Annotated in this window: 101 protein-coding genes (1 of these 101 only partly in view); 42 read left to right on the top strand and 59 right to left on the bottom strand. The window is 71.1% G+C overall.

Translation table 11 applies throughout. The annotated features are described in order from the left end of the window. On the bottom strand, positions 1-777 hold the 5' portion of the coding sequence (locus tag Aco03nite_RS03845; protein ID WP_307837626.1) for a winged helix DNA-binding domain-containing protein. The gene continues 276 nt to the left of window position 1, outside the view; the window shows 777 of its 1,053 coding nt (coding positions 1-777); its start codon is at positions 775-777; its stop codon lies beyond the left edge, outside the window. Between the two features lie 60 nt (positions 778-837). Next, positions 838-2,469, bottom strand: coding sequence for a glucose-6-phosphate isomerase (gene pgi / locus Aco03nite_RS03840; protein ID WP_203793169.1), 1,632 nt, complete (start codon positions 2,467-2,469; stop codon positions 838-840). 204 nt (positions 2,470-2,673) lie between these two features. Here pgi and Aco03nite_RS03835 point away from each other — a divergent pair, with 204 nt between their 5' ends. From Aco03nite_RS03835 to Aco03nite_RS03825, 3 genes are all read left to right on the top strand, one after another. Then, positions 2,674-4,002: an SWIM zinc finger family protein gene (locus Aco03nite_RS03835; RefSeq protein WP_203793168.1), complete on the top strand. Its 1,329-nt coding sequence runs from the start codon at positions 2,674-2,676 to the stop codon at positions 4,000-4,002. Continuing rightward, positions 3,999-6,692: a DUF7824 domain-containing protein gene (locus tag Aco03nite_RS03830; protein WP_203793167.1), complete on the top strand. Its 2,694-nt coding sequence runs from the start codon at positions 3,999-4,001 to the stop codon at positions 6,690-6,692. Before Aco03nite_RS03835 ends, Aco03nite_RS03830 begins: the two co-directional genes overlap by 4 nt. 268 nt (positions 6,693-6,960) lie before the next feature. Further along, positions 6,961-7,536, top strand: coding sequence for a P-loop NTPase family protein (locus Aco03nite_RS03825; RefSeq protein ID WP_203793212.1), 576 nt, complete (start codon positions 6,961-6,963; stop codon positions 7,534-7,536). A gap of 321 nt (positions 7,537-7,857) precedes the next feature. On the opposite strand, the gene Aco03nite_RS03820 is transcribed toward Aco03nite_RS03825, so the two are convergent. Then, positions 7,858-8,943, bottom strand: a complete 1,086-nt coding sequence (locus Aco03nite_RS03820) for a glycoside hydrolase family 26 protein (protein ID WP_203793166.1) — start codon at positions 8,941-8,943, stop codon at positions 7,858-7,860. Positions 8,944-9,113: 170 nt separating this feature from the next. On the opposite strand from Aco03nite_RS03820, the gene Aco03nite_RS03815 reads away from it, so the two are divergent. Further along, positions 9,114-10,280 (top strand): dipeptidase, encoded by a 1,167-nt coding sequence (locus Aco03nite_RS03815; RefSeq protein WP_203793165.1) that lies wholly within the window; start codon positions 9,114-9,116, stop codon positions 10,278-10,280. On the opposite strand, the gene Aco03nite_RS03810 is transcribed toward Aco03nite_RS03815, so the two are convergent. Beyond that, a complete protein-coding gene (locus Aco03nite_RS03810; RefSeq protein ID WP_203793164.1) occupies positions 10,222-11,139 on the bottom strand; it encodes a helix-turn-helix domain-containing protein in 918 nt (305 codons plus the stop codon). The two genes, Aco03nite_RS03815 and Aco03nite_RS03810, sit on opposite strands and share 59 nt — an antisense overlap. 88 nt (positions 11,140-11,227) lie before the next feature. On the opposite strand from Aco03nite_RS03810, the gene Aco03nite_RS03805 reads away from it, so the two are divergent. Next, complete coding sequence (locus Aco03nite_RS03805) at positions 11,228-12,112, top strand: alpha/beta hydrolase (RefSeq protein ID WP_203793163.1); 885 nt, start codon at positions 11,228-11,230, stop codon at positions 12,110-12,112. Between the two features lie 372 nt (positions 12,113-12,484). On the opposite strand, the gene Aco03nite_RS03800 is transcribed toward Aco03nite_RS03805, so the two are convergent. The 9 genes from Aco03nite_RS03800 to Aco03nite_RS03760 form a co-directional block, all read right to left on the bottom strand. Further along, positions 12,485-12,703: a hypothetical protein gene (locus Aco03nite_RS03800; RefSeq protein WP_203793162.1), complete on the bottom strand. Its 219-nt coding sequence runs from the start codon at positions 12,701-12,703 to the stop codon at positions 12,485-12,487. A 169-nt stretch (positions 12,704-12,872) separates the two neighbouring features. Further along, complete coding sequence (locus Aco03nite_RS53975) at positions 12,873-15,596, bottom strand: AAA family ATPase (protein WP_203793161.1); 2,724 nt, start codon at positions 15,594-15,596, stop codon at positions 12,873-12,875. Between the two features lie 88 nt (positions 15,597-15,684). Continuing rightward, positions 15,685-16,224, bottom strand: coding sequence for a hypothetical protein (locus Aco03nite_RS03790; RefSeq protein ID WP_203793160.1), 540 nt, complete (start codon positions 16,222-16,224; stop codon positions 15,685-15,687). Positions 16,225-16,234: 10 nt separating this feature from the next. Next, positions 16,235-17,437, bottom strand: a complete 1,203-nt coding sequence (locus Aco03nite_RS03785) for an ABC transporter permease (RefSeq protein WP_203793159.1) — start codon at positions 17,435-17,437, stop codon at positions 16,235-16,237. Next, a complete protein-coding gene (locus Aco03nite_RS03780) occupies positions 17,434-18,177 on the bottom strand; it encodes an ABC transporter ATP-binding protein (protein WP_203793158.1) in 744 nt (247 codons plus the stop codon). Before Aco03nite_RS03780 ends, Aco03nite_RS03785 begins: the two co-directional genes overlap by 4 nt. Beyond that, on the bottom strand, positions 18,174-19,382 hold the full coding sequence (locus tag Aco03nite_RS03775; RefSeq protein WP_203793157.1) for an efflux RND transporter periplasmic adaptor subunit: 1,209 nt from the start codon (positions 19,380-19,382) through the stop codon (positions 18,174-18,176). Before Aco03nite_RS03775 ends, Aco03nite_RS03780 begins: the two co-directional genes overlap by 4 nt. Before the next feature lie 66 nt (positions 19,383-19,448). Continuing rightward, positions 19,449-20,804, bottom strand: coding sequence for a sensor histidine kinase (locus tag Aco03nite_RS03770; protein ID WP_239144888.1), 1,356 nt, complete (start codon positions 20,802-20,804; stop codon positions 19,449-19,451). Between the two features lie 53 nt (positions 20,805-20,857). Continuing rightward, positions 20,858-21,577, bottom strand: coding sequence for a response regulator transcription factor (locus Aco03nite_RS03765; protein WP_203793155.1), 720 nt, complete (start codon positions 21,575-21,577; stop codon positions 20,858-20,860). Between the two features lie 74 nt (positions 21,578-21,651). Next, on the bottom strand, positions 21,652-22,908 hold the full coding sequence (locus tag Aco03nite_RS03760) for an efflux RND transporter periplasmic adaptor subunit (protein ID WP_203793154.1): 1,257 nt from the start codon (positions 22,906-22,908) through the stop codon (positions 21,652-21,654). Positions 22,909-23,082: 174 nt separating this feature from the next. On the opposite strand from Aco03nite_RS03760, the gene Aco03nite_RS03755 reads away from it, so the two are divergent. Beyond that, positions 23,083-23,730 (top strand): hypothetical protein, encoded by a 648-nt coding sequence (locus Aco03nite_RS03755; protein WP_203793153.1) that lies wholly within the window; start codon positions 23,083-23,085, stop codon positions 23,728-23,730. A 205-nt stretch (positions 23,731-23,935) separates the two neighbouring features. Here Aco03nite_RS03755 and Aco03nite_RS03750 read toward each other — a convergent pair whose 3' ends face one another. Beyond that, positions 23,936-24,937 carry a LacI family DNA-binding transcriptional regulator gene (locus tag Aco03nite_RS03750; RefSeq protein ID WP_203793152.1) on the bottom strand — a complete coding sequence of 334 codons (1,002 nt, stop codon included), beginning with the start codon at positions 24,935-24,937 and terminating at the stop codon, positions 23,936-23,938. 75 nt (positions 24,938-25,012) lie between these two features. Between Aco03nite_RS03750 and Aco03nite_RS03745 the strand changes: the two genes are divergently transcribed. From Aco03nite_RS03745 to Aco03nite_RS03730, 4 genes are all read left to right on the top strand, one after another. Next, on the top strand, positions 25,013-26,326 hold the full coding sequence (locus Aco03nite_RS03745) for an MFS transporter (protein ID WP_203793151.1): 1,314 nt from the start codon (positions 25,013-25,015) through the stop codon (positions 26,324-26,326). Positions 26,327-26,395: 69 nt separating this feature from the next. Further along, the gene (locus Aco03nite_RS03740) at positions 26,396-27,628 is read left to right on the top strand and encodes an MFS transporter (protein WP_203793150.1); all 1,233 of its coding nucleotides are present in this window, start codon (positions 26,396-26,398) and stop codon (positions 27,626-27,628) included. A 140-nt stretch (positions 27,629-27,768) separates the two neighbouring features. Further along, positions 27,769-28,254 carry a SigE family RNA polymerase sigma factor gene (locus Aco03nite_RS03735; RefSeq protein WP_203793149.1) on the top strand — a complete coding sequence of 162 codons (486 nt, stop codon included), beginning with the start codon at positions 27,769-27,771 and terminating at the stop codon, positions 28,252-28,254. A gap of 4 nt (positions 28,255-28,258) precedes the next feature. Then, the gene (locus tag Aco03nite_RS03730; protein WP_203793148.1) at positions 28,259-29,179 is read left to right on the top strand and encodes a hypothetical protein; all 921 of its coding nucleotides are present in this window, start codon (positions 28,259-28,261) and stop codon (positions 29,177-29,179) included. 104 nt (positions 29,180-29,283) lie between these two features. Here Aco03nite_RS03730 and Aco03nite_RS03725 read toward each other — a convergent pair whose 3' ends face one another. From Aco03nite_RS03725 to Aco03nite_RS03710, 4 genes are all read right to left on the bottom strand, one after another. Next, complete coding sequence (locus Aco03nite_RS03725; protein ID WP_203793147.1) at positions 29,284-29,919, bottom strand: lysophospholipid acyltransferase family protein; 636 nt, start codon at positions 29,917-29,919, stop codon at positions 29,284-29,286. Further along, positions 29,916-30,482, bottom strand: coding sequence for a TetR/AcrR family transcriptional regulator (locus tag Aco03nite_RS03720; protein ID WP_203793208.1), 567 nt, complete (start codon positions 30,480-30,482; stop codon positions 29,916-29,918). The genes Aco03nite_RS03725 and Aco03nite_RS03720 overlap by 4 nt, the downstream gene beginning before the upstream one ends. A 32-nt stretch (positions 30,483-30,514) precedes the next feature. Then, positions 30,515-31,699 carry a hypothetical protein gene (locus tag Aco03nite_RS03715; protein WP_203793146.1) on the bottom strand — a complete coding sequence of 395 codons (1,185 nt, stop codon included), beginning with the start codon at positions 31,697-31,699 and terminating at the stop codon, positions 30,515-30,517. 173 nt (positions 31,700-31,872) lie between these two features. Then, positions 31,873-32,739 carry an alpha/beta hydrolase family protein gene (locus tag Aco03nite_RS03710; protein WP_373872566.1) on the bottom strand — a complete coding sequence of 289 codons (867 nt, stop codon included), beginning with the start codon at positions 32,737-32,739 and terminating at the stop codon, positions 31,873-31,875. Positions 32,740-32,930: 191 nt separating this feature from the next. Here Aco03nite_RS03710 and Aco03nite_RS03705 point away from each other — a divergent pair, with 191 nt between their 5' ends. Then, positions 32,931-35,621 (top strand): helix-turn-helix transcriptional regulator, encoded by a 2,691-nt coding sequence (locus tag Aco03nite_RS03705; protein ID WP_203793145.1) that lies wholly within the window; start codon positions 32,931-32,933, stop codon positions 35,619-35,621. On the opposite strand, the gene Aco03nite_RS03700 is transcribed toward Aco03nite_RS03705, so the two are convergent. The 3 genes from Aco03nite_RS03700 to Aco03nite_RS03690 form a co-directional block, all read right to left on the bottom strand. Further along, positions 35,597-35,986, bottom strand: coding sequence for a hypothetical protein (locus tag Aco03nite_RS03700; protein ID WP_203793144.1), 390 nt, complete (start codon positions 35,984-35,986; stop codon positions 35,597-35,599). The two genes, Aco03nite_RS03705 and Aco03nite_RS03700, sit on opposite strands and share 25 nt — an antisense overlap. A gap of 108 nt (positions 35,987-36,094) precedes the next feature. Continuing rightward, entirely contained in the window at positions 36,095-36,664 is a 570-nt protein-coding gene (locus tag Aco03nite_RS03695) for a histidine phosphatase family protein (protein ID WP_203793143.1), read from the bottom strand. Positions 36,665-36,708: 44 nt separating this feature from the next. After that, on the bottom strand, positions 36,709-37,023 hold the full coding sequence (locus tag Aco03nite_RS03690; protein ID WP_203793142.1) for a hypothetical protein: 315 nt from the start codon (positions 37,021-37,023) through the stop codon (positions 36,709-36,711). Between the two features lie 248 nt (positions 37,024-37,271). On the opposite strand from Aco03nite_RS03690, the gene Aco03nite_RS03685 reads away from it, so the two are divergent. Beyond that, entirely contained in the window at positions 37,272-38,138 is an 867-nt protein-coding gene (locus tag Aco03nite_RS03685) for a universal stress protein (RefSeq protein ID WP_203793141.1), read from the top strand. 98 nt (positions 38,139-38,236) lie between these two features. Then, a complete protein-coding gene (locus Aco03nite_RS03680; protein ID WP_203793140.1) occupies positions 38,237-38,707 on the top strand; it encodes a universal stress protein in 471 nt (156 codons plus the stop codon). Between the two features lie 79 nt (positions 38,708-38,786). Here the strand turns inward: Aco03nite_RS03680 and Aco03nite_RS03675 are convergent, their stop codons facing one another. After that, positions 38,787-38,972: a hypothetical protein gene (locus tag Aco03nite_RS03675; protein ID WP_203793139.1), complete on the bottom strand. Its 186-nt coding sequence runs from the start codon at positions 38,970-38,972 to the stop codon at positions 38,787-38,789. Between the two features lie 206 nt (positions 38,973-39,178). On the opposite strand from Aco03nite_RS03675, the gene Aco03nite_RS03670 reads away from it, so the two are divergent. Next, positions 39,179-39,763 (top strand): DoxX family membrane protein, encoded by a 585-nt coding sequence (locus tag Aco03nite_RS03670; protein ID WP_203793206.1) that lies wholly within the window; start codon positions 39,179-39,181, stop codon positions 39,761-39,763. Between the two features lie 51 nt (positions 39,764-39,814). Here Aco03nite_RS03670 and Aco03nite_RS03665 read toward each other — a convergent pair whose 3' ends face one another. After that, the gene (locus tag Aco03nite_RS03665; protein ID WP_203793138.1) at positions 39,815-40,747 is read right to left on the bottom strand and encodes an Acg family FMN-binding oxidoreductase; all 933 of its coding nucleotides are present in this window, start codon (positions 40,745-40,747) and stop codon (positions 39,815-39,817) included. A gap of 143 nt (positions 40,748-40,890) precedes the next feature. Between Aco03nite_RS03665 and Aco03nite_RS03660 the strand changes: the two genes are divergently transcribed. The 3 genes from Aco03nite_RS03660 to Aco03nite_RS03650 all read left to right on the top strand — a co-directional run bounded on the left by Aco03nite_RS03660 (position 40,891) and on the right by Aco03nite_RS03650 (position 43,426). Next, a complete protein-coding gene (locus Aco03nite_RS03660) occupies positions 40,891-41,823 on the top strand; it encodes a hypothetical protein (RefSeq protein ID WP_203793137.1) in 933 nt (310 codons plus the stop codon). 341 nt (positions 41,824-42,164) lie between these two features. Further along, entirely contained in the window at positions 42,165-42,884 is a 720-nt protein-coding gene (locus Aco03nite_RS53970; protein ID WP_203793136.1) for a hypothetical protein, read from the top strand. After that, a complete protein-coding gene (locus Aco03nite_RS03650) occupies positions 42,881-43,426 on the top strand; it encodes a hypothetical protein (protein WP_203793135.1) in 546 nt (181 codons plus the stop codon). The genes Aco03nite_RS53970 and Aco03nite_RS03650 overlap by 4 nt, the downstream gene beginning before the upstream one ends. A gap of 35 nt (positions 43,427-43,461) precedes the next feature. On the opposite strand, the gene Aco03nite_RS03645 is transcribed toward Aco03nite_RS03650, so the two are convergent. Then, positions 43,462-44,055, bottom strand: coding sequence for a DUF1707 SHOCT-like domain-containing protein (locus Aco03nite_RS03645; RefSeq protein WP_203793134.1), 594 nt, complete (start codon positions 44,053-44,055; stop codon positions 43,462-43,464). 193 nt (positions 44,056-44,248) lie between these two features. On the opposite strand from Aco03nite_RS03645, the gene Aco03nite_RS03640 reads away from it, so the two are divergent. Beyond that, positions 44,249-46,738 (top strand): DEAD/DEAH box helicase, encoded by a 2,490-nt coding sequence (locus Aco03nite_RS03640; protein ID WP_203793133.1) that lies wholly within the window; start codon positions 44,249-44,251, stop codon positions 46,736-46,738. A gap of 1 nt (position 46,739) precedes the next feature. After that, positions 46,740-49,442 carry a DEAD/DEAH box helicase gene (locus Aco03nite_RS03635; protein WP_203793132.1) on the top strand — a complete coding sequence of 901 codons (2,703 nt, stop codon included), beginning with the start codon at positions 46,740-46,742 and terminating at the stop codon, positions 49,440-49,442. Here Aco03nite_RS03635 and Aco03nite_RS03630 read toward each other — a convergent pair. Both Aco03nite_RS03630 and Aco03nite_RS03625 read right to left on the bottom strand, forming a co-directional pair. Beyond that, entirely contained in the window at positions 49,436-51,244 is a 1,809-nt protein-coding gene (locus Aco03nite_RS03630; protein ID WP_203793131.1) for a sensor histidine kinase, read from the bottom strand. The two genes, Aco03nite_RS03635 and Aco03nite_RS03630, sit on opposite strands and share 7 nt — an antisense overlap. Continuing rightward, positions 51,241-51,945, bottom strand: a complete 705-nt coding sequence (locus tag Aco03nite_RS03625; RefSeq protein WP_203793130.1) for a response regulator transcription factor — start codon at positions 51,943-51,945, stop codon at positions 51,241-51,243. Before Aco03nite_RS03625 ends, Aco03nite_RS03630 begins: the two co-directional genes overlap by 4 nt. A gap of 155 nt (positions 51,946-52,100) precedes the next feature. Here Aco03nite_RS03625 and asnB point away from each other — a divergent pair, with 155 nt between their 5' ends. Genes asnB through Aco03nite_RS03610 form a run of 3 tightly spaced genes read left to right on the top strand, consistent with a single transcriptional unit; the run spans position 52,101 to position 55,033 of the window. Further along, on the top strand, positions 52,101-54,035 hold the full coding sequence (gene asnB / locus Aco03nite_RS03620; RefSeq protein WP_203793129.1) for an asparagine synthase (glutamine-hydrolyzing): 1,935 nt from the start codon (positions 52,101-52,103) through the stop codon (positions 54,033-54,035). 7 nt (positions 54,036-54,042) lie between these two features. Beyond that, entirely contained in the window at positions 54,043-54,642 is a 600-nt protein-coding gene (locus tag Aco03nite_RS03615; RefSeq protein WP_203793128.1) for a hypothetical protein, read from the top strand. 37 nt (positions 54,643-54,679) lie between these two features. Next, positions 54,680-55,033 carry an STAS domain-containing protein gene (locus Aco03nite_RS03610; protein WP_203793127.1) on the top strand — a complete coding sequence of 118 codons (354 nt, stop codon included), beginning with the start codon at positions 54,680-54,682 and terminating at the stop codon, positions 55,031-55,033. Here Aco03nite_RS03610 and Aco03nite_RS03605 read toward each other — a convergent pair. Next, positions 54,965-55,930, bottom strand: coding sequence for a sigma-70 family RNA polymerase sigma factor (locus tag Aco03nite_RS03605; protein ID WP_203793126.1), 966 nt, complete (start codon positions 55,928-55,930; stop codon positions 54,965-54,967). The two genes, Aco03nite_RS03610 and Aco03nite_RS03605, sit on opposite strands and share 69 nt — an antisense overlap. 95 nt (positions 55,931-56,025) lie before the next feature. Between Aco03nite_RS03605 and Aco03nite_RS03600 the strand changes: the two genes are divergently transcribed. After that, complete coding sequence (locus Aco03nite_RS03600; RefSeq protein WP_203793125.1) at positions 56,026-56,814, top strand: alpha/beta fold hydrolase; 789 nt, start codon at positions 56,026-56,028, stop codon at positions 56,812-56,814. A 53-nt stretch (positions 56,815-56,867) separates the two neighbouring features. Here Aco03nite_RS03600 and Aco03nite_RS03595 read toward each other — a convergent pair whose 3' ends face one another. The 13 genes from Aco03nite_RS03595 to Aco03nite_RS03535 form a co-directional block, all read right to left on the bottom strand. After that, positions 56,868-58,025: a pyridoxal phosphate-dependent aminotransferase gene (locus tag Aco03nite_RS03595; RefSeq protein WP_275415811.1), complete on the bottom strand. Its 1,158-nt coding sequence runs from the start codon at positions 58,023-58,025 to the stop codon at positions 56,868-56,870. Between the two features lie 8 nt (positions 58,026-58,033). After that, complete coding sequence (locus Aco03nite_RS03590; RefSeq protein ID WP_203793124.1) at positions 58,034-60,289, bottom strand: ATP-binding cassette domain-containing protein; 2,256 nt, start codon at positions 60,287-60,289, stop codon at positions 58,034-58,036. A gap of 39 nt (positions 60,290-60,328) precedes the next feature. Then, the gene (locus Aco03nite_RS03585) at positions 60,329-60,883 is read right to left on the bottom strand and encodes a MerR family transcriptional regulator (RefSeq protein ID WP_203793123.1); all 555 of its coding nucleotides are present in this window, start codon (positions 60,881-60,883) and stop codon (positions 60,329-60,331) included. Positions 60,884-61,080: 197 nt separating this feature from the next. Beyond that, positions 61,081-61,545, bottom strand: a complete 465-nt coding sequence (locus tag Aco03nite_RS03580; protein ID WP_092540989.1) for a bifunctional nuclease family protein — start codon at positions 61,543-61,545, stop codon at positions 61,081-61,083. A 157-nt stretch (positions 61,546-61,702) separates the two neighbouring features. Beyond that, positions 61,703-62,371 (bottom strand): transcriptional regulator FtsR, encoded by a 669-nt coding sequence (gene ftsR, locus Aco03nite_RS03575; protein ID WP_239144887.1) that lies wholly within the window; start codon positions 62,369-62,371, stop codon positions 61,703-61,705. 68 nt (positions 62,372-62,439) lie between these two features. Then, positions 62,440-62,889 carry an oxoglutarate dehydrogenase inhibitor Odhl gene (gene odhI / locus Aco03nite_RS03570; protein WP_203793121.1) on the bottom strand — a complete coding sequence of 150 codons (450 nt, stop codon included), beginning with the start codon at positions 62,887-62,889 and terminating at the stop codon, positions 62,440-62,442. A gap of 226 nt (positions 62,890-63,115) precedes the next feature. Continuing rightward, entirely contained in the window at positions 63,116-63,496 is a 381-nt protein-coding gene (gene gcvH / locus Aco03nite_RS03565) for a glycine cleavage system protein GcvH (protein ID WP_203793120.1), read from the bottom strand. 15 nt (positions 63,497-63,511) lie between these two features. After that, a complete protein-coding gene (locus tag Aco03nite_RS52590; RefSeq protein ID WP_239144886.1) occupies positions 63,512-64,699 on the bottom strand; it encodes a DUF881 domain-containing protein in 1,188 nt (395 codons plus the stop codon). 7 nt (positions 64,700-64,706) lie between these two features. Further along, on the bottom strand, positions 64,707-65,039 hold the full coding sequence (locus Aco03nite_RS03555) for a small basic family protein (RefSeq protein ID WP_092540980.1): 333 nt from the start codon (positions 65,037-65,039) through the stop codon (positions 64,707-64,709). Next, a complete protein-coding gene (locus Aco03nite_RS03550) occupies positions 65,036-65,998 on the bottom strand; it encodes a DUF881 domain-containing protein (RefSeq protein ID WP_203793119.1) in 963 nt (320 codons plus the stop codon). The genes Aco03nite_RS03555 and Aco03nite_RS03550 overlap by 4 nt, the downstream gene beginning before the upstream one ends. Continuing rightward, positions 65,995-66,597 carry a cardiolipin synthase ClsA gene (gene clsA, locus Aco03nite_RS03545; RefSeq protein WP_203793118.1) on the bottom strand — a complete coding sequence of 201 codons (603 nt, stop codon included), beginning with the start codon at positions 66,595-66,597 and terminating at the stop codon, positions 65,995-65,997. Before clsA ends, Aco03nite_RS03550 begins: the two co-directional genes overlap by 4 nt. A gap of 195 nt (positions 66,598-66,792) precedes the next feature. Further along, entirely contained in the window at positions 66,793-68,751 is a 1,959-nt protein-coding gene (locus Aco03nite_RS03540; protein WP_203793117.1) for a vWA domain-containing protein, read from the bottom strand. A 53-nt stretch (positions 68,752-68,804) separates the two neighbouring features. Continuing rightward, positions 68,805-70,211, bottom strand: a complete 1,407-nt coding sequence (locus tag Aco03nite_RS03535; protein ID WP_203793116.1) for a sigma 54-interacting transcriptional regulator — start codon at positions 70,209-70,211, stop codon at positions 68,805-68,807. Positions 70,212-70,312: 101 nt separating this feature from the next. Here Aco03nite_RS03535 and Aco03nite_RS03530 point away from each other — a divergent pair, with 101 nt between their 5' ends. Further along, positions 70,313-71,128 carry a PhzF family phenazine biosynthesis protein gene (locus Aco03nite_RS03530; RefSeq protein ID WP_203793115.1) on the top strand — a complete coding sequence of 272 codons (816 nt, stop codon included), beginning with the start codon at positions 70,313-70,315 and terminating at the stop codon, positions 71,126-71,128. Positions 71,129-71,153: 25 nt separating this feature from the next. Here Aco03nite_RS03530 and Aco03nite_RS03525 read toward each other — a convergent pair whose 3' ends face one another. Next, entirely contained in the window at positions 71,154-72,917 is a 1,764-nt protein-coding gene (locus tag Aco03nite_RS03525) for a Xaa-Pro dipeptidyl-peptidase (protein WP_239144885.1), read from the bottom strand. A gap of 35 nt (positions 72,918-72,952) precedes the next feature. On the opposite strand from Aco03nite_RS03525, the gene Aco03nite_RS03520 reads away from it, so the two are divergent. Continuing rightward, complete coding sequence (locus tag Aco03nite_RS03520; RefSeq protein ID WP_203793114.1) at positions 72,953-74,575, top strand: ABC-F family ATP-binding cassette domain-containing protein; 1,623 nt, start codon at positions 72,953-72,955, stop codon at positions 74,573-74,575. Here the strand turns inward: Aco03nite_RS03520 and Aco03nite_RS03515 are convergent. From Aco03nite_RS03515 to glgA, 3 genes are read right to left on the bottom strand one after another with little or no spacing between them, the layout of a single operon-like run. After that, the gene (locus tag Aco03nite_RS03515; protein WP_203793113.1) at positions 74,565-75,185 is read right to left on the bottom strand and encodes a hypothetical protein; all 621 of its coding nucleotides are present in this window, start codon (positions 75,183-75,185) and stop codon (positions 74,565-74,567) included. The genes Aco03nite_RS03520 and Aco03nite_RS03515 overlap by 11 nt on opposite strands. A gap of 50 nt (positions 75,186-75,235) precedes the next feature. Next, positions 75,236-76,852, bottom strand: coding sequence for a glycoside hydrolase family 10-like protein (locus tag Aco03nite_RS03510; RefSeq protein WP_203793112.1), 1,617 nt, complete (start codon positions 76,850-76,852; stop codon positions 75,236-75,238). Further along, on the bottom strand, positions 76,849-78,033 hold the full coding sequence (gene glgA / locus Aco03nite_RS03505; RefSeq protein ID WP_239144884.1) for a glycogen synthase: 1,185 nt from the start codon (positions 78,031-78,033) through the stop codon (positions 76,849-76,851). Before glgA ends, Aco03nite_RS03510 begins: the two co-directional genes overlap by 4 nt. Before the next feature lie 78 nt (positions 78,034-78,111). Between glgA and Aco03nite_RS03500 the strand changes: the two genes are divergently transcribed. Both Aco03nite_RS03500 and glgC read left to right on the top strand, forming a co-directional pair. Beyond that, positions 78,112-80,310 (top strand): putative bifunctional diguanylate cyclase/phosphodiesterase, encoded by a 2,199-nt coding sequence (locus tag Aco03nite_RS03500; protein WP_203793111.1) that lies wholly within the window; start codon positions 78,112-78,114, stop codon positions 80,308-80,310. A gap of 89 nt (positions 80,311-80,399) precedes the next feature. Further along, positions 80,400-81,632 (top strand): glucose-1-phosphate adenylyltransferase, encoded by a 1,233-nt coding sequence (glgC, locus tag Aco03nite_RS03495; RefSeq protein ID WP_203793110.1) that lies wholly within the window; start codon positions 80,400-80,402, stop codon positions 81,630-81,632. Positions 81,633-81,913: 281 nt separating this feature from the next. On the opposite strand, the gene Aco03nite_RS03490 is transcribed toward glgC, so the two are convergent. The 5 genes from Aco03nite_RS03490 to Aco03nite_RS03470 form a co-directional block, all read right to left on the bottom strand. Next, complete coding sequence (locus Aco03nite_RS03490; protein WP_239144883.1) at positions 81,914-82,927, bottom strand: AraC family transcriptional regulator; 1,014 nt, start codon at positions 82,925-82,927, stop codon at positions 81,914-81,916. A gap of 175 nt (positions 82,928-83,102) precedes the next feature. Further along, positions 83,103-83,477 carry a phospholipase gene (locus Aco03nite_RS03485; protein ID WP_203793109.1) on the bottom strand — a complete coding sequence of 125 codons (375 nt, stop codon included), beginning with the start codon at positions 83,475-83,477 and terminating at the stop codon, positions 83,103-83,105. Positions 83,478-83,503: 26 nt separating this feature from the next. Then, positions 83,504-84,895: a DUF4331 domain-containing protein gene (locus Aco03nite_RS03480; RefSeq protein ID WP_203793108.1), complete on the bottom strand. Its 1,392-nt coding sequence runs from the start codon at positions 84,893-84,895 to the stop codon at positions 83,504-83,506. Positions 84,896-84,923: 28 nt separating this feature from the next. Continuing rightward, positions 84,924-85,208, bottom strand: a complete 285-nt coding sequence (locus Aco03nite_RS03475; protein WP_203793107.1) for a hypothetical protein — start codon at positions 85,206-85,208, stop codon at positions 84,924-84,926. 108 nt (positions 85,209-85,316) lie between these two features. After that, positions 85,317-86,213 (bottom strand): lytic polysaccharide monooxygenase, encoded by an 897-nt coding sequence (locus Aco03nite_RS03470; protein ID WP_239144882.1) that lies wholly within the window; start codon positions 86,211-86,213, stop codon positions 85,317-85,319. Between the two features lie 89 nt (positions 86,214-86,302). Here Aco03nite_RS03470 and Aco03nite_RS03465 point away from each other — a divergent pair, with 89 nt between their 5' ends. Both Aco03nite_RS03465 and Aco03nite_RS03460 read left to right on the top strand, forming a co-directional pair. Beyond that, positions 86,303-86,671 carry an FKBP-type peptidyl-prolyl cis-trans isomerase gene (locus Aco03nite_RS03465; RefSeq protein ID WP_203793106.1) on the top strand — a complete coding sequence of 123 codons (369 nt, stop codon included), beginning with the start codon at positions 86,303-86,305 and terminating at the stop codon, positions 86,669-86,671. Position 86,672: 1 nt separating this feature from the next. Beyond that, on the top strand, positions 86,673-87,209 hold the full coding sequence (locus tag Aco03nite_RS03460) for a GNAT family N-acetyltransferase (protein ID WP_203793105.1): 537 nt from the start codon (positions 86,673-86,675) through the stop codon (positions 87,207-87,209). A gap of 23 nt (positions 87,210-87,232) precedes the next feature. Here Aco03nite_RS03460 and Aco03nite_RS03455 read toward each other — a convergent pair whose 3' ends face one another. Further along, positions 87,233-88,111 carry a hypothetical protein gene (locus tag Aco03nite_RS03455; protein ID WP_203793104.1) on the bottom strand — a complete coding sequence of 293 codons (879 nt, stop codon included), beginning with the start codon at positions 88,109-88,111 and terminating at the stop codon, positions 87,233-87,235. 43 nt (positions 88,112-88,154) lie between these two features. Next, complete coding sequence (locus Aco03nite_RS03450; protein WP_203793103.1) at positions 88,155-88,364, bottom strand: RNA-binding S4 domain-containing protein; 210 nt, start codon at positions 88,362-88,364, stop codon at positions 88,155-88,157. A 99-nt stretch (positions 88,365-88,463) separates the two neighbouring features. Between Aco03nite_RS03450 and Aco03nite_RS03445 the strand changes: the two genes are divergently transcribed. Continuing rightward, positions 88,464-89,267 carry a DUF1775 domain-containing protein gene (locus Aco03nite_RS03445; protein ID WP_203793102.1) on the top strand — a complete coding sequence of 268 codons (804 nt, stop codon included), beginning with the start codon at positions 88,464-88,466 and terminating at the stop codon, positions 89,265-89,267. Positions 89,268-89,477: 210 nt separating this feature from the next. On the opposite strand, the gene Aco03nite_RS03440 is transcribed toward Aco03nite_RS03445, so the two are convergent. Next, on the bottom strand, positions 89,478-90,416 hold the full coding sequence (locus Aco03nite_RS03440) for a DHH family phosphoesterase (RefSeq protein ID WP_203793101.1): 939 nt from the start codon (positions 90,414-90,416) through the stop codon (positions 89,478-89,480). A 188-nt stretch (positions 90,417-90,604) separates the two neighbouring features. Between Aco03nite_RS03440 and zwf the strand changes: the two genes are divergently transcribed. After that, positions 90,605-92,098, top strand: coding sequence for a glucose-6-phosphate dehydrogenase (zwf, locus tag Aco03nite_RS03435; protein WP_203793100.1), 1,494 nt, complete (start codon positions 90,605-90,607; stop codon positions 92,096-92,098). Positions 92,099-92,232: 134 nt separating this feature from the next. Then, positions 92,233-92,568: an STAS domain-containing protein gene (locus Aco03nite_RS03430; protein ID WP_203793099.1), complete on the top strand. Its 336-nt coding sequence runs from the start codon at positions 92,233-92,235 to the stop codon at positions 92,566-92,568. Between the two features lie 35 nt (positions 92,569-92,603). On the opposite strand, the gene Aco03nite_RS03425 is transcribed toward Aco03nite_RS03430, so the two are convergent. Beyond that, positions 92,604-93,662, bottom strand: a complete 1,059-nt coding sequence (locus Aco03nite_RS03425) for an ROK family protein (protein WP_203793098.1) — start codon at positions 93,660-93,662, stop codon at positions 92,604-92,606. Between the two features lie 116 nt (positions 93,663-93,778). On the opposite strand from Aco03nite_RS03425, the gene Aco03nite_RS03420 reads away from it, so the two are divergent. From Aco03nite_RS03420 to Aco03nite_RS03400, 5 genes are all read left to right on the top strand, one after another. Next, positions 93,779-95,167, top strand: coding sequence for a DUF1800 domain-containing protein (locus Aco03nite_RS03420; RefSeq protein WP_203793097.1), 1,389 nt, complete (start codon positions 93,779-93,781; stop codon positions 95,165-95,167). Positions 95,168-95,171: 4 nt separating this feature from the next. Beyond that, the gene (locus tag Aco03nite_RS03415; RefSeq protein ID WP_203793096.1) at positions 95,172-96,392 is read left to right on the top strand and encodes a DUF1501 domain-containing protein; all 1,221 of its coding nucleotides are present in this window, start codon (positions 95,172-95,174) and stop codon (positions 96,390-96,392) included. A 133-nt stretch (positions 96,393-96,525) separates the two neighbouring features. Continuing rightward, positions 96,526-97,569 (top strand): endonuclease domain-containing protein, encoded by a 1,044-nt coding sequence (locus Aco03nite_RS03410; RefSeq protein WP_203793095.1) that lies wholly within the window; start codon positions 96,526-96,528, stop codon positions 97,567-97,569. After that, positions 97,562-98,245, top strand: a complete 684-nt coding sequence (locus tag Aco03nite_RS03405) for a hypothetical protein (protein WP_203793094.1) — start codon at positions 97,562-97,564, stop codon at positions 98,243-98,245. The genes Aco03nite_RS03410 and Aco03nite_RS03405 overlap by 8 nt, the downstream gene beginning before the upstream one ends. Then, a complete protein-coding gene (locus tag Aco03nite_RS03400; RefSeq protein ID WP_203793093.1) occupies positions 98,242-101,454 on the top strand; it encodes an ATP-binding protein in 3,213 nt (1,070 codons plus the stop codon). The genes Aco03nite_RS03405 and Aco03nite_RS03400 overlap by 4 nt, the downstream gene beginning before the upstream one ends. A 54-nt stretch (positions 101,455-101,508) precedes the next feature. On the opposite strand, the gene Aco03nite_RS03395 is transcribed toward Aco03nite_RS03400, so the two are convergent. The 6 genes from Aco03nite_RS03395 to Aco03nite_RS03370 all read right to left on the bottom strand — a co-directional run bounded on the left by Aco03nite_RS03395 (position 101,509) and on the right by Aco03nite_RS03370 (position 108,973). Beyond that, positions 101,509-101,946, bottom strand: coding sequence for a hypothetical protein (locus tag Aco03nite_RS03395; RefSeq protein WP_203793092.1), 438 nt, complete (start codon positions 101,944-101,946; stop codon positions 101,509-101,511). A 231-nt stretch (positions 101,947-102,177) separates the two neighbouring features. Further along, on the bottom strand, positions 102,178-103,428 hold the full coding sequence (gene mmsB / locus Aco03nite_RS03390) for a multiple monosaccharide ABC transporter permease (protein WP_203793091.1): 1,251 nt from the start codon (positions 103,426-103,428) through the stop codon (positions 102,178-102,180). Next, complete coding sequence (gene mmsA, locus Aco03nite_RS03385; protein ID WP_203793090.1) at positions 103,425-104,960, bottom strand: multiple monosaccharide ABC transporter ATP-binding protein; 1,536 nt, start codon at positions 104,958-104,960, stop codon at positions 103,425-103,427. The genes mmsB and mmsA overlap by 4 nt, the downstream gene beginning before the upstream one ends. Positions 104,961-105,030: 70 nt before the next feature. Continuing rightward, positions 105,031-106,158, bottom strand: coding sequence for a multiple monosaccharide ABC transporter substrate-binding protein (gene chvE / locus Aco03nite_RS03380; RefSeq protein WP_275415808.1), 1,128 nt, complete (start codon positions 106,156-106,158; stop codon positions 105,031-105,033). A gap of 26 nt (positions 106,159-106,184) precedes the next feature. Next, positions 106,185-107,669, bottom strand: coding sequence for an L-arabinose isomerase (araA, locus tag Aco03nite_RS03375; protein ID WP_203793089.1), 1,485 nt, complete (start codon positions 107,667-107,669; stop codon positions 106,185-106,187). Between the two features lie 317 nt (positions 107,670-107,986). After that, positions 107,987-108,973, bottom strand: coding sequence for a LacI family DNA-binding transcriptional regulator (locus Aco03nite_RS03370; protein ID WP_203793198.1), 987 nt, complete (start codon positions 108,971-108,973; stop codon positions 107,987-107,989). A 139-nt stretch (positions 108,974-109,112) separates the two neighbouring features. On the opposite strand from Aco03nite_RS03370, the gene Aco03nite_RS03365 reads away from it, so the two are divergent. From Aco03nite_RS03365 to Aco03nite_RS03345, 5 genes are all read left to right on the top strand, one after another. Further along, the gene (locus Aco03nite_RS03365) at positions 109,113-110,543 is read left to right on the top strand and encodes a DUF2252 domain-containing protein (protein ID WP_203793088.1); all 1,431 of its coding nucleotides are present in this window, start codon (positions 109,113-109,115) and stop codon (positions 110,541-110,543) included. Then, positions 110,540-110,944 (top strand): PPOX class F420-dependent oxidoreductase, encoded by a 405-nt coding sequence (locus tag Aco03nite_RS03360; protein ID WP_203793087.1) that lies wholly within the window; start codon positions 110,540-110,542, stop codon positions 110,942-110,944. The genes Aco03nite_RS03365 and Aco03nite_RS03360 overlap by 4 nt, the downstream gene beginning before the upstream one ends. After that, complete coding sequence (locus tag Aco03nite_RS03355; RefSeq protein WP_203793086.1) at positions 110,941-111,855, top strand: pirin family protein; 915 nt, start codon at positions 110,941-110,943, stop codon at positions 111,853-111,855. The genes Aco03nite_RS03360 and Aco03nite_RS03355 overlap by 4 nt, the downstream gene beginning before the upstream one ends. A 302-nt stretch (positions 111,856-112,157) precedes the next feature. Beyond that, positions 112,158-112,670, top strand: a complete 513-nt coding sequence (locus Aco03nite_RS03350) for a hypothetical protein (protein ID WP_203793085.1) — start codon at positions 112,158-112,160, stop codon at positions 112,668-112,670. A gap of 412 nt (positions 112,671-113,082) precedes the next feature. Next, positions 113,083-113,520, top strand: a complete 438-nt coding sequence (locus Aco03nite_RS03345; protein WP_239144881.1) for a hypothetical protein — start codon at positions 113,083-113,085, stop codon at positions 113,518-113,520. Positions 113,521-114,273: the final 753 nt, after the last annotated feature.

The raw sequence follows: 114,273 nt of genomic DNA, 5'->3' as shown, positions 1-114,273 counted from the left end.
CAGCGCACGCCAGCCCGTCACCGGCGGCGCGTCCAGCACCTCCGGATCGGCCCACATGTCGCCCACCTGCTGCAATCCGGCAGCGGCCACACCCTTGCGCGCGTCGGCCATCGTCAGGAAGGTCCAGCCGGCGAAGTCCTTGATCGTGGCCGGGCCGTGCGAGCGGAAATAGCGGTGCGCCAGGATCGCCAGGCCCTCGTCGCGGGACGGCGTGTTGCGATCCGTCGCCCACTCGTCGAGCAGGACGAACGTCTGCTCGCTGCCGCGGTTGGGGGCGATCGCCGTGATGCCCTTCTGGCTGGCGTACCAGAGCAGGTGGTAACCGAGTTGGCCGGTGACCGGGACGCCGCCCGCATCGATCGCGGCCACGCACTCCGATCGTGTCAGGCGACCACCGCCGGTGAGGGCCTCGCCGAGGATGTCGGCCGCCCGGTCCGCGTCCCTCTCGGACAGGCCGAGGGTCTCGCGGCGTTTCGCCGCGCCGGCCAGCGCCCGCACGCCGGCCAGCTCCAGCATCCAGTGCGCGTCGGCGGACGGGATCAGGTGGACGGTGCCGCGCATCGGCCAGGTGCGGACCACGTCGCGGCGCTCGGTCGCGGCCACCACCTCGGGCAGGGTCACCCCGGGCAGCCGCGCGCCGAGCGACCACAGCACGCTGTTGAGATCCTGCGCCTGCATCGCGCCGAACCACTCGACGATGCTCGCCACGTCCGGTTTCGAACGAGATCCGAGCAGCAGACTGGTCATCCGGTGGCTCAGGGCCGTGTCGACATCCACGGCCCTAAGCCTAGGTCCTGGGTGGCAGACCCCGCGGGGTCTGCCACCCAGGGCCTGATGTCAGCGGCCGCGCTGGGTCCGGTACCGCTTGATCAGCGCGTTCGTCGACGAGTCGGCGTCGTCGGCCGGGGTCTCCCGGGACGTCAGCTTCGGCGCCAGCTGGTTGGCCATCACCTTGCCGAGCTCCACACCCCACTGGTCGAACGAGTTGATCTCCCAGATCACGCCCTGGGTGAACGTGATGTGCTCGTAGAGCGCCACCAGCTGCCCGAACGTCGCCGGGGTGAGGCTCTCGGCGAGGATCGTGGTGGTCGGGTGGTTGCCCTGCATGACCCGGTGCGGCGCGATCTTCGGGTCGGTGCCCTCGGCCTCGACCTGCTCCAGCGAGCGGCCGAAGGCGAGCGCCCCGGTCTGCGCCAGGAAGTTCGACATCAGCAGGTCGTGCATCTCGCCGATGTCGTGGTTGGGCTTGCTGAAGCCGATGAAGTCCGCCGGGATCAGCTTGGTGCCCTGGTGGATCAGCTGGTAGAAGGCGTGCTGGCCGTTGGTGCCGGGCTCGCCCCAGAAGATCTCACCGGTCTGGAAGGTGGCCGGCTCGCCGCTGATCCGCACCGACTTGCCGTTGCTCTCCATGGTGAGCTGCTGCAGGTAGGCGGCGAAGCGGTGCAGGTACTGCGCGTACGGCAGGACGGCGTGCGACTGGGCGCCGAGGAACGTGTCGTACCAGACGTTGATCAGGCCGAGCAGGGCCGGGATGTTGCGCTCGATCGGCGTGCTGCGGAAGTGCTCGTCGACGGCGTGGTAGCCGGTGAGCATCTCGGCGAAGCGCTCCTTGCCGATCGCGATCAGCACCGACAGGCCGACCGCGGACGGCAGCGAGTAACGCCCGCCGACCCAGTCCCAGAACCCGAACATGTTGTCGGTGTCGATGCCGAAGTCGGCGACCTTCGCCGCGTTGGTGCTGACCGCGACGAAGTGCCTGGCGACCGCCGCCGCGTCCCCGCCGAGACCCTCCAGCAGCCAGGAGCGTGCCTCCTTGGCGTTGGTCAGCGTCTCCTGGGTGGTGAAGGTCTTGGACACCACGATGAACAGGGTGGTGGCCGGGTCCAGGTCGTGGGTCTTCTCGAACAGGTCGGTGGGGTCGATGTTCGAGACGAAACGGCACTCGATGTCGCGCTGGGTGAAATCTTTCAGCGCCTCGTACGCCATCACCGGGCCCAGGTCGGAGCCGCCGATGCCGATGTTGACGATCGTCTTGATGTGCTCGCCGGTGTGGCCCTTCCACTCCCCGGAGCGGACCTTGTCGGCGAACGCGCCCATCTTGTCCAGGACCTGGTGCACGTCGGCGACCACGTCCTGCCCGTCGACGACCAGAGACGCGTCCCGCGGCAGGCGCAGGGCGGTGTGAAGGACGGCGCGGTCCTCGGTGATGTTGATGTGCTCGCCGGAGAACATCGCGCCGATCTTCTCGGTCAGCTTCGCCCGCTGCGCCAGCGCGGTCAGCGCGCTCAGCACCTCGTCGGTGACCAGGTTCTTGCTGTAGTCGACGTAGAGGCCGGCGACCTCGGCGGCGTAGCGCTCACCACGCTGCGGGTCGCTGCCGAACAGGTCGCGCAGGTGCACCGCGGAGAACTTCTCGGCGAGGCCCTGAAGAGTCTGCCACTCGGCACTGTCGGAAACGTGTTCGCTCATCTTTCCCACTCTCGAACCTGGACGACGCACAAATCGTGGCACGATCCGGTGCCCGGCACCTGCGAACCGGCCGCTCGGACGTGTCCTGTCCGCGAGGTTAGTCCCCCGAACGTACCGCCGCCGTCTCGGTGTCCGTCTTCTCACTCCGATGAACCATCCGTACGTCCGACGAAAATGTCGTACCCGTTCTCTACGGTTCCCGGCATGGTTTCCGCGGCGTACTCGTACCTCGGCTCGTCGGCCCTCGACGACAGGCTCACCCTGCAGACCTCCGGTGGGCCGGCGGCTCATCCGCGTTTCTTCGCCGGGTTCCTGACCGACCCCGGGGCGGCTGCCACCGGGCTGCTCGCGGTGGCCGAAGTGGCCCGCACGCGCTATTTCCGGCCGCTGCCGCCGGCCAGCCTGGACCCGGTGGTGACCGCCGGGTCGGACCGGCTGCGGTTCGAGTCGTTCTCCGGGTGCTGCGGGGTCTACGCGCGGATGGACGTGCTGCCCGGCGGGCTGGACGGCGAGATCCTCGCGCACGGCACCACCAACGTGGACGTCAACCTGCCGCTGCAGCGGGCGCTGACCCGGGTCGGGCGCACCGATCCGATGCACGTCGCGGTCGGGCCGGACGACCTGACGGTGACCACGTTCGACGGTGAGCTGGTCGAGCGCAAGGTGCCGTTGCCGTCGCGCTGGCTGCGCGGGTTCGCCGAGGCACAGGTCCTCACCTCCCGGTTCGACGCGCGCGCCGAGATCGGCGTGGCCGAGGCGCGGATGCTGCTCAACCGGCTGCCCGCCAACGACAAATCTGTGCTGTGGGCGGTCCCGGCCGGCCGTTCGCTGCGCTTCACCTCGAGGCCGGTGCCGGGCGCGGTCTGCCTGCCGGGCGCCGGGCGGCTGGCAGCCCTCAAACCCTTCCTGCGGTACGGGGTCCGGCTCACGGTCCACGGCCCGGCAGTCGCGGCCGGGAGTGGCCCGGTGGCCAGCACGTGGGAGCTGAGTTCGCCGACCCTGCGGCTGTCGCTGACGCTGTCCCCGGAGCCGTACCGGGGGTTCTCCGGGGAGGGCGCCGTCCTCGACGCGCTGGTCAGTGACGAGGCGGCCGACGACGCCGATCTGGTCAGCGCCCTGCTCTCGTGGGATCCGACGATCGACGTGGACGCGCTGGCCGTCAGCTCCGGCCTGGGCGCGGCCCGGGTCCGGGACGCGCTCACCCAGCTCGGCACGGCCGGGCGGGTCGGCTACGACGTGGCCGAGGCGGGCTACTTCCACCGCACCCTGCCGTACTCGGCGGAGGTGGTGGAGAAGATGAACCCGCGGCTGGCCGGCGCCCGGGCGCTGGCCGCGGCCGGCGCGGTGACCGACGGCCCCGAGGTGTCGGTGGTGCGCAGCGGCGACGAGATCTACCACGTGCGCGACGCCACCTCCTGCACCTGCCCGTGGTGGGCGAAGTACCGCGGTGAGCGCGGCCCGTGCAAGCACGCCCTGGCGGTGCGGCTGGTCCGGTCCGGCGCGGTTTTCGAGGCCGCGGAGGTGACCGCATGAGCCTGAGCTGGGAGACCCTGGAGGAGCTGGCCGGCCGGGACAACGGCGCCGGGGTCACCGCGCTGCTGCTCGGTGCCACCGAGGCCGAGCGCCTGGCGTTCTTCAAGACGGTCGAGGCCGGGATCAAGGGCGCGGACCCGTCGGACTGGTGGCGGGCCCAGATCCACCCGGCCGGGAGTTACGCCATCGCCGTGGTGGGCACCGCGCCGACCGCGCAGAAAGCGGCGGCGTTGCTCACCCGCCGTGCCCTGCGCGACCACTGGCGCTTCATGCCGCTCGGTTTCCTCACCGACGTCGCCACCGCCCGCGAGGTGGACTGGATGGGCGATCTGGGGCACCGGCTGGCCCAGCGGCTCTCCACCCGGAACGTGTGGGACAGCACCGAGTGGGAATTCGCCGCCGCGATCATCCGGGCCGGCGGGGCGGAGCCGCCGGTCATCGAGGGTGTCGTCAAGGGCTGGCTGGGCCGGCTGATCCGCCCGCGCGGCAAGCGGGTGCCGCCGTTGACGATGCGGATGCGCGACGACCCGTACCTGGACCTGCTCCTGCCCTCGGTGTTCGAGTTCGACGGCCTCGGCGCCGACATCTTCAACACGGCCTGGGGTGACGGCTCCGACAACCCGGGCACCGTCACCCGGTTCCCCGGCGCGGTCGGCGCCCTAGTCGCCGAGGGCCGGCTGGAGCGCAAGACGGTGCTGGCGGCGACGATCGACCGGCTGGCCCGCGGCGACAAACCGAACGCGCTGCGCCCGTTCGTGGTGCTGCACGAGAAGCTGGCGCCCACGGTCGACGAGATCGCCGAGTACGCGCCGGATCATCTCCGTCTGCTGGCCGAGGCGCCCGGCCCGATCGCCGCCCTGGCCCAGAGCATGCTGCGGGCCCTCGACGACGCCGGCCGTCTCGACGTGGACACGCTGCTCGACGTCAGCGCCCCGGTGCTGGTGCGTAAAGAGAAGACCCTGGTCAAGGCGCAGATCACCTGGCTGGAGAAGGTGGCGAAGCGTGACCCGTCGCGGGTGGACGACGTCTACCGGACCCTGGCCGGCGCGTTCGGGCATCCCGCGCTGGACGTCCAGGAGCGCGCCCTGATCATGATCGCCAAGCAGCTGGCCGGGCTCCGGGCGGACACCGTCGCCCTGATCGCCGGCAACTCGGTGCTGCTGGCCGGCGACCTGACCGCCCGGGCCGCCGAGCTGTTCGGCACCACCATGGCCGCCGCCCCGGAGCCGGTGCCCCTGACCGCACTCGAGGTGGCGCCGATGCCACCGCCGATCGCCTCCGCCGCCGAGCTGGCCGAGGAGGTGGTGGTTCTGCTGCACGACCAGACCGGGGTCCGCTGGGAGCGGGTCCTGGCCGCGGTCGTCACCCTGCACGCCCAGGGGCCGCGGGACGAGTTCGCCGCCGCCCTGGCCCCGATCCTTCAGCGGCATTCCGGCTGGTTCGACACCAACCAGTGGAACACCGGTTCGCCGTTCCACGGCCTGGGCACCGCGATCCGGATGGCCACCGATCCGCCCCGGCACGACACCGGCCACCAGCAGCTGCACACCTCGGTGCGGATCGCCTGGCAGGAGGGCCGGCGCGGCGGTGGCAACTCGAAACTGGCCGCCGACCCGACCGGTGTCCTGGCGTTGCGGGCCGCCGAGATCGCGGTGCGGATCAACGGTTCGATGATGCCGATGCTGGTCGCCACCCCCACCCGGGTGAACGGGAGCATCGACCCGGCGGCCCTGCTGGAGCGGCTGTCCCGGGCCGAGGCGGAAGGCTGGCAGCCGTGGTCGTTCGACCTGGAGCAGGCGCTGCTGCGGCTGCCGCGAACCGGCGTCGCCGCCGAGGTCACGGCCGCGGCGGCGGAGCTCACGTCACCGGCCGGGCGGCAGTTCGCGCAGTGGCTGGCCGCCGGTGGGCTGCCCGATCCGGTCAGCGAGCCGTGCGCACAGGTGGGTGAGCGCAACGATGCCGGGGCGTACACGTGGGACGTCCCGGTGCCCCGGCGGATGGGCGCCCGGCTCACCCCGGCCCGAGACGGCGGCCTGCGCCTGGAGCGGCAGCTGCTCACCCATCAGCCGGGCCGGCATCCACGGTGGTCTCCGAACGAGTTCGACGGTGTCGAAGCGGTGCTCGCCATGGTGGTGCCGCACCATCGGGAGGTCGCGGCGGCGTGGGCGCTCGGTGATCTGGGTTCCTTCGCCGACCAGGGGCAGCGTGGTGACGGCAGGTTGCTGCCGCTGCTCGCCGAGTGCACCGGGCCGGTGGGCCCGGGGATGGCGTACGGGCTGGTCTACGGCTTCGGTGCGAAACACGAGCCGGACCGGATCTCGGCCGTGGACGCGTTCCTGACGATGGCCGCCGGTGCGGAGCCGTTCGCGGCGGCGGTGGGTTCGGCGCTGGCCGATCTGTGCGCGGACGGCACGGTCAAACTGTCCCGGGTGACGCTCGGGCTGACCGACGCGTTCCGGGGCGGCGCGGCCACGGCGGTCTGGGAGCTGCTGACCACGGCGCTGCCACCACTGCTGGCGACGAAACTCCGGGCCGTCCCCGACCTGCTGGAGCTCGCCAGCCAGGTGGCGGTCGCCCTGGACATCCGCGCCGAGATCCCCGGCCTGGCCGAGGCGGCGGCGCTGCCCGGCACGTCCCGCCTGGCCCAGGAGTCCCGCCGCCTGCTGGCAATCCTGACCGGCCGGCCCTGACCGCCCCGGGCCGGCCCGGGGCGGACCAAGGCTGGTCGGAGCGGGCCGGGTCGAGCTGTTTTGGGCTGGTTTGGTCAGGTCAGGTCGGGTCGGGTTGGGTTGGGTTGGGTTGGGTCGGGCTGGGTTGGTCGGGTTGGGCTGGCTTGGTCGGGTCGGGGTGAGTTGGTCGAGTCGGGCTGGGTTGGGCTGGGTTGGTCGGGTGGGGTGGCCTGCGCGGCCTCTCCGGTCCTTTCCGGACCGGGCCGGCGGGACTCTCTAGGCTGGCGCCGTGCCTCTGTTGGAGTGGGATGACGAACTGGTGGTGCGGCCCCGGCGGGTGCTCGTGGCGGGAGTCTCCGGGGCCGGGAAGACCACGCTGGCGACGGCTGTCGGGCGGAGCTGGGGGCTGCCCCGGATCGAGTTGGACGCTCTGCACCACGGGGCCGGGTGGCAGCCGCGGGCGGAGTTCGCCGGGGAGGTCGCGACGTTCGCGGGGCGGGCGGAGTGGGTGACCGAGTGGCAGTACACCAGCAAGCTCGGTGACATGCTGCACAGCCGGGCGGACTGTGTGCTGTGGCTGGATCATCCCCGGAGCCTGGTGATGCGGCAGGTCCTCCGGCGCACCGTCCGGCGGCGGGTGCTGCGGGAACAGCTGTGGAACGGGAACGTCGAACCGCCGCTGTGGACGATCCTCACCGATCCGGAGCACGTGGTCCGGTGGTCCTGGCGGACGCACGGTGGGCCGGGTGAACGGGTTCGGGCGCTGCTCGACGAGCGGGGTGCGGACGTGACCGTGGTCCGGCTCCGGGGGCGGCGCCAGGTCGTCGGCTGGGCCGGGCGGAATCTGCCGAACGGGCCGGGCTGAAGCCGGAGCGCCCGGGACAGCTGGTGACGGGCCGGGCCGGATCCAGAACGCCCGGGACAGCCGGTGACGGGCCGGGCCGGATCCAGAACGCCGGGGATGGCCGATGACGGGCCGCTCCTGGCCCGGCGGTCGCGGGGATGCCGGGAGGGGACGCCTGGCTCGCGGGGACGAGGCGGCCGGTGGCCGCTGCGGTTGTGGATCGTTGCGGCGTACCGGAAGAGGGTGTGGATCTTCGGGGTTTGCCTGGCAACGAGGAAGCGCCGCCCGGCAGTGACCGGACGGCGCTTCCTTTACCAGGGGGTGAACAAAGCTTTCGGTGGGTCAGCGGAGCTTCACGTCGAAGATCGGGTTGGCGGCCAGCTTCTGGAAAGCGGCCAGCGACGCGTCGGTGCTGTCGATGCTGATGTCGCGGTCGCCCTGGTCGTCCTTCTTGGTGTCGAAGTGCACGATCGCCTTGATGGCGGGGCGCTTCTTCAGCTCGGCGACCACGTCGGCGTAGACGAAGTCCTTGTCGGTGAGCTTGCCGACGCGGTGGTAGGCGCCCCACTCGGCGACCATGAACGGCTTGCCGGGGTGCTCGGTGGTGGCCCACTCGTAGAAGCCCTTGCCGCCGCCCTTGGGGGCACGGTCCAGCAGGTCGGCGAAGCTGCCGTAGTGGTAGCAGTTCTTCGGCTTCTTCTTGATCGCGGCGCCGGGCTTGGGGCAGTACTTCTCGACCGAGACGTACGAGTCCAGGCCGATCCAGTCGACGACGTCGTCACCGGGGTACAGGTCGCCCCACCAGCTCTTCGCCATCCAGTCCTCGTTGCCCATGTACGCGACGACGTTGATCGCGTTGTCCACGCCCTGGGCGCGCAGGCGCTGGATGGTGTGCCGGTACATCGCGGCGAAGTCCTTCGCCCGCATGCCGTTCGCCGGGTCGGTGTCGACGTCGTTCTCCGGCTCGTGGTTGAGCACGAGGAAGAACTTCTTGCCGAACTTCTTGGCACGGGCGGCGAACGCGTCGATGCGACGGTCCTGCTCGCCGGCGGCGACCGCGGCCCACGTCGAGCGGTAGGCGATCTTCCAGTTCAGGACGAGGGTGCGCGGGTTCTTGTCATCGTTGGTCATCGCGATCTCGGCCTTGGTCGGGAAGACCTCGTCGCCCTTGTGGTACTGGTGGAACAGGGTGGCGGTCCGGCCGGAGGCCTGCTCCCACGACTTCAGGGCCAGGTCGCGCGGGGTGCTGGTGAAGCCACCGGCGGCGCCGCCCCAGAGGACGTTGCAGGACGGGACGAGCTTGGCGTCGGTGACGCACCCGGTCTTCCGCGGAGCGGCCTGGGCGGCCGACGGAACCAGTGCGGCGCTCGCGCCGGCGATCACGGCGGTCAGAGCTGTCAGGTACTTCGGCAGCTTGGCCAGTCGCATTCAGTAACTCCCCCGTGTGTCCGGCGCGTTGTCGGCCGGGCATGTGAAAGAGATTCCAGGGCGCGCGGTGCGAGGCCAGTGCCCGTGCCGGTGCCGCCCGGTTGCGGATTCGAGTGGCCGAAGGGCGGGATCGGGTTGCGCCGGAAGACAACGGTGGGTAATTACAGGTCATGAATTTGATCATCGACGGCCACAACGACCTGCCCATGAGGCTGCGCGAGTGGCACGGGTCGGGCGTGGCCGGGCTCGACCGGGAGCGGCCACCGCTGCACACCGACCTGCCGAGGCTGCGCGCGGGCGGGGTGGGCGGGCAGTTCTGGTCCGTCTTCGTGCCGTCGGACCTGCCCGAGGAGGTGGCGGTCACGCACACCCTGCAGCAGATCGACCTGGTGCACCGGATGGTGGCCGCCTACCCGGACGAGCTGGCGATGGCGTACACGTCGGCGGACGTCGAGTGGGCGCTGGAACGCGGCCGGATCGCGTCGCTGCTCGGGGTCGAGGGCGGGCACTGCCTGGCCGGGTCGACCGGGGTGCTGCGCTCGCTGGCCCGGCTGGGGGTGCGGTACGTGACGCTGACCCACAACCACCACACCTCGTGGGCGGACTCGGCGACCCAGGAGCCGGTGCACGGCGGCCTGACCGCCGAGGGCCGGGCGATCGTCCGGGAGATGCAGCGGGTGGGGGTCCTGGTGGACCTGTCGCACGTCTCCCCGGACACCATGCGGGACGCCCTGGAGGAGGCCGTCGCACCGGTGATCTTCAGTCATTCCGGGGTCCGCGCGGTCACCGACCATCCGCGCAACGTCCCCGACGACGTGCTGGAACTGCTGCCCGACAACGGCGGCGTCCTGATGCTGACGTTCGTGTCGTTCTTCGTGTCCGCGGCGGCCCGCGACTGGCAGCAGGCCGCCGACGCCGAATGGGCCCGGCTCGGCCTGCCCCCGCAGGAGTCCGGCTGGCCGCGCGGCCCGCGCCCGGGCGAACCGGAGTCGCGGGTGCCGGTGTCGGCGGTGGTGGATCCGGCCGCCGAGCCCGCGTTCGCGGCGTGGCTGGCCGCCAACCCGAAGCCGGAGGTGACCGTCGCGCAGGTCGCCGACCACTTCGACCACGCCCGCGAGGTGGCCGGAATCGATCACATAGGTATAGGTGGCGACTTCGACGGCACCCTGGAGATACCCGCCGGCCTGCGCGACGTGTCCGGTTACCCGCGGCTCTTCGCCGAGTTGCAGACCCGCGGCTGGACCGAACGCGACCTGCAGCGCCTGGCCAACCGCAACATCATGCGCGCCCTGCGCGACGCGGAGGAGCAGGCGGAGGAGCACCTCTGGCCGCGCTGACCCGCCCGAAGGGGGCGCCGGCCCCGGCGCCTCCCTCCGTGCCGGCCGACCAGGACGCCAGCAGACGCAGGCCCTCGTGCGAACGTGTGCCGGGCTCGGCGGTCAGGGTGATCAGCTGCTGATCGGGATCGGACGCGTCGGTGAGTGTCGACCAGTCCAGGGTGAGATCGCCGACGGCCGGGTGGCGCAGCGACTTGGCGCCGGCCGTCCGCACCGCCACCCGGTGATCACCCCACCAGCGCCGGAAGTCGGGGTCCAGCACGGACAGCTCCCCGACCAGGGCGGTCAGCCGCGGATCGCCCGGATCCCGGGCGGCCTCCATCCGCAGCTGCGCCACACACGACCGCGCCGTGTAGTCCCAGTCGGTGTACATGGCCCGCACCGCCGGGTCGCGGAAGACGAGCCGGATGAAGTTGCGCTGCTTCTCCGGAACCGCCGCGAAGTCGGTGAACAACGCGGCGGCAAGAGCATTCCAGGCCAACACGTCGGTACGCCGCCCGAGCACCATCGCGGGTGTGCCGGCAAGATCGTCGAGCAGCCGGCGCAGCGGAGCCCGGACCCGCTGCGCGACGTGCCGGCGCGGCTTGCCGCCGTCCTTGCCGGACAGCTCGAACAGGTACGCCCGCTCGTCGTCGTCCAGTCGCAGGGCCCGCGCGATCGCCTCCAGCACCGGCACCGCCGCCACTCGCCGGCCCTGCTCCAGCCGGGTGTAGTAGCCCGGGCTGATCGAGGCCAGCAGCGCCACCTCCTCCCGGCGCAGCCCGGCGACCCGCCGCCGCCCGTCATCGGCGAGCCCGGCCGCCGCCGGGTCCAGCCGCCGGCGCCGGGCCTTGAGGAAATCGCCCAGTTCACTGCTCATGTGATCGAGTCTGGCATCGGTCCCGGCTCGCTGGGTGGGCCAGATCTGTCCCCTTCTCACCTCGGCCGGGGCCGGTGACAGTGAGGTCATGAAGACCGACGTGACGTTCCTCAGCAGCGGCCTGCGCATCGCCGGCATCCTGTTCCGTCCGGATGCCCCGGCTGCCGGCCGTCTTCCCGCCGTGGTGATCGGCCATCCCGGCAGTGGGGTGAAGGAGCAGTCGCCGAGCTTGTACGCCGAGCGCCTGGCCCGGGAGGGGTTCGCCGCGCTGGTGTTCGACGCCGCCCATCAGGGCGAGAGCGAGGGCGAACCGCGCGGCCTGGAGAACCCGTTCCAGCGGGCCGAGGACGTCAAGAGCGCGGTGAGTTTCCTGGCCGCCCACGACGACATCGACCCGGACCGGATCGGCGCTCTGGGCATCTGCGCGTCCGGTGGTTACGTCCCGTACGCCGCACAGACCGATGTCCGGATCCGGGCCGTCGCCACCGTGAGCGCCGCCGATCTGGGCACCGTGATGCGGGAGGGGCTCGGTGGTGGCCAGAGCCCGGAGGTGAGGCGCGCGATGCTGGCGGCGAGCGCCGCCGCCCGTACCGCGGAAGCCCGGGGTGAAGGTGTCCAGCGACAGGAGTGGATCACCGATGCGGTGGACGACGAGACCCGCGAGTACTACCGCACCCCGCTGGGCGAACACCCACGAGCCGGCGGCACGTGGCCGGTGCGCAGCCTCGACCAGGTGATCGGCGCCGACTCGTACGCCATGATCCATCTGATCGCGCCGCGCCCGCTGCTGATGATCGTCGGGTCGGAGGCGAACACCGCGTACCTGAGCCGGGCGGCCCTGGAGCGGGCGGCCGAGCCGAAGGAGCTGTTCGTGGTGGCGGGTGGCACACACATCTCGATGTACCACCGCGACGAGCACGTGACCGCCGCCGTGGCCAGACTGGCCGCTTTCTTCCGCGAGCACCTGATCTGACCAGGGTGGGAGCGGATCCGCCGGCGGCCCGGGTCGTGGGTCGGTGAACCGGGTAACCGGCGGATCTGCCGGCCGAGCGCCCGCCTGCCTTCTGGGCCGCTTGGCTGTCGAACCGGCTGTCCAGCGGTGATCGCCGCCGGAACGTGAGGAGCCTACGTCTTCGGCGGAGCCCCGACAGACAGGGGTGTTAAAAATGCGATCATCGACACGGAACCCGTGGCCCATCGGGGTCAGACATGCGGAAACCCCCGGTACGCGAACCGCATACCAGGGGTTTCCGTCCGGATCAGGGCCGGGCGGCGCCAGGGACGAACCGGGCCCTCCCGACCGGATCCACCGGGCCGGCCCTCCGGCCCGGGAGAATCAGCGCGATTACCGCGCGTCGGCGTGCCGGCGGTCGGCGTCCAGCCGGGTGAGGATCGCGTGGATCTCGCGGGTCTCCTCGGCGGAGTGCCGGCCCAGCATCAGGTCGAGCTCGGTGCGCTCGGCAGCCGTGCGGAACGCGGCGAGCTCGTCGCTGAGGCGACGGTGAGCGCGGCGCTCGGCGAGTCGGTGAGAGATGGCGGTCCGGGCGGAACGGATGAACTGCATGTCGAACTCCTCGACGGATAGTGACGGAGAATGTCTCGCCACGTTCGAGTACAACAATCCCGCACCCGCGCTTCATCCCCAAATCCACCAGGTAAAACTCTCGCTATGAAAGTGACGGCGAACACTGGATTCCGGTAACCCGGGTCACTCTCTGTTGCCAAAGCGCAGGTCACGACGGGTTGGTGATCTCCCCCACCGGCAGGGCCGAGAGCAGCTGGGTGCGCGACCGGACACCGAGCTTGCGGTAGACCCGGGTGAGGGTGGCCTCCACCGTCTTCACACTCAGGTACAGCCGGCTGGCGATCTCCCGGTTGCTGGCCCCGTCCCGGACCATGCCGGCGATCCGCAGCTCGGTCGAGGTCAGCCCCTGATCGGCGGGGCCCTCGGTCCGGGCCAGGGCCCGTTCGGCCTCCAGGGTCCAGGGCTGGGCCCCGGCCGTACGGAAAAGGGCCAGTGCCTCGCCGATCGCCTGCCGGGCGGCCGCATACCGACGTCGGCGCCGCTCGGCGCCGGCCACCACCAGCAGGGCGTGCGCCTGCTCGACCGGCTGGCGCATCTGCTCGAAGTGCCGGGCGGCGGCGGTGGCCAGCTCGGCGGCGGCGTCGGCCTGCCCGGACTCGGAGGTGACGATCGCGGCGGCCCGGTCGAGGTAGCCGGTGAGCGGGCCGGCGCCACCCATCCGTTCGGCGGCGCTGCGGGCCAGGTCGAGGGTGGCGGCGGCCTCGGTGTGCTCGCCGAGGGCGGCCAGGGCGGTGGCCAGGTCGGCCCGCCAGCGCACGATCATCGGGTCGGAGCTGCCGGACTCGGCTTCCAGGTCGCGCAGCCGGCGCAGGGTGGAGACCCCGGCCCGGGTGTCGCCGGAGCGGACCTCGGCCTGGCCCAGGGCGTGCAGGTGCCGCCGCAGGTAGAGGCCGTCGCCCTCCTGCAGCGACGAGCGGATGCCGCGCCGGGCGAATCCGGCGGCCGCCTCCAGGCTGCCACCGGCCAGTTCGGCGACGGCGGCGGTGTACCAGGTCGGCCCGGGGCTGAGCCCGGCGCGCTGGGCCGAGGCGGCGGCGCGATGGGCGTACCGCAAGGCCTCCTGGCACCGGCCCGCCCGGGTGGACACCTCGGAGAGGCTGCGCAGCACCTCGACCCGGGCCTCGCCGATCCGGTCGTGCTCGGCGACCGCGAGCAGCGTCAGCAGTTCGGCGCGGGCCTCGTCCAGCCGGTCGTCGAAGAGGGCGAACCGGGCGGCCATGTACTGCGGTCCGTAGTGCAGCCAGTCCGGCGCGGGCGCGGCCGGCAGCGACCGGGCCCGGTCCAGGGTGTCGCGCCAGCGGGCCTCGCCCTGCACCCGCTGGATCTGGGCGCTCATGGTGACCGCCATCGCCTCGGTGGTCAGGTCGCCGGCCAGCCGAGCCGCCTCCTCGGCGCGCCGGGCGTCGGCGGCCCCGCTCTCCAGGTCACCGGTGAGGAACGCCGCCCAGGTCAGCCTCAGCCGGACCGGGGCGAGCAGCGCCGGATCGGCACCGGCCTCGGCGAGCGCGGCCGCGAACGTCTCGCCCATCTCGGCCAGCCCCTGCCCGGCCAGGTCGATCAGCACGACCCGGGCCCGGACCCGGTGCCCGGCCGGGGCGCCGGCCGCGAGCACCGCCTCGGCGGCCCGGCCGGCCAGCGCCGGGGCGCCGCCGGTGAGCGCCGTCCGGGCGGCGGTGACCAGCCAGTCCAGCCGGTCCGGCCAGCGCTCCGGTGGGCAGCGGTCGGCGGCCAGCAGGTACAGCTCGGCGGCGGTGTGCTCGGCGCCGCGCCGCACGCAGCGACCGGCCGCGGCGGCGAGGTCGGCGGCCACCCGGGCGTCCGGGCGGGCGGAGCGCAGGGCCTGCTGACGCAGGGCCTCGACCGGGTCGTACGCGGCGGCGGCCAGCGCGGCGTGCACCCGGCCCCGCTCGGCGGCCGGTGTCTCGTCGGCGAGCACCTGCCCGAGCAGCGGGGGTGTGAACCGGATCGATTCGCCGGCCAGGTCGACGGCCCCGGCCGCGGCGGCGGCGCGGATCTCCCGGACCGCGTCGTCGTGCCCGGCGCGCTGCAGCAGGGTGACCGTCGGTTCGGTGGCCAGCGCGGCGGTCAGCAGCGCCGCGCGGACCTCGGTGGACAGTTCGGCGAGGCGTTCCCGGGCCAGGTCGCGGACGGTCTCCGGCAGGGGTGCGGGCCGCCAGGCCGGGCCGGGCGGGACGGCACCGGCCAGGGCGAGCGCCAGGAACGGGTTGCCGCCGCTGGCCTCGTGCAGCTGGCTGGCGGTGCGGCAGGGCAGGCCGCGGGCTTCGAGCAGGATGGTCAGGTCGTCCGGGGACAGCGGTGGCACGGCCAGTTCGAGAACCGGGGCGGGGCAGAGCCGGACGGCCCGGGAGCGGCCGGGACGGCGTTCGGCGGCGAGCATCCGGACCCGGTTGCCGGGCCGGCGGCGCATGGCGAACCCGATCAGCTCGGCCGACTCCGGGTCGAGCCACTGCACGTCGTCGAGGACCAGCAGCACCGGGGCGGTGCGGGCGCAGTGGGCGAGCAGTTCGGGCAGGACCAGGCGGCGGGCCAGGGCGGGCACACCGGTGCGGGACGGGCGGCCCCGGCGCAGGGCCGCGAGCAGGTGCCGGGGTGCGGGCGCCAGGGCGGCGACGGCGGCGGCCGGGATCTGACGAGCCAGATCAGCGACTCCGGCGTACGCCAGGACACGCTCGCCGCGGGCCGGGCGCAGCCGGAGGACCAACTCGCCGCGGGCCGTGGCGTGGTCGGCGACGGTGTCCAGCAGCGCGGACCGGCCGATGCCGGGTGGCCCGTGCAGAGCCACCCCGCCACCGGTCGCGATCCTGGTCTCGATGGCCGCGAGTAGAGCCTCCCGGCCGTGCAGAGCGGGCACTCGGCCTCACCCCCCAACTTCTGAGGGGGTCAGCCTAGGTAGCTGAACGCGCGTTCATCAATAAGTACCCGCCTATGTCACATAGTGGTCATTTGGTAGCGGTTACGGTCTTGGCCGTCACCGTGCCGTCGGTGCCGGTCTCGCCCTCGACGGTGATCGACTGTCCGGTTCTGACATCGCTCAGCTTGCCCTTGGAAGCGGTGCTGACGGTGGTGTCGCCGTCGGTCTTGACGGTCACCACGCTGCCGTCCTCGGTCTCGACATAGATGGTCTTGCCGTTGACGAGCTTGACCTTGCCGGTGGTGCCCGCACTCGCCGCGGCGGTCTCGGTGGACCGCTGGCCGAATCCCCCACCCGGCGCTCCGCTGGCACTCATCCCACTGGGAAAGCCGCCGCGCCCGCCGCCGCCGGGGAAACCGCTGGCCGAGGCGCTGGCGGACGTCCCCCACTGCTTCTGGGCCTGGATGCCGCCGACAAACCCACCCATCAGCAGGGCGGCCACGCCGAGAACGACGGTGCCCTTGTTCCACCACTTCTTCGGAGCGGCGGCGGCCAGTTCGGCGGAGAGGCCGTCCCCCGCAGAGGAAACGGCGGGAATGATCGCGGTCTCGTCGTTCAGAGTTGTCACAACTGGGTCCTCACTCGTAGCGCAGCGCGTCGATCGGACGCAGCCGGGCGGCACGGGCGGCGGGCAGGCCGCCGAAGAACAGGCCGATCGCGACGGAGACCCCGACCGCGAGCCCGATGGAACTGGGCACGATCACCGGTTTGACGCCGACGATCTCGAACTGGCTGCCGATCAGGGCGGCGGCCACGCCCAGGCCACCGCCCAGCACACTCAGCAGCGTCGCCTCGATCAGGAACTGGGTCAGGATCACCCGGCGCGGCGCCCCCAGCGCCTTGCGGATGCCGATCTCCCGGGTCCGCTCGGTGACCGTGACCAGCATGATGTTGGTGATGCCGATGCCACCGACCAGCAGACTGATCGCGGCCACCGCCCCGAGCAGGGTGGTGAACGTGTCGGCGGTCTCGGTCTGCGTCTCCAGCAGCGACGACGCGTTCTGGATCCGGTACGGCGTGCTGTTCGACGACGCGTCCACGTCCAGCTTCTGGTTCAGGATCGTGGACACCTGCGACTGGGCGGCGTCGACCTGGTCCGGGTCGGCGGCCTCGACGATGATCGAGGTGAGCGCGCCGTACCCGGTGAGGACCTGCTGGACCGCGGTGAGCGGGGCGACCGCGGTGTCGTTGGCGTCGTTGAAGCCGGTGGAGCTCTTCTCCTGCAGCACCCCGACGATGGTGAACAGCGCCCCGCCGACGGTGACCTGCTTGTCGATCGGGTCGACACCGGGGAACAGCTCCTCGGCCACGGTCCGGCCGATCACCACCACCCGGCGGCCCTGGTCCACGTCGTCGTCGGTGAACGCGGCGCCCGCACCGACCGGGGTGGTGGAGGCGCCGAACCAGCTGGGTGTGGTGCCGACGAAGGTGGCCACCGCGTGGTCGGCGCCCTCGTACGTCATGGTCGCCGACGACGAGCTGACCACCGGCGACACGCTCTTGACATCAGGCGCCAGCTCCGGGTCGACCAGCGCGTCGGCCATGCCCTTGGTCAGCGACGTGCTGCTGGAGCCGCCCCGGCCGGTGCTCATCACGGTGATCGTGTTGGTGCCGAGCGCCTCGATCCGGTCGCTGATCGCCTTGGCCGAGCCGTTGCCGACCGCGACCAGCAGGATCACCGCGGCGACACCGATCAGGATGCCGAGCATGGTCAGCGCGGAGCGCAGCTTGTTGGCGCTGAGACCGCGCAGCGAGAAGCGGATGACCTCGAAGAAGCTCATCGGGTGTGCCGTCCGCTCAGAGCGAAGCCGGCGCCGACCGGGGGCAGGTGGATCGGCGACTGCCTGATGTCGCTCACGATCGCGCCGTCGACCAGCCGGATCAGCCGTTTGGCGCGGGCGCCGACCTCGTCCTCGTGCGTGATGATCACGATGGTCCGGCCGGCCGTGTTCAGGTCGTCGAAGACCTGCAGCACGTCGTCGGTGGACTTGGAGTCCAGGTTGCCGGTCGGTTCGTCGGCGAGCAGCAGCGCCGGCTCGGTGACCAGCGCACGGGCCACCGCGACCCGCTGCTGCTGGCCGCCGGAGAGCTGATTCGGCTCATGATCGGCCCGGGCCGCGAGGCCGACGGTGTCCAGGGCGGCCATCGCGCGGCGACGTCGCTCCTTCGGTTTCACTCCGGCGTACGCCAGGGGCAGCTCGACGTTGGCCACCGCACTGGTCCGGGGGATGAGGTTGAACGACTGGAAGATGAAGCCGATGAGCCGGTTCCGGGCCAGGGCCAGCTGACCGTCGGAGAGGCGGCTGACGTCCACCCCGTCGAGCAGGTACTGCCCGGAGGTGGGGATGTCGAGCGCGCCCAGGATGTTCATCAGCGTCGACTTGCCGGAGCCGGACGAGCCCATGATCGCCACGTAGTCGCCGCGGTGCACGGTCATCGTCGTCCCGCGCAGGGCGTGGACGGTGGCCTCACCCGTACCGTAGATCTTCTTGAGGTCGGTGACCTGGAGGACCGGTTTCATCGGCCGCCCCCGCCACCCGGACCGCCGCCCCCGCCGGGGCCACCGCCACCACCGGTGAGGCCACCGCCGCCGAAACCACTGCCGCCGCCCGGAAAGCCCTGCTGGTTGCCGCTGCCGGTGCTGGTCGAGGTGGTCTTCACGACGACCTGCTCACCGGCGGTCAGCCCCGAGGTGATCTCGGTGGCCGAGTCGCCCTCCAGGCCGATCTCCACCGACCGGGTCTCCTGCACGTTGTTCGCCACCACGGTGACCGTGTGCCGGCTGCCGACCGTGGTGATCGCGGCCGCGTTGACCAGCACCACGTTCTCCTTGGCGCCGGTGGTGACCGACACCGAGACGGTCTGGCCGACCTTCGCGCCGGTAGGCACCTTGTCCAGGGTCAGCGTGACGCCGTAGGTGACCACACTGTTCGAGGTGGTGGCCGACGGGTCGATCGCGGCGACCTTCGCGCTCTGCTCGACGCCGCTGAGCGCGTTCCAGGTGACCGTGGCGACCTGCTTCTCCTTGAGGCTCGTCGCGTCCGCCTCGGCGAAACTGGCCGACACCTGCATCTTGGTGAGGTCGGCGATCTCCACGAAGCCGCTGCTGCTACTGGAAGAAGAGGACGAGCTGCCGCCGGTGGAAGCACCGCCGCCGGTGGACGACCCCGAGCTGCTGCTCCCAGAAGCCGAACCGCCCAGGGTGCCGTTGAGGGCGGTGACCGTGCCGGCCATCGGGGCGGTCAGCACGGTGCCGTCGACACCGGCCTCGGCCTCGGTGACGGCCAGCTTCGCCGTGGCGACCTGGTTCTCCGCCTCGGTGGTGTCGGACTTCGCGGTCTCGGCCCGGTCCAGGGCGTCCTGGGCGGCGTCGAGGTCGGCCTCGGCGGCGTCCAGGCTGCGCTGGGCGGCGGCCGGGTCGACCTTCGCGAGCGTCTGACCCTTCTTGACCTTGTCGCCGACCTTCACGCTGATCGCGGTCACGGTGCCGCTGGTCTCGAACGTGGCACTCGCGGTGCTCGCGCTCTCCAGGGTTCCGTCCGCGGTCGCGGTCTTGGTGACCGTGCCCTGCTGAACGTTGACCGTACGTTCGGAGGCCGCTGCGGCCGTCCCCCCGTCATCGGATCCGGAAAATGTCTCGTACACCGTGTAGGCCCCGGCGACGAGCACTACGCCGATGACGGCGTTGACCACCCATGACGGGTGACGGCTCAGGCGTACCTTCATGACCGCACACTCTGGGGCGCGGTGCTATGAGGAGCTTCGGCGCAACCTGGGAGCCAGCTCAAAAACTCACGGCGAGTCACCGACTGCGGGAAGTGCCACCCGGAAGGTGGCCCCACCGCCGGGCGTCTCCCGCAGCTCCACCGTGCCGGCGTGCACCTGCACGATCGCGCTGACGATCGCCAGGCCCAGCCCGGAACCCCCACCGTGCGAGCGGGAGCGACTCGAATCGGCGCGGTAGAGGCGCTCGAAGACCCGGTGCGCGTGCTCGGGTGGGATCCCCGGACCGTTGTCGGAGACCTCGAGAACCGCGCTGCCGGCAGCCAGACCGACACGTACCGTGACGGTCGCCTCCGGTGGGGTGTGGTTGAGCGCGTTGGCCACCAGATTGGTCGCGACCTGGCGCAGGCCGTGGTCGTCGCCGAGCACGGTGGCCGGCTCGAAGGTGTCCTCGTCGTCGCTGAGACCGGCCAGCAGCACCTGACGGCCCGGCATGCGGGCGTGCGCGTCCCGGATGGTGTCCGCGGCGATCTCCAGCAGGTCGACGCGGCGCAGGTCCAGGGTGCGCTGCTGATCCATCCGGGCCAGCCGCAGCAGGTCCTCGACCAGCACCGCCATCCGCGCCGACTCGGACTCGATACGGCCCATCGTCTCGTCCAGCTGCGGGCCGGGCGGGGCGCCGCCGCGACGATAGAGTTCCGCCCAGCCGCGGATCGACGTCAGCGGGGTGCGCAGTTCGTGGGAGGCGTCCGCGACGAACTGGCGCAGGCGGTGCTCGGAAGCCGTTCGGGCGTCGACCTCGTCCTCGATGCGGGTGAGCATCGCGTTCAGGGCCAGGCCGAGACGGCCGGGTTCGGTGTGCGGGTCGGTGTCGGGAATGCGGCCGGACAGGCTGCCGGCGGAGATGTCGGACGCCACCGATTCCATCGCGGTCAGCGGGCGCAGGCCGATCCGGACCACAAAAGCCGCGCCGAACCCCAGGGCGGTCAGTAGCAGCAGCATCACGCCGGCGTCGATGAGGATCAACTGGTCGGTGGTCTGATCGACTTCCAGCAGGGAGTAGCCGACGAGGGCGCGCTCTCCGGTGTCGCCGATCTTCACGGTCAGCACGCGCCAATCGGCGCCGGCGGCGGAGGAGACGGTATACGGATCCGACTTGTCCGAAATATCGAAAATATCCGGTCGGCTCTCGTCGGCCGGCGAACTGCGGGTGGCGTCGAGCGTGCCGTCGGCAGCGTAGAAGTACATGATCTGATCCGGGCCGAGGCCGCGGAAGCGACCCGGTCGAGGCCCGAAGCCGTTGGGCGGCATATCGGAGAAGGGCCGACTTATCCCGATCAGCTGGTCGTCGATGCGGTTTTCCAGATATTTCCGGATCAGCAGCACGCCGACGATGTTGGCGACCAGCAACGCAATGCCCGACAAAACGGCAACTACGAGGACGAGTCGAGACTTGAGCGTCCAGAACCGCCAGGGAATCACTCCTCGCCGCTTCGGGGCAGCCGCAGCGCGTACCCCACCCCCCGCACCGTGTGGATCAGCGGCGGATCGGTCCGGTCGATCTTCCGGCGCAGGTAGTAGACGTAGGACTCCACGATCCGGCCGTCGCCCCCGAAGTCGTACTTCCAGACCCGGTCCAGGATCTGCGCCTTGCTGACCACCCGGCCCGCGTTGATCATCAGATAGCGGAGCAGGTTGAACTCGGTCGGCGACAGCTCGATCAACCGGCCCGAGCGCCGCACCTCGTGGGCGTCCTCGTCCAGTTCCAGGTCCGCGTACCGCAGAACCCCGGTGTCCTCCTGCGGCTCCTCCGGCTGGCTGCGGCGCAGGATCGCGCGTATCCGTAGCACGACCTCCTCGAGACTGAACGGCTTGGTGACGTAGTCATCCGCGCCGGCCGACAGTCCCAGGATGCGATCCTCCACCGCGTCCCTGGCCGTGAGGAACAGGACCGGGACCCGATGGCCGGCGGCACGCAACCGCCGGGCCACCTCGATCCCGTCGACATCCGGAAGCATCACGTCCAGGACGATCAGATCCGGCTCGAACTCCTGCACCGCCAGTAGCGCTCCGTGCCCCGACTCGGCCACCCGCACGTCGAAGGCGACCAGCCGTAACGTCGCACTGAGCAGCGCGGAGATGTTCGGCTCGTCGTCGACGACCAGGACACGGGACGGCCGTGCCGCGGAGTCGGCCACAGTGACGGGGCTTCGGGTATCGGAGAGCACCGTACAGAACTATCAGCGTTTTCTTTGAATCAGCTATGAACGGGCTACCAGGATTTCGACACCACGTCGGCCTCGGTGAGCCCGGACGTGATCTCGGTGTACTGGTCGCCGCGAAGCCCGAGCTTCACCGCGACCTCGGCGCCGTCCTTGAGCACGGTGCCGTCCTCCCCCCGCACATCGTGCACCGCCGTACTGGGCACACGCAGCACGTTCTCCTTGCTGCCGGTGGTCACCCGGACGTTGGCGCTCTGCCCGACGAGCAACTCCTCGGGCGCCTCGACGAAGGAGAGCACCACCCCGAACCGGGTGAGCGTGCCGTCGCTGGTGCCGACCGGGTCGACCTGCACCACCGTCGCGTCGAACGTCTGACCGGCCCGGTCGGCGAGCGTGACGACAGCCTTCTGGGTGACCTCCAGCCGGTCCGCGTCGGCCTCCGGGAAGTCGGCGCTGATCTGCATGTCGTAGATGTCGGCCAGGGTGATGAAGGTGGAGCCGGACTTGGCGTTGGTGCCGACCTTGCCGGCCACCGTCAGGATCTTCCCGGCGATCGGGGCGGTGATCGTCGCGCCTTCCAGGGCCTCCTCGGCCTCCTCCAGGGTGACCTTGGCGGCGTTGACCCGCTGCTGGGCGCTGAGGATGGCGTCGGTGGACGAGGATCCGCCGCGGTCGGAGCCGGTCCCCCCACCGCTCGTCCCGCACGTCGAGGAGGAGGTCCCCCTCGGCTGGGCCGGCTTGGTCGCGGTGGTCGTCCTTGTCGCGGTCGGCTTGGCGGAGGCGGTGGGTGTCGCGGTGGTCGTCCTCGTCGCGGCCGGGGAGGGACTGGCCGTCACGGTCACGGACGCACTCGGCTCCGGCGAGGCGCTGGTGGTGTAGCCGGCCGCCACGTCGCATCCGGTCGACGTCGTGGTGGTGGAAGCCGACTGCGCGGACTCCAGCCGGTCCTGGGCGTCGTCCAGCGCCTCCGCCGCGTCGTCCACCCTCTCCGCCGCGTCGGTGTCGTCGACGGTCGCGAGCACCTGACCGGCGGTCACCGTGTTCCCGGCCCGCACCTTCACCGACTCCACCTCGGCGGACACCGCGAACGACAGGCTGCGGGTCTGTGCCGCCTGCAGCGTGCCGGTGGTGGCGACCTCGGTGGTGACCTCCCCCTTGTCGGCCTTGACGGTCTCGGCCGCCTTCGTCTCCTCCTGTGCGGCGCCGGCCGTCAGCGCGCGCACCACGCCGAAGACGAGCAACGCCGTCACGACGACCGCGACGGCGAGCCAGATCAAACGCCGGCGACCGGCCACTGCAACACCCATGGTCACCGAGTGTGCTGATCGGTCCTCGCCGTCGGCTCGGTCCCACCTGGGAGTTGGCTCGGAGCATCGGGCGGCGTTCTTAGGTAACTCCTAGCAATGTCCGAACTTCCGCACAGGTGCGACCTATTTCCTTCACACGTCCCCGCGACATCCACCATTGACAGGAGCCCCACAGTGCCGGTGATCAGTTCGAAGGCGCATCGTGGCGCCGTAGCCGTCTTCGCGGTCTCCGTCGCCCTGCTCTTCACGGCGGCCTGCGGCGGCACGGACGAGACGAGCACGGACAGCGACAGCGCCACCGGTCAGAACGGTGGCGGCAACAACGCGTTCGCGGCGTACATCAGCTGCCTCAACGAGAACGGCGTCACCATCACCATGCCGTCCGGCGGACCCGGCGGCGGCATGGGCAACGGCGGTGCCCGGCCCTCCGGCGGTCCCGACGGCGCCCGCCCGTCCGGCGCGCCCGACGGCAACGGCGCGCGCCCGTCCGGTCAGCCGCGGCCCTCCGGCAGCGCAGGTCAGCGTGGTGGCGGCGGTTTCCCCGGCGGTGGCGGCTTCAGCAAGCCGGACGGTGTCGACGAGGCGACCTGGGCGAAGGCCCAGGAGGCATGCGCCTCGGTCCGCCCGAGCATGGGCGCCGGCGGCGGTCAGCGCGGCGGTGGCGGCAACTCCGGTGGTGGCGGGGCGAACGCCGCGTACCAGAACTGCCTGAAGGAGAACGGCGTCACCGACACCGCGAACCTGGACACCTCGGACGCGACCGTGAAGAAGGCCACCGAGACCTGCGCGGTCCTCAAGCCCACGGCGTCGGCCGCCTCCTGATCCACCGTGCCGGCGTCGCGGTCCCCCGTCGATGCGGCGCCGGCACGGTTGACCTGCCGTTTTCAGACCCTTTTTCGGTACGGTCGGAGTAAAGCTCTGCCGCGTCGACGCGAGGCGGGGCGGAACACCGGACCGACCTGCGACCGCCGGGCCGGACGCGGTGGTCACCGAACCCCGCAAACCATCCGTCAGCTGACCTTCCTACTCAGCCGGCCGGTGGGCCGGACGTTCCCCGCACCACCAGCCTCGGCGGGATGATCACCGAGCGCGGCCCGGTCGGGGTGCCCTCGATCCGCTCGACCGCGCGCTGCACGGCCCGGGTCGCCATCGCCTCGACGTCCTGGGCGACGGTCGTCAGGTCGATGTGCGCGAGCCGGCTCAGGCTGGTGTCGTCGTAGCCGACCACGCTCACGTCCCCCGGCACCCGCAGCCCGTTGCGGTGCAGCACGTCCAGTAGCCCGGTGGCGCTCAGGTCGTTGAAGACGGTCACCGCGGTCGGCGGATCGGCCAGCAGCCTCTCCGCGGCCCGCGCGCCGTCCTCCTCGCCCGCGCCGCCGGAGATCACCCGGATGTGCTGGTCCAGGCCGTGCCGCCGCATCGCCTCCTGATAACCGGCGCGGCGCTCGGCGGTCCCGTGCACGCTGCCGCCGTCGATGTGCGTGATCCGCCGGTGCCCCAGCGCCACCAGGTGGTCGACGGCCTGGTGCGAGCCGAGCGCGTCGTCGTTGTGTACCACGTCCACGTCCTTGCGGCGGACCCCGCGCATCATCGCGATCACCGGCAGCCGGGCCGCGATCGACGCCAGCTCCGAACCGCGCAGCTCCCCGCCGAACAGCACGATCGCCTCGCACCGGTCCTGGAGCAGGTCGCCGACCGCCGTACGCTCGCCGCGCCGGGCCGTGACCGCACTCAACGTGAGCTGGTAACCGGCCTCCCCGGCCGCGTCGTAGAGCCCGGTCATCAGGTCCAGGTGGAACGGGTGCTGCACGTCGAAGACCACCCCGAGCAGGCGGCTGCGGCCACTGCGCAGCAGGCGGGCCCGGCTGTCCGGCCGGTAGCCGAGCCGGCGCGCCACCTCCTGCACCCGCTCGCGGGTGGCGGCACCGGCGCCCGGCGCGTCGCGCATCACGATCGAGACCAGGGCGACCGAAACGCCCGCCTCGGCCGCTACATCGGCGAGCGTCGGCCGCTTTTCTGCTGGATGCACCCGCCGATCGTACGAGGGACAGGGGTTAGAACGTTCTATCGCCTCTTGATCTTGATTCTTCTAAGGTCCCAGCACGTGGACAAACTCACCTCCGGCCGCCGCTGGGCTGCACTTTTCGCCCTGTCTCTCGGTGGATTCGGACTAGGACTCGCCGAGTTCGCCACCATGGGCCTGCTTCCGGAGATGGCCCGGACCCTGCTGCCCGACGCCTACGCCGCCGATTCCGCCGCCACCATCGCCAAGACCGGCTGGGTGATCACCGTCTACGCCCTGGGTGTGGTGGTCGGCGCGCCCACCATCGCCGTCCTGACCGCCCGGGTGCCGCGCCGCCGCCTGGTCCTGATCCTGCTCGGCACGTTCGTGGCCGGCACCATGGCCGCCGTCTTCGCGCCCACCTTCGAGCTGGTGCTGGTCAGCCGGTTCGTCAGCGCGCTCGCCCACGGCGCCTACTTCGGCGCCGCCGCGTTCCTGGCCGGCCGCACCCTCGGCCCCGGCAACCAGGGCAAGGGTTTCGCGATCGTGCTCGGCGGCCTGACCGCCTCCAACCTGCTCGGGGTGCCGCTGGTCATCGCGCTGGGGCAGGCACAGACGTGGCGGATCGCGTACATGACGATCGCCGCCGTCTTCGCCCTCAGCATGATCGCCGTGTCGGTCACCATCCCGTCGTCCGCCACCGTCCCCACCGGCTCCCCGCGCACCGAACTGCGGGCCTTCCGCTCCCCACGGGTGTGGCTGGCCGCGTTGGTGGTGTCGGTGGGCAGCGCCGGTTTCTTCGCGGTCAACAGCTACATCGCCCCGCTGATCACCCAGGTCACCGACCTGCCGGCGGGCGCCGTCCCACTGGTGATCGCGGTGCTGGGCCTGGGCATGACGGTCGGCGTCTTCGCCGGTGGAGCCGCCGCCGACCGGGACCTGCGCAAGGCGATCCTGTGGGGTTTCGTGGCCGTGATCGTCTCGATCGTCCTGTTCGGCCTGGCCGCCGGCTACCCGTACGCCCTCTCCCCGGCGACCCTCCTGGTCGGCGCCACGTGCGCCTTCATCAACCCGGCCCTGCAGTCCCACCTGATCGAGACGGCCCCGGACGCCCAGCTGATGGGCGGTGCGGTGAACCAGTCCGCCACCAACGTGGCCAACAGCCTCGGCGCGGCCCTGGGCGGAGCCGCCATCGCCGCCGGCCTGGGCTACCTGGCCCCCATCTGGATAGGCGCGGCCCTCGCGGCGACGGGCCTGCTCCTGGCCCTGCTGAGCCTGTGGGTGACCCCGCCCCGCCGCCCAGTCCCCGACGAGGGCCCCGGCCAAGGTCCCGGCCCCGATTCCGGCCCGCACCTCCCACCTGCGCCCACCCCGGCCCTGCCACCCCCGCCCCACCACCGGTCCCTGACCGCCTGACCGGACGGCTCTGTGATTACTAGAACGTTCTATTCCGGGTGGGACTAGAACGTTCTAGAGTCTTGGGATGTGGAGACACTGACCGCCGGCCGCCGTTGGGCGGCACTGCTTGCCCTCTCTCTGGGCGGGTTCGCGCTGGGGCTGACCGAGTTCGTGGCCATGGGGCTGCTGCCGGAGATGGCCCGTGACCTGATGCCCGAGTCGTACGCCGCCTCGATCCCGGAAGCGCTCGCCCGCACCGGCTGGATGATCACCATCTATGCGCTGGGTGTGGTCGCCGGCGCACCGACGATCGCGGTGCTCAGTGCCCGGGTGCCCCGCCGTCGGCTGGTTCTCGGGCTGCTCGCGCTCTTCGTCGTCGGCACCACCGCGTCCGCGCTGGCGCCCACCTTCGAACTGGTGCTGACCGCCCGGTTCGTGGCCGCGCTGGCGCACGGCGCCTACTTCGGGGCGGCCGGCATCCTGGCCGCGAACATCCTCGGGCCGGGCAACCACGGCAAGGGCGTGTCGATCGTCATCGGTGGCCTGACCGCCGCGAACCTGGCCGGCGTTCCGCTGATCACGGTGCTCGGGCAGGTCCAGGGGTGGCGGGCGGCGTACCTCGCGGTGGCCGCCGTCTTCGCGCTGAGCCTGATCGCGGTGCTGGTGACCGTACCGCCGAGTGAGGCCGCGCCCGGCGGCTCACCCCGCGCCGAGCTGCAGGCCTTCCGTTCGCCGCAGGTGTGGCTGGTGGCGCTGGCCGTCGCCGTCGGGACCGCCGGTTTCTTCGCGATGAACACCTACGTCGCGCCGATCACCACGCACATCGCCGGGCTGTCCGAGAGCACCGTCCCGTGGGTGCTGGCCGTGATGGGCCTGGGCATGACCGTGGGCATCGCCCTCGGCGGGGTAGCCGCCGACCGCAACCTGAAACGCGCCATCCTGATCGGTTTCGGCGCCTCGATGACGGCCGCGGTCTTCTTCGGCCTGGCCGCCGCCCACCCGATCGGCCTGTTCGCCGGAGCGTTCCTGGTCGGCGCGGCAGCCCTGTTCATCGTCCCGGCCCTGCAGGCCCGCCTGATCTCGGTGGCCCCCGGAGCCCAGCTGATGGGCGCCGCGGTGAACCAGTCGTCCCTGAACATCGCCAACGCCATCGGAGCCGCCCTGGGCGGAGCAGTGATCGCCGCCGGCTGGGGCTACCTGTCCTCGGTGTGGCTGGGCGTGGCCCTGACCATGACCGGCCTGCTCCTGTCCCTGCTCAGCTTCCACCTGGACCGCCGCCGAACCACCACAGCCCTCACCCCAGAGCCCGCCACCGTCTGATCATCCGCTCCGGGCCGCCCACCCCTTCCGGGCACACGCGCTGAGTAGCGCAGCGTGTCGACAAACAGATCGCTCTTTGGTTGAACCTTTCGGTCGTCGGCGTGAGTTAACACATCGCCGAAGAGAAAGAGGTATCAACCGTGACCGAGCCGGATGCTGACTTTGCGGCGTACTTCGCCGGACAGGTGGGCTCGGTGCGTCGTATCGCCTACGCATTGTGCGGGGACTGGCATACTGCCGACGACCTGGTGCAGATCACCTTCGTCAAGCTGTACCCGCGGTGGCGGCGGGTGCGGGACGGGTCCGTCGACGCCTATGTGCGCCGGATCCTGGTCAACACCTACCTGAGCCATGTGCGCAAGCACCGCCGGGAGAAGGTGGTCGCCGAGGTTCCGGATGCCCCTGCTCCGCAGCTCGACACCCATGAGGACCTGGGGCAGGCGCTGCGCCGGTTACCCGCGCAGCAGCGCGCTGTCGTGGTGCTGCGGCATCTGGAGGATCTGTCGATTGCCGACGTCGCCGAGGTGCTGCAACTGGCCGAAGGCACCGTGAAGAGCCAGTCCGCCCGGGGAATCGCCGCGTTACGCGCGGTGATGAGCCGCTCCGTCCAGCCCAAGGAGCTGTGAGACCGTGCCCGATTCTTCCGACACGCAGATCCACGACGCGCTCGTGGCCTACACCGGTGCAGAGCCGCCGCTGTCATTCACCTACGACGAGGTCCTCGCCGGCGGGCGCCGTGCCCGGCGGCGGCGTCGGCTGGCCGTGGCCGGTGCCGCGGCGGTCGTGGCCGCCGTAGCTGCCGGCGGTGCCTCGTTCGCGTTGCCGCTCCGCAGTGCCGACCCTGCACCGGCGCCGTACACGGTGGCCGGGCCGGCTTGGTCGACGCTTGACGCGGCACGGTCCTGCGAGGCCGCCGGCGCTGAGCCGACCAGCCCGCTGGTCGAGCCCACCACTGTCGTCAACGAGAAGAACGGCTACCCGATCCGGATCCCGGCCGAGCCGGCGGACCATGCCGCCGCCCGGATCAGCTGCTATCTGGCCGAGGTGGTACCGCCGTTGCTGCCCGAGGTGACCTACCACCGATCCTCGTCGACGCCGAGCGACATCATGCCGCTGCAGGCGTATCCGGGCCGGGTTTTCGACCCGGCACGTCCCGCGGACACGACGCCGCCATTCATTACCGCCGACGCCGTCATCGTCGATGATCAGGGCGCCGGCGAAGTCGGATTCGGTGCGTCGCCGGCGTACGAGAGCGCCGCCGATGCCGCCGCGAACTGCACCGCACCCTGCACCGTGCGACAGGGACCGGACGGCGAAACCGTCACCGTCCTCGACACGAGCGCCGCATCGGGTTACCACCATGTCGAGGTTCACGTCTACCGCGGCGACACGATCACCACGGCGAGCGCCTCGAACGGGGTGACACCGGCCATGCCTCCCGGGGAGGCGATCGGGAGTGACCAGCTCGAACCCACGCGCCATGGCCTTCCCCTCTCGGTGGAGCAGCTCATGGAACTGGCCGGCGCCCCCGAACTGGATCTGTTCCCGTGAGTTTGTTCTGACGCCTTGGCAACCCTCGCCATGCCCGGGTTCCGGCCCGCTCCCGGGCGGCCACCAGGGCCAGGACGTCAGTCGATGCGATCACGCCGCGGATGCTATTTCACCGCGTAGTGCGGCACGTACTCCTGCGTGCTCAGACTCTGGATCCGCGCCATCAGGTCGTCCGTCTGGGCGCGGACGTCGGCGGGCGACCCGACCGCCACGGTGATCGCCGGGCCGAACGTGATGCTGACCGGATGTTTGCGGGGGAACCGGGCGCCGGGCTCGCGCAGCCGGTCGGTGCCGCGGATCCCGACCGGCACGATCGGCACCCCGGCCTGCTGGGCCAGCCGGATCACCCCGGTGCGCCCGCGATAGAGCCGTCCGTCCGGTGACCGGGTGCCTTCCGGGAAGACCGCGACCAGACCACCGCTGCGGAGTACGGGGACGGCCGCGTCGAACGCCGCGAGCGCCGCCTTCCCGCCGCCGCGTTCGACCGGGATCGCGCCGAGTCCGGTGACGACCCGCTGGGTGATGCCGCCGCCGTGGAAATATTCGGACTTGGCCCAGAACGCGATGTGCCGTGGTGTGACGGTGCCGAGGAAGAGCTGGTCGCCGATGGACAGGTGGTTGGCGGCGAGCAGTGCGCCGCCGGCCGGCAGGTGTTCGAGGCCGCTGACCTCGGGCCGCCAGGATCGGCGCAGGTAGGCGCCCAGGGTGGCGTGGGCGAACGCGTACAGCCGCGGTTTCATGTGGGCCTTCCGAGGTGGGCGGTGAGGACGGCGTCGAGGACGGGTTGCGGATCGGTCAGGCCGGTGGCGAGCGGGAGGCTCCGCAGCTGCCACAGGTGGGCGATGCCGTGCAGGTTGGCCCAGAGCGCTCCGGCGACGACGTCGGACGGGACGTCGGCACCCGGGCGGGCCTGGTCGATCAGCTTGCTGAGCTGCCGGAACAACGGCAGGCTGGTGTCGCGCAGCCCGAGGTGGCCGCTCTCCAGCAGATCATGACGGAACATCAGGTCGTAGCGGCCGGGACGGTCGGCGGCGAAGTCCAGATAGGCGCGGCCCAGAAGAGCCGTCTGCTGGTACGGGTCGTCGGGCGCCCCGTCGAGGGCGGCCTCGGCACGGCGCGTGAGCTCCTCGAAACCGTCGCGGGCGATGGCCGACAGCAGCTCCAGGTGGGTGGGGAAGTAGCGCCGTGGGGCGCCGTGCGACACCCCGGCCCGCCGGGCGATCTCCCGGAGTGTGACGGCGGACGGCCCGTCCCGGTCGAGCAGTTCCCCGCCGACCTGCACCAGTCGTTCCCGCAGTCCCATAGACACTGTCTACTCGATACGGTCGCGATCCATCAAGTCCGATGGCCGGTGGCGAGAATCCGGTCCATCACCGGCCGGGGCAGCAGCGGGTTCGCCGAGGCCGCCCCGGTGGTCGGCGGATCGTCGAAGAGCTGGAGCAGCCGGGGCACCGGCAGCCGTCCGTCACCGGCCACCGCGGTGCGGACCGACACGTCGGCGTCGTGGCTGAGCCGCTCGATCAACGACGCCGGGGCGGCCGGGTCGCGGCGGGCCAGGGCGCGCGCCCGGGGATCCTCGGACGAGGCGAGCGCGGCGAGACCCGTACCGGAGAATGCGGGGTGCCGGAGCAGATCGTCGCCGCCACCCGCCAGAAGGACCCGGACCAGCAGCTCACCGGGGAGATCGGCCTGATGCTCGCAGAGCAGCAGCCGCACCGCGGGATCGTCGTCGGCGGCGAGCGCGGCGATCAGGCCGGCCGGCAGCTCCGGATGGCAGGCGGCGCTGCGGCGCAACCCGGCGTGCCCGGAGAGCGCACAGTCCCGCAGCTCGGCGGGCCCGGCGGCGAGCACCCAGTCCAGGATCGGCGTCGACTCCGGCATCGGGTGGTCGATCGCGGCCCGCTCCGCCTCGGACAGCCCGCGCCGCATCGACAGCGCCAGCCGGACCTGCGGCGACTCGTCGGCGGCCAGGGCCGGGACGCACGCGGCGGGCAGGTCGGGGTCGGCGGCGGCACGCGCCCGGTTCCACGGCGCCGGATCGGCGGCGAACGCGGCGGCCTGCTCCCGGCCCAGCGTCTCCGGCCCGGCCGGCACCGGGGACAGCAGGGCGCGGGCGGCGGCCGCGATGCCCGGCTGCGGGTCGCGCGTCAGCAGAGCCACGATCTCCCGCGGTACGCCCGGAAGAAGGGTCAGCATGTCGCGGACCACCGGTTCGGGATGGGCCGCGAGCCGCCGGTACGCCCAGTCCGGGAGCCGGCCGGACCACCGCGACGGCGGGCCCTCCAGCACCGCGTGCAGCACCCGGATGCTCAGGTCGCCGACCAGCCGGGCCCGCTGCTCGCCGGTCGCGCCCGGGCACTGCGCCAGCGCCTCCCGGATCTCCGGGTCCGGATGCCCGGCGAGCACGTCGAACGACGCGTCGTCCCACACCTCGCGGGCGGTCAGCTCCCACCGGTCCAGCACACCGGCTCCGGCCAGCCGCAGCAGCTCCGGAGGCGGCAGAGCGGGGTTGCGGGCCAACCCCCGCAGCCGTGCACGGGTGATGTCGCCGGACAGCTCTCCTCCTCGATGTCGGTGCGCGAGAAAGAACCTTACGGAGCCGTACGGCAGCGGTCCAAATGAAAAGAATCGGGCCGGTGGGTGAACCACCGGCCCGGTCCTCGCAAGCCCCTGACCTCGGTCCTCTCGAGCCGTTATCCGATGGGGCAGGAGCTGCGGTAGTCGGAGATCGCCAGGCCGCCCGGGCCCGGGCAGATGAACTGGTCGTAGCGGGTGTCGTCGTCGACGAACCGCTTCAGCCAGGACACCGCCTGCACCGCGGTCGCGGTGTCGACCGTCTGCGGGAAGAAGTGGCTGGCGTTGTTGAGTTCCAGGTACGCCTTCTCCGCCGACGCCGGGATGCTCGTGTAGAACGGGATCGAGTGGGTCGCCACCGGCGCGATGGCGTCCGCCTCGCCGCCGACGATCAGGGTCGGCACCCGCAGCTCCGACCAGGACTTGTCGGTGTTCCAGGGCGCCAGCGGCACCGCGGCCTGCAACGACGGCCGGTCACTGGCCGCCTCCAGGCTGCCGCCGCCACCCATCGAGTGCCCGCCGACCGCGAGCCGGGTCGCGTCCACCCGGGTCCGCACCGCACTGCGCTGGGTCAGGTAGTCCAGGGCGGCCAGCAGCTGGTCGCCCCGGGAGCCCGGCTGGTCGGCGGTGGTCAGCGTCTCGATGCCGATCACCACGAAGCCGTGCGAGGCCAGGCGCGGGCCCAGCCACGAGATGCTGGACCAGTAGGCGGTGAAGCCCGGCGAGATGGCGATCGCGCCGAAGGTTCCGTCGGCGGTTGTCGTCGGGTAGTAGATCTCGCCACCACCGAAACCGCTGGCCGCGAGCCGGGAGACCGAGGTCTGACCGACGGCGTACGGGCCGCGCGAGGCCTGCAGCGCGGAGAGCGTGGGTGCGGGGCCGCGCTCGTAGGGGTTGGCGGCGGCCCGGGCGGGGACGGCGCCGGGTCCGGCGATCAGGGCCAGGGCCGTGGCCGCGGCGCACAACAGGCGTGCTGATGTCCTCACGTCGAATCTCCTTCACGGGGGAATCAGATCGATGGCCGTCAGTTTTCGCAGCCCGGCGCCGGTCCCGCATCGGCGAAATCGCCTGCGTTGCGTCATCGGCCGGAAACATCCCGGAAATTTCATCCACCGAAACGGGGTTCCCCGACCCCGGGTGAGCAGGGAAGACTCGCCGCATGTTTGATGCACCAGCAGTGCAGAAAGTCGCCCTGGCCGCGATAGCCCAGCTGGTCACCGCGACGTCCGAGGGCCACGGCGGAGCCTTGGCCCTGACCGGAACCCCCGGCGACGGCCGAACCACTCTCCTGCGCGCCGTCCCGGACCTGCTCCCCCACCGCACCGGGACGTGGATCGCCGGTTTCGTCACGGGACACGCGGAGGAGCGGGAGTTGCCTCATCACGGCCTGCGGACCCTGCTGGCCGGGCTCTGCGACCGAGTCGGGGCGGCCTGCCCGCCGGTCCTCACGGGTGATCCGCTCACGGTTCGCCTCGCCGTGCTCGCCCTGCTGCGCACGATCGCCGAGGCCGGTCCGGTCCTGTGCCTCGTCGACGACGCCCACCTGCTGGATCCGGAGTCGTGGCAGGTCCTCGCCTTCGCCGCCCGCCGGATCAGCGGTGACCGGGTCGCGCTCGTCGCGTCGTTCCCGGTCGGCGCGGAACCCGCCGGCATGCCGGTGCACCGCCTGCAACCGCTGTCCCCGGAAGCCGCCCGGGACCTCCTCCGCCGACACGCCCCGGATCTGGCCGACGACGTGGCCGGCGCCCTGACCGAACTGGCCGAAGGGCATCCGGCCGCCCTGATCGACCTGGTCGGCACCCTGACCCCGGAACAGCGCCGAGGTTACGCACCACCACCCGACGCCCTGCCCCCGGACAGCCCGGCGCACCGGGCGTTCACGGCCGAACTGGACGCCCTCCCGCTCCGGACCCGCCTGCTGCTCCAGTTCGCCGCCGCGGCCCCGGACACCGCGCCGGACATCCTCCTGGCCGCCGCCGCCCGCGCCTGCCCCACCTCCGCGGGGTGGGGGCTCGAGGACTTCGGGGCTGCCGAGCGGGCCGGGATCGTCGAGGTGACCGCGGGCGGGGTCCGGTTCTCCGGGGGACTTCGCCGCGGGGTGGCGTACCGGCAGATGGAGATCGCCCGGCGGCGGATCGCCCACCTCGCCCTCGCTGACGTGCTCGAAGCTCGCGGGGAAGGGACCTCGGCGCTGCTGCATCGGGGCGCGGCCGCCACCGGGCCCGACGTCGCGCTCGGCCGGCGGTTGGCACGGATCGCGGCTGCGGCGGATCCGCCTGTCGCGGCGGCGGCACGGCGGTGTGCGGCCGGGCTGGTGACCGGCAACGGGGAGCGGGCGGCGCTCCTGCTGGCCGCCGCCCGGGACTCCTGGCTGGCGGGACGGCCGCACGAGGCGGGGCTGCTGGTACGGCGGATCCCGGCGGCGGCGGGTGGGGCCCGGGTCCGGGCCCGGGCGCTCACTGCGGAGATGGGCCTGCCGGGTGGGGCGCCGGGTGCCCGGGACGTGCTGCTGGACGTGGCCGCCGAACTCGCCGAAACCGATCCGGGTACCGCCCTGGACGCTCTCGCCCTTGCCGGGGAGGCCGCCTGCCGGCCCGCGGAACAGCGCCGGTTCGCGGAACTGGCCGCGCGGGTCTCGGCCGCGTGTCCTGGTGCCGAGACTCCGGCCACGATGCTCGTCCGGCACCACGTCGCCGGGCTGGCCCGGATCGCCGCCGGGGACGAGAGCGGGTCGTTCGGGCCGTTGCGGCGGGCGGTGGCGCTCGCCGACCGGGTCGCCGAGCCGGAGCCGCTGCTCCGGGCCGCCGTCGCCGGGATCCTCGTCGGTGACTCCCGGCGGGCCGCGGCACTCGCCGGGCGGGCCGCCGTGCTGGCCCGGGAGCGGGGTGCGCCGGTGCTGGTTCCGCAAGCGCTCGAACTGGCCGCGCTCGCCGGAATGGCGTCCGGTGACTACGCGGCGGCCGGGGAGGCGGCCCTCGACGGAGCGGCGGTCGCCCGCGGCACCGGGCAGCCGATCCTGGCCGGCTCCCATCTGGGCGTGCTGGCCGTGCTCGCCGCCCTGTTCGGCGATCGGGACACCGCGCTCAGCCGGATCACCGCGGTCGGTGACGGACCGGCCCGGCCGCTGTGCGAGTGGGCGCTCGCCGTCCTGGACCTGGTCGACGGCCGGGGCCGTCCCGCCGCCGACCGTCTGCTGGCGGTGCTCACCGGGCCGCCCGGGCCGGGTTCGGCGCTGCTGCGGGTCGCGGTGGTCCCCCATCTGCTGGAGGCCCGGGCCCGATCGCATCCTGCGGAAGGGCAGGCCCGGCAAGCGGTGGAGGACGTGGTCGCGGAGGCTTTCGACAGGTGGGCGGGACGCACCGGTCAGCCCGGCTGGCTGGCGCTGCGGGACCGGTGCCGGGCGTTACGGGCCGACGACGGCGAGGAGGCGTCCGGCCATTTCGAGGCGGCTCTCGGACATGACGGGGAGGCCGGTTTCCCGAGGGCGCACACCCAGCTGCTCTTCGGCCGGATGCTGCGCCGCCGGCGACGGCACGTGGAGGCCCGGACCCACCTGCGCCGCGCCGCCGACACGTTCCAGGCGCTGGACGCGGGCCCATGGGCGGCACAGAGCATCCGCGAACTGCGGGCCGCCGGCGACCGGGTCGAACCACACGCCCCGGCGGGCCGGGCCTTGACCGCCCAGCAGGAACGGATCGCCGCCCTGGTGGCGGGCGGCGCCACCAACCGGGAGGTGGCCCACGAACTGCACCTGAGCCCCCGAACCGTCGACCATCACCTGCGCAACGTCTTCACCCGTCTCGGCGTCCGCTCCCGGACGGAGATGGCCCGCCTCCTGACCGGTCAGGACCAGCGCTCGACCCTCTGACGCCGGTGGCAGGCGACCAGGTGCCCGGCGAGGATGCCCGGATGGCCGCCGCGCACGCACACGTCGGCGCCCGCGGTCAGCACCCCGGAGACCAGCTCGGCCTGCGCCCAGTCGTCGATCAGCGCGACGATCCGGGTGTCCGGTGGCAGCACCGACCGGGCCACCCGGACGTCGTGCACGGTGGCTCCACTGAGCACGACCAGCTCCCCCCACTCGATGTCGTCGAGCCCGGTGGCGAGCCGCATGTGCCAGCCGCCGGGAAGGTACGGTGGCAGCCCTGCGACCCGGCTGCGCTGTCCGAGGACGGCGACCACCGGCTCATGGACGGCAGGGGTGCGGGTGTCGTTCGCGATCTGGGTGAGCATGGTGTTTCCTCTCGCCGGGCGATCTCCTGTGACCCCCACGATTCGCCCCGCGCCTGTGCGTCACCATGCGCACATCCTGTGTGTTCGATGTCAGCCCCGGCAGGCCGTCTACAGGCTGTTCCACCTGGCCAGAACCGGGTCGGCGCCATGCTCGAACCCGAGGACCGACAGCGTCGCGGTGTCGAGTCTCAGCAGCCCACCGGCGGCCGCCGGCAGCCCGATCCAGCGCGCCCCCGCCACCCGCAGACAGTGCCCGTGCGCGACGAGGGCGACGTCCCCCTCGGCCAGCAGCGACCGGGCCCGGTCCAGCACCCGGTCGAGGCGCGCACCGGCCTGTTCCGGGCTCTCCCCACCGGGGCAGCCGTCGGTCCAGAGCGACCACCCCGGCCGCCGGTCCCGGATCTCCCGCGTGGTGATGCCCTCGTATTCGCCGTAGTTCCATTCCGCCAGGTCCTCGGTCACCTCGGTGACGGTGAGCCCGGCGAGTTCGGCGGTGTGCCGCGCCCGCTGCCGCGGACTGGCGAGGACGGCGGCGAACTCACGCCCGGCGATCCGCTCACCGACGGCCCGCGCCTGGCGTTCCCCCTCCGGGGTCAAGGGCTTGTCGGTGTACGAGGTGTGCCGCCCCGTGGCACTCCACTCGGTCTGCCCGTGCCGTACCAGAACGATCTCCGCCATCCGGTCCTCCCCGTCGCCTCCCGCATTCCTACACGGGCGACCGGTCAGGAACGGGTTCCCGGGGCTTCGTCACGTGGCAACGAGAACGGCGCCCGCTGCTCGTCCCGCGCCGCGATCTGCTCGAGCGCCCGCAGATACTGCGCCCGGGTGATGCTCCCGGCGATCAGCTGAGAAGCGAGGACACCTTCCAGACTGCACGGCACCCACCGTTGTACGTGGGTGTCGACCTCCGCAGCCGCACGCGCACTCCGGTCACCGTCACCGTCCCGGATCGGCCAGAACGCGAGTGCCGCGGCGACGATCAGCCCGAGGGCCGCTATCAGAAGGACCAGCACCGACACCACCTCCCTGAGTGACATCTTCGTCACTCACCGCAATGATCAACAGCCAATGCCCGAAATAGCCGTTTCAACACCCTCGCGGAGGACACCCCGAACCGGCCTCCCGAATGGCTATCGATCACTCCTGTGATCACCACATGCCCCACCTGTGTCCCACCTGTCGCGTACGCCGGGACCTGTGTCCCACCCGAACGGGACCTGCCGCCCTGCCCACCACCACATCGACGGCGTCAGATGGAGGGGCAGACGGATCACGAGGAGGGGCCATGCGGACCGGAACCATCGTCGTAGCCACCGACGGCACCACGTCGAGCCGGGCGGCCGTCCGCTGGGCGGCCCGGGAGGCTCACCGGCGGGGCGCCCGCCTGCGGGTCACCCACGTCCTGGACTGGGAGTGGGGCGAGACCCGGTACGAGTTCGGCGCCGGCCAGTTCGCCGGGGCCCGCCAAGCCGCCGAGGGCATCGCGCGCGGTGGCATCACCCTGGCCCACGAGGTCGCGCCGGGGCTGCCGGCCGAGGTCGACATCCGGGTCGGCAACCCGGCGGCCCGCCTGATCGCGGAGACCGACGGCGTGGATCTGCTGGTGCTCGGCAGCCGGGGCCGGGGCGGTTTCGCCAGTCTGCTGCTGGGCTCGGTGAGCCAGCGGGTCGCCATGCACGCGGACTGCCCGGTGACCGTGGTCCGGGGTCGCGGCGACGTCACCGCCGGGCCGGTCGCGGTCGGTTTCGACGACTCCCCCGGCGCGGAGGGCGTGCTGCGCACGGCTTTCGAGCAGGCCGCGGTACGCGGGACCGGGCTCACCGTGGTCCGCACCTACCTGCCGCTGCTCCCGGTCCACCTCGCCGGTGCGGGCGCCGCCGTGGTGGCCACCCCCGAACAGGACGAGGACGAGCGCCGGCGTCTGGTCGAACAGCTCGCGCCGTGGCGGGGGAAGTTCCCGGGCGTCCCGGTCGACACGCTGATCTCGCACGACAGCCCGGCCGCGGTGCTGTCCGGGGTGTCGCACACCGCGCAGCTGGTGGTCGTCGGCAGCCACGGGCACGGCACCATCACCGGCACCCTGCTCGGTTCCACCGGCCTGCAACTGCTGCACCACGCCGACTGCCCGGTGCTGCTGGCCCGCCAGGCGTGAACCTTCCCGGTGTCGCCGGGAAGGCAGGCGTAAACCGGAAACAGCTGGGCAAACCATCGGTGGAACGACGCCAGGAGAACGACCCCGAGGAGGCGGCCTTGAGCACCGGACACGTGATCGTGGTAGGCGTCGACGGCTCCGCGGAGGCCTTCCGGGCCCTGGAGTGGGCGGCCGGCGAGGCCGCCGGCCGGGGTGGCACGGTCCGGGCGGTGATCGCCTGGTCCTGGGACGGCCTGGAGTACGGCCCGATCGCCGCCGAGACCCCCGCCGAGGCGGAGAAACACGCCGAACGGGTGGTTCTGGACCAGGTCCGGGCCGTGCTGGCGGGATACCGATCGGACCCGGGCGAGCCTGCGGGACCACCGGTCTCGGCCGAGGTGGTCGAGGGCAGTCCCGCCGAGGCGCTGACCTCGGTGGCCGCCGGCGCGGACATGCTGGTGCTCGGCAGTCACGGCCACAGCCGGGTCCGGCACACCGTGCTCGGTTCGGTCAGCGAGTCCTGCATCCGCCAGGCGACCTGCCCGGTCGTGGTGATCCCGGCCCCGGTCCGCGAGCCCGCGACGGTCTGACACCACCGACACCGCGGCCCGGCGCCGTACTAGGCGCCGGCCATAAAAGGCGCCGGCCGTGAATGGCGCCGGGAACCCGCTACCCGCGACCGCCGCGGCGGATGATCCCGATGATCCGCCGGGCGGTCCGCGGCCGGGCCGGCGGGCGACCGTCCCGCGCCGGCGAGGACGTCAGCCGGAGCCGATCGAAGACGCTCTCCAGCAATGGTCCGGCCAGGATCAGCACCAGGAGCGACAGAAGGATCAGAGTTACGACGACGGCCATGGCGGCACCTCCGGCAGCCATCCTGTCCCGGTGGGGCCGCCGGGGGTCACGGCCGAAGGTCCCGAATCGACGCCGCTCGACACGATGGGACCTTGGTCCCGGAACGGACAGGACCGGGACGGGACCTTCGGAGGCTGTACGGCACGGGTGGTCACGCCCCCACCAGCGGAGAGTCATCGGTGAAGACATCGTCCGAGGAGGACCAGATGGCCACCACCGCCCGCCACAACGTCGTTCAGCTCGAGAAGGTCGAAGCCCCCGGCTCGATGCTCACCCACCCCGCCGCCCGGCTGCTGGCGGTGCTCCGGATCGCCACCGGCTTCGTCTTCCTCTGGGCGTTCCTGGACAAGCTGTTCGGCCTCGGCTGGTCGACCGCCGCCGAGCGGGCCTGGATCAACGGCGGATCGCCGACCAAGGGTTTCCTCTCGGGTGTCGAGGTCGGCCCGTTCCAGGACGTCTTCCGCGGCATCGCCGGCGCCGCCTGGGCCGACTGGATGTTCATGCTGGGCCTGCTCGGTGTCGGTGTCGCGCTGATCCTCGGCATCGGCCTGCGGGTCGCCGCCGGCGCGGCCGCCCTGATGATGGCCTTCATGTGGCTCGCCGAATGGCCGCTCGCCCAGCAGACCAGCGGCGGCGAGGCGACCCGGTCGAGCAACCCGCTCGTCGACTACCACGTGGTCTACGGCATCGGCGCCGCGGTCTTCGCCCTCACCTACGCCGGTCACACCTGGGGTCTGGGCCGCTGGTGGGCCTCGCTCCCGATCGTGCAGAAGAACCGCTGGCTGATCTGACCCCCGCCCCTCCCCGAGCCCGGCCGGTGCCCCCGGCCGGGCTTCCCCGTGTCACGGCACGGCCAGCACCTCGGACAGCGGCCGGCGGGGTGTCGCCATCACCGGGACGCCGTAGCCGACACGCAGAACCATCTGACCCCAGACATTGCGGCGTACGTCGGTCAGCCGCTCACGCAGCGCGGGGACCTCCACCGGCTGGCTGATCGGGGTGACGGCCAGTCCGTGCCAGGTGGCCGCCAGCAGGACCCGTTGGAGTGCCTGCCCCGCCCGTACCCGATCGGCGGGAACGTCTCCCCGGGTGGCCAGGACCAGAAGGGTGGGGTCCGGCTCGAACCGGCCGCCGGGCCGGGAGAGCTGCGGCTGCAGCAGGCCGAAGTCACGCAACGGCAGGGTGTCCGCCGGATCGCCGGGGCCGTAGGCGGACGGCGGTACCCCGTCCCGGCGGATCCGGCGCTGCGTGGTCCACCGGGCCAGCTCGGCACGATAGCCGCCGCGCGCACGGAGCCGCCGGTCAGCGACCCGGGACAGACCCAGGACGGCGTTCCGGGCCACCGGCGGCGGCACGTGCAGCAGAGCGCCCTCCCGGTGCGCGGCGGCGATCAGGTCGGCCAGGACGGCGGCCGGCACCGCGGCCCGGGCGAACGGCTGCCGGTTCGTGTGCCGGTGCGGGATCGCCGCCGCCAGCGCCTCCACCGCGGGTGTCGGCGTCCCCGGCCGGCCCACCCGCACGGTCGCCCCGTCATCGAAGATCTCCGGCTGCGGTACGAACCCCGCGCGCATCAGACTCAGCCGCAGGGTGAACACCGCCGCCCCGACGCTGATCATCATCTCCCGGCCGTCCGGGTCGAGCACCGCCAGCTTGCGGGCCGGATCGGCGAGCACGTCCACCCGGTCGTCGTGGATCCGGAAACGCCACGGCTGACTGTTGTGCAGGGACGGGGCGGTGGTCGCCGAACGTACACACTCCTCCAGGGTTTTTCGCATGCCTCCACCCCAGTCCGGGCGGGTGCTCCGGGCCAGAGTCGTAGGCCCCGACAATGCTAACGTGGCATGCCCCCTTTCGAACCGCCGTTCATCGACGTGCGTACCCCTCACCAGCCGCAGTCGATCGGCGGACGGAGCCGTGGATGTCGAGTCAGTCTTCTCAGATCTCTCCCGAGGTCTCCCCTGAGGTCTCCTCCCCCGAGACCTCCCCTGGATCCCCTTCCGAGTCCAGTCCTGAGGTCTCCGCCCAGGCGTCTCCTGCGGCTTCCCAGGTCGAGGCCGCCGGGCCGCTCTGGGGTCCGCGTTATCCACCCCGCTGGATCCTGCCGTTCATCGCCGTGATGACCCTGCTCACCGCGACCAGCACGGTCCTCGCGGGCCGGGGTTTCGAGCGCGGGGCCTGGACCGAAGCGGGCATGTGTGTGCTGTTCGCGGCCCTGTTCGGCCACCTGATCGGTTACGCGGTGTACCTGCGCTGGGTGCCACTGCGCCGGGGTCCGGCGATGCCGGAGAACGACCCCCTCGGAACCGGGTTCAGCTACGCGAAGTGGGGCTACTACTGGTACGTGGCCCCGATCACGATCGCCGTCCTGGGCCTGACCTGGTTCGCCCTGCTGTCCATCGGCGACGGCATCGGAAGAACCGTGTTCGCCGCGGTGATCCTGGCATTCTGCCTGCTGGTGGCGGTGTCGACAGCCTTCATGATCTACCTGGCCCCGGGCTGGCTGACCCTAACTCCGGAGGGCCTGCACCATCGGGGCCTGACCTTCGTCCAGTACTCCCCGTGGGCCTCGATCGTGGCAGTGGACGCGATCGAATCCGGTCACGAACGCGCCATCATCATGGACGTGGACCCCACCGGGGAGGACACCCTCCGCCATTACCTGCCGAGGGGCCTGCGCTCGGTCCACCCGCTGCTGCCCGCTTTCGTGGTGACCGACACGTGGCTACTGACCGACCCCACGCTGGTGCACGAGACGATCCGCCACTACTGGGACAACCCGTCCGACCGCGCCGAGTTGGGCACCAAGCAGGCCATCGACCGAATCCGCCACCGCCGCTTCACCAACGCCTGACCACCCCACCCCGCCTCCCTCTCCCTCTCCCCCGAAGGTCACCGCCCGCTCCCCGAAGGTCACCGCCCGGCCGCATTTCTCGCCGCCGGCCCTTCCCCTCGCCGCCCGCATTTCTCACCGCTGGGCCTCCCCTTTGGCCCTCTTTTTCCCTTCCGGTCGCCGCCCGGCCCTTCGTGGCTTCCCCACCACCACCAGCGGTGACTCACCGTCGCGGAAAAAGTTCGATGCGTTGCTGAACCGATTCGGCGAGGCGCTGGTACACCCGGGCGTCAGCTTCTGCGCCCTGCCGGGCCCGGAAGGCATCGGCTGAAATAAATGCCGGTTTCGAGGGGGAATGGGCCATGACCGATCGACTGCACGTCGACCCGGCGTCGCTCGAAGGAATCGCCGATCAGCTCGGGCGTTCCAGGGACGCGCTGCGGACCACCGCTTCCGGATCACCCGGAGCCCCGAATGCCGGCACCGACACCCCCATCTTCGACGACCTGATCACCCGCCTGGTCCGCGACGCCGAAGGCCTGGCCGAGGGTCTCCAGGAGGCAGCCGCCCGCGTGACCCAGGCAAACCAGACCTACGCCGCCGAAGACCAGGCCCACGCCCAGGACATGAATTCCCAGCCACCACCTCCCGCCCTGTCACCCACCCCTTCGGGGGCCGAAGCAGGAGGAGAAGCCGGAACCAGGCCCGAAGCCGAAACCCGCCCCGAGACCGACGCCGACACCAAGACCGGGCCCGAAACTGGGACCGGGCCTGGGACCGAGGCCGGAGCCGGCGCCAAGACCGGGGCTGAGGCTGGGACTGGAGCTGGGACCGGTGCCGCGGCCGCGGACGGCTTTGCGCGCGACGTGGCCGGCGCCGATAGGAACGCCGGGAGCAGCGGCGCCGCGGACGGGGCCGGGAGTGGTGGGGTGGTGCGGAACTTCGGGAACTCCGGGCCGGCGGACAGCATCGACGGTGGTGGGCCGGCGCGGAACAGCGGCAGCTTCCACCCGGCCGGCGGTGCGAGCCACGCGGACAGCATCGACGGTGCCGGGCCGGCGCGGAACCTCGGAGGTCGATGATGCCTCTCGACACCCGCTTGGACGGTGATCCCGGCTCATTGCACGTCGGGGCCCAATGGCTGCGGACCCGGCTCGGGTTCGAGGTCGACGGTGGCGCGACCAGCTTGCGGTCGGCGTCCGCGGAGGCCCGGGACGGGTGGCAGGGTGCCGCCGGGACCAGGTTCGCCGACCGGATGGCGCAGGCCGCCGACCGCACCGACGCCCTGCGGGCACAGATCGACGCGACCGCCGCGACCTTCTCCCGGTACGGCGAGCTGCTGGCCACCGCGCAGGGCAGCATGGCGACCGCCCGCGCCATCGCCGCCGCCAACGGGCTGCTGATCGCCGGGCCGATGATCCTGGACCCGATCCCGCCGCCCGTCCCGAGTCCCGCCGCGATGGTCCTGTTCGAGCGCCAGGTGAGCGGTTTCCAGATGGCCGCCCAGCAGGTGGCGACGGCCCGCGCCCAGATGGTGACGGCCCACGCGATCGCCGAGGCCCGGCAGGGTCAGGCCGCGGCCACTCCCCCGCTGCGGCCCGCCGACGTGATCGGCCCCCGCTGACCGGACCAGAGGGATCGGGCCCGGCGGGCCGGGGTTCAGAGACCCAGGTTCTCCGAGATCCAGTCGCGGACCGTGGTGTCCCCGGGTTTCTTGGACCGCACCTCGACACTGCTGAACCAGGCGTCGACCCGAACCCGCACGACCGGCGTCCCGGGCAGCCGGGGCACCGCCGCCAGCCGCAACTCCTCGGAGCTGAGCGCGTTCATCCCGCTCAGCTCGACCTCGACCCCCTCGGGGACGATGACGACGAACTCGCCGAACAGGCAGCTGCCCTCGATCTCGATCACGTCCTCGCCGGTGATCACCTCACGCAGGTCGAGTTTGGTGGACCCGAGCAGGGTGAAGACCTTGAGCCGGCCGGATCGCAGCCGCCACCGGCCGCGCCGTTTGCGCTCGCTGAGGACGGTGACGACCTTCTCGACGGTGCGGGCCGTGCCCACCACGGAGAGGGGGGCGAGACCCTGGGTGGCCCGGGCCAGTTCGATGTCGGTGGAGGCGGCCCAGGCGGCGCCGACTCGTACGCTGAACTCCTCCAGGGTGATCCGGCCGTCGCCGCACGCCTGCTGCAACAGCTCGGACACTCGCTCGCGGTCGCCGTCGGAGATCGGCGCCGGTACAGGTGATCCCACGCTGTGACCCTATCCACCGCGCGCTACCACCGAGTTGCACCCCGTACCGCAACCGGGTCTCTGCAGAATGACGGCCATGAGATCACGGATAGCCGCAACCATCGCCGTAGTGGCCGCACTGGTGAGCCTGGCCGGTGGGATCGCCGGTCCCCTGTACGCCGCGTTCGGAGCCAGCTGACACACTTGTCAGATCATGACGCTGACCGATCGCCTCCCGGGCTCCGCCGAACCTGACGCCGTCTTCGACGCCTTTCAATCGTGGGTCGAGGAACAGGGCCTGACCCTGTACCCGCATCAGGAGGAGGCGCTGATCGAGATCGCGACCGGCGCGAACGTCATCCTGAACACCCCGACCGGCTCGGGCAAGAGCCTGGTGGCCACCGGCGCGCACTTCGCGGCCCTGGCCAGTGACCGCACCACCTTCTACACCGCGCCGATCAAGGCCCTGGTGAGTGAGAAGTTCTTCGCCCTGTGCGCGGTCTTCGGCGCGCAGAACGTGGGCATGCTGACCGGTGACGCGAGTGTCAACGCGGATGCCCCGATCATCTGCTGCACCGCGGAGATCCTGGCGAACCTGGCGTTGCGCGAGGGTGCGGACGCCGACGTCGGCCAGGTGGTGATGGACGAGTTCCACTTCTACGCCGAGCCGGACCGGGGCTGGGCCTGGCAGGTGCCGCTGATCGAGCTGCCGCAGGCGCAGTTCATCCTGATGTCGGCGACGCTGGGTGACACCACCCGGTTCAAGGACGACCTGACCGCGCGGACCGGCCGGGAGACGGCCGTGGTGGCGAACGCGGAGCGTCCCGTCCCGCTGATCTTCGAGTACGCGACGACGCCTCTGCACGAGACCATCGAGGAGCTGCTGGAGACCCGGCAGTCCCCGGTCTACATCGTGCACTTCACCCAGATGGCGGCGCTGGAGCGGGCGCAGTCGCTGATGAGCATCAACATGTGCACCCGGCAGGAGAAGGACGCGATCGCCGCCGCGATCGGCAACTTCCGGTTCACCGCCGGTTTCGGGCGCACCCTGTCCCGGCTGGTCCGGCACGGCATCGGCGTGCACCACGCGGGCATGCTGCCGAAGTACCGGCGGCTGGTGGAGACCCTGGCCCAGGCCGGCCTGCTGAAGGTCATCTGCGGCACCGACACGCTCGGTGTCGGCATCAACGTGCCGATCCGCACGGTGCTGTTCACCGGCCTGTCGAAGTACGACGGCGTGAAGACCCGGCTGTTGAAGGCGCGCGAGTTCCACCAGATCGCGGGCCGGGCCGGGCGGGCCGGTTACGACACCATCGGCACGGTGATCGTGCAGGCCCCGGAGCACGTGATCGACAACGAGCGGGCCCTGGCGAAAGCCGGTGACGACCCGAAGAAGCGCCGCAAGGTGGTCCGCAAGAAGCCGCCGGAGGGCACGATCGGCTGGGGCCGGCCCACCTACGACCGGCTGGTCGAGGCCGAGCCGGAGCCGTTGACGTCGTCGTTCCAGGTCAGCCACGCGATGCTGCTGAACGTGATGAACCGGGGCGGCGACCCGTTCGAGGCGATGAAGCACCTGCTCACCGAGAACCATGAGGAGCGGCCCGCCCAGCGCCGGCACATCCGGCGGGCGGTGGGCATCGCGCGGGCCCTGATCGCCGGCGGGGTCATCGTCCGCAGCGAGGCCGGCCCGTACAAGCTGGTCGATGATCTGCAGTTGGATTTCGCCCTGAACCAGGCGCTGTCCCCCTTCGCCCTGGCCTGTCTGGAGCTGCTCGACAAGGAGGCGCCGGAGTACCCGCTGGACGTCGTCTCGGTGATCGAGTCGACCCTGGAGGACCCCCGCCAGATCGTCTCCGAGCAGCGCAAGAAGGCGCGCGGCGAGGCGGTCAACGCGATGAAGGCCGAGGGCATCGAGTACGAGGAGCGCATGGTGCTCCTGGAGGACGTGACCTGGCCGCAGCCGTTGAAGGAGTTGCTGGAGGCGGCGTACGAGACGTACCGGCGCGGGCAGCCGTGGGTGGCCGACTACGAGCTGCGGCCCAAGTCGGTGGTCCGGGACATGTACGAGCGGGCCATGACGTTCACCGAGTACGTGTCGTTCTACGGCCTGTCCCGTTCTGAGGGCCTGGTGCTGCGGTACCTGGCGGACGCCTACCGGGCGCTGCGCCAGACGGTGCCGGAGGACGCCCGGACCGAGGAGCTGACCGACCTGATCGAGTGGCTCGGTGAGCTGGTCCGGCAGGTCGACTCCAGTCTGCTCGACGAGTGGGCGCGCCTGCAGAACCCGACCGGTGACGAGGCCCCCGAGGTCCGCATCGACGACAAGCCGCCGGCTGTCACCCGTAACGCGCGGGCGTTCCGGGTGCTGGTCCGCAACGCGATGTTCCGCCGGGTGGAGCTGGCCGCGCTGCGCCGCTGGGATCTGCTCGGCGAGATGGACGCGGAGGCCGGGTGGACGTCGGACCGCTGGCAGAAGGCGATCCAGGACTACTTCACGGAATATGCCACGCTCGGCACCGGCCCGTCCGCGCGTGGCCCGGCGTTCCTGCACATCGATCAGGGCGCCACGGTGTGGACGGTCCGGCAGGTGTTCGAGGACCCGAACGAGGACCACGACTGGGGTATCGAGGCGACCGTGGACCTGGCCGCATCGGACGAGACGGGCTCGGCGGCGATCACCGTCACCGCCGTCGGCCCGCAATGAGGTGACCCCGGCGGCGGTCCTCGCGGTTCTCGCCGATCTGGCTCCGGCCGGGACCGGCGACCGCGGGCTGGACGTCACCCGGGGCGGTCAGCCGCTGGTGTGGCTGACCGATGCGGAGAAGGCGCCGCGTAAGGCCGAGACGGACCGGCTGGCGGCCCTGGACGCGCTGCACCGCGAGGAGCGGATCCTGCATCGCGGCTGGGGTTTCCTGGCCGGTCAGGTCGACGTCGACGGGACGTCGCGCAAGGTCCGGGCGCCGTTGCTGACCCAGCCGGTGCGCCTGGAGCGCGCCCTGACCGGCTACCGGGTGGTGCCGGCCGGCGACGTCGAGATCACCCCGCTGGTCGAGGACCGGGGCTGGGCCGCCGGGCTGGAGGCGGCGCCCAATCTGAACGGGGCGAACTGGCTGTCGGCAATCGGCAGCAAAGCCTGGCTGACATCGGCGGCCGAGGCGACCGGGCTGGCGTTCGACGCGGTCACCGAAGCCACCACCCGGCTGCCGAAGGACCGTCTGGTCCTGGTCGCGCGGGCCGCCCTGTTCGTGGTCCGCGACGTCTTCGGCGGCGGCCTCCGCGACTCCCTGCTCACCTGGGCCGGCCGCGACCTGTCCGGAACGGCCCTGGCCGCCCTCTACGACGGTGGTGACGATCGGGGCGCGGAACCGGTCGACGGCGAGGCGGTGGTCTCACCGTTGCCGTTGAGCGCCGCTCAGGAACGTGTCGTGGCCCGGGTGCGGACCGCGCCGGTCACGGTCGTCTCCGGCCCGCCCGGCAACGGCAAGAGCCACACGGTGGTGGCGGCGGCCCTGGAGGTGGTGGCGCGCGGCGGTTCGGTCCTGGTGGCCACCCAGTCCCCGCACGCCGCGGAGGTCCTGGCCGGCCTGCTGGCCCGCTATCCGGGCCCGGCCCCGGTCCTGTTCGGCGACACCACCAGCCGGGACGACCTGGCCACCACCCTGGCCGCGGGCGCCGACGAGGGCGTCACCGCACGGCAGTTGCGCGCCGACCGCCACACCATGGATCAAACCCTTGCTGCGGTACGCCGGGAGCGCACCGCCCTCACCGAACTCCTCCACGCCGAACAGTTGGCCGCCGGCCTGGAGCAGTTCGAGCCGATGCTGGCCGCCCTGTCCGCAGACGTCCCCGGCGCGTTCGACGACTCCACCGATCTGGCCGAGGTCTCCCGCCTCCTCGGGGCGGCCGCGGACCGGACCGCATCCGCCGGATGGTGGGGACGGCGGCGGTCGGCGGCAGATCGGAAGCGGGCTCATCGGCTGCTGCGGGTCTCTGTTGGCGTACCGGAAGGGCGGGTTCTCGAGGCTCTGGCCGCTGGGACCGCTCAGCGTGCGGCGGCGCGGATCGCGGTGAGTGGGGGTGGGGATCTGGCCGGGCGGTGGGCTCGGTTGCATGTCGCTGAGCAGGAGTTGCGGGATGCCGCCGGGGTCGCTGTCCGGCATGCGGCCCGCAGTGCCAAGCGGTGGGACGGCGACGGGCGGCGGGCGGCTGCCGCGCTGGCCACCGCGTTGCGGGCCGGGCGCAACCGGCGGCGGGAGCTGCTGGCCCGGCTGGATGCTCCGCCGCTGGTCCAGGCGCTGCCGTTGTGGATCGGGACGGTTGCCGACGTGGAGGATCTGTTGCCCGCCGCGCCGGGGCTGTTCGACCTGGTGGTGATCGACGAGGCGTCGCACGTGGATCAGGTGCGGGCGGCGCCGGTGCTGGCCCGGGCGAGACGGGCGCTGATCGTCGGGGATCCGCGGCAGTTGCGGTTCGTGTCGTTCGTCAGTGACGCCGGGGTGGGTGAGGTGCTGGCCCGGCACGGCGCCGACGACCGCCTCGACGTGCGCCGGGTCAGCACCTTCGACCTGGCCGCCGCGGCCGCCCCGGCCACCTGGCTGAACGAGCATTTCCGCAGCGTGCCGCACCTGATCGGGTTCTCGGCGCGGCGGTTCTACGACGACCGGATCTCGATCATGACGCGGACTCCGGAGGCCGACGCGGACCGGGCGATCGAGGTGGTCGCGGTCGACGGCGACGAGGTGCCCGCGGCGGTGGCGGCGGTGGAGAAGCTGGCCGCGGCCGGGTTCCGCGGCATCGGCGTGCTCACCCCGTTCCGGGCGCAGGCCGACGCCTTGGAGAAAGCGCTGGTCAAGGCGTTCCGGGTGGAGCGGATCGAGGAGCTGGGGCTGCGGGTCGGCACGGTGCACGCCTTCCAGGGCAGCGAGGCCGACGCGGTGGTGGTGTCCCTGGCCCTGACCGATGACGACACCGCGGGCCGCCGCCGGTTTGTCACCGACCCGCAGCTGTTCAACGTGATGATCACCCGGGCCCGTAAGCGGCTGGTGCTGCTCAGCGCCCTGACCGAGCCACCGGCCGGTGTGCTCGCCGACTACCTGGCGCACGCCGCCGAACCGGGCCGCGCACTGCAGCCGGGTCCGGATCCGATCGGCTGGGCGGCCCGCCTGGCGGTCGAGCTGGAGCGCCTGGAGGTGCCGATCCGGCCCGGCTACCAGGTCGGTTCGTGGCATCTGGACCTGTGCGCGGGCCCGGTCGGCGTGCTGTGCGGGGTGCACCCGGACGGTCCGGAGGCGCATCTGGCCCGCCAGTCGGCCCTGCACCGGGCGGGCTGGCGGCTGGTCGACGCGTTCCCGTCCCGCTGGGGCGGCGACCCGCGCCGGGCCGCCCTGGAGATCGCCGCCCTTCAGTAGCCCGGGTCGGTGATGCGGTCTATGTGGGTCACGGCCGGCAGGCGGACGGTGAACGTGGTGCCGAGACCGGGGACACTCGCCGCGGTGATGTCGCCACCCTGGTCCACCACGATGCGGCGGACGATGGTCATGCCCAGTCCGGAGCCGCCGGTGGCGCGCTGCCGGGCCGGGTCGGCACGCCAGAACCGGTCGAAGACCCGGGACACCTCGTCGGCGTTCATCCCGACACCGGTGTCCCGGATCGTCAGGACCGCGTCCGGGCCGTCCCGGACGACCCGCAGTTCGACCCGGCCACCGGCGTCGGTGTAGCGGATGGCGTTGCTCATCAGGTTGCCCAGCACCTGCCGCATCCGGTCCGGGTCGACACACACCTCGACCGGCGCGGGCACGTCCACGATCACCTCGACGCCGGCTTCGGCGGCGACGGCCCGGTGCAGGGTGGCCGCGGTGGTGGTGAGCTCGGACAGGTCGAGCGGCTGCGGGTCGTACCCGAGTTCACCGGCCTCGGCCAGGGCCAGCACCTGCAGGTCGTCGAGGATCCGCCGCTGCAGCAGGGTCTCCTCGTGCAGCGAGGCGAACAGCTCCGGGGTCGGCTCGATCACCCCGTCGGCGAGGCCCTCCAGGTAACCGCGCAGGTTCGACAGCGGGGTCCGCAGCTCGTGGGCGACGTCGGCGACCAGGCGGCGCTGGCGTTCCTCGCTGCGCTGCAGGGCCTCGGCCATCGCGTTGAACGCCCCGGAGAGCCGGGCCAGCTCGTCCTCGCCCCGGATCGGCACCCGGGCGTCGAGATGCCCGGCGGCCAGTTGCAGGGAGGCGCCGGTGAGCAGCCGGACCGGGCGGCTGATCCGCCGGGCGATCCAGGCGGTGCCGACGGCGGCGGCCAGCAACAGCACGGCGCCGCCGAGCAGGGCCGGGCGCTGCACCGATGCGAGGTCGATGTCCTGCCGACCGCCGAAGTAGACCCGGACCGGCAGGGCGGAACTGGTGGACACGGCATCGGCGAACCCGAGCATGAGGCACTTGTCGAGCCCTTCGAGGTACTCGTCGCATCCGCCGAGCTGGAGCCAGGCGTCGGCGAGCCAGGCCTCGTCGCCCAGGATCCGGCTGGTGTTGCTCTCGACGCAGTCGGGTTGCGCGAGGCGGCGCGCGTCGTCCAGGTAGGGCGGCACGGCCAGGGTGAGCGCGGCCGGGGGCCCGCCGTTCTGGGCCATGCACCGGACCGAGGCGAGCGCCGCACGGTACTGGGTCGCCTCCAGCAGCGCCAGGTAGGCGGGATCGCCGCCGGTGGGAACGGTCGCGAACAGGTCGGCCGGCAGATCGGGCCGGGCCCGCAACGAGCCCCGGCCGGGCCGCCGCGGCGGCTCGTCCGCCCGTTCCGCTCTCGGCTTCTTCTTCTCCTTCTGCAGGGTGAAGGCGCGCCGCTGGGCGGCCGTGACGGTGTCCTCGCTCAGGCCGGGCAACGGGTTGATGTCGGCGGGCACCAGCTGGACCGGACCGGCGGCGCGGCCCTCGAGGGTGTCGGAGTCGGCCAGCACCTCCTCGGCCTCCCGGGTGGCGATCCGGATGTGCAGGCCGGTTCTCTTCGACTGTTCGGCGGTGATCGTGTCGATGCCGTTCCACCGGCCGTTGAGCAGCCCGAACCGGCTGACCGCGTCGAGGATGTCGGCCTGGTGGCGGTCCCGGGCGTGTTCGGCGCGCTCCAGTTCGCGGGAGGTGAGGCTGAGGGTCAGCCAGGCGGTCGCCCCGATCGCGGTGACCGTGGTGACCAGCACCAGCAGGAAGATCCGCAGCCGGAAACTCACTGCTCGGCCATCCGGTAGCCACGGCCGTAGACGGTCTGGACGTACCGCGGCTCGGCGGGGTTGATCTCGATCTTGCGGCGCAGGTTGACCACGTGCGCGTCGACGGTCCGCTCGGACACCTCGTTCTCGAACCCGAACGTCTTGTCCAGGATCTGCCCGCGGGTGAAGACCCGGCCGGGTTCGCGGGCGAGCAGTTCCAGGATGCCGAACTCCTTGGCGGTCAGCCGGACCGGGGCGCCGCCCACCCGTACCTCGAACCGGGGTGCGTCGACCTCGATGTCGCCGACCCGCAGCACGTCGGAGGCCTCGTTGCCGCGGGTCCGGCGCAGCAGGGCCCGGATCCGGGCGGTCAGCTCCCGGGGGCTGACCGGTTTGGCCAGGTAGTCGTCGGCGCCGATGTCCAGGCCGAGCAGCATGTCGTTCTCCGCCGACCGGGCGGTGACCAGCAGGATCGCCACGTTCGCGAGGGTGGTGTCCGGGTCGGCGCGCAGGATCCGGCACACGTCCAGGCCGTCGACCTCGGGCATCATCCAGTCCAGCACCAGCAGGTCGGGGCGGCGGGCCCGGGTCTGTTCGAGCGCCGCCCGGCCGTCACCCACAGTCAGCACCTGATGGCCCTCGCGCTCCAGATAGAGGCGGATCAGCTGGGCGTGCTTCGGATCGTCGTCGGCTACCAGGATACGGGCGGTCACGTTTCGCATTCTGACCCAGCGGATCCCGGAGGTCGAGAAATGCGAAGAACCTATGAAGATCAGATCCCGGATTCGTGCCGTGCGAATTCTCGTCAGCTTCCGCACAAGTTCTTCACAGGTCGCTGTCTACGGTCGCCTTCTTCGTTCCCTGAGGAGGTGCCGCGATGTGTGGCCTGAGTGCTTTCGTCAGCAGCCGGCCGGACGCCGGACCACTGGACGCGGTCTTCCGCTCGGCCTTCGAGGCCGCGCTGACGACCATCCATCACCGGGGTCCGGACGACACCCAGATCGTGGCCGGTGACGGCTTCGCCTTCGGCTTCAAGCGGCTGGCGATCATCGACCGGGAGAACTCGGTGCAGCCGCTGCACTACGCCGGCCGGTGGACCGTGGTGTTCAACGGCGAGATCTACAACTACCGGGAGCTGCGCTCGGACCTGATCCGTCTGCACGGCGCCGAGTTCGCGACCGACGGCGACAGCGAGGTGCTGGCGGCGGCGTTCCACTACTGGGGTGAGGCGGCGCTGCCGCGGCTGCGGGGCATGTTCGCGTTCGTGGCTTACGACCACCGGTCCGGCACCCTGCACGCGGCCCGGGACGCATTCGGCATCAAGCCGCTGTACGTGCTGGAGACCGCCGACGGCCTGCACCTGGCCAGCGAGCGCAAGGCCCTGGACCCGTTCGCGGCCCCGGCTGGCCCGGCCCTGGACACCGAGGCGGTCGCGCACTATCTGACGTTCCAGTTCGTGCCGGACCCGATCAGCCTGCACCGGCACATCCGGCGGCTGCCGCCGGGCCACCGCCTGGTCTGGACCCCGGGCGGCGGGGTGCGGCTGCACCGCTGGTTCAAGCCGTCGCTGCGGCCGCTGCACGTCCAGCCGGAGGCCGCCTACCAGGCGATCCAGGACGCGCTGACCAACAGCGTCCGCAAGCACATGCACGCCGAGGTGCCGGTCGGCACGTTCCTGTCCAGCGGGATCGACTCGTCCGCGATCGCCGCCCTGGCCGCCCGGGAGAAGCCGGACCTGCACGCGTTCACCGCCGGGTTCGCCGCCCAGGGTTACTCGGAGATCGAGATCGCTCAGGACACCGCCGACCAGCTCGGCATCCGGCTCACCCCGACCGTGGTCACCGACGAGGACGTGCTCACCCACCTTCCCCGGATCATCCAGCTGCTGGACGACCCGGTGGCCGACCCGTCGCTGATCCCGCTCTACTTCCTGGCCCGGACGGCGTCGAGGTACGTGACCGTGGTGCTGTCCGGTGAGGGCTCCGACGAGCTGTTCGGCGGGTACACCATCTACCGCGAGCCGCTGTCGTTGGGCGGGGTGGAGAAGCTGCCCGCCGGGATGAAACGCGGCCTGAAACACCTGGCCGAGGTGCTGCCCGAGGGGGTGCGCGGCCGGTCGTTCCTGGAGCGCGGCACCACCCCGATCGAGCAGCGCTACTACGGCAACGCGCGGATCTTCTCCCCCGACGAGAAGGCCCGGCTGATGCGGTTCACCGCACAACCCCACACCTCGATCACTTCCCAGCTGTACGCCGAGACCGCCGACGTGGACGACGTCGCCTCCATGCAGTACGTCGACCTGCACACCTGGCTGCCCGGGGACATCCTGGTCAAGGCCGACCGGATGTCGATGGCGCACAGCCTGGAACTGCGGGTGCCGTTCCTGGACCAGCAGGTCTACGCGGCCGCCGCCGGCCTGCCGACCGAGCTGAAGCTGCCGCACGGCTCCCAGGTCACCAAGCACGCGCTGCGCGAGGCGATGAAGGGCATCGTCCCGGAGTCGGTGCGCTCGGCCCGCAAGCTGGGCTTCCCCACCCCGACCCGGCTGTGGCTGCGCGGCCCGATCGGCGACTGGGTGGATCACCTGTTGGCCACCTCGCAGGCCGATCACCTGCTGGATCTGGAGTACGTGCGGGGCCTGCTGGCCGAGCACCGGGCCGGCGGTCAGGACCGGTCCCGCAAGGTGTGGACGGTGGCGATGTTCTGCCTGTGGCACGCGATCGCGGTGGAGAAGTCGATCGTGGTGGCCCCGCCGGCCGCCCCCGCGATGCCGGCACCCCGCGGCCCGCTTGCCGTCCCGGTTGCGTCATGATCGGCGGGTGACTCTTCTGGACGAGGCGGCCGCCGACCCGCGGTCGCCCGCCTGGGACGTGGTCTGGAACGACACCTGCGACCAGGGGTACGCCAACGCGGGCAGCGAGCGCCTGCTGCCGTGGCTGGCCCGGGTCTGCGCCGGGTTCACCCCCGCCGACCGGGAACGCCCGCTGGTGCTGGCCGGTTTTGTGGCCCTGGACGCCCCCGACCGGCCCGGGTTCGCCGACGAGATCACCGCGCTGCGCCTGCTCACCCGGGAGAACCTGGAGGCCGGCGCCTCCGACGCCCGGATGTATGTCTACCTGCAGCAGGCGCTGCTCGGCCTGGACGGCGACGAGACCTGGGGCCGCAGCCTGGACCTGCTCAGCGATGGCGAGGCCGACGTGGCCTGCCCGCACTGCGACGGCGAGCACCTGATCTCGCTGGACCCGGCGGACAGCCCGGTCGTCCCGGCGCTGACCGTGCCGCTGGCCGCCCGCCTGCACCGCGAGGCGCTGGCGGCCGGGTTCTCCGAGGTGGCGGCGTCGGTGCCGCTGCTGTTCGGGCGGGTGGACTGCCCGTCGTGCGGCGCGGTGTTCGACGTCGCGGGGGCGCTGACCCGCTGACCGATGAGTTCCGGGGCCGGGAGCGGTCCTCTCTTTCATGGCGTACTTCGTGGTTCCGTCCGGCCTCCGGCGTACGGACATCCCGGTGCTGTGTGCGGACCTGGCCGGGCGTTTGCCGGCCGGGCCCGGCGGCATCGTGGAGTGCGACGTCGCCGGGGCCGATCCGGGGGTGGTGACGGTCGAGGCGCTGGCCCGGCTGCGGCTGACCGCCCGGCGGCACGGGTGCCGTCTGACCATCCGCAACGCGCAGCCCGCCCTGCGCGAGCTGATCATCATGCTCGGGCTGGACGGGCCGCTGTCGGTTCAACCGCTCCGGCAGGCTTCAGTCGAGCCGCTCCGGCAGGCCGAACATCGGGAACAGGCGGGCGGTGTCGAGGAAGTTGTTGATTGACGTGATCCGGTCGCCCTCGACACCCAGGACGACGAGCGACCACGCGACGTGCCCGGCGCCTTCCGGATCGGCCCGGTACTGCGCGAAGGCGGGCATGCCGTTGGCGATCGCCGGGATCAGCCGGGAACCGCGGCAGCCGCTGCCGGTGCCGGTCATCCACGCGGTGATGTGCTCCGGCCCGCGCAGCCACAGCGCCAGCGGCGGCATCGACAGGGTGGCATCCTCGTGCAGGAGTGCGGTCAGGGCGCCCAGGTCGTACGACTCGAAGGCCTTGACGTAGCGGGCCAGGAGCTCGCGCTGTGCCGGATCCAGGGGCTGGAAGGCGTCCCCGGCCGTCGGCGTGACCTCGGCCAGGGTGGCGCGGGCCCGCTGCAGGGCGCTGTTCACCCCGGCCACCGTGGTGTCCAGCAGTTCCGCGGTCTCCTGCGCCGACCAGGCGAGCACCTCCCGCAGGATCAGCACCGCCCGCTGCTTGGCCGGCAGATGCTGCAGCGCGGCCACGAACGCCAGCCGGATCGACTCCCGCTCGGCGATCAGCCGGGCCGGGTCGGAGCCCTCCGGCAGCACCCGCTCGTCGGGCACCGGCCCCACCCAGATCTGCTCCGGGTGGACCGCGCCCGGATCGGTCGCCCGCCCGTCGCCGGCCGGCCCCAGGTCCATCGGCCGGACCCGGCGCTGCGCGGCGTCGGCCATCGTCAGGCACACGTTGGTGGCGATCCGGTAGATCCAGGACCGCAGCGACGACCGGCCCTCGAACGAGTCGTGGGCACGCCACGCCCGGATCAGGGTCTCCTGGACGGCGTCCTCGGCCTCGAACGCCGAGCCCATCATCCGGTAGCAGTAGCCGATCAACTCGGGACGGAACCGTTCCAGTTGGGCCTCGATGCCTGCGCTCACCGGGAGAAATCTACTGGCAATTCCGGCCGATGCCACCGATGAGTTCCGGCGGATGTGCTGGTCTACCCCGGGACAACCCGATGGAGGAGACACGCATGAGCTACGCCGAGGTCAACGGCATCAACCTGTACTACGAGATCCACGGCTCCGGGAAGCCGGTGATCCTGCTGCACGGCGGGCTCGGCTCCGGCGAGATGTTCACCCCGATGCTGCCCGCGTTCACCGCCGACCACCAGGTGATCCTGCCCGACCTGCAGGGCCACGGCCGGACCGCCGACATCGACCGGCCGATCAGCCTGCCCGAGATGGCCCGGGACGTGGCGGCGCTCATCGACCACCTGGGCCTGGTGAAGCCACACGTGGTCGGGTTCTCCCTGGGCGCCGGGGTCGCCCTGCGCCTGGCGATCGCGGCGCCGGAGAAGGTCGGCCGGCTGGTGTCCGGGTCCGCCGGGATCCGGCGCAGCGCCTTCTTCCCGGAACTCCTGGAGCAGCAGGCCCAGGTCAACGGGGCGGCGGCCGAGTTCATGAAGGACACCCCGATGTACGAGCTGTACCAGCGGGTCGCGCCGAGGCCGGAGGACTTCCCCCGCCTGCTGGACAAGATCGGCGCGTCGATGCAGCAGGACTACGACCTGACCGAGGAGATCCGCGGCCTGCGGGTCCCCACGATGATCGTCGGCGCGGACGCGGACATGGTCCCGGCGAGCCACTGGACCGAGGTCTTCGCCCTGCTCGACGGCGGCCGGCGTGACGGCGGCTGGGACCGCTCCGGCCGCCCGAAGGGCGGCCACGCCCTGGCGATCATCCCCGGCACCACCCACTACGACATCCTGGACTCGCCGCTGTTCGCCCCGATCGCCCTGTCCTTCCTGACCCAGGACTGACCCGGCCGGGCGGGGGCGCCTGTGCCGGTCCGGGTGTCACGGGGCACCACGGGTCAGGACGGGCGCAGGGCGGCCAGGCGGGCGGCGGCCTCCCGTAGAACCGGCTCCTGTTTGCAGAAGGCGAAGCGGACCAGGGACTCGCCGGCTGCCTTGTTGTCGTAGAAGACCGAGGACGGGATGGCGACCACGCCGGTGCGGGACGGGAGTTCCCGGCAGAACGTCACGCCGTCGACGCCCAGGTGAGAGACGTCGGCGGTGATGAAGTAGGTGCCCCGGGGGACGAATACCCGGAAACCCGCCTCGGTCAGGCCCGTCGCGAGCAGGTCGCGGCGGGTCCGATGGGAGTCGCGCAAGCCGGTGTAGAACGACGGGTCCAGGGTGTCCAGGGCCTCGGCCACCGCGTACTGGAACGGGCCGCCGTTGACGTACGTCAGGAACTGTTTCGCGGAGCGGACCGCGGCCAGCAGTGGCGGGGCGGCCAGGACCCAGCCGATCTTCCACCCGGTGACCGAGAACGTCTTGCCGGCCGAGCTGATCGACACCGTGCGGTCGCGCATGCCGGGCAGGCCGGCCAGCGGGAGGTGCACGACGTCGTCGTAGACCAGGTGCTCGTACACCTCGTCGGTGATCACCACCAGGTCGTGTTCGATCGCGACGTCGGCGATCGCCTGCAGTTCGGCGCGGGACAGGACGGCGCCGGTCGGGTTGTGCGGGCTGTTGATCAGCAGGATCCGGGTGCGCGGGGTCACCGCGGCCCGCAGCGCGTCCGCGTCCAGGGCGAACGCCGGCGGGCGCAGGGTCACCGGCACCCGGTGGGCGCCGGCCATCGCGATGCAGGCGGCGTACGAGTCGTAGTACGGCTCCAGGGCGATCACCTCGTCGCCGGGGTTGAGCAGCCCGAGCAGCGCCGCCGCGATCGCCTCGGTGGCGCCCGCGGTGATCAGGACCTCGGTGTCCGGGTCGTACGACAGTCCGTAGTGCCGTTGCCGGTGCCCGGCGACCGCCGCCCGCAGTTCGGGGATCCCGGGGCCGGGCGGGTACTGGTTGCCCCGCCCGGCCAGGATCGCGTCGGCCGCCGACTGCAGCAGGCTCGCCGGGCCGTCGGTGTCCGGGAACCCCTGTCCGAGATTGATCGATCCGGTGGCGACCGCGAGCGCCGACATCTCGGCGAAGATGGTCGTCCCGAACTCGGCCAGGCGCTCGTTGCGCACGTGTCCCCCTAGGAAACGTATCCGCGTAGGTGCTGAGCCGTCACGGTATCGGCTTGCTCTACCAGCTGGGTAGGAGTGCCGGTGAAGACCACACGGCCACCGTCGTGCCCGGCGCCCGGCCCCAGGTCGATGATCCAGTCGGCGTGGGCCATCACCGCCAGGTGGTGTTCGATGACGACGACCGTGTTGCCGCTGTCGACCAGCCGGTCCAGCAGGGCCAGCAGCTGGTCGACGTCGGCCAGGTGCAGGCCGCTGGTGGGTTCGTCGAGCAGGTAGGTGGCGGTGCCGCCGCCCATGTGGACGGCGAGTTTCAGCCGCTGTCGCTCGCCACCGGACAGCGTGTTCAGCGGCTGCCCGAGGGTGATGTAGCCGAGGCCGACGGCGGACAGGCGCTCCAGGACGGTGCGGGCCGCCTTCTCGGTGAAGAACTCGACCGCCTCACTGACCGGCATCGCCAGGACCTGGCTGATGTCCCGGTCCCGCAACTTGTACTCCAGCACCTCGGCGGTGAACCGGCGGCCCTCGCACTCCTCGCACACGCTGGCGACCCCGGCCATCATCGCCAGGTCCACGTAGACCAGGCCGATGCCCTTGCAGTTCGGGCAGGCGCCCTCGGAGTTGGCGCTGAACAGCGCCGGTTTGACCTTGTTGGCCTTGGCGAAGGCGGCCCGGACGGCGTCGAGCAGGCCGGTGTAGGTGGCCGGGTTGCTGCGCCGGGAGCCGCGGATCGCCGACTGGTCGACGACGATGACGCCCTCGCGCCGGCCGATCGAGCCGTGCACCAGGGAACTCTTGCCGGATCCGGCCACCCCGGTCACCACGGTCAGCACCCCGGTGGGGACGTCCACGTCGACGTCCTGCAGGTTGTGGGTCCGCGCCTGCCGAATCGCGATGTCTCCGGTTTTGTCGCGGGGAACCTTCTTGAGTTCCACCCGGTGCCCCAGATACCGCCCGGTCAGCGTGGACGAAGCACGCAGCCCGGAAACTGTGCCCTCGAACTGGATCCGTCCCCCGTTCGGCCCCGCCCCGGGACCGATGTCCACCACATGGTCGGCCACAAAAATCGTCTCCGGCTTGTGCTCCACCACGAGCACCGTGTTCCCCTTGTCCCGCAGCCGCAACAGCAGCGAGTTCATCCGCTGGATGTCGTGCGGATGCAGCCCCACGGTCGGCTCGTCGAACACGTAGGTGATGTCGGTGAGACTGGACCCGAGGTGCCGCACCATCTTGACCCGCTGCGCCTCCCCACCCGACAGCGTCCCCGACTCCCGGTCCAGCGACAGATACCCGAGACCGATCTCGACCAGCGAGTCCAGGGTCTGCCGCAGTGTGGCCACCACCGGCCCGACACCCGGCGCCGTGATCCCGGACAGGAACGCCGCCAGATCACTGACCTGCATGGCCGAGCACTCGGCGATGTTGCGCCCGTCGATCCGCGAGTCCAGGACCGCGGGCTTGAGCCGGGCGCCGCCACAGTCCGCGCAGGAGGCGAAGGTGGCGGCCCGGTCGATGAAGGCGCGGATGTGCGGTTGCACCGATTCGCGGTCCTTGGCCAGGTACATCCGCTGCACCTTCACCACGAGTCCCTCGTACGTCGTGTTGATGCCGTTGACCTTGACCTTGGTCCCGCTCCGGTGCAGGAAGTCGTGCAGCTCCTGCTCGCTGAACTCGCCGACCGGCTTGTCCGGGTCGAACAGCCCGGACTCGGCGTAGGCCCGCACGTACCAGCCGTCGACGCTGAAGTTGGGCACGGTGATCGCACCCTCGTTGATCGACTTCGACCGGTCGACGAGCTGGTCGATGTCGAGTGTGGAGACCTTGCCGAGCCCTTCGCAGCCGGGGCACATGCCCTCGGCGTTGAACGAGTAGGCCAGCGCGCTACCCGCACCCGGTGTACCGAGACGACTGAAAATGATCCGGAGCAGCGTGTACGCGTCGGTAGCGGTGCCGAGGGTGGAACGGGCGTTGGCGCCCATCCGTTCCTGGTCGACGACGATGGCGGCGCTCAGATTGTGCAGCGCGTCCACGTCCGGCCGGGCCGGGCTGCCCATGAAGGACTGCAGGAACGCCGAATACGTCTCGTTGATCATGCGCTGGGACTCGGCGGCGATGGTGCCGAACACCAGCGACGACTTGCCGGAGCCGGAGACACCGGTGAAAACCGTCAACCGCCGCTTGGGTACGTCGAGCGAGACGTCCCGGAGGTTGTTCTCCCGGGCCCCGCGGACCTGAATGACATCGTGACCGTCTGCGATGTGCTTCACTCCGCGACAGTAGCCACGATTGCGGCCGGATTCTGTCCGTTACCCCGCGCGCCGACGGGCCCGGCGCGCGGCCAGCTCGTCACCCTCGGTCGCCTGCTGCGGAACGTCGATCCCGACCGGCTGCGGGCCCATGGCCGGCTCCGACGGCAGATGCGACAGCGAACCCTGGATCTCCTTGAACGCCCCGCCGATCGCGATCCCGAAGACGCCCTGCCCGCCCTGCAGCAGATCGACGACCTCCTCGGGGGACCGGCACTCGTACACCGTCGTCCCGTCCGATATCAGGGTGATCTCCGCCAGATCGTCCACCCCGCGCGAACGCAGCGTGTCGATGGCCCGGCGGATGTTCTGCAACGAGACCCCGGCGTCCAGCAGCCGCTTCACGACTTTCAGGACGACCAGGTCCCGGAACGAGTAGAGACGTTGGGTCCCGGAGCCCGACGCGTCCCGGACACTCGGCACCACAAGCGTGGTCCGGGCCCAGTAATCGAGCTGACGGTAACTGATGCCGACCGCCTGGCAAGCGGTCACTCCCCGATATCCGACTTCCCCGTCCTCGCCGACGAGTGGGCCTTCAAGAGGTTGCTCGTGCACGCGACTACCTCCCCGCGCCCATGATCAAAATCTAGGCGGTGTGCCGGTTCACCTGGACTTCACGAGCGTATATCTCAATCGGCACCGAAACATGGAGGTAACCGCTCGACACGCCGCTTCCGGGCTAAGGGAGACCGTCGATGCCAGCCTGGCCCTGTCCTGGCTCAACCCTGGCCGGGCCCTGACCGGATGCTGGCTCAGCCCGCGAAGTCCTCCGGCCTGACCTGGTCGAGGAACTCGCGGAACTTCTCGACCTCGTCCTCCTGCTCGTCCGGGATCACGATACCGGCCTCGGTGAGCACCTGGTCGGCACAACGGATCGGCGCGCCCACCCGCAGCGCCAGAGCGATCGAGTCGCTCGGCCGCGCGGACACCCGCAGGTTGTCACCGATCAGCAGATCGGCGTAGAAGACGTTGTCCTTCAGCTCGGTGATCTCCACCGCTTTCAACGGCGCCTTCAGCGCCGCCAGGATGTCCCGCAGCAGATCATGGGTCAGCGGCCGAGCCGGCTTGACCCCCTGCTGCTCGTAGGCGATGGCGGTCGCCTCGACCGCCCCGATCCAGATAGGCAGGTAACGGTCTCCGTCGACCTCCCGCAGCAACACGATCGGCTGGTTGCTGGGCAGCTCCACCCGGACCCCGACCACGCTCAGCTCGCGCACCGCCCGCCTCCGTGTCGTCCGTTTCGTGTCGTCAGTTTTCCGTGCCGTCAGTTTTTCGAGCCGTACCTTTTCACGCGGGAACGACCGTTTTGACAAAGCCGCCCGTACCTGCACGGTACACGCACACCAGAGGTGCCCGATCCGTGCGGCGACGGGTTCAGCGGCCCAACTCGCCCCGGAGCCCCGAGCGCACCAGAGCCGCGTGCAGACGCTGAGAGAGCGCCTGCAGCTCACGGGCGGTGTCGGCCGCCCGCGCCCGGGCCGCCGGGTCGTGCTGACGCGCCAGCGGGGCCAGCAACTGTGTGAACAGCCCCACCTCACGGTCCGCGGCGTTGCGGAAGGCACGCAGGTGCCGCACCTCCAGCCCGAACCGGGTCAGGCCCACCACCGCTTCCACGATGATCACCTGATCCGCGTCGTACCACCCCGGAGGGCGGGCCACGACCAGACCGGTCTGCTCCAGCTCGGCGAGCACCGCCTCGTCGACCCCGGTCCGCTCCAGCAGATCCGCTTTCGGGATCCGGCTGTCGGACAGATCCCGGGGCTGCTGGGTGCCCACCGCGACCAGGGTCGGCCGCTGCGGAGCCGGCGGCTCCTTCTCCATCCGGTCCAGCTGCTCCCGGATCACCCGCAAGGGGAGGTACTGATCCCGCTGCGCGGTCAGCACGAAACGCAGCCGGGCCACGTCGTTCCACGAGTACTTCCGGTACCCGGAGGCGGTGCGTTGCGGGTCGACAAGACCCTCCGCCTCCAGGAACCGCAATTTGGAGATCGTGGTGTCGGGGAACTCGGTGCGCAGATGGGCCAGCACCTCCCCGATGCTCATCAGCGCACCCTCACGCCCGTCCTGAGGACGCGAAGCCCCCGGGTCACGCGCTGCCGCCCCCGACGCCGTCACGCCCGGCCCTCGCCCTCCGGCCGCGGACCGGCGATGAACACCAGACGGAACTTGCCGATCTGGACCTCGTCGCCATTGCTGAGGGTCGCGGCTTCAACCCTTTCGCGGTTCACATACGTACCGTTGAGCGAGCCGACGTCGCGGACGGTGAAGAAGCCACTGTCCCGGTGGAACTCGGCGTGGCGGCGCGACACCGTCACGTCGTCGAGGAAGATGTCACTGTCCGGGTGACGGCCGCTGGTCGTCACGTCGTGATCGAGGAGGAACCGGGCACCCGCGTTGGGGCCGCGGCGCACCACGAGCAGAGCCATCCCCGGGGGGAGCGAGCCGGCCATCCGGCTCGGAACCACGTCCGTCTCGGGTCCCTCCAGCACCTCGTCAAGGGCGCCAAGGTTCAGCGTGGACGTGACGTCGAGCGGGGGGAACTCGTCGTCTGGGCGCGTCATGGACCACCTCACGGATCAGTTGGTCGTCGCCTCCCGGCGTGGGCGGCGACGTTGCAGCCCCGCCGAGGCCATTGCGGCCCGACGCACGACTATCGGTTTCAAAGGAATAACAGTTCTTCGTGTGCTCCGCGAGCCTAGTCAGCGCCAATATCGCAGAGCAACCGGACTCGCGGGAGAACGAATGGACGGGTATGAAAATGCCCCGCCGCGTCAGCTGTCGGTGTGATCAGCTTTCGGTGAGCGCACGATACGCCGCCGCGTCAAGCAGAGCCGCAACCGAAGCCGGATCCTCCGGCGCGATCTCGACCAGCCAGCCCGCCGCGTACGGCTCGCCGTTGATGATCTCCGGCTCGTCGGTGAGCGTGGCGTTCTTCGCCACCACCGTGCCGGCGATCGGCGCGTAGATCTCCGAGACGCTCTTGGTCGACTCGATCTCGCCGAGCGAGTCCCCCGCCTGCACCACCGTGCCCTCGTCGGGCAGCTGCACGTAGACGATGTCGCCCAGAGCGTCCTGTGCGAAATGGGTGATGCCCACCCGCACGGGCCCGCTGCCGTCACCGGCGACCCACTCGTGCTCCGCGGTATACCGCAGATCCTCAGGAATCAACGCTTCCTCCGTTAATCACGAAACCGGACGCGCGTATCGCAAGGCCGCTGCCTTGCGGACCACGGACACTTCGACCATGGAACGCGAGTCCATGGTCACGCTACCGCCGTCGTTCTTCGCCGACGCCACCACCCCGCCCGGGATCTGCAGCGCCGTACTCATCGTTCCGGACGGCCCGATCACCAGGAGGTGGAACGGACCGGTCAGCTGGTCCCCGTCGGCGATGATGCCGCCGCCCGAAGCATCCACGAAGAAACTCGACGCGACCACCCGCACCGCGCCGCCGTTCGCTCCGTTCAACTGCATCACCTCGCCGCCGGCGCCGCGCAGCTCCTGCACCGCGTTCAGCACGTCCGAGGCGCGGACATCGGTCAGGGTGATGTCCAGACCGGGGCCCCGCCCCGGAACCGTACCCGCCAGCAGGCCCAGTTCCTGACTGCGCTTCTCCGCCTCGGCGCGCGCCGCCTCGCGACCGGCCACACCCGACGTGAGCTGCTGTTTGCTCTGCTCCAGGCCCTGGATCTCGGCCAGCAGACGACTGTCCTGTGCCTCCAGATCACTGAGGATCCGGACCAGGTCCTCCTGCCGCGCCGCGGACAGCCCGTCGTCGGCGTCGTTGCTGCGCAGCTGCACCACCAGGGTGAACCCGAGCAGCGCCAGCAGCACCCAGATCAGGGTGCCCGCCGGAGCCGGCCGCCGCCGGGCCGGGCGATCAAGATCACCTTTGCCGGGGGCGGCGGAAATCGACGGATCGGGTGACGTGCTGTTCGTCTCCTCCACCACCGGAGTGGCCCGCGGCCCGTCGTCCGGCGCAGCCGTCAGCGGGTCCTTCGGAGGATCAAGATCAATACCACCGCTTGCCGGTACGCCGGGGAAAGCGCCCGCCAGCGGCAGAGCCGGCTCGTCGTCCCGCGCCACGATCCGGTGCTCGCCGGTGCCACTCACCGGCGGGACCACCCGGTGCTCCCCGGTACCGCTCAGGTGAGGAACGACCCGGTGCTCGCCGGTACCACCCACGGAGGGAACGACCCGGTGCTCGCCGGTACCGCCCACGGAAGGGACCACCCGGTGCTCACCCGTGCTGCTGATCACCGGCACGACCCGGTGCTCGCCCGTGCCGGGGTGCACCGGGGGCTTCGGGGGCACCCGGTGCTCACCCGTGCCGCCATGGAGCGCGGCCGTCGGCTCCTCGTCGTCAGTCATCGGTTACCTACGCCCTGAAGAGGTGACGTCGAATGGCCGCGACATTACCGAAGATCCGCACCCCGAGCACGACGACGACACCCGTGGACAGCTGACCGCCCACGCCGAGCTGGTCCCCCACGTACACGATCAGGGCGGACACCAGCACGTTCGAGATGAACGACACCACGAACTGCTTGTCGTCGAAGATCCCGTCCAGCTTGGCCCGAACTCCGCCGAACACCGCGTCCAGCGCCGCCACCACCGCGATCGGCAGGTACGGCACCAGCTCGGGCGGCACGGCCGGTTCGAACACGATGCCCAGCAGGACACCGGCGAGCAGGGCGAGTACGGCGATCATCGGCCGCCTTCCGTCACAGAGGGTTCCGGCCCACCCGAACCGGCGGCCGATGGCTCCACACTCGGCTCGGCGGACCGCAGTTTCAGGTCGGTCGCCGCCTCCAGGGTCACGTCCTTGGCCTTGGCCGCCTCGAACGAGATCCCGAACCGGGACGACAGCAGCTCGAAGAACTGCCCGGCGTACCCCTTACGGAAGTCGTCCGCCAGGTCACCGGGCCCGATCGCGACGATCTGGTACGGCGACGCCACCGGCCGGATGTCGACCAGGATCGCCTCGCCGGCCTGCCGGATCCGTGACGTCGCGGTCAGCCGCTGGCCGTTGATCGTGACGGCCTCGGCCCCGGACTCCCACAGCGCGTTCGCCGCCAGCTGCAGGTCGGTGTCCTTGACCTGCGCCTCGGTCCGCCGCTCGCCGGTCACCGCGTTCACCGAGGTGGGACCGTCGACGAGGGTGATCCGGGCGCCGGAGCCGCGCACCCTCGCCACCCCGGTGATCGCCTCCAGGTCACGCAGCTGGGCCACCGCGGCGCCGCCCAGCTCGCTCTCCCGCAGCGCCGCGACCTCGCCGCCCAGGTCGTCGGCCTTCTTCTGCAGGCGCTCGGTCTCGGACCGGCGATTCTGTATCTGGCCGATCAGGGTGTCCCGCGCCTGGGTCCGCGCCGGCTCCTCGTCGACGGTCTTCTGGTAGGCGACGACCAGCAGGAACCCGATCACCGACAACGTCAGCGCGGCGGCGGTCCGGGCGGACCAGCGGCGTGCGCCGGACCGTGGGCCCTCGGCCGCCCGGCGGGCCGCGGCGTCCGCGTACCCGGGGTCGAGCGGGTCCTGGAAGAGCGCGGTCAGGAAGTCCGGTCCGTACGTCCGCTTGCCCTTGGTCTTGCCGTCCGGGTCCGGTGGCCCCTCGGTCGCGCTGCCGACGGCGGCGAGCCGGTCGACGGCCGATCCCGCGGGGTCGGTCACGACGATTCCTCGCGGTCGGCCCGGATCACCCGGTACGCCTGGACGATGTAGAGCAGGCAGGCGCACCAGTACAGCCCGAGCGCCCACCAGGACAGCCCCCAGCCGACCGGCACCGCCCACCAGGACACCCCCGGCACCGCCTGCGAGAGCAGGATGATCGGGAACGAGGCGAGCAGCAGGAACGTGCCGGTCTTGCCGACGTAGTGCACCGGCGGCGGGCCGTAACCGCGGCGCCGCAGCACCAGCAGCACCACACCGAGCACCGCCTCGCGGGCCAGCAGCGCCCCGGTGAGCCAGAGCGGCACCACCTCACGCACCGTGAACCCGATCAGGGTGGCCAGGATGTAGAGCCGGTCGGCGAACGGGTCGAGCAGCTCACCGAGGCGGCTGACCGAATTCATCCGGCGGGCGATGTAGCCGTCCACCCAGTCGGTCGAACCGCCGATGGCCAGGACGATCACCGCTGCCACGTCCTGCTCGACACCGAGCAGCAGCCAGAGGAAGAGCGGGACGCCGAGCAGGCGGACGAAGCTGATCGCGTTGGGCAGGGTCCAGATCCGGTTGGAGGATTCGATGGACGGCGCAGGTTGCTGCGACATCGCGACTTCCTCTCCCCCTCGGCCGAGGCCCCCGCCCGGCTCGTACGCGGACCGGGGTGCCTGTGTATCTACGACCTCGATGTACTTATGTCCCGGTCGCCCGCCGAGCAACTATAACCAGCCGCGTCCGTTCACCCGACGCGCAGTCACACCGGCCACACTTCCTGGTCCGTCCTAGGAGGCTAGCCTCCAGAGTCAAGCGGCCCGCCGTCGGCCCCGTCTGGCCCGCATGTAGTCGTCGATCACGTAGCGGCCCAGCTCCTCGGCGTCCGGGCTGAACACCCGGCCGCCGTTGCGTTTCGCCACCGCGCCGACGAACCGTTGCAGCCCCGGATCCTCACCCAGCATGAACACGTTCAGGGTGGCGCCGTACCGGGTCAGCAGGTCCACCTCGTGCACCGTGGCGGTGATCGTCTCGGCCATCGGCGGCCACCAGAAGACCGCCTCGCCGTCCTCCTCCAGGTGCGCCGTCGGTTCACCGTCGGTGACCACCAGCACCACCGGTTCGGCGCCCGGATGCCGGCGCAGGTGACGGGCGGCCAGCTTCAGCGCGTGCTGGAGGTTGGTGCCCTTCTCCATGGTCGGCTCGATCGCGGCGAGTTCGCCCTGGCTGAGGTTCTGGGCGTGCAGGCCGAACCCGATGATCTGCAGGGCGTCCTGCGGGTACTTGGTGGCGACCAGGTGCGACAGGGCCAGCGCGGTCTGTTTCATCGGGCCCCAGCGGCCGTCGGCGTACATCGAGTAGGAGAGGTCCACACACAGCGCCACCGCCGCCGAGGCCCGCCGCTCGGTCTCGGCGATCTCGAAATCCTCCGGAGCCAGCCGTACGGGCAGGGGGCCCGTGCGTCCGGCAGCCCGGCGGCGGACCGCGTTCCCGATCGTGCGGACCACGTCGATCGGCTGGTCGTCGCCGAACTCCCAGCGCCGGGACGAGCCGATCAGGTCACCGGCGGCGCCCGCGTCGCGCATGTCGTGGCCGCCGCGTTTCCCGGCGACGTCGGAGAAGATCGCGGACAGGGCGCTCTGCCCGAGCCGGCGCAGCGCCTTCGGGGACAGCGTCAGCCCGTCGGCGTCCCGCTGCACCCAGCCCTGCCGGCGCAGTTCCCGTTCGAGTTCGCGCAGGCGGCGCAGGTCGTCGGCGGCGGACCGGCCGAGCTGCCGTTCGACCGCCTCCACGTCCACGTCGTCCAGGGTGGCGCCGGGGTGCTCCTGGCCGAGCTGGTCGATCAGCTCGTCCAGGTCGGCGATCTCGCCCAGGGCTTCGGCGGCGTCGCCGTACCCCAGGTCCTCGGATCCGCGCATCCGTTCGCCGCGGCCCCAGTTCAGGTTCGGGCGCAGCGACCGCAGGTTGTCGGTGAGTTCGCTGAGCTGCCCGCGCAGCGGCCCGTCGCCGAGCGCCTGGTCCATCAGGCCCTGCAGCTCGGCGCGCTGTTGCGGGCTGAGCGACCGCATCAGCCGTTCCGCGGCGGCGGCCTGGCGGGCGAGGGAGTCGATCAGCTCGTCGACGGTGCGCGGGTCGTCCGGGAAGAACCGCCCGTGCCGGTCCATGAACTCGCGGAACGCGTCACCGGTGTCCTCGCCCCGGGCATGTCTGCCGAGCAGCTCGTTGAGGTCGGTGAGCATCGCCGACACGTCGGTCATGTCGCCCTGCTGGAGCGCCTGTTTCATGCCGGCGAACCGCTGCTCGACCACCTCCTGCCGGAGCCCGTCGAGGATCTGCTGGTAGATCTGCCGGGCCTCGTCCGAGGCCCACTGGTAACCGGACAGCTCGGAGACGGCCTGGGACACCGAACGGGGCAGGCTGTCCAGCACCGTCTCGTTGAACCGGGCGCCGTCGTCGTCCCGGGCGGCCAGGGCGTCCCGTTCGGTGGCCAGGGCCTGGTCCAGCATCTGCCGGGCCCGGGTGACCGCGCCGTCCAGGTTGCCCCGGCGCAGCGCCTCGCGCCGCAGCCGCCGGGCTCGGTCGCGCAGCGCGTCGAGGCCGCGCCCGTCCCGGGGGCCGCGCCGGATCAGGTCGCGGAGCGCGTCGCGCAGGCTGTCGCCGCGCAGCACCCGCTCCCCCATGTCGTCGACGGCCGCCCGCACGTCGTACGGCGGCGCCAGCGGATCGGGCCCGTCACGCCAGGCGCCGTACCGAAAAACGTTCCCGCTCACGGCTCGCTCCGCCCGGTGCGGATGGTGGTGGTGCTGGTGGGCAGGCTCATCGCTCAGCTTCCGTAGATGGTGCGGCCGTCGTCGGTCAGCTCCTTCGCCAGGCGGCGGGTCAGGTGCAGGCCCTCCAGGACGAACTCGACACCGGCGGCCGCCTGCCCGGGGCTCGGCGCGTCGCCGAGCCCGAGCCGGTCCAGGACCTTGGACAGGCCGGGCACCGTGCCGATCTGGGCCAGCAGCTCCTCGGCGCCGACCAGGTCACCGGTCTCGATCAGGGTGCCCTCGGCGACCAGGTCGGTGAACCCGGACAGGTCGAGACCGGCCAGGTGGGCCCGGAACGTCTCGGCGGTGGCGACCCGCAGCAGGTGGCCGAGGATCTCGGTCTCCCGCCCCTCCTCGCCGCTCTCGAACTCGACCTTGCCGCGCAGTGTCGAGGTGACCGACACGGTGTCGCAGATCCGGGCGACCGCCTCCTTCTCGGCGCGCAGCCCGAACCGGCGCAGCGCGGACGCGGCGACCGTCTCGGCGGCGGCGATCGCGAACCGGGCGGACACGCCGGAGCGCGCGTCGACCGACGGCGACTCGCGGACCGCGCGGGTGTACCGGGCGAGCACCTCGACCAGGTGGTCCGGCAGCGCCGCGACCAGGGCCGCCTCCTGCCGGATCAGGGCGGTCTCCAGCTCCAGGTCGACCGGGTAGTGGGTGCGGATCTCAGCGCCGAAGCGGTCCTTGAGCGGGGTGATGATCCGGCCGCGGTTGGTGTAGTCCTCCGGGTTGGCCGACGCCACCAGCAGCAGGTCGAGCGGGAGCCGCAGCTGGTAGCCGCGGACCTGGATGTCGCGCTCCTCGAGGACATTGAGCAGCGAGACCTGGATGCGCTCGGCCAGGTCGGGCAGCTCGTTGACCGCGAAGATGCCGCGGTTGGTGCGGGGCACCAGGCCGAAGTGGATGGTCTCCGGGTCGCCCAGGGCGCGGCCCTCGGCCACCTTGATCGGGTCGACGTCACCGATCAGGTCACCGACGCTGGTGTCCGGGGTGGCCAGCTTCTCGCCGTACCGCTCGGAGCGGTGCAGCCAGGCCACCGGCAGGGCGTCGCCGTGCTCGGCGGCCTTGCGGCGGGAGGCCGGGGTGAGCGGCTGGTACGGGTGTTCGTGCAGCTCGGACCCGGCGATGTAGGGGGTCCACTCGTCGAGCAGGCCCACCAGGGCCCGGATCAGCCGGGTCTTGCCCTGGCCGCGCTCGCCGAGCAGGACCATGTCGTGGCCGGCGAGCAGGGCCCGCTCGACCTCGGGCAGCACGGTGTCGTCGTAACCGACGATGCCGGGGAATCGGGGCTCGCCGGAGCGCATCCGGGCGAGCAGGTTGACCCGCAGTTCTTCCTTGACGGTGCGGAACTCGTGGCCGCTGGCTCGCAGTTCGCCCACGGTGCGGGGCAGGTCGATCGCGTTCGGCGCCTCTGTCACCGCAGGAACGCTACTCCGAGGAAGGGACGATCAACTACCTCGAGCCACTCTCGCCGAATTGGCGCTGGTCACGGCGGGTGACGCGCGGCACGCTCGGCGTCATGACGGACATTGCGCGGTACGCGGCCTTCACCCTCGACCCGGCGGGAGGCAACCCGGCGGGTGTCGTCCTGGACGCCGCCGGCCTGGACGACCCGGCGATGCAGGCGATCGCGGCCGACGTCGGCTACTCGGAGACCGCGTTCGTGACCTCCCGGGACGGCGGCCGGTTCCGGGTGCGGTACTTCAGCCCGCAGCTGGAGATCCCGTTCTGCGGGCACGCGACGGTGGCGACCGCGGTGGCCCTGGGCCCGGGTGAGCACCTGTTCGTGACCAACGCGGGCGACGTCCCGGTGCTTGTCGACGAGTCCGGGACCGCGACGCTGACCAGCGTGGATCCGCACGTCGCGGACCTGCCCGGGGACGCTCTGACGGCGCTGCTGGCGGCGCTGCGCTGGAGTGCGGCCGACCTGGATCCGGAGCTGCCGCCCCGGGTCGCGTTCGGTGGGGCGTACCACCCGGTCATCGCCGTGACCAGCCGGGAGCGCCTCGCCGGCCTGGACTACGACGTGCCGGCGCTGCGGTCGCTGATGACCGAGCGGGACTGGACCACGGTGCAGCTGGTGTTCCGGGCCGGGCCGGACACCTTCGACGTGCGCAACCCGTTCCCGGTCGGCGGCGTCTACGAGGACCCGGCGACCGGCGCCGCCGCCGCGGCCCTCGGCGGCTACCTGCGCGAGCTGGAGCTGGTCCCGGCGGACGCCGTGCTCACGCTGCGGCAGGGTGACGACATGGGCCGGCCGAGCCGCATCACCGTCCGCCTGGACCCCGCGGTCTCCGGCGTCCGGGTCAGCGGCCCGGCCGTCCCGATCGGCTGATCAGCTCAGCCGCAGCTCCAGCGGCTCAGTTCAGCCGCAGCTCCAGCGACGATCCGGCACGGACGTCGACGACCGTGCCGGCCGGGTACCGCAGGGTGTGGTCCCGGTCGGTGGAGATCAGCACCACGCCGATCCGGTGACCGGCCGCGAACACGTGGTCGGTGCTCTGCAGGTCCCAGCGGAACGTGTACGGCTGCCCCGGCCGGATCGGCGTGGTCACCGACGGCGAGAATCGGTTACGGACGTCGATCCAGCCCCGGGTGACGATCTCGTGGTCCGACGACGCCGTCACGTGCTCCCGGCGCGCGAAACATCCGGGGTCGCCCTCGATGCCGGGGCCGATGCAGTCCTGCTCGGTGCGGGTGCGGGTGCGCACGAAACGGTCGGCGGTCCCGTAGTCGACGAGCAGCGCGGTCAGGTACGGCGACTTCCTGGTCAGCCCGGCCCGGACCGTGACGACCGGGGTGCCGGAGAGCCGGGTGTCCCTGGTCAGTGGCGCGCCGAGGCTGACGAGCCGATTCGCATCGGTGCTGTCCGGAGTGGCGGCCAGGCTCTCCGCGGTGCGCGAGGTGTCGTCGGTGAACGTACCGCCGCCGAGTTTGAAATTGATCTTGCGGGAGCCGGGAAGCGGCCAGTTCGCCGAGGTCACCCACTGGTTGGGAGCCACCTCCACGTCGGCGATCGGCTCCCGGGTGACGCCGGTGTCGATCCGGTACAGCCACTTGTCGAACCAGCGGTGCAAGGTCGACAGCCACTCGGCCCGGCGGATGTGGAACGGGTCGGTGTGCGCGGCCTGGTGCAGCCACAGTTTGCGGGGCACCCCGTTGCGGGCGAGCGCGTCCCACCACTGCCCGGCCTGCCCGGTGCGCACGTTGAAGTCGTGCAGCCCGTGCACCAGCAGCACACTCGCCTTCACCCGGTGGGCGTCGCGCAGGTAGTCGCGCTCGGCCCAGTAGGCGCTGTAGTCGCCGGTCTCCCGGTCCTGCTCCTGTTCCAGGTGTGCCGTGACGTCCGCGCACACTTCCGGATTCGCCCTGGTCAGGACCGCCCTGGCCAGCACGTCGGTGTCCTCGCCCTGATAGCCGCCGGGGGCGACCACCCCGCCGTGGGACCGGTAGTAGTCGTACCAGCTGCTGATCCCGGCGATCGGCACGATCGTCTCCAGGCCGCGCACGCCGGTGGCGGCCACCGCGTTCGGGAGCGTGCCGTTGTACGACACCCCGATCATGCCGGTCCGGCCGGTGGACCAGTCCGCCCGTACCGGCAGGCCCTCGGCGGTGAATCCGGGGGCGCGGCCGTTGAGCCAGTCGACCACGGCCTTCATGCCGAGGGTCTCGTTGCGCCCGCCCGACGTGGGGCAGCCGTCCGAGCCACCGGAACCGAGGCTGTCGGCGAAGACCACCGCATAGCCGCGCGGTACGAAGTAGTTGTCCAGATATCCGGCGAAGGTGATGTCCGCGCTTCTCGAGGAGTCGAGCGACTTCCGGGTGGACCCGTCCCGGTCGACGTCGTCGTGGTTGGGGACGTCGACGAGTCCCGCGTAGTAGGGGCTGGCCTGGAAGATGACAGGCACTCTCGTGCCGGTGGCGGGACGGATGATCCGGACCGCGACCCGGTCCGGCTTCCCGTCGGCGTCGCTGTCGACGGCCGACTGCACCCAGACCTGCTCGCGGATCGCGGCAGAGTAGTCGTGGACCGGCTGGGTTCCGGTCGCTGCGGCGGCCGGGCCCGCGGTGATCACCACGGATCCGGCGAGAAGCATCAGAACGGTCAGCAATCTGATCGGCACACGTCGATATTAGGGGCCATCTAGGATCAGAAGCGATGAGCGCAACACTGATCGCCCGGGAACTCGCGGCCGGCCACGGGGACCGCAACCTCTTCAGCGGACTGGACCTGGTCGTCGCGCCGGGTGATGTGATCGGCCTGGTCGGGGTGAACGGCGCGGGCAAGACGACGCTGCTGCGTACCCTCGCCGGGTTGATCCCCACCGAGTCCGGCAGCGTCTCGCTGAGCCCGCCCACCGCCAACGTGGGTTATCTCCCACAGGAGCGGGAGCGGCGCGCCGACGAGACCGTGCGGGACTTCCTGGGCCGCCGCACCGGGGTGTCCGCCGCGCAGGAGGCGATGGACCTCGCGGCGGTCGCGCTGGCCGAGGAGAAGCCGGGCGCCGACGACGAGTACGCCGCCGCCCTGGACCGCTGGCTCGACCTGGGCGGCGCCGACCTGGACGAGCGGATCGCCGAGACCGATCTGGGCTTCGACCTGGACCTGCCGATGACCGCGCTCTCCGGCGGTCAGGCGGCCCGCGCCGGGATGGCGTCGCTGCTGCTCAGCCGCTATGACGTGTTCCTGCTCGACGAGCCGACCAACGACCTGGACCTGGACGGGCTGGCCCGCCTGGAGGCGTTCGTGGCCGGGCTGCGCTCGGGCGCCGTGGTGGTCAGTCACGACCGCGAGTTCCTCACCCGTACCGTCACCAAGGTCCTGGAACTGGATCTGGCCCAGAACCAGGTGCACCTGTTCGGCGGCGGCTACGAGTCCTACCTGCAGGAACGGGACCGGGCCCGGCAGCACGCCCGGGACGAATTCGAGGAGTACTCCGGCAAGAAGGAGGACCTGCTCGAACGCGCCCGGATGCAGCGCGGCTGGATGGACAAGGGGGTCCGCAACGCCCGCCGCAAGGCGCCGGACAACGACAAGATCGCCAAGTCGATGCGCGGTGAGAGCAGCGAGAAGCAGGCGGCCAAGGCCCGGCAGACCGAGCGGATGATCGAGCGCCTGGAGGTGGTCGAGGAGCCGCGCAAGGAGTGGGAGCTGCGGATGGAGATCGCCGTCGCGCCCCGGGCCGGCGCGGTGGTGGCGACCCTGCGCGACGCGGTGGTCCGGCGGGGGTCGTTCGCGCTCGGCCCGGTGACGCTGCAGATCGACTGGGCGGACCGGGTGGCGATCACCGGGGCCAACGGCTCCGGCAAGTCGACGCTGCTCGCGGCGCTGCTGGGGCGGTTGCCGCTGGACGAGGGCGCCCAGCATCTCGGGCCCGGGGTGGTGGTCGGCGAGGTCGATCAGGCGCGCGGGCTGTTCCTGGGTGGTGAGCCGCTGTCCCGGGCGTTCGGGGCGGCGGTCCCGGACTGGCCGGATGCCGACGTGCGTACCCTGCTGGCGAAGTTCGGCCTGAAGTCCGGCCATGTGATGCGCCCGGCGGCGACGCTCTCGCCCGGTGAGCGCACCCGCGCGGCCCTGGCCCTGTTGCAGGCGCGCGGGGTGAACCTGCTCGTGCTGGACGAGCCGACGAACCATCTGGACCTGCCGGCGATCGAGCAGCTGGAGTCGGCGCTGTCGTCGTACACCGGCACGATGTTGCTGGTCACACACGACCGGCGGATGCTGGAGGCGGTGACCGTGAACCGCCGTCTGACCGTGGACGGCGGCCGGGTCAGCGGCTGAGGACCTTGGTGACCGCGGCGCGGGCGGCTGCCGTCAGGTCGGCGATCTTCGGCTTCTTCTCGGTCATCAGCAGCAGGGTGACCCGGTTGCCGCGGGCGGCGACGGTGATCAGCCGCCCGTTCACGGTGAGTTCCATCTCGGGCACGGTCATCACGAAGCCGATCCCGGCCGAGGCGTCGCCGAGTTTCGGGGCGCCGGTGAACTTGGCGACGGCGAACTTCAGCTCCATCGGCAGGTCGCCGGGCGCCCGGGTGAACGAGGTGCACTTCGGCAGCGTGGACCGCAACGCCGCCACCGCCGCCCGCGCATCCTGATCGCCGGGCGTGGACAGGGTCTCGACCAGCAGTTCCTCGTCCTTGGCGCCGCGGACGAACTCGCGGAAGACGGTGCCGGCCGGCAGCTGGTTGTTCTGGCCGCAGGAGGCGATCTCGGACGGGATCCGGGCGAACAGGTCGTCGATGGCGTCCAGCTGCGGGGTGAACCCGGCGGGCAGCTCGGTGCCGGTGAGCAGTTTGCCGGCCGGATCACCCGGCCCGGCGAGCGCCGGGGCGGGTGATCCGATCACCAGGACTGCGGAGAGCACGAGCGCGAGCGCATGTTTTCTGGTCACGGCTCACGCTAACGCCGCAATCGGAACGATTAGCCCGAAACCGACCTTTGTTAACCGGCGCTGGTGAACGGGCTGCTCAACGGCCCTTCGTTACCGGACCGGTCCAGTCCGCTCAGGCAGTACGTCGCCGCACCCGCCGGAGGCTTCGGATCGACCACCGCGGTGCCCGCCCGGCCCGTCGCCACCAGGGTCGCCGCGCTCTCCCCCGTACGGTAGAGGGCCCAGCTCGCACCGCCACCGGGAGCCGCGGTGGTCAGGGTGACCGCCCCGGACGCCGCGCGCTGTGCCCCGGTGATCTGCGGCGCCGCCGGCGGGGTCGCCGGGAGCCGGGCCATCCGCGGCAGCAGAGCCGGGCCGGCGTAGTGCTTGGACACGTAGCGGCTGACCGACCCGAGCCGGTTCTGCCGCAGCTGCTTGGCGCTGAAGTGCACCTGCCCCTGCACACCGAACTTGTCGTTCATGGCCATCTGCCGGTCGAGCTGCCCCGGATCGCTCCAGTCGCCCTTCTCCCCGACCCGGTAGTCGGCCATCCCGATCCACAGCTGCACGCCGGTGCCCTTCACCGTCTCGGTCCACCAGGGCAGCGTCTTGGCGTAGTCGGCCTTGTCGAACCCGATCGTCCAGTACAGCTGCGGGACGATGTAGTCGAGCCAGCCCTCGCGGACCCACTTGCGGGTGTCGGCGTAGATCGCGCTGTAACTCTCCAGGCCGGAGGTGTCCGAGCCCTCGCCGCCGTTGCGCCAGATGCCGAACGGGCTGATCCCGTACTTCACCCACGGCTTCAGCTCGGCGATCCGCTGCTGCATCTCGCGGACCAGGGTGTTCACGTTGTCCCGGCGCCAGTCGGCCTTGGACTTCCCGTTGCCGTACTTCTTGTAGGAGGCGTCGTCCGGGAAATCCTCACCCTTCTCCGGGTACGGGTAGAAGAAGTCGTCGAAGTGGACACCGTCCACGTCGTACTTCTCCACCGCCTCCAGCATGGCGTCCTCGACGAACTTGCGGGCCTCGGGCACACCGGGGTCGAAGTAGAGCCGGCCGGTCTTGCCGGTCGGGTAGGCGATCCGCCACTCCGGATGCGCCAGCAGCGGGTGGTCCTTCACCAGCTTGGAGAGGTCGGTCCCGGTCCCGGACGGCGCCGGCTGGGTGCCCCGGTACGGGTTGAACCAGGCGTGGAACTCCAGGTTCCGTTGGTGTGCCTCGTCGACCATGAACTGCATCGGATCCCAGCCGGGATCGGTGTCGTCGAACTTCCCGGTCAGCCAGTTCGACCACGGGGCGAACTCGGACTTCCAGAACGCGTCCCCGCTGGGCCGGACGTGCACGAAGATCGCGTTGTGCCGCTGGGCGACCGCCAGGTCCAGCCACCGCAGGTACTCCGACTTGACCTGCGCCTCGGGCAACCCCGGCTTGCTCGGCCAGTCGATGTTGTAGACCGTGGTCAGCCACATCCCGCGCAGCTCCCGGGGAGCCTGCACCGGCACGGTGCCGCAGACACCCTGCTCGACCGGGCCGGGCGGCTCGGCCACCACGATCCGATCGGCGGCCGGCTGGTCCGGGGAGTCGTAGAACGCGGCGCGTGCCAGGCCCAGCCCGAGCACCGCCACCGTGAACAGTCCGGCCGACAGCAGGAGGGCCGCCCACACCGGCGGCCGGCGGAGAAAAGTCACAACACCGTCCGGTAGATGTCGAGGGTGTCCTCGGCGATGCGGGCCCAGCTGAACTTCTCGACCGCGCGGCGCCGGCCGGCCTTACCCATCCGCTCGGCCAGCTGCGGGTCGGTGATCAGCCGGGTCAGGGCGGCGGCCAGGTCGGCGACGAACCGCTCCGGGTCGACCGGGGTGCCGGTGCCGTCCTGCACCTGCTCGATCGGGACCAGCACGCCGGTCTCACCGTCCGCGACCACCTCGGGGATGCCGCCGGTCGCGGTGGCGACCACCGCGGTCTCGCAGGCCATCGCCTCCAGGTTGACGATGCCCATCGGCTCGTAGATCGACGGGCAGACGAAGACGGTGGCGTGCGTGAGGACCTGGATGACCTCCTGCTTGGGCAGCATCTCCTGCACCCAGATCACGCCGTCCCGGGTTTTCTGGAGGTCCGCGACCAGCGCCGCCACCTCGGCGGCGATCTCCGGGGTGTCCGGCGCCCCGGCGAGCAGGACGATCTGCGCGTCCGAGGGCAGATCGGCGCAGGCCCGCACCAGGTAGGGCAGGCCCTTCTGCCGGGTGATCCGGCCGACGAAGACCACGCTGGGCCGGTTGCGATCGATGCCCAGGCGCTCGACGACGTCCGTCCCGGGATCAGGCTGGTAGAGCTGGGTGTCGATGCCGTTGTAGACCACGTGCACCCGGTCCGGGTCCACCGTCGGGTACGCCTTCAGCACGTCCCGGCGCATCCCGCCGGAGACCGCGATGATCGCGTCGGCCGCCTCGATCGCCGTCTTCTCACAGAACGACGAGAGCGCATAGCCACCGCCGAGCTGCTCGGCCTTCCACGGCCGCAGCGGCTCCAGGCTGTGCGTGGTGAGCACGTGCGGGATCCCGTGCAGCAGTTTCGCGGTGTGGCCGGCGAAGTTCGCGTACCACGTGTGGCTGTGCACCACGTCGGCGCCCGCGCAGCCCTGGGCGATCGCGAGATTCACCCCCATGGTGCGCAGCGCCGCGTTGGCCTCGGCCAGCTCGGCCGGCTCCGGGTACGCGGTCACCCCGGCCTCGTCCCGCGGAGCGCCGAAGCAGTGCACCCGCACATCGGCGAGGGCACGCAGGTCACGGGCCAGGTACTCGAGGTGGACGCCGGCGCCGCCGTAGACCTCCGGCGGGTATTCACGGGAGATGAGATCAGCACGCAGCACGATGGAAGCTTAACCACACTCCCGAACGGGACCCGTGCCGCAACCCTTCCGCAACTCCGGCACGGTGCCATGGCGGACGTGCAGATCCCCCGTGTCCCGGCCTGGCAGTACACCCTCACGGGTGGCGTCCTCGCCGTGCTGACCGCCCGTGCCCTGGACAGCACCGCCTTCTGGCTGCTGCTCCAGACCGCCGGGGTGATGGTCCTGTGGCGGACCGCCAACCGGCACCGGTGCAGCTGGTGGCTGGCGCTGGCGGCGGTCACCGCCGGGCTGGCGGTGACCGCCGGATGGGCCCTGTACGACGGTGAGCCCACCAACACCCCGATGGGGCTCTCGCTCGCGGTCCCGTACAGCCTGCTCGCCGCCGCGGCCTTCCAGTTCGGCAGGCGGCGGCGGGCCGGATCGGCGGCCGAGGCCGGTGCGGTGGTGCTCGGGCTGGCGATGCTGGCCTGGTCGTTCATCGTGCTGCCGTACCTCGGCGACCCCGGCTACCAGCAGGTCGACCGGTCGCTGGCCCTGCTCTACGCGGTGATCGACATCGCGCTGGTCGGCACCGCGCTGCGCAATCTCACCGACCCGCGGCGTGGCCCGGCCCGGCTGCTCGCCGCCGCGGCCCTGACCCTGGTCGGCGCGCACCTGGTGTACGCCGCGACCGGCTCGGTGGGCACCGGCCCGTTCCAGCCCGGCGGCCTCTGCCACCTGTGTGTCCAGCTCGCCTGGGTGTTCGTGGTCGCCGCGGCGGTGCACCCGGCCGCCGGGCAGTACCGGGCCGGCACCGCACGCACCGGCCGGGCCGCGCTGATCGGGATGTACACCGCCGCGGTCGCCGCCCCGCTGCTGCCCGCGCTGGCGAACCCGAGCGTCGTGGTGGTGGTGCCGGCCCTGCTGACGTCCGGGCTGAGCGGCCTGCTGCTGCTGCGGATCGTCGGCCTGGCCCGGCTGGCCGGCGCCCGCGCCAAACAGGCCCGGGAGTCCCTGCGCGAGCAGCAGAAGCTGCAGGAGCAGCTGACCTACCGGGCCGGGCACGACGCGCTGACCGGCCTGGCCAACCGGGACCTGCTCACCGAGCGCCTGAACCGGGCGGTCGCCGGGGACCGGCCGTACGCGCTGATCCTCTGCGCCCTGGACGGGTTCAAGGACATCAACGACACCTACGGCCACCCGGTCGGTGACGCGGTGCTGCGCCAGGTCGCCGGGCGGCTGCTGCTGTTCGCCCCGCAGGTGGACATGGTGGCCCGGATCGGCGGCGACGAGTTCGGCTTCCTGCTCGGCCCGGAGACCGATTCCGGTCAGCTGGCCCAGCAGGTGGTCGAGGCGGTCGGGTCGGCGCCGTTCCTGGTCGACGACAGGCGTATCCCGCTGACCGCGCGGGCCGGCGTCGCCGGGGGTGTGCCCGGCAACGACGCGGTGCTCTCCGACGCCGACCTGGCGCTGAGCGCGGCCAAGGAGTCCGGCGGCGGGATCGCCCGGTTCGACGACTCGTTGCGGGCCGAACAGACCGAGCGGGCCCGGATCGCCGCCGGGCTGCGGCAGGCGATCAGCGACGGCAGCCTGTTCATGCACTACCAGCCGGTGGTGGACACCGCCAGCGGGCGGATCACCGGGGTGGAGGCGCTGATGCGCTGGCGCCAGGACGGCGAGCTGATCCCGCCGGGCGAGTTCATCCCGGTGGCCGAGCAGACCGGCCTGATCGGGACGATCGGCGCGCGGGCGCTGCGGCTGGCGTGCGCGCAGGCCGCCGTCTGGCACCGCGACCACGGCCTCTACCTGACCGTGAACGTCTCCACCCACCAGCTGCGCGACCCCGGTTTCGCCGATTCGGTGCTGCGGATCCTGGCCGACACCGGGCTGCCGGCGGCCGCTCTGGTGCTGGAGATCACCGAATCGGTGCTCATCGACGCCTCCGACACCAATGTGCTGGGGATTCTGCGCGCCTACGGCATCCGGATCGCGATCGACGACTTCGGCACCGGGTACTCGTCACTGGCGTATCTGCACACCCTGCCGGTCGACATCCTGAAGATCGATCAGTCCTTCATCCGCCGCCACCAGGACCCTCCGCGGCCCCAGGACGTGAGCCTGACCAGGGCGATCCTGGAGTTGGCGCGCAGTCAGGACCTGCTCGCGGTGGCCGAGGGCGTGGAGACGGCGGCGCAGGCGAACCTGCTGCGTGAGCTGGACTGTCCCCTGGTGCAGGGCTACCACTTCGGCCGCCCGTCGGCGCCCGAGGTGATCGACGTACTATTGCGGGAGGCTGCGGTGCGGACGGCGGCCTGACCCACAGCAAGAAGTTTGCAGCGCCAGCAAGATATTCCAAGCGCCCTTTCGGGTGGCGCGGGGGTGGCCGGGATATTAGCGTCCTCCCCATGGCTGTCAAGGTGCTTGCGATCGTTCTGGCTGGTGGGGAAGGCAAGCGCCTGATGCCGTTGACGGCGGACCGGGCCAAACCCGGCGTGCCCTTCGGCGGTATCTATCGCATGATCGATTTCGTGCTGTCGAACCTGGCGAACGCGGGTTACCTCAAGATCGTCGTTCTGACGCAGTACAAGTCGCACTCCCTCGACCGTCACATCTCCAAGACGTGGCGGATGTCGACACTGCTCGGCAACTACGTCACCCCGGTCCCGGCTCAGCAGCGGCTCGGCCCGCGCTGGTTCGCCGGTTCCGCCGACGCGATCTATCAGAGTCTCAACCTGATCAACGACGAGTCGCCCGACTACGTCATCGTCTTCGGCGCCGACCACATCTACCGCATGGACCCGAAGCAGATGGTCCAGGACCACATCGCCTCCGGTGCCGCGGTCACCGTGGCCGGCATCCGCCAGCCGCTGTCGCTGGCCGACCAGTTCGGCGTGATCGACGTCGGCCCGGACGGCAAGAAGATCAAGGCGTTCCGGGAGAAGCCGAAGGACGCGGTGGGCCTGCCGGACTCCCCCGACGAGGTCTACGCGTCGATGGGCAACTACGTCTTCACCACGCGGGCGCTGTGCGAGGCGGTGACGGCCGACGCGCAGAACCCGGACAGCAAGCACGACATGGGTGGCAACATCATCCCGATGCTGGTGGAGAAGGGCGAGGCGAACGTCTACGACTTCCGCGACAACGACGTCCCCGGCTCGACCGATCGTGATCGCGGCTACTGGCGCGACGTGGGCACCCTGGACTCGTTCTACGAGGCGCACACGGACCTGATCGCCACCCTGCCGATCTTCAACCTGTACAACCACGACTGGCCGATCTTCACCAACTACGGCTCCTGGCCGCCGGCGAAGTTCGTGCACGGCTACGACGACCGCCAGGGCCGGGCCATCGACTCGATGATCTCCCCCGGCGTGGTCGTCTCCGGCGCCCTGGTCGAGCGCTCGGTGATCTCCCCCAACGTCCGGGTCAACTCGTGGGCCCACGTGGACGGCGCGGTGATCATGGAGGGCGTCTCGGTCGGCCGCCGGGCGGTGATCAGGAACGCCATCATCGACAAGAACGTGGTGATCCCCGAGGGCGCCCAGATCGGCGTCGACCTCGACCGGGACCGCAAGCTCTACACGGTCAGCGACAACGGCATCGTGGTCATCGGCAAGGGCCAGAAGATCGAACCCTGACCCCTCTTCCGGTACGCCTACACCTCGACAACCGCACTCCCCCGCCCCGCCTCGACACCGCGAGGCGGGGCGTTTCACACTGCCGTCCCGCGACCGCCGGGCCGGATGCGGTGGTCACCGCCGACCCCGGCTGTCCCCCGCGGCAGATCCGGGTTTCCCGGTGACCACCGCAACCGGCCCGGCGGTCGCGGGACGGCCTGGTGCGGCGCCTGCGTCGCGTGGCCGCGACAGAGCCGATCGGCTGCGGTTGTGGAGCCGTGTGGCGTACCGGAAGAAGGGGTTCAGGGTCTGTCTCTGAGGGTTTGGGACGGGGTTCGGCCGAAGCGGGCGCGGTAGGCGCCGGCGAAACGGCTCAGGTGGGTGAAGCCCCAGCGGTAGGCGACCTCGCTGACCGTGGTGCGGCCCGGGTCGGAGCGGGAGAGTTCGGCGTGCACCTCGTCCAGGCGCAGGCGGCGCAGGTACGTCAGGGGGGACATGCCGACGTGGCGGCGGAACGCGTCCTGCAGGACCCGGACGCCGACGCCGGCCACCGCGGACAGGTTGCGGGTGGTCCACGGGCGGCACGGGTCGGCGTTCATCGCGTCCAGGGCCCGTTTCACCGTGCGCGGGCGGTGCGGGCCCTGCAGACCGGCCGGTTCCTCGCCGTACGGGTGCTCGACGGTCAGGGCCAGGCCGCTGACCACCATGTCGCGCCAGCGGGCCGCCATCCGGGGGCGGCTGACCAGGGTGTCGGGGGCGGTCAGCTCGGTGAGGAGCAGCCGGACCAGGGCGGCCCAGGTGCGGCCGGGGCCGTCGACCAGGTCGAAGCTGGCGCCCAGCGGCAGCGGGGAGACGACCCGCTGGTCCAGGGCGGCGTCCAGCTCGCGTTCCAGGGCGGCGCGTTCCACCTTGACGCTCAGCAGGCGGCAGGAGGCCGGCCAGTCCAGTTCGATGTCGCCGGTCGGGCGGTAGACCACCGCCCGGGTCGGATCGGCCAGCACCGTCGCGCCGCGGTGCTGTGATCGGAGCCTGCCGGTCAGCGGGACCAGCACGTGGTACGACGTCTCCAGCGCGCCGATCGAGACGTGGATGTCGGTCCCGTACCGGATGTCGCCGAGCGTGATCGGGCCCAGCCGGGCCACGTCGGCGCTGAACTCCAGCCGGCCGGGATCACCGACCGGCTCGATCTGCAACGTGCCGTAGTAGAGGTTGCGGCAGAACTCCCGGGCTTCCGCCATGTCGCTGGTGCGCAGACCGACATGTGCCGGGACGTCCACGCCCGGCGACGCCGGGCCCGGGAGCCGACCGCCTGTCATGCCGTCCAGAGTAGGCCCTGTGTGGCGGATCGGGTGGGAGCGAGGCGAGGTCCAGGTGGTGGCTGGCGTCAGCCGGTGAGAGGTCGCATACCGGTGTTGTATGTGGCCTCCCACCGGCTGCCGTCAGGCGCCGGCTGGGCCACGCCGCAGCCCCGCGCGATCCACCACACAGGGCCTACACGGTGAGCGGTGTCCTTCCGGGGACCAGGTTCGCCGGCCAGGTGACCTCGGCGACGGCGCCGCCACGCACGTCGACCTGCTCGAGGGGGGTGTCGTCGTCCTGCCAGACCACGTACCGGCCTTCGGCGAGACTGTCGATGACCACACAGTAGGTGACACCCGACCGGACGTACCGGGCCCGGACCGCGGCGTGGGTACGGGCCGAGGTGTCGTCCACCGGGGACACCTCGATCTCGTGCCCGTGCAGCCAGCTGGGGGCGTGGATGATCAGCGCGCCGATCCCGTCGCCGATGTCGAGCATCACCGTGCCCTGCCCGGACGGGGCGAGCGTGTGGTGGTGATGGTGGTGGTCGCCGTGGCCGACGCTCATGATTGCTCCTCCGGGATGGGGGTCGGTCAGGACGGGTTGTTGAAACCGTCGAACGGGGTGGGCAGGAACGGGAACTTCTTGAGCAGCTTCGCGCTCACGTCGTCGATGCTCAGGCCCTGCTCGACGAGCCCGGCCGCGGCGTCCGCCTTGAATTCCTTGTCGACCAGCGGCACGGTGGCCCCGGCGACGGCCCGCAGCGAGATGGAGACCACGTCGTCGGCGATCCGGCGGCCGTTGGGGAACCCGGCCAGGTCACCGCCGACCACACCGAACTTGTTCTCCTTGGCGACCGGCGGGATCGCGGTGTTCAGCCGCAGCATGTCGGCCTGCACCTTGCCGGTGTTGTTCTGGAACCCGTCGATGATGCCGTCCGGGATACCGGTGAGCAGGATCGCGAGCAGGTCGGCCCGCGGCTCCTTCTTCTTGTTCAGCGCGGCCAGGTTGTCGAAGAGCCCCGGGTAGAGCACCGGCAGGAGCGCTCCCAACTCGGGCGTGGCGACGAACTCGGCGAACCGCTTGTCCTCGCTCGGCGGGAGGCTGTTCCACTTGTCCTTCTCCGCCATCGGGACGATGACCTCGTTGAACAGCGGGTTGCCGAGCCGGGAGACCTGCACCTGCGGGCCGACGACCACGTCGTTGTCGCCCTTCTTGCCGCGCACCTCGACCTGGCGGCGGCTGGCCGACGTCCACACGCCGATCACGGCGCCGGCGTCGGTGGCCTTGACCCGCTTCTTGCCGTCCCGGCGCACCATGTCCAGCGGCACCTGGATGGCGATGCTGTGCACGTTGGTCTTGTCGGTGGCGTTGACCGCCTTGCTCGCCTTGTCGAACAGGTCCTGGCCGACCAGGTGCTTGTCCCGGAACGGGCGCAGCACGGCCAGGTCGAAGATCGAGCCGAGGTCGACGAAGAAGGCGTCGGCGCGCTGGCCGGCGAAGACCTTCTCGCGGCTCTTCAGCTTGTGCACCGCGTCGTCGGCGAGCTTCGCGTAGTCCGGGATGGAGACCTTGCCGACGTTGGCGGGCGGGCAGGGCAGCTTGTTGGCCAGTACCGTGCTCTTGCCGTGGCTGTCGACCTTGGTCACCGAGTAGAACTGCCGGCGGTTCCAGTTCTCGTCGTCGAGCGACTTGATCTGACCGGTGTTGTACAGGAACGTCTTGTCGTTGCGCAGTTCGGTACGGAACCGGAACTGGTAGGTGATGTCCGGGCGGGCGTCACCGTTCGCGTCGATGTGGATCTCGTAGAGCACGTCGTCGCCGAACTCGAAGAAGTTCGGGCCGCTCGACGGGAGCTGCAGCGGCACGTAGTTGGCGATGATGGTGACGGTGTCCGGGTCGTCGGGGCTGACGAACGCGTACAGGTCGGAGCTGTCGGCGACCGGGTCCTTGCTGATTTCCGGTGCTTCGCGGTGGGAGGACATGCTCGGGGATTCTCCTGTCGAGGAAAGGTCAGCGGCCGGCGGCTTTGAGGAGCCGATTCACCAGGTCTTTATCGGTGACGACTTTGCTTCCCTCACCGGAGAAGACTTCGATCGTGCCCTTTTGGACGTCGCGCAGGGAGATGACCAGGGGGGCGCCGTCATCCTTGCTGTCCGCCTCGGACGTGCCGGCGAGGCTCAGACCGGCCACCGAGACGGCGGAGACGCCGACTCCGGTGGCGGCGAGCGCCAGCACGTTACGGCGGGACAGCCACGAGTTGCTGCGGCCCTGGGCGCGGTATCGAACACGACTCATGCTTGGCCCTTCGTCGATATTTTGGGGGGTCTGACAGGCGATGCATCGTCGACGACCGGCAATACGAGATCCAGTTGCGGACGGTTCAAACCAAGTTCGCAAAAAGACTCAGCGACTTTTCAGGCGCCGTAGCCGGGAAAGGCCCGCACCGGCCGCTACCAGGGCGGCTACCCCGATCGCGCCCCCGATGAGCCAGTGACCGATCCCGATCATCGAGTCGTCACTCTTCCGGGTGGCGGCTTCGCCCGCGGCAAGCACCGGCGCCGGGGTGGGGCTCGGGCTCTCCTCCGCCGCCGCACTCTGCACCGGCGCCGCTGTGCTCTTGGCCGGAGCCGGCTCCTTGGTGGCCACCGGGACCGGGTCCGGGAAGACCAGATCCGAACAGGAGTAGTACGTGTCCGGGGTGCTGGACGTCTCCCACACCACGTAGAGGATGTGCCGCCCGGTCCGCTTCGGCAGTTTCACGCTCATCCGGTACGACCCACCGGTCAGCGGCGGATCCTTGATCTCGTCCAGCTTCGTCAGATCGCCCCACCCGAGCTTCTCGGTGGGTTCGTAGCCGCCCTTGGTCAGGAAGAGCCGGAACGACCCCTGGTGCGGGATCGTCCCCCGATAGTTGATCTTCAGATTCTGCCCCGACCTGACCTTCGTGGACGGGAAGTCGTCCCGGGCCAGGTCGAGACCCCGGTAGAGATCCAGCCCGCCGGAGCAGAGTTCGCCGTCCGGCACCCGTTCCCGGTCGTCGGCGACGTTCGCCAGGCGCAGGTTGTCGTACGCACCGAGGAATCCGTCCGCCGCCTTGAGCGCGGCCTTGCAGGCGGCGGTGTCGCGCCGGGTGCCGTTGCCGGCGCAGGCGGAGTTGCGGCTGATCGGGGTGGTCGGCGAACCGTGTGCCAGGGCGGGCGCGGGGACGGCGGGAACGGCGGCCGCGGCCAGCAGACCGGCGGCGGCGAGGCGGCGGACGTGCATGAGGATCTCCAGGTGGACGGTGGTCGGAAGAGCCACCCGGAGGTACGGAGTTCAGGCACCGCTCGTTCACCGGCGGCCGGGCTGTGATTGCATGGCCGAGTCAGGTGACAACAGCAGGAGGATTCATGAGCAAGCCCGATGTCGGCACCATCCCGGACGCCCCGGCCACCGAACTGGTGATCGAGGACCTCACCGAGGGCCAGGGCCAGGAGGCCAAGGCCGGCGACTTCGTGAGCGTCCACTACGTGGGTGTCGCCCAGTCCACGGGCAAGGAGTTCGACGCCTCCTACAACCGGGGCGAGCCGTTCGGTTTCCGGGTGGCCGGCCAGCAGGTCATCGCCGGCTGGGACCAGGGCGTCGCCGGGATGAAGGTCGGCGGCCGCCGCAAGCTGATCATCCCGCCGCACCTGGGCTACGGCGCCCGGGGCGCGGCCGGCGCGATCAAGCCGAACGAGACCCTGGTCTTCGTGGTCGACCTGCTCCAGGTCCACTGAGATGGGGCGGTCCGGGGCGGTGCGCACCGCCCCGACCGCCGACCTGATCCGCGCCGAGCTGTCCGCGATCCGCGACCTGCTCGATCTGGCCTTCGACGGCCGGTTCGACGACCACGACTGGGATCACGCGCTGGGCGGCCTGCACACGCTGATCGTGCAGGACGGCGTGCTGGTCGCGCACGGCTCGGTGGTGCAGCGCCGTTTCCTGCTCGACGGGCGGACGCTGCGCTGCGGGTACGTCGAGGCGGTCGCCGTGCATCCGGAGTTCCGCGGCCGGGGTCTGGCCGCGGCGGTGATGGGTGAGGCGGAGAGGCTGATCGACGGTGGGTACGACCTGGGTGCGCTCTCCGCCTCGGAGTCGGGCCGGGGGCTCTATCTGGCCCGCGGCTGGCGGTTATGGCCGGGGCCGACGGCGGTGCTCTCCCCCACCGGAGTGGTCCGCACTCCGGAGGACGACGACAGCACCCTGGTCCGGATGACCGGCGCCCTCGACGGGGGCACCCTGGTCTGCGACTGGCGCGACGGCGACGTCTGGTAGGTCGAGGGGCTCGCCGATCGGGGTCACGCCTGCCTCTTCAGGGAGTCGCAGCCGGTCTCGTCGGGCAGCAGCGGGCGGAAGACGATCTGCCACTTCTGGCCGGCCGACTCCCACGGGGTGCGGGCGTTGGCCTTCTCGGCCAGCTTCCACACGGCCTGCAGATCCGTACCCTCCAGGGTCAAGCAGTTGACCTTGGGCTGCTCGGTGAGGGCCGTGCCGGGCAGGGCCGTCTTCGCGGGCCAGGTGACCGTGGCGCCACCGGCGCCGTCACCGGTGTCCTGGTACGGCTGGGCGATCACCGCGAGACCCTTCGGCTGGTACGGCTGGGAGGCCGGGCTGGCGGCGTCGGCGAACAGCCGGTCCACCGAGGCCAGGAACTCGGTCAGCTTCTTGCGGGCGGCGTGCTGCTCGGCGGTCAGCGACTTGTCGTCCGGGTTCGCCTCGTTGAGGGCCATCACGTCGACGGTCTGCTCGCCACCGGCGGTCCGGACCACGATCCGGGTGCTCGGGGTGTCGGCGACGTTCGGCGTGCCGAAGTCGGCGCCGCCCTTGACCCCGGCCGCCAGCGCGCCGGCGGTCAGCTCCTCGACCTGGTCGGCGGTCAGGGTGATCTGCTGCAGGTTCGGCAGCGCGGGGCCGGGGTAGATGGCCGGGACCGGGCCCTCGCTCAGCGCCCGCCCGTCGGCGTAGACGCTGAATCGTGGAATCCGGCCGGGGATGCTCTCGGCCGGGACGAAACCGCCCCGGTACTCCACCCGCAGGGCGATCGAGTCCGGGTCGGCGGCGCTCTCGGTGACCGGCGCGGAGCCCGCCTCGTCGGCGGCGCCGGGCCGGGCGCAGGCGCCCAGCAGGAACAGCAGGGGGACGGCGGCGGCGGTCAGCAGACCGCGGTTGATGGTCATGTGGAGTACGACGAGACGGACCCCGCTCCGGTTCCGGCGAATCTCAGGAAACCACCCGGGCCGTACGGCCGAGCACCTCGACGACGTCACCCGGATGGAGCTGCCGGCCGCGGCGGGTGTCGACCTCGCCGTTGACCGTCACGTCCCCGGACGCGACGAGGACCTTGCCCTCGCCGCCGGTGTCGATGAGATCTGCCAGCTTGAGGAACTGGCCGAGCCGGATCATGTCGCCGTCGATGGGCACGTCACGCATGTGTTCATCATCGGTCACGAGATCTTTCGGAAATCTTCTGGGGCTACGTTGAACCATCCGGGCCGGTGATCCGAACTACATGTCGTGAGGCATCCGAGGATGGCCCGCCGTGCGGGCGTGATGACCGCTGCGACTGCTGTCGGTGTGCTGTTGGCCGCCGCACCGGCCGCGGCTGACGTGACGGTGAGTCCGGCGAGCGCGCCGCAAGGCAGTGGGGCGAGCCTGGACTTCCATGTGACCAACGAGGGCACCGCCCCGATCACCGAGGTGACGCTGAAGATCCCGGCGGACACCCCGATCGCCGAGGTGTACCCGTTGTCCATCGACGACTGGGCACCGAAGATCACCTATCAGAGACTGCAACAGCCGCTGGAGACGATCCACGGTGGCACGCCGGTGACCGAGGCCGCCAGCGCGATCACCTGGATCGCGGTGAACGGCACCACGATCAAACCGGGTGAGTCCGCGGATCTGCGGGCCGCGCTCGGTCCGCTGCCGACGCTGAGCACGATGCGGATGGCGGTGGAGACCAAGTACGCCGACGGCAGCGCCGGCCCGGCGATGGCGGCGACGATGACGCTGACCCCGTCGGACGGCACCGCGCCGGTCTCGCACCACGGCGGCGCCGCGACCGGCTCCGACGTCACCGCGGAGGACCTGGCGTTCGCCGCGATCCTGGCCGAGGCCGAGAAGGGCCCGTCCTGGATGTCGATCTCCGGCTGGATCGTGGCCGTGCTGGCGCTGCTGGGCACCGCGTGGTTCGCGCTGCGTGGCCGGCACCGGGCCGAGGAGGAGCCGGGCGAGCCGGACGACAAGCCCGCCGGTGACGACCCGGTCGCCGACGACGACGCCGACAAGGAACCGGTCGGCGCGGGCAGCAGCAAGTGGGCTTTCAAGGGTTGACGAAGACTTCCGAGCAGGCCGGGCCTGCGTAATGGAAGGTAAGGCCTCGCGCGGGTGGGCGTGAGGACGTCGTGGCGAGCGCGTGGGGCGCAGAACCACGACCGGCGGGTGGGGCCCGGGCAAGGCCCATGATCCGCGTGCTGTACGGGCGGGGCTGTTCACACGGCCCCGCCCGTCGGTCTGTCCGGTGCCTTCGCCGGACCGTGACGACTAGACCGCGACGACGCGTTCGGTGCGCAGCGCGTCGATGATCTCGCCCTCGACCCGGTCCGACACGTCGTGCGGGACCTGGCAGGTGCCGGCCGCGAGGTGACCACCGCCGCCGTAGCGCAGCATCACCTCACCGATGTCCACCGGCGACGTGCGGTCCAGGATCGACTTGCCGCACGCGAAGACGGTGTTGAGCTTCTGCCGCCCCCAGATGATGTGCACCGAGACCCGGGCCTCCGGGAAGAGCGCGTACACCATGAACCGGTTGCCCGCCTCGATCACCTCCTCGTCGCGCAGGTCGACGATCACCACGTCGCCGTCCACCCGGCAGACCCGGTGCAGCTGCTCCACGAACCGGGTCGAGCACTCGTGGAACAGGTCGGCCCGCTCCACCACGTCGGGCAGCGCGAGGATCTCGTTGACGTCGTTGTGCTCGATGCACGCGTCGATCAGCTGCATCATCAGCTGGTAGTTGGAGATCCGGAAGTTGCGGAACCGGCCGAGGCCGGTGCGGCTGTCCATCAGGAAGTTGAGCAGCGTCCAGCCGGTGGGGCTGAGCACGTCGGTGAGCGAGTAGTCCGCCGAGTCGGCCTGGTCGACGGCCCGCATCAGCTCGTCGGTCACCTTCGGGAACCGCTCCGCGCCGCCGAAGTGCTCGTAGATCACCCGGGCCGCGGACGGCGCGTCGGCGTCGATGACGTGGTTGCTCCGGTCGCCGTCGCTGCGCAAGGTCTCCGAGTGGTGGTGGTCGTAGACCATCGCGGCCCGGCCGTCGTACGGCAGGTTCGTCAGGATGTCCCGCTCGGTCACGTCGACGACGCCGTCCTGGACGTCCTTCGGATGCACGAACAGGATGTCGTCGATCATCTCGAGATGGCGCAGGAGCACGGCACACACGAGCCCGTCGAAGTCACTTCGGGTCACGAGCCGGTACTTCACGAGGTCCCCCTCCGTTGCCAGACCTTTGCGACCAGTTTGCCACTTTTCTGGCATTCGCCCGTGCTGCATCGAAGTATGGACGTGTTCACCGCCACGTTGTCCCGGTTTCCCGGAAGCGGATGAACCCTGCGCCGCCCTCCGGCCGTAAGGTTCAAACGGACGGTTACGACCCTGTCGGAGGACGCAAGATGGACCACGCACCCCAGCTCATTCAAGAGCGCAGCGCTCCGCCGGCCACGCTGGTGATCTTCGGCGCCTCCGGTGACCTCACCCGGCGCAAGCTGCTCCCCGCGGTGGACAACCTCGCGCGCCACGGCCGCCTCCCTGATCAGTTCGCCCTGGTCGGGGTGGCCCGCACCCCGATGAGCGACGAGCAGTTCGCGGAGAGCGCGCTGGGCGGCAAGAGCCTGCTGGACAAGCGGCAGCTCGCCGGTGGCGTCCGCTACGTCGCGGGTGGCTACGACGACCCGGAGACCTACAAGCGCCTGGCCGAGACCCTGGACGAGCTGGACGCGGTCCGGGGCACCTCGGGCAACCGCCTGTTCTACCTCTCCACCCCGGCGGGCGCCTTCGAGCCGGTGATCAACGGACTGGCCGGGGCGGGCCTGAACCAGGCGACCGAGACCTCGTTCGCCCGCCTGGTGATCGAGAAGCCGTACGGCCGGGATCTGGCCACCGCCCGCGAGCTGGACGGCGTGGTGCACGGCGCGTTCGAGGAGCACCAGGTCTTCCGCATCGACCACTACCTGGGCAAGGACACCGTCCAGAACGTGCTGGCGCTGCGCTTCGCCAACTCGATCTTCCAGCCCATCTGGGACCGCTCCTGGATCGACCACGTGCAGATCACGGTGGCCGAGACGCTCGGCGTCGGCACCCGCGGCGGCTTCTACGAGGGCGCCGGCGCGATGCGTGACATCGTGCAGAACCACGTGCTCCAGGTCCTCGCGCTGGCCCTGATGGAGCCGCCGGTCTCGTTCGAGGGTGAGAACCTGCGCAACGAGAAGGTGAAGCTGCTGCAGGCGATCCGGCTGCCCACCGACCGGGACGTCTCCGAGGCCGCCGTCCGCGGTCAGTACACCCGCGGCGGCACCCGCGAGGAGCTGATGGCCGGTTACCGCGAGGAGGTCGGGGTCGACCCGCTGTCGCGCACCGAGACCTACGCGGCCATGCGGCTGAACGTGGACAACTGGCGCTGGGCCGGGGTGCCGTTCTACGTGCGTACCGGAAAGCGCTTGCCCGCGCGGCTCACCGAAGTGGCCCTGCAGTTCCAGCGGCCGCCGCACCTGCCGATCCCCGCCGACCAGCTCACCGAACTCGACGCCGACGCCCTGATCCTGCGCATCCAGCCGAACGAGGGCATCTCGCTGCGGTTCGGCGCCAAGGTGCCCGGCCACTCGTTCCGGGTCCGGACGGCGAGCATGAACTTCTCGTACGACCAGACGTTCGTCGAGGAGTCCCCGGAGGCGTACGAGCGGCTCCTACTGGACGCCCTGATCGGTGACGCCTCGCTCTTCATCCGCAGCGACGAGGTGCAGCAGTCATGGCGGATCGTCGACCCGATCATCGAGCACTGGGAGCGGGACCGTTCGCCGATCCCGAGCTACGAGGCGGCGTCCTGGGGCCCGACCGATGCCGACCGCCTGATCGGCCGCAACGGCCGCAAGTGGCGCAACGCGTCGTAAGACGTCACTGCAAAGCAACGCGTCGTAACTGACGCAACGCGCCGCGTGTGGCGCAACCTGCATAGTGAGACGGGCTCGCATAGGGTGAACGTCTATCCCCTTGCGAGCCCGTTCCACCAGAAAGACAGACGAACATGCAGGTATCGGTCGCGCATCATCCACCGAACACGGCCGTCCTGGTCCTGCGCGGATCCCTCGACATCGACACCGCGCCGGCCCTCAAGGCCAATCTGAGCCGCCTCGTCGAGCGTCCCACCCCACGTGTGGTGGTGGACGTCGCCGGGCTGGACTTCTGTGACTCCATGGGCGTGGGCGTGCTGGTCACCGCGCACGGTCGGGCGGCCGAGCGGGGCGGCTGGGTGCGCCTGGCGGCCCCGTCCGGCTTCCTGCGCCGCCTCTTCGACACCCTGGGCCTCAGCGACTACCTGCCGATGTTCCCGGACGTCCCGTCCGCCCTCAAGGAGGACTGACCGTCAGGCGGACCGACCGTCGGGCGGACTGACCGTCAGGCGGCCGAGGCGGCGGTGATCGACGCCTCGGCCAGCGCGGCCACCGCGGCGCCCCGGGCCCCGGCCATGTCCCGGTCGGGGACCAGGGCGAAGGTGGCCACCGCCTTCTGCTCGTCACGCAGCTCGGTGTTCTCCCGGACGCAGTTGAGGAACCACTGGCGGAAGTGCGGGTCCGCCTCCACCACGCCGCCGCCGAGGAAGTACGCGGACGGGTCGGTGAAGTTGGCGGCGATGGTGAAGAGTTTGCCGATCGCCTTGGCCTGCTGGCCGAAGACGGCGAGGGCCAGCGCGTCGTCCTTCTCGCCGTAACCGCGCAGCGCCTTGGCGGCCACCCCGATCGGCTCGTTCACCAGCGGGTGGTCCGGGAACCGGGTCAGCCAGTACGGCAGCAGGTTGTTCCTGATGCCGGTCAGCGAGGCGATGCTCTCCACGTCACCGGCGAACCCGCAGTTGCACATCGGGACCGGCTGGTCGTCCTCCAGCACGCCGTGCAGCGGGATCTGCACGTGCCCCAGCTCCCCGGCCATCCCGGCGCTGCCGCGGACCACACTGCCGGCCTCCACCACCCCGCCGCCGAGGCCGGTGCCGACGATCGCCGACACCGAGGAGTGCTCCGACGCCTGTGCGCCGAAGTGCTGATGATGGGCGTACAGGGCGGCCGCGTTGCCGTCGTTGTTGTAGACCACCGGCAGGCCGAGCCGGGTCTCCAGGGCGCCCCGGATGTCGAAGCCGTGCCAGGAGACCTGATTGAAGTTGGTCGCGCCCTTCGACGAGATCACCCCGTGCGCGCTGGCCGGGCCGGGGGTGTCCAGGCCGACCGCGCGGACCAGCGACAGCGGGGTGCTGGTCAGCTCCAGGATGTTGCCGAACGCCTCGGCGAGGGCTTCGACGGCGGATTCCGGCCCTTCCAGGACACGGCTCGGATTCTCGACCAGATCATTGACGAGGAACTGTCCTGTCGCGTCCAGCACGGTGGCGTTGTTGCAGGTGCCGCCGTTGTCGAGTCCGACGACGACCCAGGAGGACGGGGTACGTACGGATTCAGCCTGATCCACGGTCCTGAGACTAAATCAGGACTCGGTTTCCGGTAACCGGTGCGCGCGGATTGCGGCCTCGTTAGTCAGGGGTGCAGCCGTGATCAGTCACGGATCCCGAACCGGAACGGAAGTGCATGACCGAGCCGATCGCCCACCTGATACGCCGGGCCACCTTCGGTGCGACACCGGCAGTCCTCGACGAGGCCCACCGCCTGGGGTTCACCGGCTGGCTGGACCGGCAGCTCGACCCCGGCCGGATCCGCGACGGTCTCTGTGACGCGGTCCTCGCCCGGTTGCCCCTGGCCGGTGCCACTCCGGCTGCGGTACGAGCGGAGTCGCGCCGGGAGAACTACGAGTCGTTCAAGCAGCTCGGCCGGGCCGCGGTGGCCCGCGCGGTGTGGAGCGAGCGGCAACTGTTCGAGCAGATCGTCGCGTTCTGGTCGAACCACCTGCACGTGACCGCCCCGTCCAGCGGCGTCTGGGAGACCCGCTCCGACTACGACCGTACGGTGATCCGCCGGCACGCGTTCGGGCGGTTCACCGACATGCTGCAGGCCAGTGCCCGGCACCCGGCGATGCTCACCTACCTGGACCAGCGGTCGTCGTGCCGGACCCGCCCGAACGAGAACTACGCCCGCGAGCTGCTGGAACTGCACACCGCCGGGCTGGGGTACCGGGAGGCCGACGTCCGGTCCGCGGCCCGGCTGCTGACCGGGATGACCGTCGGCCGCTCCGGCGGGTACGTCTACGACGCCTCGCTGCACGCCACCGGCCCGGTCGAGATCCTCGGGTTCCGGCACGCCAACCGCTCCACCGACGGTGAGGGCGCCGCGTTCGCCCTGCTCGACCACCTGGCCCGGCATCCACGGACCGCCGAGCGGATCGCCCGCAAACTCTGTGTCCGGTTCGTCGCCGACGAGGCGCCCGGCCCGCTGGTGCGCAGGCTGGCCCGGATCTACCGGCAGAACGACACCGCGATCGTCCCGGTGCTGCGGGCGCTGTTCCGGTCGCCGGAGTTCGCCGCCTCGGCCGGGCAGAAGATCCGTACCCCGTTCGAGGACACCGTCGCCGCGGTCCGGGCGCTCGGACTGGGCCCGGACGCCGGCGGGGTGCGGTCCCTGGACGCGCTCTACAACCACCTGGTGTCGGCCGGGCACGCGCCGTTCCGGTGGAGCGCCCCGAACGGGTACCCGGACACCGCCGGCGCCTGGGCGTCACCGTCGGCGTTCCTGGCCCGCTGCAACCTGCACCTGAACCTGGCGGCCGGCTGGTACCCACGGCAGCTGACCCGGCCGGCGAACCTGCTGCGGCACCTGGTCCCGGAACTGCCGCGGACGTACGGCGATTTGGTCGACGCCCTGGCCACCCGCCTGATCGGGACGCCGCTGCCGGCCGCGCACACCGCCGCGGTGGTCAGCGTCGCCGGGCGGACCCCGCCGAGCCCGCTGGACCGGGCGCTGCCCGGGGCCGCGCCGTACCTGATCGCCCTCGTACTCGACTCGCCGTCCTTCCAGCTGAGGTGATGACATGACTGCTGCCGCCAACCTGTGCTCCCGTCGCGGGCTGCTGGCCGGAGCCGGGGCCGGCGCCCTGCTGGCCGGCACCCGGCTGTCCTTCGCGGCCGGCCGGTACACCGGGGACACCCTGGTCGTGGTGTCGCTGCGGGGCGGTTTCGACGGGCTCACCGCGTTCGCGCCGATCGGCGACCAGGACTACTACCGGGCCCGGCCGGGCATCGCCGTGCCGCGTTCCCGGGTGATCGCCGGCGACGGCATGTTCGGGCTGCACCCGGCGCTGGCGCCGCTGCTGCCGCACTGGCGGGCCGGGCGGCTGGCCGCGGTGCACGCGGTCGGCCAGCAGAACGCGAACCGTTCGCACTTCGCCGCGATGGAGGCGATGGAGAACGCCGCCCCCGGCAGCGCGATCCGCAGCGGCTGGCTGGACCGGATGATCGGCGTGACGGGCGCCGCCGGGCCGCTCTCCGCCGTCTCGATGGGCGACGCGCGCCCGGCCCGGCTGATGGCCGGCCCGGCCAACGACGTGTCGATGCGGGCGGTCGACGACTTCCACCTGGCCGCCGACGGCAAACGGCCGATCGCGGCCGCGCTGCGGGCGATGTACGCCGATCAGCCCGCCGTGCTCGCGGGGCCGGCCCGGGCCGCCGACCGGGCGCTGAACGCCACCGGCCGGATCATCGGCGGCTACCGCCCGGCGAACGGCGCCCGCTACCCGAACACCGACCTGGGTGACGCGCTGCGGGACGTGGCCCGGCTGATCCGGGCCGGGTCCGGGCTGGTCACCGCGGCCGTCGACTGTGGCGACTGGGACATGCACGAGGGCCTCGGAGCGGCGGTCCAGGGCCAGCGGATGTACGACGACCTCGCCGCGCTCGCGGCCGCGCTGGGCGCCTTCGCCACCGACCTGGGCGAGTGGACGATGCGGAACGTGACGGTGCTGACGGTCAGCGAGTTCGGCCGCCGGGTCGCGGAGAACGGCTCCCGGGGCACCGATCACGGCCACGGCAACGCGATGCTGCTGCTCGGCGGCGGGATCCGGGGCGGGCGTGTCTACACCAGGTGGCCCGGTCTCGGCCCGGACGACCTGGCCGACGGCGATCTGGCGGTCACCGCCGACTACCGCTCGGTGATCGGCGAGATCCTGCAACGGCGCTGCGGGGTGGGCGCACTGTCCGAAGTGTTTCCCGGTGGTGTCCAGCCCTCCGATTTCGGTCTCTGCATCGCCCGGTGATCCATTCTCCTTAGCAGAATCACATTGGAGACCGGAAGCGTCATAGGTATTTAATTTCCGCAGGTACGGTCGTTGTCCGGGATCCGGCGCGGCACGCAGAATCGAACCACCTGTTTCGCCAGAGGGATCGGTTTTGACGCGCGCCTGGATTGATCTTCCACTCGATCGGCCGATCAGTGTCGTCGGCGCCGGCGCGAACGACGTCCTGATCCGTGCCGAGTCCGCGCCGCCCGGCGCGCCCGCCGTGGTCAGCCCGGCCGCCGATCTCACCCAGCGCCCGGCAGCCCTGGTCACCGGGCTGCTGTCCGGGCTGGACCGGATCGCCCGTGAACTGTTCCCGGCCTGGCTGCCGGCGGCCGAGCCGATCGAGGACGCCACCGGCGCCGGGATCGTCGCGGTCCGCTCGATCGCCCAGCGCACCGCCCGCGAGACCGGCCAGTACGGCCCGTTCCTGGCCGACCTCGCCGAACGGGCACTACGGTTGCGCTCCTCCTGGACCGACGACGCCGCCGTCCGCTTCGACCGGGGAACCCGGGCCCGGGGACTGGCCCGGGTGATCGCCGCGAGCTACCGGCGGGCCGCCACGGTGCTGCTGCTGCCGGTTCCCGGGCCACCGGCCGAGGTGCCGGAACAGCAGCTGATGACGGCGGCCCACTGGCTCACCGACAACGGGTTCGGCGTCTGGCTGACCGGGACGCCACTGGCCGAGCGTCACCGGTTCGGCCCGGTTCCACCCGGTCCGCCGCCACCCGGCCCGGAGCCGGCCCCGGCCCTCGTCCCGGCGTGTTCTCCCGGCTATCCGCCGATTCCGGGCCGGCCGCATCCGGCGAGCCGGGCCGAGCGGATGCTGGAGGCCGGGCTGGCCGGCCGGGACTGGGCCGCCGGGCGCGCCTGGAACCAGCACCACCAGGTGCACACCCTGGCCAACCCGGTCCGCCTCGATCTGCTCTGGCGGCCCGAACGCCTGATCGTCGAGATCGACGGCGACGAGCATCGCGGCGCGGCCCGGTTCGCCGCCGACCGGCAGCGTGACGTGCTCCTGCAGCTGTCCGGATACGCCGTTCTGCGATTCACCAACGATCAGGTGATCGATCACCGCGACCTCGTCCTGTCCCAGATCCGCACATTTCTCGCCGGCCGACGTGCCGGGCCGCACGAAAGGATTCCTCATGATTGAGGTAAAGCTGTCCGTCCCGGAGCGGGCGCTGCTCTTCATTCTGATGGCACGCAACGCGGAACTGTCGAATCCGCAGATCGAGAAGGAATACGCGCCGGGACTCAAGCTCACCGGCAAGAACCGGGAGAAGTTGCTCGACGCGAAATTGATCGAATGCCGCAAGGGCCCGCGCAACGCCTATTTCTTCACGCTCGCCGACGGTGGCTGGCGCTGGTGCCGCGACGAGCTGCGCAATCGTAAGGTGCCGGCCGGGTCGGGCTCGGCGGGACAGGCCCTCTACGCGATCTTCGCCGGTCTGGACGGGTTCCTGGACCGGACCGGCCAGGGCGTGCCGCAGCTGTTCGGCGGGCTTCCCCTCACCCCGGGTGCCGACACGAACCCCGCCCCGGCCACGAGCACCCGGATCACCGCCGACGAGGTGGTCAAGCGGATCCGCCGGGGTTACCGGACGGTGGCGCCGAGTCCCGGCGCCTGGGCCCGGCTCGCCGACGTGCGCCGCGAGCTGGGCGACCTGGACCGCGCCGAGGTCGACGGCGTGCTGCGGCTGATGGTCCAACTGCCGGGCGTCCGGATCGAGGAGGAGACCAACCAGAAGACCCTGACCGCCGAGGACCGGGCCGCCGCCGTCCGGATCGGCAACAACGAACAGCACCTGCTGTCGATCGAGGACCGATGAGCGAGGCGGCTCTGTACGCGCTCTCCGGTGTCCGGATCACCGTCGCGCCGACCCGCGACGACGTCTGGCGGGAGCCGGAGTTCCATGTCGGCACGCTGAACGGCGACGTCGCCGAGGCCGTGCTGGACGCCATCGACGACGCCCGCCGCAGCGCCGCCGCGAGCCCGGTCGGGGTGGTGATCCAGGGCCGGCGCGGATCCGGCAAGACCCACCTGCTCGGCTGGGTCCGGTCCCGGATCCAGCACAAGGACGGCTACTTCTTCCTGGTCAACCTCCTGGACGGGGCCGACTTCTGGCAGAGTGTCGCCGCCTCCATGCTGGACGGGCTGGCCCGGCGGGTCGACGGCCCGGAGACCCAGCTGCGGATGTTCCTGCGCCGGTTGACGCTGATGATCGGGGTGCCGTTCGCCGCACGGGCGGCCCTGCTCGGTGAGGCGCCGCTGGACCGGTCCGCGGTCACCGCCTTCCTGGGCGCCCTGAACCAGTACGACCCGCAGGTCGCCAGGCGGTGCGCGCGGACCGCACGGGCGCTCGCCATGTTCAGCGCCGGTGACTTCGAGGTGCAGGAGATCGGCAACAACTTCCTGCTGGGCGGCGAGGAGTGCGAGCCCGGCGAACGTGCCCCGTGGGGCCTGCCGTCCGCCGGACACCGCCCGGAACAGGTGGTCGGCGAACTGTCCTGGCTGCTCGCGCTGACCGGCCCGTCGGTGATCGCGGTCGACCAGATCGACGGCCTGCTCGCCCCGCTGGCCAAGGCCATGCACGCCGGGCACGACGCCGAATGGCAGGACTCGATGCTGCTCGACCACGTCGCCAACGGGCTGATGGAACTGCGCGAGACCACCCGCCGAACCCTGACCGTCCTCTCCGTCCAGCACACCACCTGGGAGGTGATCAGGCGATACGCGATCTCCTCGGTTCAGGACCGGTTCGTCGCCCGGCAGAACCTGGGCCACATCCCCAGCCCCGGGGTCGGGCGGGAACTGGTGGCGAAACGGCTGGAACCGCACTACCGGGCCGCGGGCTTCACCCCGCCCTGGCCGACCTGGCCGATCCGGCCGGAGGCGTTCGACGAGGTCACCCAGTTCATGCCCCGGGACCTGCTGCAGACCGTCGTCCAGCACATCGCCGGCTGTGTGGACGACGGCGAGATCCGGGAACTCGCCGAGCTGCGCGCCCCGGCCGAACCGCTCCCCCGGGTGGCCGCCCCGCCGCCGCAGCCGGATCTGGCCATGCTGGACCAGCGGTTCGCCGAGCTCAAGGCGGGGGCCGCGGTGACCGGAATCCTGACCAAGGAGTCCGAGGACAGCCGGCTCCCGGTGCTGCTCGCGGCCGGCCTGGAGTCCTGGATCACCGAACTCGGCGACGAGGGCCGGCACTTCGAACAGGACCCGCCGCCGAGCACCAGACCCGCGCTGCACGCCCGCCTGCGCCGGGTCCTGGACGAGGAGACCGAGGAGCAGGCGCACTGGGGCTTCCGGGGGATCTCGCCGGAGTACCAGGCGACCGCGGTGCTGAACCGGATCCGGTCGTCGTGCACCGAGGCCGGGCTGGTCGCCGGGGTGCCGCTGCGCCGGCTGTTCCTGCTGCGCAACGCGGACTGGCCGGTCAGCCCGAAGAACCGGGAGGCGGTCGCGGCGTTCGAGGCGGCCGGTGGGCGGCGGCTCACCGTGACCGATGATGATCTGCGCACCCTGTGGGCGCTGCACGGGATGACCACCGCGGCCTCCGATGACCTGCGGCAGGCGTGGCTGGTGGCCCGGCAGCCGGCGCACGGCATCGGATTCCTGCGGGCGGCGCTGCCCGCCGCCGTAGTCGCCCCGGCAGCCCCGGCACCAGATCCGGCTCCGGCCCCGGTGTCGGCCCCGGTGTCGGCCCCGCCTCAGGTCCAAGCTCCGATTCCGGCTTCGGCGCTGGCCGCGATCCTGTCGCCCACCCAGATTGCGGCTCCGGCGACGGTTGATCAGCCCCGTGTGCCGCGGTTCGTGCTCGGGGCCTCGGTCACCCGTACCGGAAAAGTGGCGGTTGACCTTGAAGCTCTTCGCAAGCACGTCGCGGTCTTCGCCGGATCCGGATCGGGCAAGACCGTCCTGCTGCGCCGGATCATCGAGGAGTGCGCCCTGCACGGGGTCTCGTCGATCGTGCTGGACCCGAACAACGACCTGGCCCGGCTCGGCGACGCCTGGCCGGAAACGCCCATCTCGGGCTGGTCCCCGGAGGACCCGGACAAGGCCCGCGAGTACGTCGCGAACACCGACGTGGTGGTCTACACGCCGCGCCGGTCCGGTGGCCGCCCGATCAGCTTCCAGCCGCTGCCGGCGTTCCACGAGCTGCGTGACGACCCGGACGAGTTCGAGATGGCGATCGAGGCCGCCCTGGCCACGCTCGCGCCGCGGGCCAAGGTGGAGGGGCGGACCCGAAAAGCCGAGCAGGGCCGGGCGATCCTCAAGGAGGCGCTGGTCCACTACGCCCGCGCGCACCAGCGGACCACCCTGCGCGGGTTCATCGAGACGCTCGACGATCTGCCGCCGTACGCGACGAGTTTCGGCGAACCGGCCACCCGGATCGCCGCCGACCTGGGTCAGGCGCTGACCGCCGCGACGGTGATCGACCCGCTGTTCGGCGGGATCGGCGAGGCGATCGACCCCGGCGAGCTGCTGCGGCCGCGGGACGGTAAGCGGGCCCGGGTCTCGGTGATCAGCATGATCGGGCTGACCGGCGAGGAGCAGCGGCAGAGTTTCGTCAACCAGCTGCAGATGGCGCTCTTCGCCTGGGTGAAACGGAACCCCGCCGGGGACCGGCCGCTGGGCGGGCTGTTCGTGATGGACGAGGCGCAGACCCTGGCGCCGTCCGGGGCGATGACCGCCTGCACCCGCAGCACGCTGTCACTGGCGTCGCAGGCCCGCAAGTACGGGCTCGGCCTGGTGTTCGCCACACAGTCACCGAAGGGGCTGCACAACCAGATCCCGGGCAACGCGTCCACCCAGCTCTTCGGGCTGATGAACGCGCCGGTGCAGATCGAGGCCGCGCGGGAGATGGCCCGGGCCAAGGGTGGTGACGTGCCGGACATCTCACGGCTGCGGACCGGCGAGTTCTACGCGGCCCTGGAGGGGCGCCCGTTCGAGAAGCTGCGGACGCCGCTGTGCCTGAGTTTCCACCCGAAGAGCCCGCCCACCGCCGAGGAGGTGCTGGACCGAGCCCGTCGTTGATCTCCGATCCGGTGCCTCCCCACGGAGGGCGAGGCACCGGGCGTGATGCGACGCTCAGGAGCAGCGCGGCAGGTCACCGACAGCGGCGGTACACCGCCGGGTGCCGCCGTTGTTCATTTTGATCCACTGCCCTTTGGTCACCAGGGTTCCGGCCCAGTAGAAGTTGGTCGAATTGTAGGTGAAGGCATCTACATCGACATACTTGTAGGTGTCGCCGGACTTCATCCGACCCCCATAGATGCCATAGGGCGCAAGATACTGCTGGTCACATTTTTTGATTTCCGGAGTGCCCCCGCCCGTCCAGCGTGCGCACTTGTCGGGTCCTTCGTTCCATTTCAGGGTGATGTGCATGGCGAAACGGCTGTTGTTGTTGACCGCTCCACACGTGACGGTCACGCTGCATCCAGTGGCCTGCGCAGCTGACGGCGCGGCGAGAACCGCCCCGGTGACCGCCATTGCGCTGGCCGCGGCCAGCGAGAAGACCCGGCGCATCAAAGACGAACCCACAAGAACCCCCTTTTGTGATCCCTCGTTTGGATCACCTGCCGGACATGGGCCCGTATCATCGCCCAGGGAATCTGAATATGCAAGATTAAATTGACCGGCATACCACCACGAATATCTGGCGATGACATACGAAGCAAGGGGCCGGATCGGTGGAATTTGACAATTTCACCGATCCGGCCCCTTGCCGGTAGAGCTGCCGTCCTTATCGGGGAACGGTCACCTGGTGCCCGCGGTGCGGCGCTTGGACCACACGTCGAAGGCGACCGCGAGGAGCAGCACCAGGCCCTTGACGAACATGACCGACTCGGTCTGCCAGCCGAGCAGGCCGGCCCCATTGTTGATCACACCCATGATCAGGCCACCGGTGATCGCGCCGACCACCTTGCCGACACCACCCTGGACGGCGGCGCCACCGATGAACGCGGCGGCGATGGCGTCCAGCTCGAAGCTGTTACCGGCGGTCGGACCGGCCAGGTTCAGGCGGCCGGCGAAGATCAGGCCGGCCAGCGAGGCCAGCACACCCATGTTCACGAACAGCCAGAACACCACCGACTTGACCTTGACGCCGGAGAGCGTCGCGGCCTGCAGGTTGCCACCGACGGCGTAGATCTGGCGGCCGAACACGGCCCGGTTGGTGACCAGGGTGTAGCCGACCACCAGGACCGCGAGCAGGATCAGCACCCACGGCAGGTTGCGGAACCGGGCGAGCTGGACGACCAGGAACATCACCAGCAGGGCCGGGACGGCGACCTTGAGACCGAACAGCCAGCCCGGGTCGACGGCCTGGTTGTAGCGGACCCGGGCGGACCGGGTGCGCAGCTGCACGAAAACCATGCCGATCACGACCAGCACGCCGACCACGATGCTGAACAGGTCCGCGCCGCCGAGCGCGTCGCCGAGCCCGACGTTGCCCAGGAAACCGGGGGTGAAGCCGTTGGCCAGGGTGCGGACGTCGTCCGGGAACGGGCCGATGCCCTTGTTGCCCAGGATCTTGTAGGTGATCGCGCGGAACAGCAGCATGCCGGCCAGCGTGACGATGAAGGCGGGGATACCGAAGTACGCCACCCAGTAGCCCTGGAAGGCGCCGATCAGCGCACCGAAGGCCAGGGTGGCCAGCACCGCGATCGGCCAGGGCACGTCCATCTGGACCATCAGGACCGCGGAGAACGCGCCGGAGGCGGCCACCACCGATCCGACCGACAGGTCGATGTGGCCGGCGATGATGATCAGCACCATGCCGATCGCCAGCACCAGGATGTACGAGTACTGGACGATGATGTTGCTGAGGTTCTGCGGGGCGAGCAGGTCGCCCCCGGTGGCCACCGCGAAGGCCACGACGATCAGCGCGAGGGCGATGTAGATGCCGCTCTGCTTCAGGTCGAAGTTGACCTTGCGCGGCGCCTGGCCCTGGGGACCGTTCGGACCCTTGCCGGCCCTGACACCGGCACTGCTTGGTGCGGCCGTCACGGCGCTACCTCCTGTACTTCCTTCGTCATGAGAGTCATCAGGCTCTCCTGCGTGGCCTCGGCACGCGGCACCTCGCCGGTGATCCGGCCGGCCGAGAGGGTGTAGATGCGATCACAGATCCCGAGCAGCTCGGGCAGCTCGGACGAGATGACCAGAACGGCCTTCCCCTCGTCGGCGAGCCGGTTGATGATCGTGTAGATCTCGTACTTCGCGCCCACGTCGATGCCGCGGGTCGGCTCGTCCAGGATCAGCACGTCCGGATCCGTCAGGATCCACTTCGACAGCACGACCTTCTGCTGGTTGCCGCCGGACAGCTTGCCGACGACCGCCTCGACGCTCGGCGCCTTGATGTTCATGCTGCCGCGGAAATCGTTGGCGACCCGGTACTCCTCGTTGCCGTCGACCCAGCCCGCCTTGGCGAGCTTGCCGAGCGCGGCCGCCGAGACGTTGCGCTTGATGTCCTCGATGAGGTTCAGGCCGTACCGCTTGCGGTCCTCGGTCGCGTAGGCGATGCCGTGGTCGATCGCCTCCCGGACACTGCGGGCCTGGATCTCCTTGCCGTCCTTGAACAGCTGGCCGGAGATGTTGATCCCGTACGAGCGGCCGAAGACGCTCATCGCCAGCTCGGTGCGGCCGGCGCCCATCAGCCCGGCCAGCCCGACGATCTCGCCGCGGCGCAGCGTCAGGTTGGCCTTGCGGACCAGCGCCCGGTCCGGCTGGGTCGGGCTGTAGACGGTCCAGTCCACGATCCGCAGCGCTTCTTCGCCGATGGTCGGCGTGTGCTCCGGATAGCGGTGCTCCATGTCCCGGCCGACCATCCCTGAGATGATCTTCTCCTCGGTGAGGTCCGGGGTGTTCTCGGTCCAGATCGTCCGGCCGTCGCGCAGGATGGTGACCCGGTCCGAGATGGCCATCACCTCGTTGAGCTTGTGCGAGATGATCACACAGGTGATGCCCTCGTCACGCAGGCCGCTGAGCAGGCGCAGCAGGTGGGCCGAGTCCTCGTCGTTGAGCGCCGCGGTGGGCTCGTCGAGGATCAGCAGCTTCACCTTCTTGGAGAGCGCTTTCGCGATCTCCACGAGCTGCTGCTTGCCGACGCCGAGCTCGATGACCGGGGTGACACCGCTCTCCGAGAGACCGACCCGGTGCAGCAGCTCGTCGGCGGCGGCGTTCGTCTTGTTCCAGTCGATCCAGCCACGGGTGGCCTGCTCGTTGCCGAGAAAAATGTTCTCCGCGATGGAAAGATTCGATGCGAGCGCCAACTCCTGGTGGATGATGACGATGCCGCGGTGCTCGCTGTCGCGGATGCCGGAGAACTTGCAGGGTTCGCCCTCGAACTCGATGTCCCCTTCGTAGGTGCCGTGCGGGTAGACACCCGACAGCACCTTCATCAGGGTCGACTTGCCGGCCCCGTTCTCCCCGCAGATGGAGTGGATCTCTCCTCTGCGTACTTCCAGGTTGACGTCCTGCAGCGCCTTGACGCCCGGGAACGTCTTGGTGATGCCGCTCATCCGCAGGATCGTGTCGGTCATGCCAACCCTCCTTGGGCCGGTGAGGGCCGCGCCCCGCCCGAGACCAGCCGGGCGGGGCGCGGAACCCGGATTACTTCAGCTGGTCGGCCGTGAAGTAGCCGCTGTCGACCAGTTCCTTCTGGTAGTTCTCCTTGGTCACCACGAGCGACTCCAGGAGCTGGGACGGGACGACCTTCACACCGTTGTCGTAGTCCTTGGTGTTGTTGGTCGCCGGGGTCTGGCCCTTGAGGACCGCGTCCGCCATCTCACCGGTGGTCTTCGCCAGCTGGCGGGTGTCCTTGTAGATGGTGGAGTACTGCTCACCCTTGATGATCGACTTGACCGACGCCAGCTCGGCGTCCTGGCCGGTGACGATCGGGTACGCGCCGCCGGTGCCGTAGCCGCCCGACTTCAGGGCGGAGAGGATGCCGATGGAGATGCCGTCGTAGGGCGAGAGAACGCCGTCGACCTTGGCGCCACCCTTGTAGGTGGAGGTCAGGATGTTCTCCATGCGCTTCTGGGCGGTCTCCGGGTCCCAGCGCAGGGTGGCCACGGTCGCGAAGTCCGTCTGACCGGACTTGACGACGATGGTGCCCTTGTCGATCTGCGGCTTCAGGACGCTCATCGCGCCGTTGAAGAAGAAGGTCGCGTTGTTGTCGTCCGGCGAACCGGCGAACAGCTCGACGTTCAGCGGGCCCTTGGCAGTGCCGTCGGTGCCGTCGGCGTTGAGCACCTTGAGACCGGTCAGCAGCGAGGTGGCCTGCTGCACACCGACCTTGAAGTTGTCGAAGGTGGCGTAGTAGTCCACGTTCGGGCTCTTACGGATCAGGCGGTCGTACGCGATGACCTTGATGCCGGCCTGCGCCGCGTTCTCCAGCTGGCTGGAGATCGCCTCACCGTCGATGGAGGCGATGATCAGCAGCTTGGCGCCCTTGGTGATCTGGCTGTCCAGCTGCTGGGTCTGGGTCGGGATGTTGTCTTCCGCGTACTGCAGGTCGACCTTGTAGCCCAGGCCCTCGAGCTGCGACTTGAGGTTGTCGCCGTCGTGGATCCAGCGCTCCGAGGAGCGGGTGGGCATGGTGATGCCGACCAGAGCGCCGGTGTTGTCGCCACCACCAGCGGCTTCCTTGTCGGCGGTCTTCTCCGCATTGCCACAGGCCGCCATCGTGGCGGTCAGCGCGGCGGCGGTGAAGACCGCCGCGAGCCGGTTGAACTTCACAGTGAATCTCCTCTTTGAGAACGGTGTTACAGGGGGCGAGCCAGGCGGTGGTACGCCTGGTTCCAGCGCACCCGGTCGGAGAAGTCGGCCGGTGTGGTGCGCTCATCGATCATCAGCAATTCGGTCTGGACCATATCCGCGAAATCACGCAGAGTCTCTGCGCCGACCGCTTGAGTCAGCACAGTGTGATGCGGACCACCGGCCATGATCCAACATTCGGCAGAGGTGGAGAGCGAGGGGGCGGGCTTCCACACCGCGCGGGCCACGGGCAGGTTGGGCAGCGGCTCGTCCGGCGGGATCACCTCGATCTCGTTCGCGACCAGCCGGAACCGGTCCCCCATGTCGGCCATGCCCATGACCACCGCCGGGCCGGGGGCCGCGTCGAAGACCAGGCGCACGGGGTCCTCCCGGCCACCGATCCCCAGCGGGTGGATCTCGGCACGCGGCTTCGCAGACGCGATGGACGGGCAGACCTCGAGCATGTGCGCGCCGAGGATCTTAGGCTCGCCCGGACCGAAGTGGTAGGTGTAATCCTCCATGAAAGACGTTCCGCGGCCGGTTCCGGAACCCATCGCCTTCACGGTGGTGACGAGCACCGACGTCTTCCAGTCGCCCTCGCCACCGAAGCCGTAGCCGTCGGCCATCAGGCGCTGCACGGCCAGGCCGGGCAGCTGGCGCAGGCCGCCGAGGTCCTCGAAGTTGGTGGTGAACGCGCCGAAGTCGCCCTCGGTCAGGAACTGCCGCAGGCCGGCCTCGATGCGCGCGGCGTAGCGCAGCGACTCGATCCGGTCGCCGAGCAGGGCGGCGTCGATCTCGAACAGGTCCCGGTACTCGGCGATCAGCTTGTCGATCTCCGCGTCGGCGACCGCGTCGACGACCTCGACCAGGTCGTTGACGCCGTACGTGTTCACCGAGACACCGAAGCGCAACTCGGCCTCGACCTTGTCGCCCTCGGTGACAGCCACGTTGCGCATGTTGTCACCGAATCGCGCCAGCCGCAGTCCGCGTACGTGCTGCACGCCCGTCGCGGCCCGTGCCCAGGAGTCGATCCGGGCGATCACCGCCGGGTCCGCGACGTGCCCGGCGACCACCTTGCGCGGCACGCCGAGACGGGCCTGGATGAAGCCGAACTCCCGGTCGCCGTGGGCGGCCTGGTTCAGGTTCATGAAGTCCATGTCGATCGTCGACCACGGCAGCGACTGGTTGTGCTGGGTGTGCAGGTGCAGCAGCGGCTTGCGCAGCGCGTCCAGGCCACCGATCCACATCTTGGCCGGGGAGAACGTGTGCATCCAGGCGATGATGCCGATGCAGTTCCGGTCGGCGTTGGCCTCGAGCATGATCTGCTTGATCGCGCCCGCGTCGGTGAGCACCGGCTTGGTGACGATCTCGGCGCCGGAGAGGCCCGCGCCGAGGGTCCGCTGGATCTCGGCGGACTGGTCGGCGACCTGCTGGAGGGTCTCCGGGCCGTAGAGATGCTGGCTACCGGTCAGGAACCAGATCTGCGGTTTCATCGGCTTTCCTTCGTTCGATGGTTCAGACGGACTCGATGCCTGCGGCGCCGGGCCCGTGGCGGTTCGGTGCCGGGCGCGTCTGGGCACGGGTCATGACCGACTTGTCGATCTTACGTGCGCGGAAGGCCGCGAAATCGCCCAATAGCAGGGAATGTGCCCCGGATCCGGGCCCACTTGTATAGATGACCATGTGGGTGTACCTCCGGCGGGGCGTGGCCAGGTCAGTGGCGGTGACCACACCCGGCGGGAACAGCCCCAGTGTTATCGCTAACAAAAGAGGTGTCAACGGCTCCCGGCAACAACGAGGTAACGGCCCCTTAACGTGCCGGGCTCGGCGCGCTCTCCCTGATCACGAGCTGCGGCGGGACGACGATCTGCCGGGCCGTGCCCGCCTCGTCGCCCATCTGACCGAGCAGCAGACCCAGGGCGGCGCGGGCCACGTCCCCGAACGCCTGCCGGACGGTGGTCAGCGGCGGGATGAAGTAGGCCGCCTCCGGCACGTCGTCGAACCCGACCAGCGCCACGTCGTGCGGCACCCGCCGGCCCCGCTCGCTCAGCGCCCGCAGGATGCCCAGCGCCAGGTGGTCGTTCGCCGTGAAGATGGCCGTGACCTCGGGCATCCGGGCCAGCATCTGACCGGTGCGGTACCCCTCGGCGGCCGACCAGTCGGCGGACAGCAGCGGCGGCACCTCCCGGCCCGCCTCCTCCAGGGTCTGCCGCCAGCCCTGGATCCGGCCCGCCGAGTCGAACCAGTCGGTCGGCCCGGAGACGTGCCAGACCGTCTCGTGCCCGGAGTCCAGCAGGTGCCGGGTCGCGGCGCGGGCCCCGGCCACCTGATCCACCGTCACCCCCGGGCGGCCGCTGGCCGGGTCGCCGTCGATGAAGACCACCGGCAGGTCCTCCGGGATCTCGGCGAGCGCCTCCACCGCCGACGCGGTGTTCGCGATGACGACCAGGCCGGCCACCCGCTGGTCCAGATGACGCTCGACCACCGCGCCCATCGAGGAGCGGTCCAGCTCCCGGACGCTGCCGACGCTGACCGCGAAACCGGCGTCCGCGGCGGCCTGCTCGAACTCGCTCAGCATGGTGGCCGGCCCGTACAGCGTGCTGTTGCGGGCGACCACGCCGATCAGCTGGGACCGGCCGGTGACCAGCGCACGGGCCGCCCGGTTCGGCCGGTAGCCCAGCTCGGCGATGGCGGCGCGGACCCGGATCCGGGTCTGCTCCTTGACGTTCGGATGGTCGTTGAGCACACGGGAGACGGTCTGGTGCGAGACACCGGCGAGGCGGGCCACGTCGGTCATGGCCGGGCTGCGGCTGATCTTGTCCACTTTGCGTACCTCGCCAGATCCGGTTCGTCGTGTTGCCGAAATGTTATCGATAACATCAGGTTTTCACGAGCCCCGCGCGGACGATGTCCTGCGACACGTACGCTCAGCAGCGATGGAACCACCGTTGATCAACGGTCCGAGTGTGCTCGGCAGCCTAGCGGACGAGGGCTTCACCTCGTTGCGCCGGGCGGCCGCGCCCCGAGCCCAACGCTACGAGATCGGCCGCTCCCTGCGGGAGCGATCGCCCCGCTCCGACATGGCCCACTGGCGCGAGCCGGACCGCCGCCCCGACCCGGTCGCCCAGGTCGTCGCGTCCCACGAGGGCCGCGTCGAACGGCTGATCCCGGTCCGGATCGGCCGCATGATCGCCTCGCCGTACGCGTTCCTGCGCGGCACCGCCGGGCTGATGGCCGACGACTTCGCCTACCTGCCGTGCACCGGCATCACCCCGGTGATCTGCGGCGACGCCCACCTCGGCAACTTCGGCTTCTACGCCTCCCCGGAGCGTGAGCTGGTCTTCGACCTCAACGACTTCGACGAGGCGCACCCCGGCCCGTGGGAGTGGGACCTGCGCCGGCTCGTCGTCAGCGTCTACGTCGCCGGCCGGCACAACGGGTTCCGGGAGAGCGCCTGCGCCGACGCCGTCCAGCACTGCGTCGAGGAGTACCGCGAACAGATCCTGCACCTGGCCGAACAACCACTGCTGCGGCGCTCCTTCGACCAGCTCGACGTCGAGTCGATGCGGTCCGCGGCCAGCCGGGCCAGCTTCCGCGACGAGATCGAACGGGCCGCCCGCCGCGCCCGCCGCCGCACCAGCGACCGGGCCCTGCCCCGGTTCACCGAGCGCCACGACGGGACGATGCGGCTGGTCGAGGAACCGCCGCTGATCACCCGGCTGCCGCACGACGAACGTGACCACCTGGCCGCCGCTCTCGACGGGTACCTGAGCACGCTCAAACCGCACTGGGCGCGGATCCTCGGCGGGTACCGGATCGTCGACATCGCGCACAAGGTCGTCGGTGTCGGGTCGGTCGGGCTCCGGGCGTACGTCGCGCTCTGCGAGGGAAGCAGCCCCGACGACGTGCTGTTCCTGCAGCTCAAGCAGGCCCGCCGCTCGGTCGTGGCGAAACACCAGCACGGCATGCTCGCCTGGCACCGCCACCAGGGGCAGCGGGTGGTGGAGTACCAGCAGGCGCTGCAGACCGTCAGCGACCCGCTGCTCGGCTGGACCACCGTCGGGGACCTGCAGTACTACGTGCGGCAGTTCCGTGACATGAAAGGCGCCATCCTGATCGAGGACATCAACGCGGGCGCGCTCGCCGACTATGCCGGCATCTGCGGATACCTGCTGGCCAAGTCGCACGCGCGGACCAGCGGGGCCTCGATGATCGCCGGGTACGTCGGCGGTTCCGGCAAGCTCGACGAGTCCCTCGCGCGCTTTGCCCGGGCATACGCCGATCAGGTGGAAAAAGATCACGCGGCGCTGGTCGCCGCCGTCCGGCGCGGCGAACTGCCCGCCGAAACACCGGAGGTACGACCGTGAGCGGCACCATCCCCCTCGACTCCCCCGCCCTCGGCGAATTCTGGACCGAACGGCACCTGTGCACGCTCACCACGCTGCGCGCCGACGGATCACCGCACGTGGTGGCGGTCGGGGCCACCCTCGACGTCACCACCGGCATCGCCCGGATCATCACCTCCGGCCACTCGGTGAAGGCCCGCAACGCCGCCCGGACCCCGCGCGTCGCGATCTGCCAGATCGACGGCCCCCGGTGGAGCACCGTCGAAGGCCTCGCGGTGGTCCGCGACGACCCGGCCTCGGTGACCGATGCCGAACAGCGGTACGCCGGGCGGTACCGGACCCCGCGGCCCAACCCCGCCCGGGTCGTGATCGAGGTCCGGGTGACCCGGATCCTCGGCTCCCAGTCGCTGCGCCCGGCATGAGCCTCCTGCTGCCCGGACACGACGTGCCGCTCGGGCGGTGGACCACCGTCCGGCGCCTGCTCCCGCACCGGGACCGGCGCATGATCGGCGCCTGGTGCTTCGTCGACCACTTCGGCCCCGACGACGTCCGCGGGCGCCCCGGCATGCAGGTCCCGCCGCACCCGCACACCGGTCTGCAGACCGTGACATGGCTGGTCGAAGGCCTGATCGAACACCGGGACAGCCTGGGCAGCCACCAGTTCGTCACCCCCGGACAGCTCAACCTGATGACATCCGGGCACGGCATCGCCCACTCCGAGTACACCCCGCCGGACCACCCCGACGGCATGCACGGCCTGCAACTGTGGATCGCCCTGCCGTCCGGCGCCGCCGCCGGACCGGCCCGCTTCGAACACCACGCCGGCCTGCCGTCCTACCGCGACGGCACCGCCACCGTCACCGTCGTCATCGGCTCGCTCGGCCCGCACACCTCACCGGCGGGCGTCCACTCCGCACTGGTCGGCGCCGAGATCCTGCACACCGCACCCACCACCCAGACCATCAACCTGACACCGTCGTACGAGTACGGCCTGGTGGTCATGTCCGGATCCGCCTCGGTCGGCGGTGTCGAGATCGTTCCGGGCGAACTGCTCTACCTGGGTGAGGGAGAGAGCACGCTCGAGCTGACGGTCGACGGTCCGGCCCGCCTGTTCCTGCTGGGCGGCGAACCCTTCGACGAGCCGCTGGTCATGTGGTGGAATTTCGTCGGCCGCAGCCATGAGGACATCGTCGAGGCCCGCACCCAGTGGATGAACGGGCGGGGCGCGTCCCGGTTCGGGTTCGTCGCCGGCTGCGAGGCCGATCCCCTCCCGGCGCCGGAGCTGCCTACGGTACGTCTGAAGCCCCGCGACCGTCACGGCCGGACCCACTGACGTACCGCCTTCGCTCCCGGCTTCCCGTCCTCCCCTGCTTGCACTCCCACCTGCCGTCCTCACGGTTTCCCCTCTTACCACCCCCACTCCTGTCTCTTTTCCTCCCCGCTCCCGTCTCCCCTCCGCCCCTCTCACTGTCCTGCCTTCCCGCTCTCCTCTCTCCCCCTCCTCGTTCCCCTCCCCCTTCCTTTCTCCGGCCATGATTCGTCCGGACTTCGGGTTCGCCCTTTTTGTGCCGGCCGTGATCGGCGTATTCACCGGCGGCGCTTTATTCTTCGGCGACCGATTGCCATGATCACCCGATGACGCCCGCCCGACTCCTCGCGGCGCTGGCCGGCGTCCCCGGCCTGCACCCCCGCGCCGACCAGCGGATACCCCCGGTGATCACCTGGGACGACGGCCCGTCCGGCCACACCGCGGCCGCCGCGCTGACAGCCGCCGGTTTCGACGTCACCGACCCGTTCTGGGGCGGAGCCCTGGTCGACACCCACCACCTGGAACCGTGCGTCTTCCAGCGGGTGCTGCGCCCGGAGACCGCAGCCCTCCTCTACCTGCACGGCACCGAACCGGACACCCCCGAAGGCGACGCCCGGCTTGCCGCAAGGGTTTTCGGCACCGACCTGCCGGCCGAGGGCTACCTCCCCACCACCCGCGAGGACGAGTTGGCCGTCCACCTGCTGGTAGGCGAGATCACCACAGCCACCGACTGCGACTTCGGAGGCGACACCCTGTTCACCCAGATGGGCGAAGCAATCCGCACAACCTTCGGCAACCGAACCGCCCTGTTCGAACTGGCCCGCCAAGCCGTCATCTGACCCACCCTCCACCTCCCCGCCTCCGGCCTCCTCCTGGCCTTCGGCCCTTCCGCCTTCCGCCCCGCCCCTCCGCCTTTCGCCCCGCCTCCCCGCCTTCAACTCTCCGCGGCACCTTCCGCCCTCTGCACCCGCCTCCCCGCCTCCCCGCCTTCCGCTCTTCGCTCTTCGCTCTTCGCTCTTCGCTCTTCGCTCTTCGCTCTTCGCGAGGCCGGATGGTTTCAGGACGGCGGGTGGCTTCCGCTGAACGTGGGTGGTCCCGGTGGGTGGTCCCGGTGGGTGGGACGTTCGTACCGTCACGGTCCTGGATTTGGCGTTGATCGCCGGGCTGAGTCGCACAAAGTCCGTTGACGCCTGGCGGGCGGCAAAGCAAGGTCGAAGGTAGACCAACCCGCACCTTGGTGGAGGAAACCCTTTGACCCTCCTCGATGCCAGTCGCCTCGCCTTGGCCGTCATCGCCCCCGGGCTGGTGGTGGCCGGAGTCCGCTACGTGCCTCGATGGTGCTCGGCAGTAGCCGAGAGACGCCGCCGGAGACAACCACCGGAGCCGACACCGTACGGCCCACCGATCGAACAGTTGGCCGCCGACCTACGCCGATTGCTGCGCCTGCACGGGGAGATGGCGGCATCCGCCCGCAACGGCCATTCCGCCCACCGGGTATGGGCGGTGGAAGCAGCCATCGGCATGTGCGCAGCCGAAGCCGCAACCGCGCTGGAGGTCCCCCACCCCCACCCGACCCGAACCACCCCACTGACAAGAACCGAACTGTCCACCCTGCTGAACGCCTTGAAGGCAGCAGGCTTGGTACTACCAGCCAAAATCACAGGCTTCACCATCGACGACAGAATCTGACCCCACTCAAAACAGGCCCCACGCGCAACCGCCAGCCACCGACCACCAGCCACCGACCACCGGCCACCGGATCCTTCCGCCCACGCGGCCTCGCGCCCCGGTCGTCTGCCCACCACACATTCACGACGGGTCGCTATGCCGCGCGCTCACGAGAAGCCGCCCCGCTTTCGCAAAGGACCGCCCGGGACTCACTCGTGAGGGAGGTGCCGGGCTGGCGGGCGATCGTGAGGGAGGTGCCGGGCTCGCGGGCGATCGCGAGGAGTCGGCTTGGCGGGCATTTACGAGGGCCGTCCTGGCGCGCGATCGCAGGGTGTAGTTCTGGCGGGCGCTCACGAAAGCGTCGCGTACGCGTCGCTGGTCTTCGTGGTCGGCATCTCGGTGTTACGGGGGAAGAAGCGGCGGTGGGAGGGGGATCCCACCGCCGCTCTCCTCCCGGGATGGTGACCAGCGACGGCCTCCTGGATGGACGGGGGTGCCATCCGCAGGCCGGCTCCGGGGGAGGTAGGTCACCGAGACCCGGGAAGTCTCTGAAACACGGTCGACCGAACCAGCCGGCGAGCTGCCGCCGACGCGGGATGGGCACCGCAGGGGGGTGTCGCGGAAAAGGGCGGCACGCACGGGCGGTCCCGGGGCGGGGCAACGCATGACGGCGTCGCGAGACGGGGCAACGCATGCGGGTGTCGTGGGGCGGGGTGACGCGTGCGAGTGTCGCGGGACGGGGCGACGCGTCCGGGTGTCGCGGGACGGGGCGAC

The sequence above is a fragment of the Actinoplanes couchii genome, from assembly GCF_016862075.1.
GTDB lineage: Bacteria > Actinomycetota > Actinomycetes > Mycobacteriales > Micromonosporaceae > Actinoplanes > Actinoplanes couchii.
This window is presented reverse-complemented; position numbering and strand designations above follow the sequence as displayed.

What these genes read in the sequence shown, in the direction of transcription:
- Aco03nite_RS03775 (WP_203793157.1), bottom strand. Translation starts at nt 19,382, where the DNA reads ATGAAGGTACGCCTGAGCCGTCACCCGTCATGGGTGGTCAACGCCGTC.
- Aco03nite_RS03820 (WP_203793166.1), bottom strand. Translation starts at nt 8,943, where the DNA reads ATGCGACTGGCCAAGCTGCCGAAGTACCTGACAGCTCTGACCGCCGTG.
- Aco03nite_RS03815 (WP_203793165.1), top strand. Translation starts at nt 9,114, where the DNA reads ATGAATTTGATCATCGACGGCCACAACGACCTGCCCATGAGGCTGCGC.
- Aco03nite_RS03555 (WP_092540980.1), bottom strand. Translation starts at nt 65,039, where the DNA reads ATGATCGCCGTACTCGCCCTGCTCGCCGGTGTCCTGCTGGGCATCGTG.
- Aco03nite_RS03665 (WP_203793138.1), bottom strand. Translation starts at nt 40,747, where the DNA reads ATGCGAAAAACCCTGGAGGAGTGTGTACGTTCGGCGACCACCGCCCCG.
- Aco03nite_RS03405 (WP_203793094.1), top strand. Translation starts at nt 97,562, where the DNA reads ATGATTGAGGTAAAGCTGTCCGTCCCGGAGCGGGCGCTGCTCTTCATT.
- Aco03nite_RS03400 (WP_203793093.1), top strand. Translation starts at nt 98,242, where the DNA reads ATGAGCGAGGCGGCTCTGTACGCGCTCTCCGGTGTCCGGATCACCGTC.
- glgC (WP_203793110.1), top strand. Translation starts at nt 80,400, where the DNA reads ATGGCTGTCAAGGTGCTTGCGATCGTTCTGGCTGGTGGGGAAGGCAAG.
- Aco03nite_RS03800 (WP_203793162.1), bottom strand. Translation starts at nt 12,703, where the DNA reads ATGCAGTTCATCCGTTCCGCCCGGACCGCCATCTCTCACCGACTCGCC.
- Aco03nite_RS53970 (WP_203793136.1), top strand. Translation starts at nt 42,165, where the DNA reads ATGACCGATCGACTGCACGTCGACCCGGCGTCGCTCGAAGGAATCGCC.
- Aco03nite_RS03445 (WP_203793102.1), top strand. Translation starts at nt 88,464, where the DNA reads ATGGCCCGCCGTGCGGGCGTGATGACCGCTGCGACTGCTGTCGGTGTG.
- Aco03nite_RS03460 (WP_203793105.1), top strand. Translation starts at nt 86,673, where the DNA reads ATGGGGCGGTCCGGGGCGGTGCGCACCGCCCCGACCGCCGACCTGATC.
- asnB (WP_203793129.1), top strand. Translation starts at nt 52,101, where the DNA reads ATGTGTGGCCTGAGTGCTTTCGTCAGCAGCCGGCCGGACGCCGGACCA.
- ftsR (WP_239144887.1), bottom strand. Translation starts at nt 62,371, where the DNA reads ATGAGCATCGGGGAGGTGCTGGCCCATCTGCGCACCGAGTTCCCCGAC.
- mmsA (WP_203793090.1), bottom strand. Translation starts at nt 104,960, where the DNA reads ATGACCGACACGATCCTGCGGATGAGCGGCATCACCAAGACGTTCCCG.
- Aco03nite_RS03480 (WP_203793108.1), bottom strand. Translation starts at nt 84,895, where the DNA reads ATGTCCTCCCACCGCGAAGCACCGGAAATCAGCAAGGACCCGGTCGCC.
- Aco03nite_RS03685 (WP_203793141.1), top strand. Translation starts at nt 37,272, where the DNA reads ATGCGGACCGGAACCATCGTCGTAGCCACCGACGGCACCACGTCGAGC.
- araA (WP_203793089.1), bottom strand. Translation starts at nt 107,669, where the DNA reads ATGAAACCGCAGATCTGGTTCCTGACCGGTAGCCAGCATCTCTACGGC.
- Aco03nite_RS03670 (WP_203793206.1), top strand. Translation starts at nt 39,179, where the DNA reads ATGGCCACCACCGCCCGCCACAACGTCGTTCAGCTCGAGAAGGTCGAA.
- Aco03nite_RS03695 (WP_203793143.1), bottom strand. Translation starts at nt 36,664, where the DNA reads ATGGCGGAGATCGTTCTGGTACGGCACGGGCAGACCGAGTGGAGTGCC.
- Aco03nite_RS03455 (WP_203793104.1), bottom strand. Translation starts at nt 88,111, where the DNA reads ATGACCATCAACCGCGGTCTGCTGACCGCCGCCGCCGTCCCCCTGCTG.
- Aco03nite_RS03690 (WP_203793142.1), bottom strand. Translation starts at nt 37,023, where the DNA reads ATGTCACTCAGGGAGGTGGTGTCGGTGCTGGTCCTTCTGATAGCGGCC.
- Aco03nite_RS03640 (WP_203793133.1), top strand. Translation starts at nt 44,249, where the DNA reads ATGACGCTGACCGATCGCCTCCCGGGCTCCGCCGAACCTGACGCCGTC.
- Aco03nite_RS03760 (WP_203793154.1), bottom strand. Translation starts at nt 22,908, where the DNA reads ATGGGTGTTGCAGTGGCCGGTCGCCGGCGTTTGATCTGGCTCGCCGTC.
- Aco03nite_RS03485 (WP_203793109.1), bottom strand. Translation starts at nt 83,477, where the DNA reads ATGAGCGTCGGCCACGGCGACCACCACCATCACCACCACACGCTCGCC.
- Aco03nite_RS03450 (WP_203793103.1), bottom strand. Translation starts at nt 88,364, where the DNA reads ATGCGTGACGTGCCCATCGACGGCGACATGATCCGGCTCGGCCAGTTC.
- Aco03nite_RS03355 (WP_203793086.1), top strand. Translation starts at nt 110,941, where the DNA reads ATGAGCCTCCTGCTGCCCGGACACGACGTGCCGCTCGGGCGGTGGACC.
- Aco03nite_RS03805 (WP_203793163.1), top strand. Translation starts at nt 11,228, where the DNA reads ATGAAGACCGACGTGACGTTCCTCAGCAGCGGCCTGCGCATCGCCGGC.
- Aco03nite_RS03675 (WP_203793139.1), bottom strand. Translation starts at nt 38,972, where the DNA reads ATGGCCGTCGTCGTAACTCTGATCCTTCTGTCGCTCCTGGTGCTGATC.
- zwf (WP_203793100.1), top strand. Translation starts at nt 90,605, where the DNA reads ATGGACCACGCACCCCAGCTCATTCAAGAGCGCAGCGCTCCGCCGGCC.
- Aco03nite_RS03780 (WP_203793158.1), bottom strand. Translation starts at nt 18,177, where the DNA reads ATGAAACCGGTCCTCCAGGTCACCGACCTCAAGAAGATCTACGGTACG.
- Aco03nite_RS03350 (WP_203793085.1), top strand. Translation starts at nt 112,158, where the DNA reads ATGACGCCCGCCCGACTCCTCGCGGCGCTGGCCGGCGTCCCCGGCCTG.
- clsA (WP_203793118.1), bottom strand. Translation starts at nt 66,597, where the DNA reads ATGTCGCAGCAACCTGCGCCGTCCATCGAATCCTCCAACCGGATCTGG.
- Aco03nite_RS03430 (WP_203793099.1), top strand. Translation starts at nt 92,233, where the DNA reads ATGCAGGTATCGGTCGCGCATCATCCACCGAACACGGCCGTCCTGGTC.
- Aco03nite_RS03835 (WP_203793168.1), top strand. Translation starts at nt 2,674, where the DNA reads ATGGTTTCCGCGGCGTACTCGTACCTCGGCTCGTCGGCCCTCGACGAC.
- Aco03nite_RS03700 (WP_203793144.1), bottom strand. Translation starts at nt 35,986, where the DNA reads ATGCTCACCCAGATCGCGAACGACACCCGCACCCCTGCCGTCCATGAG.
- Aco03nite_RS03415 (WP_203793096.1), top strand. Translation starts at nt 95,172, where the DNA reads ATGACTGCTGCCGCCAACCTGTGCTCCCGTCGCGGGCTGCTGGCCGGA.
- Aco03nite_RS03810 (WP_203793164.1), bottom strand. Translation starts at nt 11,139, where the DNA reads ATGAGCAGTGAACTGGGCGATTTCCTCAAGGCCCGGCGCCGGCGGCTG.
- Aco03nite_RS03370 (WP_203793198.1), bottom strand. Translation starts at nt 108,973, where the DNA reads ATGACCGACGTGGCCCGCCTCGCCGGTGTCTCGCACCAGACCGTCTCC.
- Aco03nite_RS03520 (WP_203793114.1), top strand. Translation starts at nt 72,953, where the DNA reads ATGAGCGCAACACTGATCGCCCGGGAACTCGCGGCCGGCCACGGGGAC.
- Aco03nite_RS03725 (WP_203793147.1), bottom strand. Translation starts at nt 29,919, where the DNA reads ATGAAACCGCGGCTGTACGCGTTCGCCCACGCCACCCTGGGCGCCTAC.
- Aco03nite_RS03420 (WP_203793097.1), top strand. Translation starts at nt 93,779, where the DNA reads ATGACCGAGCCGATCGCCCACCTGATACGCCGGGCCACCTTCGGTGCG.
- Aco03nite_RS03660 (WP_203793137.1), top strand. Translation starts at nt 40,891, where the DNA reads ATGTCGAGTCAGTCTTCTCAGATCTCTCCCGAGGTCTCCCCTGAGGTC.
- Aco03nite_RS03395 (WP_203793092.1), bottom strand. Translation starts at nt 101,946, where the DNA reads ATGCGCCGGGTCTTCTCGCTGGCCGCGGCCAGCGCAATGGCGGTCACC.
- Aco03nite_RS03720 (WP_203793208.1), bottom strand. Translation starts at nt 30,482, where the DNA reads ATGGGACTGCGGGAACGACTGGTGCAGGTCGGCGGGGAACTGCTCGAC.
- Aco03nite_RS03650 (WP_203793135.1), top strand. Translation starts at nt 42,881, where the DNA reads ATGATGCCTCTCGACACCCGCTTGGACGGTGATCCCGGCTCATTGCAC.
- Aco03nite_RS03365 (WP_203793088.1), top strand. Translation starts at nt 109,113, where the DNA reads ATGGAACCACCGTTGATCAACGGTCCGAGTGTGCTCGGCAGCCTAGCG.
- Aco03nite_RS03830 (WP_203793167.1), top strand. Translation starts at nt 3,999, where the DNA reads ATGAGCCTGAGCTGGGAGACCCTGGAGGAGCTGGCCGGCCGGGACAAC.
- Aco03nite_RS03475 (WP_203793107.1), bottom strand. Translation starts at nt 85,208, where the DNA reads ATGAGTCGTGTTCGATACCGCGCCCAGGGCCGCAGCAACTCGTGGCTG.
- Aco03nite_RS03600 (WP_203793125.1), top strand. Translation starts at nt 56,026, where the DNA reads ATGAGCTACGCCGAGGTCAACGGCATCAACCTGTACTACGAGATCCAC.
- Aco03nite_RS03490 (WP_239144883.1), bottom strand. Translation starts at nt 82,927, where the DNA reads ATGACAGGCGGTCGGCTCCCGGGCCCGGCGTCGCCGGGCGTGGACGTC.
- Aco03nite_RS52590 (WP_239144886.1), bottom strand. Translation starts at nt 64,699, where the DNA reads ATGACTGACGACGAGGAGCCGACGGCCGCGCTCCATGGCGGCACGGGT.
- Aco03nite_RS03785 (WP_203793159.1), bottom strand. Translation starts at nt 17,437, where the DNA reads ATGAGCTTCTTCGAGGTCATCCGCTTCTCGCTGCGCGGTCTCAGCGCC.
- odhI (WP_203793121.1), bottom strand. Translation starts at nt 62,889, where the DNA reads ATGACGCGCCCAGACGACGAGTTCCCCCCGCTCGACGTCACGTCCACG.
- Aco03nite_RS03610 (WP_203793127.1), top strand. Translation starts at nt 54,680, where the DNA reads ATGGCGTACTTCGTGGTTCCGTCCGGCCTCCGGCGTACGGACATCCCG.
- pgi (WP_203793169.1), bottom strand. Translation starts at nt 2,469, where the DNA reads ATGAGCGAACACGTTTCCGACAGTGCCGAGTGGCAGACTCTTCAGGGC.
- Aco03nite_RS03625 (WP_203793130.1), bottom strand. Translation starts at nt 51,945, where the DNA reads ATGCGAAACGTGACCGCCCGTATCCTGGTAGCCGACGACGATCCGAAG.
- Aco03nite_RS03530 (WP_203793115.1), top strand. Translation starts at nt 70,313, where the DNA reads ATGACGGACATTGCGCGGTACGCGGCCTTCACCCTCGACCCGGCGGGA.
- Aco03nite_RS03465 (WP_203793106.1), top strand. Translation starts at nt 86,303, where the DNA reads ATGAGCAAGCCCGATGTCGGCACCATCCCGGACGCCCCGGCCACCGAA.